Consider the following 110,953-nt stretch of genomic DNA (forward strand, 5'->3'; position numbering starts at 1 on the left):
GCTGCCCGATCGTCGACACCTGGTGGCAGACGGAGACCGGTGGCGTGATGATCAGCCCGCTTCCCGGTGCGACCCCCACCAAGCCGGGGTCGGCAACGTTGCCCCTGCCAGGCATTCAGGCCGACATCGTCGATGCCGAAGGCAACAGTTGTGCTGAGGATGAAGGCGGCTACCTGGCGGTGCGTGCCCCCTGGCCGGGAATGATGCGCACTGTGCACGGCAACCCGCAACGGTTCCGCGAGAGTTACTGGGAGCACATCCGCCCAGCGGATGGCTCCTATCTCTATTTTGCAGGCGATGGCGCTCGCCGTGACGCGGATGGCTACTTCTGGGTCATGGGTCGTGTCGATGACGTGATCAACGTGTCTGGCCACCGGCTGGGAACGATGGAAATCGAATCGGCCCTCGTCAGCCATCCAGCTGTGGCTGAGGCCGCTGTTGTTGGCCGCCCCGATGATCTCAAGGGTGAAGGGATCGTGGCTTTCGTGACCCTCGAATCGGGCCGGGAGGCCAGTGACGCCCTCGTTAAGGAGCTCAGGGTTCATGTCGGCTCAGAAATCGGACCGATCGCTCGCCCAGATGAAATCCGCTGCAGCGATGCCCTGCCCAAGACGCGCAGCGGAAAAATCATGCGTCGGATTCTTCGGTCTCTGGCAGCGGGAGAGGAGGTGAGTGGGGATACCAGCACCCTGGAGGATCGCTCCGTGCTCGATCGCCTGCGGGCGTGATGGATCAGAGCAATGCCTGATCTCTGATGGTGGTGGTGAGTCGTCGCATCGCCGTCACCCGCTTTGGATCATCCGCCCAATCACCCAGAACACTGCGGCGTAAGCCCGCGCTGGCTGGGGTCAGGTGGTCTCCCGGCAATTGCAGAAATTCGCTGGCATCCTCCGGACGCTGTCGAAGTGCCTCGATCAGCTCATCACTCTGGTCGAGGTCGTCACGGCCGAAACGCACGACGAGATTGCTAGGCTGCAAATAATGTCGGCTGATCAGCCGCAGGGTTTCCCTGGGACTCGGGCTGAATTCCGTTTCCACCCCGAGCCGTGGTGCCAGGTCACCCAGAAGCGGAATGGAGCGGTCCGCTGCGAAGTTGTTGAAACTGAGTGCAACAAGGCTTTTGCTACTTCGCCCTCCGTCGGGAGCTAGCAGCAGAAGTTTGCAACCGAGGCTGTGCCCCAGCCGTAGAGAGGGGGGGAGGTATCCGCTGCGTTCGACAAGGCGACGTCGAGCTTCGCGCAGCTCGGTCCAGGCCTGGCGAGCCTGGGACTGATGATCGAATCCTGGGACATACGCCCAGGCGTGTACTGCAAGATTGAGCTGGGCAAGGTCCTCCAGCAGGCGCCTGTAACTCACCTGAGGTGTTGCTGCGAGATAGCTCCCGCCGATGAACTCCACCAGTGCCTGAGGTCGGCTGGGCCGGAGTTGCCAGAGATTTCCCTGCTGACGCCAGCTACTCATGCCGCTGGTGCTGCGGCGAGGTTGTTCAGCACGCGCAGGGACTCCCGTACGTGGGCGGGCCCGTCCAGGAGATTCTCGATGATGTGCCGGATGATGCCTTCACCGTCCACCACGTAAGTGACTCGGCCAGGCAGCAACCCCATCGCTCTTGGCACTCCCAGTGATCGACGAAGAGCGTTGTTCGTGTCGCACAGCAGTGGGTAAGGAAGGCTGTGGCGGGTGACGAAGCGTCGATGGCTGACCGCATCGTCAGCACTCACGCCCCAGATCACTGCCCCGAGTTCGTTCAGAGCGCAGTGATTGTCCCGGAAACTGCAGGCTTCGATCGTGCAGCCGGGCGTGTCGTCCTTGGGATAGAAGAACAACACCAAAGGACGTCCGGCAAGATCGTCGCTTGAACGACGTTCACCGTCCTGATCGAGAAGGCTGAAGGAGGGAAGACGATCACCGACCCGGAGTGCCATCACAACGTTGTGGAGATGGTCGAGCCTAGGGATCATGCGCCTTGCCTGACGCGGGAGAATCGGTGCAGGGAGGACCGTTCGAGATGGGTGAGCAACTGGATCTGCTGAGTGGTCAGCCGCTGAAGTCTTCTTCGGGGCCAACCCAGGAATCGGGGTCTGTGCCGGCCCAAAGCACCCTGCTGGTCCCAAACAGCCTGCTGATCATCGACACCGAAACCAGCGGACTTGATCCCTCCGAAAACCAATGTCTGGAAGTGGGATCGATTCTGTTCTCCGTGCCGGATCGCGCCGTTCTTGCCCAGCAGTCGTTTCTGCTGCCGGTGTCGAGCAATGCGGCTGAGCCGATCAATCGCATCCCCGCCTCCGTGACTCAGTTGCCTCAACCATGGCGTGAGGCCCTTGGCTACCTGACGTCGTTGATTGCCGCCGCTGATGTTCTTGTTGCTCACAACGCAGAGTTTGATCGCCAGTGGTTCGGCATTGATCCGCTCCCAGTCGTGCAACAACCCTGGCTTTGCACGATGGAGGACATTCGTTGGCCCGCGGAGCGGCAATTGCGCAGTCGTCCGTCTGTCCGTGATCTTGCTTTGGCCTATGACATCCCTGTCTGGGCAGCTCATCGTGCCCTGACCGACTGCACTTACCTGGCCGAAGTGTTTCGCCGTTGCGATGATCTGGAGACCCTGTTGCTCAGGGGGCTTGAACCGCGTCAGTTGATGCGGGCCCAGGTGTCCTACGACAATCGACACCTCGCCAAAGATGCGGGATTTCGTTGGAATGATCCCGTCAAAGGTGCTTGGACACGTCGTCTGAGCGAACGCGAGGCATCAGAGCTTGCTTTTTCTGTTGTTGGCGTGGAGCCTCCTTCGGAGCAGCTGGCTGCCTGAGCAGGCAGGGCGTTGCTTTTGCTTCATCTCTCCGAAGCCACTGCGTTGTTTTTCAGAGTTGCGCCGCTGTGTCATCAGTCTGATGTCATGGCGGCTTTCATTCACCACCAGCAACGACCCCTTCGTTCGCGTCTGCGGCATTGGCAGCAGGTACGCACCTGGGCTCGTCTGATTCGTGAGGCTGAAGCTCTCTGGCATGTGGACGTCCGTGCACTGCGGCGTTTGGGGGCGGTTGAGCTCTCGCAGCTGATTGAAGAAGTGCCAGCCACGCATCGTCGCCGCGTTAACCGATGGCTTGATTCCTACTCCGTGGCAACTCGATTGCATCGAATTCCGCATTCTCACAGAGATGACAATGCTTGCTGAAACTTGATTGATGAAGGATTCATCTTCATTCTACCAAGTGATTAACCGCTCTTAAACTCTTCCTAACGACGAAGATTGTTGCTTTTAGCTACTCCTGGTAGGTCGATCTTTTCCCAGGCCTGCCATGAGCTTCGTTAAGAAGGCTCTTCTCGTTTCTTCCGTGCTCGTCCTCGGGGCTGGCATGTCCGCCTCCGCCGCTGGAAAGCTGAACGGAGCTGGTGCATCCTTCCCCGCCAAGATTTATCAGCGCTGGTTCGCTGAGCTGGCTAAGTCCGGTGGACCTCAGGTTAATTATCAGGCTGTTGGTTCAGGTTCCGGACGCAAAGCTTTTATTGATCAAACCGTCAACTTCGGTGCATCGGATGATCCGATGAAGAAGAAAGATATGGCCAAGGTCAAGCGAGGAGTGGTTCAGATTCCGATGGTGGGTGGAACCATTGCCTTCGGATACAACAAGCCTGGCTGCAACCTGAAGCTGACCCAGGAGAAGGCTGTCTTGGTCGCCATGGGCAAGATCAAGAACTGGAAGGATCTCGGCTGTGCACCTGGCGCCATCACCTGGGTGCACCGTTCCGATGGTTCCGGCACGACCAAGGCCTTCACGAACTCCATGGAGGCGTTCTCCTCCAAATGGACCTTGGGAACTGGAAAGTCTGTGAAGTGGCCCTCAGGAGTCGGAGCGAAAGGTAACTCTGGTGTCGCCGGTGTGATCCAGAACCGCGTAGGTGCAATCGGTTACTTGAACCAGTCCTACATCAAGGGCAAGGTTGTCGCTGCTGCTCTTCAGAACAAGTCTGGTGAATTCCTCAAGCCCTCCGTGGCTGCTGGCGCCAAGGCCCTGAACGGCATCAAGCTGGACAAGGATCTGGCAGGCAAGAACCCCAACCCGACTGCGAAGGGTGCTTACCCAATTGCGACGCTCACGTGGGTGCTTGCTTACAAGACCGGTAACGGTGCCAATGCTTCGGTGGTTCAAAATGCCTTCAACTACATGCTGAGCTCGAAGGCTCAGAACCAGGCACCCAGCCTTGGTTTTGTCCCCCTTAAGGGCGACATCCTGGCCAAGTCCAAGGCTGCTGTGAAGAAGATCGGCAAATGAGTAGTTGCTGATGCCTGTTGGCCAGCTTGAAAGAAAGGGGAGCTTGCGCTCCCTTTTTTTTGTCAAGAAAGAAACATGGTGTTTGACAATCTCTTGAGCAATGCTTAGTAAAGCTTTAACCAGTTGAACATCATTTATTTGCCTTGTAGTCAACTTCTCCTTCATACACTTCTCGTATCTGAGAGGATGACTTCATGGTTGCGCTTCCTTCCCGAGAACATTCTGACCGACGAGATGGTTTCAGAGATCTCCTGGAGAGCAACTATCAACGACGCAACCTCGTTCATCTCACTGCAGGCAGTGTTGTTCCTCTTCTGAGGAACAACATTTGGCTTGTTGTTCGCGGCATGGTGAAACTTGGTGCCGTCTCAGTTCATGGCGACGAACTCCTGCTGGGACTTGTTGGTCCTGGTGAGCCATTTGGTGAATCCCTCAGCACGGTGGAGGCCTACGACGCAGTTGCTCTGACGAACTGCGATCTGCTCTGCCTGACAACGATTGATATTCAGCAATCCCCAGAGTTGGCACTCGCCATGATGGATGCCATCGCTGCTCGCTATCGACAGGCCGAATCGCTGTTGGCGTTGCTCGGACTTCGCCGCGTTGAAGATCGCTTACGGGGGTTTCTGGAGTTGTTGGCACAGGATTACGGCCAGCCCTGTGAAGATGGCCTGAAACTCAATGTGCGTCTCACGCACCAGGAGCTTGCCAGTGCCCTCAGCACCACGCGCGTCACGGTCACTCGCGTGCTTGGTCTTCTGCGTGAAGAGGGTTGGCTCAAGATCGATGCTGAGCGCTGTCTGGTGATCTCCCACCTACCTCAGCGATGATACTTCGCTGAGTGATCACAAAAAAGCCGGCGTGTTTCGCCGGCTCTGCTCCATGTCGGGTGATTTGAGGAGCGAAATCGACGGTTGAATCGGAGCGGCGGGATTTGAACCCACGACCCCCACTACCCCAAAGTGGTGCGCTACCAAGCTGCGCTACGCCCCGTCAGAATCAAGCTATCACAGTGAATTGCGGCGTCTGGCACGCGTCAACAGGCGAACCGTGAGACGGTCCCTGTTGTCAGAGGCATAGCCGAAAAGGCGACACTGTCTGGCCAGCCGGCGAAGCTCCAGAAGGTTCATCGAGGCAAGCCGTAACTCGGGGAGTGTTTTCCACGCCCGTGAACTCATGGGCAGGTGATCCGTTGTGGCGGCGCTGCCAAGGGTGAGGGTTCCTTCAGCCAGCCACTCGGGTATCAGCACAACGAGCACAGCGATCAGTCCGTAAAGCTCGACAAGCCCCCGCGGAAGTGGATGCAGCTGATGACGTGGTTCTCGCTTCTCCGGTGCTTTCACGCGGGCGAGCCCATCGCTCATTAACCATCACGATGCCATCATCTTGAGACGTCACCTGCAGCGGGTGGTCAGATCCGCAATGTTCCCGAGGATTCAGGGGCAGATGGTACAGCAGGCGCTTGGTCCCGCCAGAGCAGATGCGCAGGTCCCGATCGGTCTGGAGCTCTTGTCGTAAAAATCAATCCGAACACCAGGAACAAGGTGAGCACCATCGCCAGGATCACCGTGCGATCCGACAGCCCCTGCATCAGCTCAATGAGATGGGTGTGTTGTCGCTGCGGAGCACACAGTGACTGATCGACCAGTCGTACTGGTTCCAGACCGACGTTGGAAGTTTGTAGTCCGCACCCTCGAAGTCGGCAAGAGCTGTTTGGGTTGGCATCGCTGAGCAGTAGGGACGGCTCCCAGGTTTCGCCAGGTACTGCTGGTGATATGGCTCTGCGAAATAAAAGGTTTGATCAGCCTTGATCTCCGTCGTGATCGGACCGTATCCACCGGAGTTGAGCTGGTCCTGGTAGGACTCGCGGCTGGCGAGAGCCAGTGCCATCTGCCGCTCTGTTGTCGTGTAGATCGCCGATCGGTACTGACTGCCGCTGTCATTTCCTTGTCGATCACCCTGCGTGGGGTCGTGGCATTCCCAGAACAGTTTCAGCAGATCGGAAAAATCGATGGCAGGAGTGCTCCACACAACCCGTACCCCTTCAGTGTGGCCGGTGCGGCCTGAACACACCTGCTGGTATGTGGGGTCGGTCATCTCCCCTCCTGCGTATCCCACGGCAGTGGTCACGACGCCGGGCAGTCTCCAGAACCCCTTTTCGGCCCCCCAGAAACACCCACAGGCAAAAATCGCTTCTTCCTGGTCGCTCAGCAAAGGAGATCTCAGGGGAGTCCCCAGCACGGCATGGCGACCGTCGCTCATGTCGACCGTGCCGCTGGAGGGTGAAAGCCAGGACGGAAACATGCTCAATCGGCTGATTTCAGGAGCCTAGACAGCTCTGTTGAGATGCCGAGACGCTGTGATCATTCGGTTTGCGGACGGGGGGCCTGTGTTGGTTCCACCTGGATGTGATTGATCAGAGTGGTCACAAACGCAAACAGCAGGAAGGGCAGGCTCAGAACCAGGATCAGTCCGACTCCCACAAGGGCAAAAAGCGGTCGCGACGATCCCATCAGTGCCAGTCCTGCAGCCAGGCTCACGAAGATCACGGCCATCCACGCCAGCACCTGGCCGTAGATATCGCCGAAGGTGAGTGTGCAGCGGACGGTGAAAGGGTTGCTGCTGGTCATGAGCTGAGAGGACGGGGGGTTCAGCTAAGACGGACACGCTTGCGTTGTCCGGCAAGGTTCGCAACTCTTTCAGGATGCCACCGCATCAAGTTGTTCAGCAGCCTGCTGGCGTTCCCAGAGACGCTGATAGGTGCCATGGGTTCTGATCAGATCGTTGTGATGACCTTGCTGAACGATTCTGCCTGCTTCCATCACCAGAATTCGATCGCAGGCCGCTGCGGCGGATAGCTGATGGCTGATCATCACGATGGTGCGCCCCTGCTGTCCGCGAATCGACTCCAGCACTGCAGCAGCCGTGTTGTTGTCGACACTGGCAAGGGCGTCATCCAGGATCAGAACAGGAGACGACACCAGTAGTGCCCGCCCGAGGGCTGTTCGTTGTCGCTGCCCACCGCTGAGGGTGATTCCTCGTTCTCCAACAATGGTCTGGAAGCCATCGGGGAATCCGCGCACATCGTCGGCGAGACGTGCCTGTTCTGCTGAGCTCTCAACCCGTTCATCGCTGGCCTCGGGATCTCCGTAGCGCAGGTTGTCCGCCAGGCTGCTGGTGAACAGAAATCCTTCCTGCGGCACCATCGCCATGGAATGGCGGAGGGTCTGCAGCGGCAGGCTGGTGACGTCCATCCCATCGAGGAACAACTGTCCTGGCTCAACAGGCACCATGCGGCCGAAGGCTCTCGCCAGAGTTGTCTTCCCGCAGCCAACCGGGCCAACCACGGCAACAAGTTCTCCGGCCTGGATGCAGAAATCCACGCCGAGCAGGACGTCCTGCTCGGCACCCTCGTAACGGACTCTGAGTCCTCTGGCTTCAAGCCTCCCTTGCAGTCGGTCACTCAAGGTGGTTACGGGCTGGTGGGACGAAGCGGGCTGCTGATCCCGGATCAGGGGGACGCGCTGAAGCAGTTCCTCCACCCGCTCGAGGCTCACCTGGCCGATCTGGAAGGTGTTGAGCGTGAACCCGAGCAATGCTGTGGGGAACACCAGCTGTCCCACATAAAGGATCAGGGCAACCAGCCCTCCTGTGCTGAGCGCGCCGGACTCAAGCTTCCCGCTGCCAAGGGACAACAACAGCAGCAGTGAAATGGAGGAAATCCCCTCCAGCAGAGGGAATAGGGTGCTGCGCGTTCGTGCGAGGCGGATCTGACTGTCTCGATAGTTGTGATTTCGCTCGCTGAATGCCGCCAGTTCGGATGTCTCCTGGCTGTAGATCTTGATCGCGCCGATCCCGGAGAGGTCCTCCTGGATCAATTCACTCAGAGTCGCCAGATTTTCCTGCTGACGACGCTGCTGATGCATCATCCGACCGCCGAAGAGCCGAACACAGCCCAGCATCACTGGGTAAAGACCAACGGCCGCCACGGTGAGACCGGGGTCGATGGCCAGCATCGCCGGCAGGGTGACGCTGTACACCAGGGCGGTGTTGGTCAGGCTGAGAATTGAAAATCCCAGCAGACGGCGGATGTTTTCAACATCGCTTGTCGCCCGTGCGATCACCTCACCGCTGCCGGTGGTTTGAACCCAAGCAGGCTCCTGCTTGAGCATGTGGTCGAACAGTCGCTGCCGCAACTCCACCTCAACCTGACGCCCGACACCGAAAACCAGTTGTCGGGAAATCAGCCGCACCACCCCCATCACGCTGGCCAGAAGTGCGATCCAGGCGGCTTGGGTCAACACCCTCTGATAGGCAAATCCCCCCTGGAGCTCATCGACGGCCTTCTGGACCTCCATGGGGATCGTCACCCCCAGCAGGTTGACTATTACAAGGGCGATCGCCCCAAGCAGCACGGTGCGCCGGTGGGGGCGCAGATAGCGGCCGATCAGATCCAGGCGCAGGGCGGCCACGGCGTCAACCAGGAGGAGCGCCAACCTAATCAGGCAACTGCATCAAGCTGTCAGCAGCACAGCTCCGTCCAATGCCTGAAGCAGAGTCCACGGATGCCTCGACTCAGAGTCATCCCCTGGAAGCAAGCGATCGAGACCATCTTGATCGCTTGCTGGCGAGAGACTCGCCGCAGGATGGTGACCTGGCCGACTTGGCGCGTCTGTTGATCCGCTACGACGGATTCCCCGGTGCTGATGATCTTCAGAGGGATATGCAACGGCTTCTGTCGATCTGGAAACTCAGCCGTGAAGAGCTCAACACGCGGGTGAGAGGTCTGTGGGCAGATGGGTATCGCCCAGGCCAAGCCAGTGATGAGGCGGTTGGCTCGGGATTTGATACGAGTGAGACGGAGGGCAGCTGAACGGACACTGGTCACGACTTGACGTTTTGGGTGATAGTGGAGATGTCCCCATCACCCGGCCCGGAGTGCATTGCACCCGGGTTTTTTTCTGTCACCGGTCCGTCGCCATGTCCTCTGATCGCCCGTCCTGGCCAGCACTACTCGACAGCGTCATCGAGGGTGATCATCTCAGTGAACAGCAGGCCACTGCCCTGATGCATGCCTGGCTGGCCGAGGAGCTCACGCCAGTTCAGACCGGGGGCTTTCTCACCGCCCTGCGAGCCAAAGGAATGGTCGCGCAGGAACTTGCAGCGATGGCAGCTGTGCTGCGTGAGGCATGTCCGCTTCCCTGCGAGCGCCCCGATCTCCTGATGGTCGACACCTGCGGAACCGGTGGTGATGGTGCCGACACCTTCAACATCTCCACAGCTGTGGCATTCACGGCGGCGGCCTGTGGCGTGACGGTGGCCAAGCACGGCAATCGCAGTGCCAGCGGCAAGGTGGGCTCTGCCGATGTTCTGGAGGGCCTTGGTCTTCAGCTCAATGCACCTCTCACAGCCGTGGTCAAGGCCCTCTCAACAACAGGCGTCACCTTTCTTTTTGCTCCGGCGTGGCATCCAGCTCTCGTGAATCTGGCGCCCTTAAGACGCAGCCTTGGTGTTCGCACGGTGTTCAACCTGTTGGGACCGTTGGTCAACCCCCTCCGTCCCCAGGCTCAGGTTTTAGGGGTGGCTCGTGAGCAGCTTCTGGAGCCGATGGCTGGAGCTTTGCGTGACCTGGGAGTCCAGCGATCGATCGTGGTGCACGGCGCTGGTGGGCTGGATGAGGCCTCCCTTGCCGGCCCGAACCAAGTGCAGATGATTGAAGCTGGGGTCATCACCCCAAGAACGATCGCGCCCGAAGATGTGGGTCTGACGCAGGCGCCGCTTGAGGCTCTCCAGGGCGGAGACCTGTCCACCAATCAGGACATCCTGAGCTCAGTGCTTCAAGGGCGAGGCAGCCGCGCTCAGATTGATGTTGTGGCGTTCAACACGGCCCTGGTTCTCTGGGCTGCGGGTCGGGAAATGGATCTCACAAAGGCTGTGCAGCAGGCTTTGGATGTGATCGGGAATGGGCTTCCCTGGCAACGCCTCGAGGCGTTGCGTGTCGCCCTGGCCGATGAAAATGGAGAATGAAGACACATCGCTTCTGATCGGACAGCGCTGATGACTGACTCATCGTCCGCTGCAGCTCATCTCGTTCTGGCAGATGGCACTGTGCTCCGAGGCCGCTCCTTTGGCCACCGCGGCTCTGTGGTCGGGGAGGTGGTGTTCAACACGGGAATGACGGGATATCAGGAGGTGATCACGGACCCGAGTTATGCCGGTCAGCTGGTCACTTTCACGTATCCGGAGTTGGGAAACACCGGGGTGAATCCCCAGGATCAGGAGGCGGAGCACCCCCATGCCCGTGGCGTGATTGCCCGTCAACTGGCACCGAGGCCAAGCAACTGGCGCTGTCAGCAGCCCCTCGACCAGTGGATGGCGGACCACAACGTTGTGGGAATCTGCGGCGTCGATACCCGCGCCCTCGTTCGCCATCTTCGTGAGGGCGGTGCAATGAACGGGGTGATCAGCAGTGATGGACGCGCCCCAGCCGAGCTATTGGCTGAACTCCGTCGGGCTCCGTCCATGGAGGGCCTCAACCTTGCTGATCAAGTCAGCACCAGAACGCCTTATTCCTGGTCAACACCCTCCCGCGTCGGTTTCGATCAGCGCCTCAAGTCGAAACCTGAGCGTCCCTACCGCGTTACAGCAATCGATTTCGGGATCAAACGGGCGATTTTGGATCGTCTTGTGGCCCATGGCTGCGATGTAACCGTCCTCCCTGCAAATTCCGATCTGAGCAATGTCCTTCGTGAATCACCGGATGGCGTCTTCCTCTCCAACGGTCCGGGCGATCCTTCCGCTGTAGACGGAGGCATCTCATTGGCCAAACAACTCTTGGGCCAAACCGACCTTCCCCTGTTCGGCATTTGTCTTGGCCATCAAATTCTGGGTTTAGCCCTTGGAGGGCGCACGTTCAAGCTGGCTTACGGCCATCGCGGCCTCAACCATCCATGTGGAACCACAGGACAGGTCGAGATCACCAGCCAAAATCACGGCTTCGCTTTGGATGCGACCTCTCTGCCAGAGGACATCCTGGATGTCACGCACTGGAATCTCAACGACCGCACCGTTGCAGCCTTCGCGCATCGTCATCAGCCAGTTTTCGGGGTGCAATATCACCCTGAGGCCAGTCCAGGCCCGCATGATGCCGACCATCACTTCGCCAGATTTGCGGCATTGATGGGGGAACGCCGCTCTGGGCGTGGTTGACGGTCGCCAAGATCCCTACACTCCGTGCGTGAATGCCCGGAGGGGTTGATCCCATCAGCGAATTGCAGCGACTGACCGTCTCGCTCCGCGGCGGCTTCGAGCAGAAGAACGGCTGCCTGGTGTTTCATTTCACCGGTCAGCTGGACGCTTACTCCGAGAAGCAGTTCATGGACTACGTAGGCGATGTACTCAAGGCCAGCAAATTGGCTTCGGTGTTTGATCTGAGCAAGATTGATTTCCTCGACTCCTCCGGTCTTGGTGCCCTTGTTCAGATCGCCAAACTCTGCAAAGACGCCAAACGTACCTTTGCGGTGGTTGGTAATTCGAGGGTGACTCAGACCGTGAAACTTGTTCGCCTCGAAGAATTTCTGCATCTGGCGAATGACCTGCCGACGGCGCTCAGTCAGATTGCTGCTTGAGCGACTGGATCCGAGGCCAACCGCTTTCGGCAGGGTCCTCTGATCTGGGCCCTCTCCAGCTTGCCTGGCTTGGAGATGCGGTCTGGGAACTGCATCAGCGCCTGCGCCATTGCCGACAACCTGGACGCTCAGAAGATCTGCATCGTGCCGTTGTGGCAGAAGTGAGAGCCGATGCTCAGGCCGGCGCGCTTGAACGGCTCGATCCCTGGCTCAACGACGAGGAAAGGGATTTGGTTCGTCGTGGCCGCAACCGCGCCGGCCGAGGACCCCGTCGAAGCGATGCAGCGACGTATGGACAGGCCACTGGATTTGAGACAATGGTTGGCTGGCTGTTTTTACACAATCCAGAGCGCCTTGCGCAGCTATTGGATCGTCTCGAAAGCACCGAACAACCGTCGAAACAACGCTTCGAAACCCCATGAGTCCTCGTTTTGAACGTCGTTCCGGCGGTCCCTCACGTGATCCGCGATCCAGCCGCGATGGGCGTCCCCAGAGGGACGACAGACGCCGCATGGGTGGAAGTTCAAGATCCGAATCCGACAATCGTGGACGTCGTGAATGGCGGCGGGACTGGAATCCCCCGGGTGATCAGCCTCGCGGCGAGAGGTCTGAGCGTCGACGGGACAGCGAAGAGGGCTCGGGGCGATTCGATCGGTCCCGACCCGGTCCATCCCGGAATGGCCCATCACGAACTGGCTCATCGCGAACTGGCCCATCGCGAACTGGTCCCTCCCGCGGCAGCTCATCTCGCTCTGAACCATCGCGTTCCCCGATGCGTGCCGAATCATCTCGCCCAGGAGCTTCTCGGCCGGGATCGCGCACAGAGTGGGGTTCAGGCCCACGTACAGGTCTTCGCAGTGGAGGGCGTGATTCACGCCAGGAAGGGCGGTCGCGCTCGATTCAGGACCGCCAACCGCTGCCTGGGACGCGTCAGCAGCGTGAGCTCGAGCCGGAAGCATCTGCAGCGACACCACCACCCGACGATTTGATCTGGGGCCGCCACGCCAGCCTGGCGGCCCTGGAATCCGGCCGCCCGATTCATCGCATCTGGTGCACTCCTGAGATGCGCAGCGCAGCCAAGTTCCTGCAGCTTCTCCGTGATGCCAAAAGCTCGGGCGTTCTTGTTGAGGAGGTCACCTGGGCCCGTCTTGGTCAGGTCACAGGTGGTTCGGTGCACCAGGGAATTGCCCTGCAGACGGCCGCTGCAGACACCCTTGATCTCGACTCCCTGATCAACGGTTGCAAGGAACTCGGTGAGGCTCCGCTGTTGCTGGCCCTCGATGGCGTCACTGACCCTCACAATCTCGGTGCTGTGGTGCGTTCCGCCGAAGCGATGGGAGCCCATGGAGTGGTTCTCCCTCAGCGCCGCAGTGCAGGACTGACCGGTTCCGTCGCCAAGGTTGCAGCGGGTGCACTTGAGCACATGCCGGTGGCCAGGGTTGTCAATCTCAATCGATCGCTCGAGAAACTCAAAGACTCGGGATATCGCGTGATTGGTCTTGCATCAGAAGGGGATACGACATTGCTTGACGTGGACTTGGAGGGGCCGCTGGTCTTGGTGACCGGTTCCGAGAGCCAGGGCCTTTCTTTGCTCACCCGTCGCCACTGTGATCATCTGGTTCGGATCCCACTGCGCGGCGTCACCCCCAGCCTGAATGCCTCTGTGGCAACAGCACTGTGCGTTTACGAAGTGGCCCGTCGTGGCTGGATGAAGGACATTCATGGTCAGGCACCGTCTCCCCCGATGACCAGGCCGAAAACAGCACCTGTTAATGAGCCTGTTCAGCAAGAACAGCCTTCTCAGTCAGAACAGCCTTCTCAGTCAGAACAGCCGCTCAAATCAGAAGAGACCGATTCATCAGAACAAATCGATCCATCAACACATCCATCCCAATCAGAACAACCTCTTGCATCGGAACAGCCTCTTGCATCGGAACAGCCTCTTGCATCGGAACAGCCTCCTGAGTCAGAACAGCCTCTTGCGTCAGAGCAACCTGATCAAAACCAACAGCCTGTCCAAAACCAAAATCTGCCTCTCGACGATGCTTCAGACGCTGAGTTGCCAGAGGTTGCTTTGGATCTCAGTCAACCGCCCGACAGCACCTCGATCCGGTTTGATCAGAGCATCCAACTATCGTCTTGATCTAACAGCGCATTCGCCCTCAGCCGTGCAAAATGCCGGGAAGAATCCTCGGTTGCATGAGTCCTCTGATCCGGCCGTTGCGCAGTCTCGCCAACGGACTCGGCATGGCCTGGTGGGCCAGGGTGGAAACCGAAGGTCCAGACGTCACCTACTGGTTCGGCCCCTTCGTCACGCGTCGGGGACTGGAGCGAGAACTTGGAAAATTTCTTGAGGACATCGGCTCAGAACAGCCGTCGTCGATGAACCACACCGTGTTGCGCACACGGCGCGGAGAACCCCTCACCATCGCCGCCGACGGCTGAACCGACGACTGATAGCGTCGCCGCAGCGTCCGTTTTTCGGAGATGACCATCAGCGCGTGGCGTCAGCAACTGCTGGATGGCGAGGTGTCGTCCAGGGAGCTGGTGGACCAGCAACTGGAGCGCATCCAATCCGTTGATGCCCAGATCCATGCCTTTGTGGAGCTGACGGCCGATCGGGCGCGGGCCGATGCCGATCGTATTGATGCCGCCCGTGCAGCAGGCGAAGAGCTCGGCGCTCTGGCCGGAGTTCCCCTGGCCATCAAAGACAACCTCTGCACCCGCGGTGTTCGCACCACCTGTTCGAGTCGGATGCTGGAGACGTTTGTGCCTCCCTATGAGTCAACGGTGACCGAGCGGCTGTGGTCTTCCGGCGCCGTGTTGATGGGCAAGACCAACTTGGACGAGTTCGCCATGGGCGGCTCCACCGAGACCTCTGCCTTTGGCCCCACGGCTAATCCTTGGAACACAGATCATGTTCCTGGCGGGAGTTCCGGGGGAAGTGCGGCCGCTGTAGCCGCTGGAGAGTGCATCGCGGCCCTCGGTTCCGACACCGGAGGCTCGATTCGACAGCCCGCCTCCTTCTGCGGTGTGGTGGGTCTCAAGCCCACCTACGGACGTGTGAGTCGCTGGGGGCTTGTCGCGTTTGCCAGCTCTCTTGATCAGGTAGGTCCGTTCGCATCCTCTGTTGCAGACGCTGCGGAGCTTCTACAGGTGATGGCCGGTCCTGATCCGCGTGATTCCACCTGTCTCAACGTTCCTGTTCCCAATTACATCTCCGGGCTGAATCAATCGGTTCAGGGATTGAGGGTTGGTCTGATTCGCGAGTGCTTTGAGGCCAAGGGCCTGGATCCTGAGGTCAAGCAGTCCGTGATGGCGGCGGCCTCTCAGTTGGAGTCTCTCGGCGCTGAGCTCGTGGATGTGAGTTGTCCTCGCTTTACCGATGGCATCGCGACTTACTACGTGATCGCGCCTTCAGAGGCGTCGGCCAACCTCGCCCGCTACGACGGCGTCAAATACGGCTATCGAGCTGCCGATGCGGAGTCCCTGGCAGCCATGACGGCCCGCAGTCGCGCCGAGGGATTTGGCGCTGAGGTGCAGCGTCGGATTTTGATCGGCACCTACGCCCTTTCCGCTGGGTACGTCGACGCTTACTACAAAAAAGCTCAGCAGGTGCGGACCTTGATCCGTCGCGACTTTGATGCGGCCTTCCAAAGCGTGGATGTTCTGCTGACGCCGACGGCTCCATCCACGGCCTTCCTCGCGGGTGCCCACGCAGACAACCCCTTGTCCATGTATCTGGCTGACTTGCTCACGATTCCGGTGAATCTTGCAGGCTTGCCAGCCATCAGTGTTCCCTGTGGATTCAGCAGTGCTGGTTTGCCAATCGGGGTACAACTGATCGGCAACGTGCTCGAGGAGGCTCGGATTCTTCAGGTGGCCCATCAGTACGAACAGGCTGCGGGGGTCGAAGCACAACGCCCATCCGCGGCCTTGATTCCCTAACCGGCACCAGATGTGGTGCCAGCTAGTCAGGGCTCACGCTTGATCTTGCGTAGGGTCCTAGGCTGTGGCTATGGCTTTTGTACCACTCCATAACCACAGCGATTACAGCCTTCTGGACGGGGCATCGCAGCTGCCTGGCATGGTGGAGCGGGCTCAGCAGCTGGGAATGCCTGCCGTTGCGCTAACCGATCACGGCGTCATGTACGGCGCCATCGAGTTGCTGAAGTTGTGCAAAGGCACCGATCTCAAGCCGATCATCGGCAATGAGATGTACGTGATCAATGGCTCAATCGACGATCCGCAGCAAAAAAAGGAAAAGCGTTATCACCTGGTTGTTCTTGCCAAGAACGCCACGGGTTACCGAAATCTGGTGAAGCTAACCAGCATCAGTCATCTGCGAGGCATGCGTGGCCGTGGAATTTTTTCGCGTGCCTGCATTGATAAGCATCTCCTCAAGCAATACAGCGAGGGCTTAATCGTGGCGACGGCCTGTCTGGGAGGGGAGATCCCACAAGCGATTCTTCGCGGTAGGCCTGAAGTTGCCCGTGATGTGGCGCGTTGGTATCAGAACATCTTTGGAGAGGATTTCTATCTTGAGATCCAGGATCATGGCTCTCCGGAAGATCGGATTGTCAACGTCGAGATCGTCAAAATCGCCCGTGAACTTGGAATCGAATTGGTGGCGACAAATGATGCCCACTACCTCAGCAAGCAGGACGTTGAGGCCCATGACGCCTTGCTTTGCGTGCTGACTGGCAAGCTGATCAGCGACGAGAAACGACTTCGCTACACCGGCACCGAATACATCAAGAGTGAAGAGGAGATGAAACGTCTCTTCGCCGATCACTTGGAGCCAACGGTTGTCGAGGAAGCTATCGCCAACACCGTCAAGGTGGCTGAGAAAGTGGAGGCGTACGACATCCTCGGCCACTATCAGATGCCGAGATTCCCGATCCCAGAGGGTCACACTGCTGTGACGTACCTGCGAGAGGTCACCGAGCAGGGCTTGCGCGATCGCCTGGAGTTGAACGCTGATTCAGCGATCGATCCCCTGTATGCCGATCGCATGGCCCATGAATTGCAGATCATGGAGCAGATGGGCTTTCCCACCTATTTCCTGGTGGTGTGGGATTACATCCGCTTCGCACGAGAGCAGAACATCCCAGTTGGTCCTGGACGGGGATCCGCTGCAGGGTCACTCGTGGCCTACGCCCTTGGAATCACCAACATCGATCCAGTGAGCAATGGCCTTTTGTTTGAGAGATTCCTGAACCCTGAGCGCAAGTCGATGCCAGATATCGACACCGATTTCTGCATCGAGCGCCGAGGCGAGGTGATCGACTACGTCACGGAGCGCTACGGGGAAGACAAGGTTGCACAGATCATCACCTTCAACCGGATGACCTCCAAAGCTGTGCTCAAGGACGTTGCCCGCGTGCTGGACATTCCATATGGCGATGCAGACAGGCTGGCGAAACTGATTCCAGTGGTTCGTGGGAAGCCAGCAAAACTCAAGGCGATGATCGGCTCGGAGTCTCCAAATCCTGAGTTTCGCGAAAAGTACGAATCCGATCCGACGGTGAAACGCTGGGTCGATATGGCGATGCGAATCGAAGGTACCAACAAGACGTTTGGTGTTCACGCCGCCGGTGTGGTGATCGCAGCTGATCCTCTCGACGAGTTGGTGCCGCTGCAACGCAACAACGATGGTCAGGTGATCACCCAGTACTTCATGGAGGACGTGGAGTCGATGGGTCTTCTGAAGATGGATTTTCTGGGGCTCAAGAACCTCACGATGATCGACAAAACTCTTGAGCTGGTAGAGGTGAGCAGTGGAGAACGGGTAGATCCAGACCGCTTGCCCCCCCAGGATCCCGATACCTTTGCCTTGCTCGCACGGGGGGATCTCGAGGGTATTTTTCAGCTTGAGTCCAGTGGCATGCGTCAGATCGTCCGTGATCTCAAGCCGTCATCCCTGGAGGACATTTCCTCGATCCTTGCTCTTTACCGTCCCGGTCCATTGGATGCAGGGCTGATTCCCAAGTTCATCAACCGCAAACACGGACGCGAGGCGATCGACTTCGCCCACACCACTCTTGAACCGATCCTCAGTGAGACCTACGGAATCATGGTCTACCAGGAGCAGATCATGCGAATTGCCCAGGATCTTGCTGGTTACTCCCTGGGTCAGGCCGATCTGCTGCGCCGAGCAATGGGCAAGAAAAAGGTGTCCGAAATGCAGAAGCATCGTGGAATTTTCGTCAAAGGGGCATCAGAACGAGGGGTTGCCGAGTCGATTTCTGATGAATTGTTCGATCAGATGGTTCTCTTTGCTGAGTACTGCTTCAACAAAAGCCACTCCACTGCTTATGGAGCGGTGACTTATCAAACGGCATATCTGAAGGCCCACTATCCCGTGGCTTACATGGCAGCTTTGCTCACGGTGAATGCTGGGGCTGCGGACAAAGTTCAGCGCTACATCTCCAACTGCAACGCCATGGGGATTGAAGTGCTGCCGCCCGATGTGAACGCGTCGAGAATTGATTTCACTCCCACCGGAGAACGTATTTTGTTCGGCCTCTCGGCCGTTCGAAATCTCGGAGATGGAGCGATCCGCCAATTGATCTCAGAGAGAGAGTGTGGTGGGGCCTTCCGTTCCTTGGCTGATCTCTGCGATCGATTGTCATCTTCCGCACTTAACAGACGTGGCCTTGAGGCCTTGATTCACTGCGGTGCTTTGGACGCGCTTGATCACAGTGGCAACCGCGCCCAGTTGATGGCTGATCTGGATCTTCTGCTTGATTGGGCATCATCAAGGGCGAAGGATCGGGATAGTGGTCAGGGCAACCTGTTTGATCTGATGGCAGGTTCAACGCAGGATGATGACGGTCCGGCTGATCTGAGCCTGGCTCCCAAGGCCTCTCCTGTTGCCGACTATCCCCCTGCCGAGAAGCTGCGTCTCGAGAAGGATCTTGTCGGCTTCTACCTATCGGATCATCCCCTTAAACAACTCACAGCCCCGGCAAAGCTGCTTGCTCCGATTGGTCTCGGTTCCCTTGAAGAACAACCGGATAAAACCAAAGTGAGTGCGATTGCGATGATCAGCGAACTGCGCCAGGTCACCACGCGCAAAGGCGATCGTATGGCCATCTTGCAATTGGAGGATCTCACCGGCAGTTGCGAAGCCGTCGTCTTTCCCAAGAGCTATGCCCGTCTCTCCGACCATCTGATTGCTGAAACCAGACTCCTTGTCTGGGCTGGTGTCGACCGACGTGATGAACGGGTGCAACTGATCATTGATGACTGCCGTGCTATCGACGATGTTCAGTTGCTGCTTGTGGAGTTATCCGGCGAACAAGCAAGCGACATCACCGTCCAACACAAACTGCGTGAGTGCCTGCAGCAGCACAGGCCAGACCGTGAGGAACTTGGCATCAAGGTTCCAGTGATCGCTGCAGTTCGTCTTGGAGAGTCCGTTCGGTATGTGCGACTTGGATCGCAATTTTGTGTAAGGGACCCTTTGTCCGCAAGCCGTGCTCTGCAATCTGAACAGTTCTCAGCACGGTGCAGTGGTCAGTTGGTCACCGGTTAGTCAGGACGGATCTTGTTTTTTGGCCCTGATGGAGCTGCGTAGCCGCTGAACATTCGTTCGAATGTTTTCCAAGCCCAACAGAGTGCCATTCTTGGACTCCCAACTGGCTGACAGAACCCCGTAGCTCAGACCTCCAAGTCCCAAAAGGAAACAGAAGCCCGATGCTGCAAGGGTTGTTCCTGGAGCAATGTCTGCGATGCCACGGGTGATCAGGACATAACTACCCACAAAAACACCCATCCCAGCAATGGTTGGCAGACCGGTGAACACGGCAACTCTCCGTGCCATTCGGTTGGCCACGGATTTTGGAATGGCTTGAGACGCCTGGACTTGGGTTTTCCCAGTTGATGACGTCGATTTTGTCTTGCCCCTGTCCGGCTCAAAGGGCAGCGCTTTGCGTTGATCGCCCATAGGACATGGAACTCTGGATCATTGGATCTTGATGCAGAGATTCATCAACCGCGAATGCCAAGCTTGCCGATGATGTCTGTATAGCGCTGCTCGCTCTTGCCACGCATGTAGCTCAGCAGACGCTTTCGACGTCCGATCATCTTGAGCAACCCCTGTCTCGATGAGAAGTCGTGGTTGTTCTTCTGCAGGTGGCTGCTGAGACGACTGATTCGTTCCGTCAGCATCGCAACCTGCACCTCCGGCGACCCAGTGTCTGTCCCATGGGTCTGATGCGAGTTGATCAGTTGCTGCTTCTCGCCCGTGTCAAGCGACATTCTGCGCGTTCGACTCCAATTCGTCACTATACAGTGAAGGGGCACAGACCCACCACTTCAGGCGTCGTGAGAGCAAAGGGACATTCCAGCCACTTGGGTTCGTATGAAGGGTTAATGATGAGAAAATCCGCGTTTGAGCTACCATCAACTTGACATCTCATAATCCGGGCAATTAGAGTTTGTCTATATAAACTTGTGAGATGCAAGTCGGCCTAATTCTTTCAATACCTCTCGTTGCCCTTTTGATTATTGGTTGTTTCGGAATTCTCAATTCCAAAACGATTATTAGTTCTTTGTTTTCCTTAGATGTTATCGATACCGCGACAATCAGTATTTTTGTATTGATTGCGGCCTATTCTGGATCCCAAACACCAATCATCTCTGATAGCCCTCGTTACGCGAATTATTCCGATCCATATCCTCAGGCTATCATTTTAACCGCAATCGTGATTGGATTTGCGACCCAAGCTTTATTGTGCTCTATTGCGCTGCGGTTGAGTCGTACTACCCCTCTCCTGCGCTACAAAGATTTGGAAAAATGATTGAGTCTCCACTTTTTTACGCATTACTAACATTTCTACCAGCAACGATTGGTTTTTTGGGATGTGTCTTTCATAGAATTTTTTTCCCAATCTCACTGGCTTATCTAGCTGCACTCTCAGCATTCTCGCTAGCAGGTATTTTTAACTCCTGGGAAACAAGCTATACATTGATGTGGATCGGTGGAATTCAATTTAGTTTTGATCAATATACGTATCCTCTTCTCTTTGGCACGAGTTTTTCTATCTTCACATCACTGTTGTTGTTCCGTAAATTTTTAAGTCATTACTTCTATCAAATAGCATTGGTTTTGCTGACAGCTCTGATCGTGTCGTTTTCCGCAGTCGATCTAGTCAGCATATACATTGCACTTGAATTAACTGGATTTTGTGCATTTCTTTTGATCGCTGATCGAAACGATAACAAATCTCTTTTCCTCTCTTTCCAGTATCTAATTGGTGGCGGATTGGCCATGCTGATTTACTTAATAGGAGTGATCAGTGCCTTTCAATTTTCCACAACTTTTTTAATTAAAGATCTTTCATATGCCACACCAATTGCATTGTGTTTGATTGTCGCTGGATTGTTAACCAAAGCTGGCATCTTTATTTGTGGTTTGTGGGTTCCAAATATTTACTCACATGCATCCCCTCAGTCCTCAGCCATCCTTGCTGGTTGTGTGACATGTGCTGGAATCGCTCCAATCGCAAGAATGAGCGGAGATTTGGTACCCATAGCCAATTCACTGGTTGTCATTGGTGTATTAAGTGCTGTTGTTGCAGCTCTTTATGCTGTCTTTGAGCGGGATGATGGACGTGCTCTTGGTTGGAGTTCCGTATCCCAGCTTGGTTTAGCGATTCTTTCTCCTACATATGCTTGTATTTATGCCATGCAACATGGTGTTTGCAAGGCATTACTTTTTTCAACTTTAAATCCGGAAGATCCTGCTACGCACGAGCATCACGAAAAGAGTCAACATCACACCTCAAACTCAAACCATCAACCAGGACTCACAAAATTCCAGAATTACGCATCCTTAATTGTATTTGTAATTGCAAGCCTATCCGTTATGGCATTCCCTCTAACATCAGGTTTTATCACAAAAACATTGCTAAAGGGAGATATTCCTACAAATGCAAAAATAATCGTTTCTACGTCAACATTGCTGACGACAACAGTCTATGTTCGTTTGATATGGTCCAGAATTCAGGTATTTTTGAGAAAAAATCGCGATATCGCAATTAATAAGGATGTTCAGAAAATCAAATTCAAGTGGTATTTTAATCAGTTTTATTTAGTGGTCTGCGCCATTGCAATAGTTTCATTCAGTATAAACAACTGGTCTGTGCTTACTTACGATAATATTATGAATTCTTTGAGTGCAACAGGATTGGGTATTATTCTTTACGCATCCGTGGTTGGATTGCAGGCAGTTAAAATTGTAAAACCAGTCACTCGGACTCTGGATTTGGTTGGAGCCCCCTTTGTTGTGGCAGCATTACTATTAGCTAATCTTCTTTACTTTAAAATCTAAATTATTACGATGGCAAATTTTATCCGATTAGTGTTAACGCTCGCCTTTCGACTGAGTTGTTGGCTGCTAATTACGTCTAATTTTGGGGTCTTTAATTTGATAATAGGTGTATTCATTGCATGTATTATTCCTTTAGGTACCTACAAGTCTCTTCAATTAAAAGCTCTCATCCCTTCAATTATTACTATCATTAAAATAATACCCAATCTAATTACTGAAACATGGCAAATTATTCGTATTAAGCGCCCAATCGATATTTTCACAGTACAACCGATGTGTCAATTTACACTTCGCGGCTCTAGATTTGCTCAATTCATTCAGGTAATTGCAATCACGTCAACACCTATGTCGATTGTTGCTGGAAATCAAGATGAAGAACATTGGATTGTTCATCTTGTGGGTGACAAGAGGAAGCAGCCATGATCGAGCCAATATTATTATTGCCAATACATTTTAGTTTTATCTTGTTAATGCTCATAGCATCATCATTATCAATTGCTGCTGTTGCGCGCTCATCCTCGTTAAGCGAGCGTATTGCCGTTGCGGGTAGCTTTAGCAATAAAATAGCACTGGTTATCCTTACGTATGGAATTTTTCGAAATGATTGGATGATTGGCAGTGTGGGCGCTGTTATTCTGATAGCAGGCGACGCGGGAATGCTTATTTTGGCCTTAACTGAATTAAAGGAGTAAAATGAGCATTCAACTTCTCAGCTCTAATGTCTTAATCATTGTCGGTCTAATTCTTTGGTTCTGGGGCACAGCCCCACTTTTGAACAAGTCACATAATCTCTTATATAAATTGCATATGTTGACAGTTGCGGATACCGTTGGATCCGTATTAATTATTACTGGACTTCTTGTTTATGCTCCTAATCAATGGCCTATTTTGGCTGTCGTGACCATTTCTTTTGTTTTGTGGAATACCATTTTTTCCTATCTCTTTGCTGTACTGACGAATCGATAAATGCCTACCAGAACTCTTTTCCTACTACCAGTTGAACTTGTGCTCCCAATTCTGGGTATTTTGTTAATACGTACACAATCTCCTATTCGTGGCCTAATTTATAGATCATTTTTGGGCTCTCTTGCAGCTCTTTTGTACGCAATATTTGGGGCCCCAGATGTTGCCTTGACAGAAGTTCTTGTCGGCACATTATTATCGTCGATTCTATATATCATCACAATACGTGCTTGCTACAGCGCAGTCATTGTTGTCTCCGAGGATTATGAGATGCCTCAAGTCCTTATGGAGCATTTAAAATCTATGTTTAGCGAATTACGCATGAATATTGTACTTCAGCCCTCAAAACTTACTCACAGTAGAGATGATTATAATCATCTATTTTCATCCAAAACACTTGCTGGATCTCCACATGCAATCTTGGATGGCAATCAACTCTGTATTGAATCACCAATTTTATTGGAAGAATTACTTGAAACCGATTATTATAGAGATAATCAGTTTTTAGATAAAATTTACTGTGTTGATTGTCAATCAGATAGTACTACTGATGAGATATCATGAAGCAAAATAATTTCTCCACAGATCTGATAAAGTCATCATTTTATCTTATTGCGATTTCATTTGTTTTTATCAGTGGTTTATTGGTTGTCCCAGAATCTACACAAAGGGATACCAATTCTATCGTCGACTATCTCGTTCAAATTGCCGATATTCCAAACTCCGTTACTGCTGTGATCCTTGGGTCTCGCCTGTTCGATACGATTGGTGAGGTGATTGTTTTTACTGTTGCTGGATTGGGAGTCAAAATACTTCTCCATTCCGAAGATTCCGAAACACGATTAGTTGGTGTTCAAGACCCTGTCATTATCAATTTGCTTGATTTTGTAGCTCTTCTGATTGGTTTCCTTGCCATTGAGCTTGCGATTCGAGGACATCTAAGTCCGGGAGGAGGTTTTGCCGCTGGTGTCGCCGGTGCCACGTCAATTACCTTATTAATGGTTAGTGGACGGCTTCAAAGGATTGAAGACTTATACAGTCGATATAATGCTGCGATTGTAGAAAAATTTGCCGTTGTTATTTTTATAGTGATAGCAATGATGAGTTTTACGTCTGTCATTTTCCCGACAAGTCCCTTCTCATTCATACCTCAGAATGTTTATATTCCGATTTTAAATGTTGTGGCTGGTCTAAAAGTGACAATCGGAGCATGGTCTGTGATTCGATTGTTTATTACTAAGCGTGGAATCATCTAGACGTGAAAGATAAAAGAAGTATCAAGCAAGATCTTTGGTACTTCGGAGATTATATGGGTGGATTCTCTGGTACGAATTACAATTATATTGTTTACCTCTCGATCGCATTACTATTGTTTGCGATTGCACTTTCAACGGAAACTGGCCTTGAGCCTGTTTTTTATCGACTTTATATCCCATATACTTATGAACTGATTGAAATTTTCTTTATCGCTGATTACGTTGGCAAAATAGCTAATACGTGGTCGCTTTATAGCTATAAACCAGTCCACTTGTTAACATCTACTCTGAAATTGCGAGCGATAGTTGACCTTTCGACCTTATTATTTTTAATTACTGACTTTCTACCAAATTCCTCGCTGCCTGTCATTTCATTGTACTTGTTGAAGGTATTGATCTTATTTTATTTTTCCGACCTAAGGGATATCATCCTTAGGGTTAAATATATAGTATTTAGTCATCCTGCAAAGACTTTTTTCCCTCTAACTCTTTTGGCCATTGTTACATATTCATTGGCAGTAATTATGTATTTAGTTGAGGGACAGATGGACCCTGATCATTTTGGATCAATATTGAAGTCGTTGTGGTTTTCGTTTGTCAGTGCAACAACAATAGGATACGGTGATGTCACACCGACCTCATTTTTAGGTCGCTTTTTATCATCTACATTTGCTTTATTTGGTATCATCTGTATTGCTATATTGACTGCTAACATAATTGACCTAAATGCTAGGTACGATGAGGAGACTTCGGATTAATACCAGCAAGCCATTTTAGTGTTGATCGGCTAACAATATAATTTTACATACGATTTTCCTGTAAATTCTATATAGCTCAGTTTGTACTTTATGAAATCGTTAAATCACATTATCGACGCATCTACTCCTTATTCAATTTTCAAGGCGTATATTTCTTCTTACTCAAAATATGTGGGCGTTTTAAAGTTTGGCTGGGGAAGCTTGTTGATTGATCCAGAATTTGAAGAAAAGAAGAGATTGCTGGATCAGTACAAGATTAAATCTACTCCGGGCGGCACACTATTTGAGTACTTTTATCAACAAAACGACTTAAATGCTTTCAGAGATTTGCTTAAACGCTGGAATTTTTGTTCAGTAGAACTAAGTCGTGGAACAATAACTATCTCAGATGTTGAATATTCAAATTTAATTAATCAATTCTCGGCTGATTTTACAGTCTACAGTGAAGTTGGTTTCAAATCTCCAGAACTCTCAGATCAAATGAGTCCATCTGATTGGATACGCAGTTGTCAATTGTCATTGGATGCAGGTGCAGAGTTCGTTATACTTGAGGCTCGCGAATCTGGTACAGCAGGAATTGTTGATAAAGATGGTATCATCAAAACTCCTCTCTTGACTCATCTTGTCAATACCATTGGTTTGGAATCAGTTTTGTTCGAAGCTCCAGTAAAAGCCTTGCAGGCGCATCTGATTAATCTTTTTGGTACAGACGTTAATCTCGGCAATATTAGTCTCCAGAGTATTTTGCCTTTACAGGCTTTGCGTCAACGACTTCGTTCCGATACGTTGGAAACATCCTTAAAGTCGGCATGATATCAGATAAATTTCAACCCTCACTGTCCTCAGGGATGTTGATCCATGTAGCGATTCCGTCCTATGAACTCGATAAGAGTTTGAACTTTTACCGGGATGTGATCGGGGCTACACCATTTCGTATTCTCGATGACCGAGTCACTTTTGGGTTTCACAACCTTCAACTTGTTTGTCATCTGACCAATCGCAATGACAATCAACCTAACAGCGGCTTTTACCCGCGTCACTTTGGGATTACGTTCATTGAGCACACTGAATATCAGCAGTTTTACGAGAGTGTGCTTGCCCAGTACGGCTCTTTCGTTTATTCTGGCTTATCTTCTCGATTTTCCGGTCGTTCCGATGAACATATGACATTTATCTTACAAGATCCATCCAGCAATTTTGTTGAATTCAAGCATTATTTGTCACCCGATTCGTCATTTTAATTTAAATGATTTACTTTGATTTCTACAAACGAATTTTTGCTTTTTTGATCTGCACGCTTGTTCTTTTAATCCCGTTTGTTTATTCTGATTCGGTGAATGCAGCTGAAATTAAATATATTGACCGAATAATTGAGCGTGGTTATCTAAAAGTTGGACTTCCTCCATATACAACTCCACCATTTTATTTCAATGAAAGCAGCGGAGAATTGGCTGGTTATGACGTAGAAATAATTAGAAATTTTGCAAATTTTTTGGATGTCGATGTTAAGTTCGACCGTGATTCAACAAGTTTTAACGATTTAGTACGACGATCTGGAGCCAATGATTTTGACATGGCCATTGGAAAGCTTGGTACTACCTATGCACGAATGTCTGATGCTCATCCTCATGAGTATATGAATTTCAGGCATTCAATTCTTGCCAAACGAAAATCAATCGCTAATCTCCAAGGAAATATTCCAGACAGTGATTTTGCGAGAGTTCTGTTAAACTCTAATATCAAACTTGGATTTATTGGGCGTTCTGCATACGATACTTACGCTAGCGCCCTATTCCCTAATGCCGAGAAAATAGGCTATGAAAATTGGGATAAATGTAAAGAGGCATTGTTTGCAGGCGAAGTGGATGGAATTTACAGAGATGCAACAGAAGTTAAAAAAATTGTTTATCAGGAGCCTGCGATCTCCCTTGATTATGTACCTGTTCTATTCGAAGATATAGTTGATCAAAAGTCAATATATTTATCAACAGAGGCTAATAACGATATGGCTTCTATTCTGGATTACTATTTATCGAAACAGGTTTCAATCAAGGACGATTCTGAAATCATTGCTGAATTTCCGGATTTCTATAAACCTAACACAGATCTTCCCTCCAAAATTTCCAAGAAAGGAGCCTCTTGATCAATGACTACATTTCCTTTTGACTTCAAGAAGTTTAAGTTGAGTTTCCTGAGCTTACGTTTATATCTGCGAAAACTTCGTACTGTTAAAGCGTTTGTCTTTTTTATCCTTCCAGCAGCTCTTATTCTAGGATTATTTCTCCCTGATGCTGCGGATACTCTCAATTCTTTTGGACTTACCTTGATCCAGTTGATATCATTTCCCGCTATTCCTTTGGTTCTTACTGCTGTTGTTATTTCAACCTATTCAATATTTTCACTTTCAAGCTCTCCTGAACAAGAATTTAAATTCACACGACGTCTTTTCCTTTCTCTGCTCGTCCTCATTGGTTTCGTATCTATATTTGCACTTATGTTATCTCTGTATCAAAAGCCAGGTGTGCTTTCTCCGGACGGGAGGCTTTCTATAGGAACATATATGTTGGATGTGACTGATATCAGGCTTACGTTGTCAACAGCTGTTTCAGAAGCTGTTGATCCTTTCGAATGGGCTAAAACAATACTTCCTAATAATATTGTTGGTGATGCATCTCGAGGGCAAACATTAAAAGTGATTAGTGGATCCGTCCTGTTGGGGTGGGGTCTCTCTCTTCTTCCGAAGGATAAGTCAGCACCACTTCTTACAATAATCAGAGGTATTTACGATGTTTCAGTGAAGGTCCTTGATGAACTTCTACTGATTGCGCCTCTTGTTGTTATCTGTTTAATTGCAGGAGCCTTTTCGAGTATCAATTCTGAAATTGTTGTTTCATTACTGAATCTCACAATATGCATGCTTCTCGCGTCACTTGCTTCGCTCGGAGTTAGCCGGCTCATTGTCAAGCGTTTTACAACCTCTGCTGAACGAGCTTCTTCGGACGTCAACCCAGCAGATTCTGTGTTCCTGCTCGGACTATCAACGGGGAGCAGTCTTGCCTGTTATCCAACAATTATGCGAGCCATGGAGAAAATGGGTCGTAACTGCTCCCATTCAGAGGCTGCTGCTTCATTGAGTTTGTTGATTTCCAGAATGGGAAATATAATTTATAACATAATTGCGATTGTGTTCGCTCTTAATCTGTTCGAAGTGAAATTCTCTCCGGCAATTCTTTTCCAAGTTCTTGTTCTTGGTATTGTTACTGGAATATCTGCTGCTGGGTTGAATGGTGTTGCTGTTGTTCCAACCATAGGGTTAGCCCTAACAAGTTTTCAGCTACCAATCCCTCCAATCCTTGTTCTGCTTCTTGCTGTTGACCCCATCCTGACCCTGCCACGTGCAGCGACTACAGGTGTACTGGCGATGGCTGTCACTGTGATTGCGTCTGATCGAGATCCTGAGCATTCATGTGCTCATCAGTCTTACGAATCACTCGTCTAACTGCCGTCTTTTTAAGATTGAACTGAAGCTTGATCGTTTCCTGGATCAGGCTTGGTTGAGCCACTGTAAACAGGCCCGAATCCAACCTTCGCTGTCATGATCTTCCGGGGCATCCTGTCCCTCTCGAAGCGCTTTAACTGCTCGCCTGATCTCAAGATCCTCATACCCAAGAGAGAGAAGCGTCTCTTGCAGGTCTTTGACCTCCGTTGTGAATTGTTGGTCACCACCATCCACAAGCGATGGTTTCACGTCGATATCGCCGATGCCATCAACGCTGGTTCGTAATTCCACTGCAAGCCGTTCAGCAGTCCGTTTGCCGATCCCCTGGGCACGACAGAGGCGTCGCAGATCGCCTCCGCGAATCGCCTCAATAAGCTCCGGGCTCGTGCATTCCTGCAGTAGAGCCATTCCTGCCTGCGGTCCCACTCCGTTCACCCCAATTAATTGTCGGAACAGATCTCGTTCAACCCGATTGATGAATCCATAGAGGTTGGTGGCGTCTTCTCGTTGCACCTGATGGATCCAAAGTTCCACACTGGAGCTCACTGCAAGGTTCTGTTGTTGACGAGTGATGACCTGCACCTCGTAGCCAATGTCCCCACAGGCGAGCAGAATTCCACTTCGATTCCCTTGCGTCCAGCACTCCATGGGACGTCCACGTAACCATCCGATCATGGAGTTTCCCGATATCCCCACCATGCTGCCTGACATGCGCTCGCGCCTGTGGCGTTTTTTTGTTGGCAGCATCTGCGCTGTTTTCCTCCTCTTCAACCTGAGCGCCTGTGGGGCAGCCAACGAGCCGCCCCGTCAGCAGTTGCTGCAAGCCCTCAGCCTGCAAATCCAACTCACGCAGGCCGCCATTTCCCGATCTCTGGAATTACCGGATTCGAGTGGCACGCCGACAGTCAGCCGTGTTCGCGTCGAAAACCAGGAGGCGATTCAGATTGGAGAACAACTTGGGATGAAGGTGTCAGGCCGTTTCGATTGGCAACTTCCCGGTGACCGTATGCAGGTTGATAGTCCCTTTGAGATTTACATGGAGCGGGGCGAACGAGGCGAGAGCTGGCGTTTGGCTCGTCCGGGTGGTAGCGGTGATGGTTTTCGGCAGGACTGGTTGACGTATCCCTTGCCGGTGAGTTGAGGACGTGAGTAGAGCCGCTGTAGTTATTTTTTATGTCCGTTAGTAACGCACATTGATCGTTGTCTTTGTTATCTGTATTGATGTTTTCCTGCTCGTGTTGATGTCATCCAATTTTTCAGCAATTTGGTGGCCATCTAATCATTGAGATTCCGGTTGATAATGCTCATTCTTGCTAGGAGTAGGTACTATGTATCTTTAGGATAATGCAATGTGATGGTGAATTTCGGGTTATTTAAGTTTTATTTTCTACGTTGTAGATTCAACGTTTTTAACTCTGCAGACGCGCCTGAAGGCTGACCAGAGTGGAAGCCAAGACAAGGAATCCACCGATCACGATCCAAAAGCTCAGCCCTTCTGCAAACCAGAGATATCCCCAAAGAGCAGCAAACACCACTTGGATGTAATTGATTGATGTGGCTTGTGCTGCAGGCATCAGGCTGAGACCGCGGGTTACCCAGATCTGACCGAGCTGTGTGAACACACCGATCCCCAACAGCCAGAGCCATTCACCACCCATGGGCAAGACACCATTGCGAATCACCATCGGGAGTGTGAGCGGTATCGAGAGGACCGGGAAATACAAAATGATCACCAGCGGGTGTTCCCGACTGGAGAGATGGCGTACGCAGACGTAGGCGAGTGCCGTGAAGAAGGCGCCGCCCAGCGCAATCAGCACAGCCGTTGTTGGCAGCTTTTCAAGTCCTGCGTTCAACCAGTCTGGTTGAGCCACAAGGGTGATCCCGATCCAGCCAAGCAAAATCGCAACAGCGATGCTCCGGCGCAGCTGTTCTCTGAGAACGATGGCAGCCGCCACTGCCGTGAAGGTGGGGTAGGTGTACTGAAGGACGGTTGCCGATGCCAGCGGAAGTGTTGTGATCGCCTCGAAAAAACACAGCAGAGCGAGACTTCCGCAGATGCCTCTGGCCAACAACCAGCCCGTGTGTTGACCCCAGGGTGAAACCCTGGCTCGCTGCAGGCCAAGGCCGGTGAGCCCCACGCTGATCAAGGCTCGACTCAGCACTATCTCCGGCACCGGCAAGCGACCATCAAGTTGCTTGACGCAAACGGTCATCAGACTGAAGGCCAGTGAACTGAGAATCAGGCATCGCACTCCCTGTCCTGTTTCGCTGCTGGGTGCATCAGTCACTGGACGGACCGGCGTGACTTCGCAGAATGGCCGCATGCTGAATGCCCGTCTCCATCCCCGCACGATCGAGGCCGTCAAGGAACGGGCGGACATCGTCGATGTCGTTGGAGATCACGTTGTCCTCAAGAAGAAAGGCCGGGAGTTCGTTGGCATCTGTCCCTTTCATGACGACAGCAAGCCGTCCATGACGGTGTCGCCGGCGAAGCAGTTCTACTACTGCTTCTCCTGTGGTGCGGGCGGCAATTCCATCAAGTTCCTGATGGAGTTCCAGAGGCAGAGCTTCAGTGATGTGGTGCTGGAGCTGGCCAGGAAGTACCAGTTGCCGGTCGAAACCGTTGATGGGCCCCAGCAGGAGCGACTTCGTCAGCAGCTTTCACGCCGCGAGAAACTTCAGCGCGCAACCGCTTTGGCTGCTGGATGGTTTCGCAGCCAGCTACTCGGTGAGGCTGGTCAGCAGGCAAGGTCATATCTCAGTGAACAAAGGGGGCTGAGCCTCGCGACACAGGACACCTTTCAGCTCGGCTATGCCCCCGATCAGTGGGATGGACTGTTGAAGCATCTTCAGCAGGTGGAGGGACTCTCTCCCGAGCTGCTGGAAGCCGCCGGGCTGGTGGTTCCACGAAAGGGCGGCCGTGGTTTTTACGACCGCTTTCGCCATCGCGTGATGGTGCCCATTCACGATCGCCAGGGACGGGTGATCGGATTTGGAGGCCGCAGCCTTGATGGTGCTGAGCCGAAATATCTCAATTCGCCGGAAACAGAGCTTTTTGAAAAGGGAAAACATCTGTTTGGCCTGGACAAGGCGGCGGGAGCGATTCGTAAAGACGACCGCGCAGTGGTGGTTGAGGGTTACTTCGATGTGATTGCCCTGCATGCAGCAGGCATCACCAATGCTGTTGCTGCGCTTGGAACCGCTCTCAGCAATCAACAGATCACCCAGCTCTCCCGCGTCAGTGACAGCAAGCGGATCGTGCTCAATTTCGATGCCGACGGCGCTGGAGTGCGGGCGGCCAACCGTGCGATCGGGGAGGTGGAACAGCTTGCGATGCAGGGGCAGCTCGAATTGCGGGTTCTGCATCTGCCCTCCGGCAAGGACCCCGACGAATTTCTCAAGGCCCATGGTTCGGGGGACTACAGGGCGCTGCTTGATCAAGCACCGTTGTGGCTTGACTGGCAGATCGAGCAGGTTCTGGCGGAACGTGATCTCAGCCGCTCAGATCAGTTTCAGCAGGCTGTCAGCGAGCTGGTGGCCCTGCTGGGCAAATTGCCCCAGAGCGCAGTCAGAACTCATTACCTCCAGCGTGTTGCTGAACGTCTCAGTGGTGGTCAGGCGCGCTTGGCTCTGCAGCTGGAAGAGGATCTGCGACAGCAGGTGAAGGGGCAACGCTGGCACGGGCGTTCCAGTCGTCATGAACAGCCTGCCGAAGCCAGTCAGAGGGAGCGCTGTGAAGCCGATGTTCTACGGCTGTATCTGCACTGCCCTCGCCATCGCAGCACGATCCGTCAACAGCTCCGGCAACGGGACCTGGAGGACTTCGCCCTGCAGCCCCATCGTCTGCTCTGGGCCTCGATCACGGAACTGGAGGAATCCAATCTGGGCATCGGGAGGCTTGAAGCAATCAGCCGCGGGGACGATGCCGGTGAGGAGCTGGCCGATCTCGACCTTCCGACCTTGCTCACCGATCAGCTGCTGCTGGAGAACAGTGGCCTGATTTCGAGGCTGACGCCCCTGTTGGAGCCAGGCGAGCTCGAGAAACTCTCCCTCTCGGATCCGCTTGAGCAGCTGCGGGGCACCACAGCTCTGCTTGAACGTCAGAAAAGTCTGAAGCGTTGCCGTCACCTGCTTGAAGCCTGGGGCGGGCAACGTCTGCAGACTCTGGAAGCCTGTATTGCCACCCTGATCGATCAGCCGCCAGGGGATGCTCCGGTTGATATGGAACAGCGCATTCAGAGCCTGTTTGATGAGCTCAACCGTGATGCCCTTCGTTATCAGGAGCTTTATTACACCGAAAGGAAGCACATCAACCATCTCGATCAGCAGCGCTGTCGCGGATTCGGTGATCAAAACGTTCTCTCGGCCTAACCATGACCTTCAATCACCTTGCAGCTGAAGCCTGATGGGTCTCTTCGAGCGTTATCTCTCCCTGTGGATCGGTCTTGCGATTGTGGCCGGTGTGGTTCTTGGCGGGTTGTTGCCGGATCTGGCGGTCTGGATCGCCTCAGTGGAGGTGGGCCGCATCAATCTTCCGATCGGCGTCCTGATTTGGGGAATGATCCTTCCCATGATGCTGGCGGTCGATTTCTCTGCGATTAAGGGGATTCGACGTCAACCGCGGGGTCTGCTGATCACGGTGGTTGTGAATTGGTTGATCAAGCCGCTCACCATGACCGCCATAGCCTGGCTGTTCATTCGCGGTTTGTTCTCGCCCCGGATTCCTGATGCGATGGGGCAGGACTATGTGGCGGGCATGATTCTGCTGGGAGTGGCTCCCTGCACGGCAATGGTGTTTGTATGAAGCCGCCTCAGTGACGGTGACCCCGGCTACACCCTGGTTCAGGTGGCTGTGAATGATCTGATCATGGTGTTTGCCTTCGCGCCGATCGCCGCCTTTCTTCTCGGGGTGAACGATCTCCTTGTGCCCTGGGACACGATGCTGGCCGCTGTTGGGTTGTTCGTCCTGGTGCCACTGGTTGTGGGATGGCTGATCCGCATTGCTTTGAAGACTTCGAGGCGGATTCGTCACCTGGAGACTCAGCTCAAGCCAGTGTCAATGATCTGCTTGATTGCGACGGTGCTGCTGCTGTTCATGGTTCAGGCCAAGGCGATCCTGGCCAATCCCCTGGCCATTGTTCTGATTGCGATCCCCCTGATCCTGCAGACCTATCTGATTTTTTGGATCACGGCCCAGTGGATGCGTCTCTGGAAGCAACCGCGCTCGATCTCCGCACCTGGAGCCATGATCGGTGCTTCCAATTTTTTCGAGCTTGCCGTCGCCGTGGCCATCAGTCTTTACGGCTTGAATTCCGGAGCCGCACTGGCCACGGTGGTGGGTGTACTGGTTGAGGTTCCGGTGATGTTGTCGCTTGTTGCGATCGCCAATCGCAATCGCCGATTGTTCCCTGTTTGAGATGGCCGAATTTTTCGAGGCCATCTGGCACGGTGAAGGCGTTGGCGACGGTGGAGATCTTGAAGAGGCATTGCAGGCCTTTGTTGCCGTCAAACCGGAGGCTGGTGACTGGCTGGAAGCCTGTGCCGCTGAAGGGGCGGATCCGGTGATTGAGCGCTTTGCCTCCTTTGAGGCTTATCTGGACAATGCCGATCCCATCGAAACGATTGCCGTGACGCCCCAGATGATCGTCGACGCGATCGCCCTGCTGCCAAGTTGATGAGCGCAAGCGACTTCGATTTCTCACCGTTCACCCCTGTGAATCATCTCTGGCCTGCTCTTGTGGAGCGGTTGGGCAGTGAACGGTCCCAACAGGCGATCCGACAGGCGTTGGATTTGCAGAGGATGCGTGGGCATGACGGCACCCTGCCTGTGTTGTTCACCGAAACCTGTGGCCTGGCACTGGCCAGCACGGATCTGGTCAGAGAACAAACAGGACTGAACAGCCATGGAGAGCGCATGGTCCTGATCCTGAGTTCGCGCAATCAGGAGTTGCAGTTGCTGCAACAGAGTTGACCACCCAGCAACATACGCTTTTGGGAACCAATCGTTGATGAGGCCATGACAGCGCAAGGCTGCAATGGCCTTAAAGGCTGAGCTCCAGCATTTTTTGGATGGGCTCAAGCGCCCGGAGTCTCAAGCTCTCCTCCATCTCAATGGCGGGCTGCATCGTTTCAAGGCAGTGGTGCAGTTTTTGGAGTGTGTTGAGACGCATGTAGGGACAGGCATTGCAGCTGCATCCATCCACACCCGGAACATCAATCAGCGTTTTGTGGGGAACCCGTTGCTTCATCTGGTGAAGGATCCCTGGCTCCGTGAGAACGATGAACGTGTTTGAGCTGCTGGTTTCCGTGTAACCCAGCAGCTTGCTTGTTGATCCAATGAAATCAGCAAGATCGAGAAGGTGTTGCTGACACTCCGGATGGGCAATCACCTCGGCTTCGGGGTGCTCCAACTGCAGCTGAAGAACGGCGTCCTCATTGAAGGTTTCATGGACAATGCAGCGTCCCGGCCAGAGGGTGAGTTCACGCCCGCTTTGGCGTTGAACCCAGCGCCCCAGGTTCTGGTCCGGTGCGAACAGCACCGGTCGATCCTCCGGAATTTGTTTCACCAGATCAACCGCATTGCTGCTGGTGCAGATCAGGTCGCTCTGTGCTTTCACCGCCGCCGTGCAGTTGATGTAGCTCACGACGAAATGATCGGGATAATTGGAGCGGAAAGCGGCGAATTCATCCGCCGGGCAATCATCCGCCAGGGAGCAACCGGCATCCAGATCCGGCAGCAGGACGGTTTTCTCGGGACTGAGGATCTTGGCGGTTTCGGCCATGAAATGGACGCCACAGAACACGATCACATCGGCTGATGTGCTGGCGGCCTTCCGTGACAGCTCAAGGGAGTCGCCGATGAAATCAGCGATGTCCTGGATGTCCGGCTCCTGGTAATAATGCGCCAGGATCACGGCATTGCGTTCCCGTTTCAGCTGCTCGATCGACGCTGCAAGAGCGTGGTCAGCGGTCATCTGGAGCTGGATCGGGGCAGGATGGATTCAGCCTAGGCATCTGCTCTGTCGGTTCTTCGCCTCGCGATTGCCGGTGATCTTCACGGTTCATGGAGTGACGCCGATGAGCAGCTTTTGCATGGCCTGCAACCCGATGCTGTTCTGTTTGTAGGCGACCTCAGTGATGGCGACCTTCGGCTGACTCGCCGGATTGCATCTCTGCCTTTTCCACTCGCCGTCATTCTCGGAAATCATGATCGGGGTGGTGATCGCAGTGGGAACCTTCTAAGACAGCAGCTGGCCCTGCTTGGAAACTGCAACTGCGGCTGGACGCGACTGTCCTGGTCAACCCCTCCTCTTTCAATCGTGGGGGGACGGCCCTGCAGCGCTGGAGGTGGTTTTCATCTTTCCAAAGCGGTGCAGGCGGTGTTCGGCCCGGTCACCTTGGAGGAATCAGCCGCACGCATCGTCTCCGCAGCGCGGGAGGTTCCGGCTGATCAACCTCTGATTGTGCTTGCTCACAGCGGTCCGTCCGGACTCGGATCGGACGCTGACAGTCCCTGCGGTCGGGATTGGAAACGTCCTGCCATCGACTGGGGAGATCGTGATCTGGCGCTGGCCCTCGACTCGATGTCAGCAGAGCGACGCCCGGACCTCGTTGTGTTCGGACACATGCACCACCAACTCAAGCGCGGCCACGGTCTGCGACGCAGCCTGCTTCAAGATCGTTACGGCACAGCTTTCGTGAATGCTGCCTGCGTCCCCCGCAGTGGTCTGGATGCCAACAACCGTCCCGTTCTGCACCTGTCCTGGGCCGAGTTTCAAGATCAGCGTCTGACGCATCTCAGTCATCGCTGGTACACCCCGGAGTCCGAGTTGGTGCATCAGGAATCGCTTCAGCTTCAGGATGCGTTGGCGTGCTGATTTATCTCTGCAGCAGCAGTCATGGGTTTGGACACGCCGCCCGCGATGCGGCTGTGCTGCAGTGGATTCACAAACTTCGCCCCGACTGGCATCTGGCATTCAGTTCTGTGGTGCAGGAATCGGTGCTCAGGTGTCTGCTCGCCGTTGATGGTGTGGAGCTGCGGCGTTGTCGTTGGGATGTGGGCATGGTTCAACAGGATGCCCTGGGCAGTGACCCCCTGGCGACGATTCACGCGCTCGAGGAGCTGGAGAGGCAACTCCCTGTTCAGCTGGATCAGGAGGTGAGCTGGATTGTTGATCAGGGAGAACCCGTCCTCGTGCTTGCGGACATTCCACCGGCTGCTGCCGAGCTTGCGAAGCGGCTTGAAGTTCCCCTGATCTGGCTCAGCAATTTTGGCTGGGATGAGATTTATGCCCCGTTCGGGGGACCGTTGAAGCACAAGGCTGAGCAGGCGAAAGAGGCCTATCAACAAGGGGATTTCCTGTTGCGATGTCCATTCGATTTGTCCATGGGCTGGGGCTTGCCAGAGGCGTCGCTCGGCCTGGTCTGCGCCTCTCCTCGGCCGATCCGCCAACGGTTGAAGGATCGGATCGACGCGATCGAGCAGCCGCTCGTGATGGTGGGATTCGGTGGACTCGGCCTGTCAATCGACGACGAGATGTTTCTCCGCTGGCCGCAGTTTCACTTCCTTGTGGCGTCGTCCGGTCTGAATCCCGAGTGTTCCAACGTCACCGTGCTTCCCGAGGGGGTCAGGCCTCTTGATGTTTACCCCTACTGCCAGAGACATCTCGGTAAGCCCGGCTTCAGCACCTTCTGTGAGGCGATGTCCCAGCAGGTTGGGCTGCATGTTGTGGAGAGACGCGATTTCGCTGAGGTTCCCGCGCTCCTGTCCGGCCTTCGCCGTCATGCCAACCACCGTTTGCTCTCCAGGCAGGCTTTTGCTGCAGGTGACTGGAAGCTTGATCAGCCACTGCACGCTGCGACCGATTCACCGCTGCCGGCGAACGGTGCCCTACAGGCAGCGGAGCACATCGTGGCCTGCGCGGAACAGCGCTGGGGTGCTGATCCAGCGTCAGACTTGATTTGTTAATCGTTCCGGGAGGCAAGTTGCTTTCCAAAGTGAGTGAGACTCATACAAACACGATGCTTCGTTAAAGATGTGGCCGATTGATTGACTGGCATAAATACCTGTTGCATCGGCTGTTCTGTTCGACAGAGTCACCTCAAAGAAATTTTGTTTGCGCTGCAAACAAATCTCGTCATCCGCTTCTGACGGTGTCCTGATCCTCTTTCTGAGGAATTGTCCCCCGAATGCTTTTTATGACTACCCCTGCAACGACTGGTCGTTTTGTGACCTTTGCGACAGTCTTCGCTGGTGTACTCCCCTTTTCCTTCGCTGTTGCCCCGGCGTCGGCCAGTCTTCTCCCCCCTGCGTCCCGTGCTCAGTTGCTGAGTGCCCCTGACGCAGTACCCACGCTGGCGATCCCGTACATCATTACGCCCGAGCGCCGGGCCATGCTCAACACCATTCGTTTTGCTGAAGGGACCTGGCGTGGCGGCCTGGATGTTGGTTACAGGGTGATGTTCGGTGGTGGCCTGATGCCGAATATGGATCGTCACCCAGATCGCGTGATCTACAGCTCCCGCTACGCCAGCGCTGCTGCGGGCGCCTATCAGTTCATGCCCTTCACCTGGAATCTGGTTCGGAGAAGTATTGGCGTCAGCGGTTTTGGCCCCGCTGCACAGGATCAAGGCGCACTGTTTTTGATCGAGCGGCGTAAGGCCCTGCCGCTCACCGATGCCGGCAGCCTTACTCCCAATCTCACCGCACGTCTTGCGCCCGAATGGGCTTCCTTCCCCACCCTTGCTGGCCGCAGTTTCTATGGCCAGCCCGTGAAGAAATACTCACGGCTTAAATCGTTTTACAACGTCAATCTCGAGGAACTGCGTCGCTTGCGTGATCAGAAGCGCCTCGACCTCACCAAGTCCGAGGTCTGCACCGGTTCTCGCATCGCCTGTGCCACTCAGCTCTAATCCTGATCAGTGTTCAGTTGTCGCCCAACCGTGGCTTGGGCGATCAGGTAGGCGATAACGGCACCACCGATGAAACCGAGGCTGTTGCGCAGCAAAGGAAGAACATCTGATGTTCTTGTGACCACCGGGGCAATGCCGAAGACCCCGAACAACATCACCCAAAGGGGAGAGAGCAGCAACAGCCAGGACCAGGCCACCACATCTCCCTCTTTGCGCGGATAGGCCGCGAAACCGGCAATCACACCTCCGAGCACGGATGTTGTCAGCGTCCAGAGCCATTGCTCGAGGGGGAGTCCGGGGACAAACTGGCAGCCGCCGCGATCCAGGCAGATCTCAACTGCGTTGAGTGCATCGAGGATGGCTCCATCCTCACCGTGATCTTTGACGTAGTACTGGTTGCCGAATCGTGTTTGCAGCTCCACCCAGTAGGTGCGAGGCATCAAGGCGAAGAGAGCATCACCGACGTTGAAATTCAGCAGATTCCCTCCCCGAGGATCCGCCACCACCAAAAGGCTTCGTTCATCGAGTCCCCAGAACTCCCGGATTGCCAGGCCTGGTGTCCGCTCGTACTGCGTGAGAACCCGGAGTTTCCAGCCGGTGTTCTGTTCAAATTGGTCGAGGGATTTCTCCAGTCCGGCGCGTTGGTTGTCGCTGAAGGCACGCGCGAGATCGATCACAGGCGTGGGATGGTCCGGCAGCAGATCAGGGTTGTCGTAGGCCAGGCAAGGGCTCGCCGTACTGAAAACGCCCAGCACCACCAAAAGACCGGCCCACATGGCGCTCCACAGTCCTTCGACGCGATGTGTTGCCATGGACCTGCAGCAGCGAACGGCATTCTCACCAATGGAACCCTCGCCTGCGTCCTGTCCGGGCTGGCTTGCTTCGCATCTTCAACAGGCCGGAGGCGTCGTGTCGTTTCGGCGCTTCATGGATCTTGCCCTCAATGATCCTGAAAACGGTTACTACGGCAGCGGTCATGGCCGTATCGGCATCAGAGGTGACTACGTCACCTCCCCGTCGCTTGGGCCTGACTTCGCCGCTCTTCTGGCAGATCAACTGGCTCTCTGGTTAAGGGAATTCCCCTCTGATGGCCTGCTGTCCCTGGTGGAGGTGGGTCCTGGGGAAGGTGAGATGGCCGCCGATCTGATCGCCTCTCTGGCGACGTTGATTCCTGATCGACTGCAGCAGATGGAGCTGGTGTTGGTTGAGCTCAATGACGCCATGCGCGAGCGTCAGCGCCAACGCCTTGCAGAGGTCCGAGACCTGCCAATTCGCTGGAGTTCACTTCAGGAGCTTCGGGAGTCCCCTGTTTGTGGCGTGGTTCTGGCGCATGAGTTGCTGGACGCTCTTCCCGTGGATCGTCTCACCTGGCGCAACGGCAGCCTCCAGCAACAGGGGGTTGCCTTGAACGACAGCGGAACGCTTGAGCTGGTTCTGCTGCCCCTGTCTTCCTCGCTGTCTGATGAGATCGAGGCGATCAGCGGTCATGCCGGCGTGGATCTTCCACCGGATGGTTCGCCTGAAGGCTGGACCAGCGAGTGGCATTCCGCCCAGTTCTCATGGCTGCAAACCATGCGATCTGGATTGCAGGAGGGTCTTCTGCTGGTGATCGATTACGCCATGGAGGCCAGGCGCTACTACAGCAATCGACGGACTGATGGGACGTTGTTTTGTATCAGCAAGCAGCAAGCCCATGGCGATCCCCTGTCCATGGTGGGTCGACAGGATCTGACGGCCCACCTGTGCCTCGAGACAATGCACGCAGCCGCTGATGCCGCTGATTGGCGATTGCTGGCAGATGGCCGTCAGGGTGAGATCCTGCTCGGCCTCGGGCTGGCTCAACGCCTGCATGGACTGCAGATGCTTCCTCCAGATCGCTTAAGTGAAGGTTTGCGGCGCCGGGAGGCCATGCTCCGTCTGGTTGATCCGGCAGGACTGGGTGAGTTCCGATGGTTGCTCTACAGCGCAGGACTGGATCCAGGCCGTTTCAGCTTTTCAGTGCCTCAAGGCAGCGCAGAATCTCCTCTCGGCTGATGTCGTCCCTGATCTCAACCTTTCCGACCCCCCGCGGCATCACGAAACGAAGCTTGCCGTCGCGGACTTTCTTGTCCCCTTGCAGGGTTGTCAGCACCGCTTGATCGTTGAGGGAAGGCCAACGGCTCGGTAGGCCGATGCGTTCGATCAGCTGTCGTTGTCGATCGGCGAGCTCTCGGCTCCAGCTGCCTCGCTGCACGGCCAGTTCACCGACGGCCACCATGCCGATGGCCACCGCCTCGCCATGCAGCCAGGTGCCGTAACCGCAAAGTGTTTCGACCACATGGCCGAAGGTGTGGCCGTAATTGAGGATGGCGCGCAAGCCACCCTCCCGTTCGTCTGCGGCCACGACCCTGGCCTTTTCCGCACAGGATCGCTCCAGCAGCGTCTCCAACAATTCACTGCCAAGGCCTGCCGGATGGTTCGGCTCAGGGCATGCCTCGAGCAGCTCAAACAGATTTGGATCTCCGAGAACCCCATATTTGATCACCTCCGCCATCCCCGCTCGGAATTCCCGAATCGGCAGGCTGGCCAGGGTTGCTGGATCGATCAGCACCAGTTGGGGCTGATGAAACGCCCCGATCAGATTCTTGCCGCCCGGATGATTCACACCGGTCTTTCCCCCGATCGATGCATCGACCATCGCCAGGAGCGTTGTCGGGACCTGGATAACGCCGATACCCCGTAGCCAGGTTGCTGCGGCGAAACCGGTCATGTCTCCAACCACCCCTCCTCCCAAAGCGAGCATCAACGAGCTGCGTTCCAGCCTGTGCTGAAAAGCGGCGTCATGGATCTGCGCCACCGTCGCTGGTGTTTTGTGCTGCTCGCCAGCTTCGATCAGCAGCAGTTCCGTTTTGAAGCCGTGGTGTTTCAAGGATTCAAGGCAGGTCGCGCCGTACAACTCCGCCACGTCCGGATTGCTGACCACCAAAATCTGACGCCCTTCCCGAACTCCAGCCTGGAGAAGCGCTTTCCCAGTCTCCTGGAGACATCCGTCTCCAATCACCACTTCATAGGGATCACGATCGAGCGCTACAGCAATGCGGCGGTGCGGCAATGGCGGAGCAGCGGTCATCAGCATGAAGCGGCCTCGGGTCCCCATCCTGCCGGGCAAACAATCCCCAGGGGCCGTAAGGTCTGGCGAAATCCTGTTCGCTCCCATGGCGGCATCGGGACATTGGCGCGGCTCCCTCACGGCTTGGGGATTCCTGTTGCCGGCTTTGGTTCTGATCAGTCTGTCCGTGCTGATTCCAGCCGTGATGGCACTGGTGATGAGCTTCAGTTCCACCGGCTTGGATGTCAGTGAGCCCCTCAGATTCATTGGACTGGCCAATTTCCGCCGACTGATCTCGGATCCGATGGCCCGTCAGGTACTTCTCACCACCTTCCTTTATCTGTTCGGCGTGGTGCCTCCCATCGTGCTCGGCTCACTTGCTCTGGCCGTACTGGTGAACCGCAGTCTCCCGGGAATGCATTGTCTCAGAGGTGCCTTCTACACCCCTGTATTGGTGTCGATCGTCGTTGCAGCCATCGCCTTCCGCTGGCTTTACTCCGAAAACGGCCTGATCAATGGCTGGCTGGCGGCTGCCCTAGGTGATTCGTTCACGCCAATCGGCTTTCTGACGTCCCCCCAGCTGGCGCTTCCCGCCGTCATGTTCGTCACGCTTTGGAAGGGCCTTGGGTACTACATGGTGATTTTCCTGGCTGGACTTCAGGGAATTCCAGGAGAGCTCTATGAAGCTGCGGAGCTCGATGGCAGCGAGGGCTGGCGTCAGCACCTGGACATCACCCTTCCACTCCTACGTCCCTACATCACGTTGGTGGCGGTGGTGTCTTCAATCGCTGCCACCAAGGTCTTCGAGGAGGTCTTTCTGATGACGCAGGGAGGACCAGCGGATGCCACCCGGACCATTGTTTATTACGTGTACAACCAGGCTTTCGCTGAACTGGAGATCAGCTATGCCTGCACCCTCGGCCTTGCCCTGTTCCTGTTGGTGATGCTGTTCACGGCTCTCCGGCTGGCTTTCAGCAGTGATCGCTCGTTGATCTAAGCAGCCGACGAGCCCTTGTGATGGCAAGCTTCCAGGGTCTGTCAGCGCCTTTTCGGTCATGACCAGCTCGCCCGCCACGATCGGAGTTGTGGGAGGAGGCCAACTGGCCCGGATGCTTGTTCAAGCCGCATCAGAGAGGCAGATCGCCGTGTCTGTTCAGACGGGCGCTGCTGATGACCCAGCCGTTGATGGTGCGTCGCGTCTGATCAGTGCGGATCCGCGTGATGTGGCGGGTACGCGGCAGCTTGTCGAGGGCTGTGACGGCATCACATTCGAAAACGAATGGGTGAACATCGATGCTCTGATCCCTTTGGAACTGCAGGGAGTTCGTTTCCGTCCTGCATTGGCGGCTCTATCGCCGCTGGTGGACAAGCTTCTTCAGCGGCAGTTGCTGGCAGACCTCTGTATCGCCTGCCCACCCTGGATTCCACTCAGTCGCATCTCTCCGTCTCAGCCTGCGCTGCCGACGGGATGGACCTTCCCTGTGATGGCCAAGGCTGCACGCGGCGGTTACGACGGCAAAGGGACGCTGATTCTCAAGTCCGTGGATGATTTGGCCCAGTTAATGCGCCGTGTCAACGCAAGTGAGTGGCTGCTTGAAGCCTGGGTGCACTACGAGCGGGAATTGGCCCTGGTGGTGAGCCGGGATGGCCAGGGACGCGTCAGAAGTTTTCCCCTCGTTGAAACTCACCAATCCAGTCAGGTCTGCGACTGGGTTCTGGCTCCAGCCGCGGTTGATCAATCAATTGAAGCGCTCGCTTACAACGTGGCGGCCTCACTCCTCACCAAGTTGAACTACGTCGGTGTGATGGCCCTCGAGTTCTTCCATGGCCCCTCGGGACTGCAGGTGAACGAAATCGCTCCTCGCACTCACAATTCGGGCCATTTTTCTATTGATGCCTGCAGCAGCAGTCAGTTCGATCAGCAGCTCTGCATCGTGGCCGGCTTGCCGGTGCCATCGGTCCAGCTCACCAGTCGTGGTGCACTGATGGTAAATCTGCTCGGGTTGGATCCTGATCAAGCCGCTCCCCTCGAGCAGCGACTCAGCAGCCTGCAAAATCTCCCGGAAAGCCATCTGCACTGGTACCAGAAACCAAGCGAAACCCCAGGACGAAAGCTGGGTCATGTCACGGTTCTGCTCAGGGAGCAGACGGCAGCAAAGCGTCGAGATGAAGCAATGGCTGCTCTAGAGGTGATTCGTCGAATCTGGCCATTGCAAGTAGAAGAAGACGACTAAGATTTCCATGAACTGCTCTGTTGGTGACGGCCTTTCTCTAGTGCTCTGATCTGACTCTCTTTCGACTTGGGGAGACTGTCGTGACGGTGACGTAGACCGGCCATGCAGCCGGAAACGAAACCCCACTTTGTCCCCCCTTCTGGTTCTTCCAGGTCGAAGCCTGGAGGCTGCACGGCACAGCGGTTCACCCCAATGATTGCATGGGTTCTCAGCGGTTCAGTTGAGGCCCGGTTCCAACAACTGGTTGCAACACATCAGGATTGGTGATGTCTTGATGATCTGTATCGCGTGACCGATATGTGTGAAATGTAGGCAGGTGATGTGACAGCTGGGAACTGGCACACAGCTATGTCGACCATCAGTAGCTCATCCTCTGTGTCTGTTGGAACCATCCCAGTGTCCTCAAGGGAAGAACTGTTGGAACCAGCTACGAAGCCAGGTAATCAGGGTCAATAACTGGCGCAACGTCAGCTACAGCAGGTGTTCTCCTGTGTTGCTGGTGTTGTCCCGCTCCGCTCACTACGTTCACTCCGCTCTGTCTCTTCAGTGTTGTCACTGCTTCACAGACTGTGCGTCTGTATTGCTCTGTGACCGACCAAGGTCGCCCTGTATGACCGCTGTATTGGCCTGTATCAAGCGGCAGCAGTGCTGACTATCTGACCAGCTGACAGCAGGTAAGGCGTGACAAAGGCGACAGCAGCAGTGGCTGGTAAGCAATGACATACCCCACCCCTACCCCTATCAATCATCAACACAATGTCTGACCGCTGGCGCTGGCGCAGCAGATAAAACAACAGGCGCAGCAAAATAATCAGACAGCAGGCAAAGAAGGCATCAATAAGGCCACTTCCTGCAGCTCTCTGGCTGGCAAAGACACCCCCCCCTGGGGGTCTGTTGTGTCCCTGCTACTACGATAATAGACTTAACAAATTTATTTCATTTTTTATGAGGTCACTACTCAGAACTATTCCATTAATTGGTGCACTGCTCATCTCAGCAGTTCCAGTTCAGGCTTTTCCTTTTTTAACATTTGAGGAAGTAGAGAAAGCTTGTCATGCTTCAGAAGAAAACACTAATTTGTGCGTAAGTGTTGCTGAAATGAGTGCTATGAGGAGGATGGTGATTTTGCTTTGTAACTTTGAAGCGAAAGGCAGGATTACAAAAGAGGATTTAGATTTGACTTTGGATGAATGGACCTTTAATCAGAGTATGAGTATGATCCCACTGTTGAATAAAGCAGTAGAGATGACATTAAAAGAATTCCCAGAATGTTCACTTAATCCTTAGTTGTAGGGTCCAGCAAAAAGGCTCTACAACGAGCGATCAATGCATGCCTGATAGATTGCCTAATGTGAACATTAAGCCTGCCACAGAGCATTGATCATCCAGCTTCCGGTGCCCAACCCATTGTTTTCTGCCAGGTGGGTGCCCAGAGCTTGCACTTCTTGGTGAGGTGATCGCCTTGAGCTAGTTGGTTCTGGCGGATGGTGCAGCCTAGAAGCGAGTGGCATCAAGGTATTGCATTGACTTGTAACTATATGGTGACAGGCGGATACATCGTGAACGACTCGTCGATAATTGTTTTACCCAGTAAGGTAACATTAGCTGACAAATCACCTTCTATGGTGGTAACAATATTGCCATTACTTGCATTCAGTTTAATATAATTATCTAGATCAAAAGTCATAGTAGCTAAATCATTGCCACCTATAAAAGGAATTCGTGAAGGGATTTTAATTGTTCCATCTGCTTCAGCAAAAGGATTTACAGTTACGCCAATGGCACTGAAATCACGTGCATTTGTCTCAAATCCTGTAATATCAACTGTAGGCTTGATATCAGGACTAGTAGTGTAAAATTTACCACCAATTACATCCAAGGATGCGGAAGGACTGAATTCAGCATTGGCATTAAACAATTGACCACTGACAGGATCACCACTAGAAGAGAATGCAGTAACATTACCTTTAATGCCTGTGTTTACGGACAATTGGCCAAAATCAGTAGTAATAGAATCGCTAGGGCCGGGAAAAATAATTGTTCGCATCGCATTAATTTTTCCCGCTGAAATATTTCCACTGAAATCAGTAGTGAGGGTTGATTTAATATCAGGTATATAATTGTGATTGGCAGCAGCAGAGGTTAGTCCACCACCAAAGTCGATTGAACCTTCAAGGCGTGGAGTTATCGTTAAATCAGCAGAGATAGGAAATTTTCTACCCGTAAGAGTAATATCTTCCCAAGTGTAACTAAAAGGCAAAGCAGTCGATGAAGTTCCATGATTAAATTGATTAACGGATTTCTTTACCTTTTGCCAGGCTGCACTTGATGTAGCAGTAAATCCTCCATTATTAGAAAAAATATTAGTTATAAATGGGATAGGTGGTGTTGGTGTTGGTGTTGGTGTTGGTGGAGGGAATTGAATAGGAGCGGGTAAAGGGGCAGGGGCAGGAGCAGGAGCAGGAGCAGGGGAGGGGGAAGGGTTATTGGAAGGACAACCAACCACTGGAAGGCAGAATGAGAATGAGAGCGGTCCTCGTTCAAACTGATTATCACCAGATTCAAAGCTTCGATAACTACGAGAATCTGATTCTAGCTTTTGACCTGAATCATAGTTTTTTGCTTGATAAAGCCAACGTTTTTTACTATTAGGATCAAGCTTGAGGTGATTTGAAACTGAACTGAAACCGTGCGCAGTTTTCAACAAGTCTTCATTTTGTTTTAGAAATCCATAATCATGAAGCTTGGCTGATGCAACAATCTTCCCATTTTTATTGAATCTTAAACTCTTATACTGGAATAGCAAATGGGTCTGACCATCAATACCAATTGCACTTCCATATACAGGCTCCTCAGATGTATATCGATCCCAATTATTAATCAATTGACTTGAAGAGACAGAGCCCTTAGTGCCATCTGCGTGGGTCCAGTTGTGTTTTGTTCTTTTGTCGGCACTACTAATAACCTTAAAATGACCAGGCTTTATTTGATTAAAAGTAAGCTTAGGCCTGCGTAGGTTAAGTCCAAAAATATAGCTGGGGTCGTCATTGCTGGCAAAATGTTTCTGAAGAGCCACAATTGCATAACAAATACCACTATAGCTTAAACAATGCGAAAGTCCATAGAACCAAGGCAGCATATATCTTCAGAGTAGGACACAAAAGGAAACAGAGATTGATGCATTCAGTACTGCCTCACTTCTATCCATCCCATTGTCAGTAAGCAGCTCAAGGCGTGTGCTGATATAAGCCAATCCAGCAGTTGCATGGTTTCTTTGAGTTGCTCCTCTGTAGGGCGGACGTGGCCACTAACCACAGCACTCATCCCTGGAATACTGTGCCTCGTGATCTCCCAAAGGAAGAACGGGATCACACGGGTGTCCAGCTCGGTATTGATCCAGCGGTTCACCTACTTCTGTAAGTCTGATGAGTGACTCGTGAGTTCAGTCATGCAGTTGAGCGTCTCAGACATTGATGCTTGAAACCTTCTAATGGCTGCACACTCACCTAATGCTGCCCAATCAACGGATTGAGCAAGCACCGTGAATCGTTCAACCATCTCAGCATTATTGATCTGATCAAGCTCACCATCTGTTGGTAGGGGGCTTGGTTCAGTGTGTTGCTCAGAACAAGTCTTCAAAGACTGGTTTTGATGTATTTGCTGAAGTTCCTTTGATTGTTCCTGTGGTGTCTCTGGAAAGGTGGCGGCATCACTGCTTGGCATCTCCTGCTTCGGATATGAACGACGGATCTGCTCCAGCCTTCTGACAGAGATGCTTTGTTGACCAGCACTAAAGTCGAAATCTGGATATGACACTTCTTCCTGAACTACTCGATAGCCTTGAGAACTCATTCTGCTGAGCTCGTATTTGTGAGACGGGGATAGTTTCTCAAACCATTGAAGCTCGTCCTTGCCGGAGAATCGACTAGTTAACCAATCCGCAGTAGAGACTAGTTTATGAGAATTATTTTTAGAAAAACCAAGTCGTTCAATCGTCTGTTGTGCTTGCTTTCTTAGTACCTTTGACTTATACCCGTAGCGGTTGTCTTCATTAAATCGATGATTGTTGTCTAGGTAAGCAGCTTCTTTGAAGACAGCAACGGCAAAATCTAGGCCTTGCTTTGAATAGCCTTTCTGTAACTGCTTAATATGAGTGTGGAATTCAATCAATTCCTTGATCGTCTGATCTGTTAGCTGATTCCGAATCCTTTCGAGACTGTCGTTAAAACGATGGTCTGGTTCACCTGCTTTATCAACAGGAAGCATTAGTGTGTAATTCAATTGATTCATTATTTTTATCCACACGTGTGGACTTTCTATTGGATCACCCACTTGCCGGTGGCTTGTCCTAGTAAATGGGTAGGTATAGGAATCATCTGGATGTCAGAAGGCATGTTTCCGCGCCAGCTCCGCTGGTGCTAGGCCTCTTTTACATCCTGATGTCACATCATCTTGGAGTGGTCTGCTGTGCCGCTATTCCATCACGTCACGCAAAGGGTCAAATTCTTGGATCTACCTGAGCTGCTGGTCTTTCTCAGTTCCTTGGCTTCTGACTTGCTAACCGCGAGTTACTCCGTTAAGGCATTCACAGCGGCCAATTTCTTTAGGCACGATTCCAAACGTGCTTTGGAGAATTGCTTTCTTCTCTACTATTAGTGTCCATTTAAGCGTAGTCCATTGCAGGACAGTGGATTACAGGGAAAACAAGTAAGGTTATTGCTAGATACACAAATGATTGCAAAAGAAATAAGGAATGCAATAAGAAGAGTCAACGCCAAGCCCAACCCCTGCGCTCACTGTGGTGAACAATGCCCCGACCATCGGGGAACCTACTGCTCAGTCAAGTGCCGGGTGGCGGCCCATCGCAAGCGGAAGCGGGAGGCTGCGTCTGTGTAACGGCCTGCTGATTTGCCCGAAGGCGGGCCAACTGGTCAGCTGTTACAACCTCAAATAACAGACGCACAGGCGGATGACAGCAATGGTCAACTCTTGTCTTCGGCCCCTTGCCTCACCCCCGTGCAGCTGAGTTGGATCGTTTGCTGTCGCTGGAGTCCGACGTTGACGATCTGAATGGTGACGATCCCAAGCCAGACGTCTCCTGACTAACCAGCCTCAGGAGCCCAGCACATCCCTCTGCCAGGTCGGCGCCCAAAGTTTGCACCGCTTCTTGAGGTGCTGTCTCTGTTGCAGCTGCTTGCAGTGAGGCTGGTGTCTATTAATCAAAGAGCAGGTGCAACGAATTATTTATGCTTCCAAGGCTATAACTCTGCCTGTCAAATTTTCAATCAATAACAGCAGATCTAGATTGGAATCGGTGTTGTATGTAGACGAGATGCTATTCTCTAATCCAGCGAGCCTGTCATAGATGCCAGAAAGTTCAGTATAGATACTTTGCGTATCCTTGTAGTTGCGATTAAGGTAGTAATTGATGCCAGCATCCTTATTGGATGATGGAGTTATTGGATCAAGCTTCACGGCATCTTCAAGAGTTGAGATGCTGTTTTTCAAACCAGTTATCACATCAGAGTCAACAACACCAGAATCACCATTGTCTACTTTACTTAACGACTTAATTTCATCCTCCAGAGAAGAAATACGATTTGTCAGTTTTATGATTTTCTGATCTGAATTATTGCTGTTTCCGTTTGAACCCTTGCCGTCGAGGCTATTCTGGATAGATTCGAGATACACGTCAAATTCATCAAGACGCCTTTTATTTTTATTTATTAGCTTAGTATAAGTCGAATCTAATTCCGGTCCGTTCTTATTGCCTTTGGTTGATTTCCCAATCGTCTTATCCAAAGCATCAACAAGAGCCTTGTGCTCATCAACCTGCTTCTCTAATGCTAGAAAAGAAGTTTTGATATCTTTTGTTTTTTGGTCAAGACTTTGAATGCCACACGCAATGGTCGTGAAAGGGTTACCTTTACGCGAATCTTTTCTTAAATCATGCTCGGATAATCTTGGTACCGATTCAAGATTTCTACAGTTTGGTATTCCAAAAAAATGATATGGATATTTATTAGGCTTGCGAACAAACATAAAATTTGTTTCAACCCAATTCGACGTACCTTTATTAGAATTTTTGATTGAATTTTTAGACATGAGAGAAAGGTGAGCAACCCATCTCTTTATAGCCACTAATTAAAGAATATGCAACAAATAAAAAGACACTCCAACATTGCAGTTGGACGTGGTGCTTACAAAGGGAAGAGAGAACCCATTCGTGACAGTCTGAACTCTATGTATCAATCACAAACATATGTAGTCTGCTAGCTAACGTGCTCTATACGGTGCCTGTGTGGTTCTGTATGAAGCGATAGGTAGGTGTTAGGTAGTATGATATCAATTGATTTTTAGAGACGGCTTATTCGTCCAGCCGAAATTATTTACTCTGATCAAGATGATAGTTCTAACATGAACTTAATATTTAAGCATATGATTTGACATGACAATGAAAAATCAATTAAACATATAATTGGATTCAATTATTGTTTCTAGGTCTTGACCTAGACTTTCGGGCCTTTCTAAAGACATTTTGTCTATTCCAAAGTCATCTGCTAGCCGACCAAGCGGATCACCATCACATACCTCTACAAAGCTTTTCCGTAGGCGCTCATGAGCATCTTCCATGTCGGCTGGAAGTACTGCTATGCAATCGTGAATTGTACTTAACGGTCTCTGCCAGTTATGGAATGCTGCTTTTAAGACTGCAGCATCGTATGAATGTACAAATTGAGGACTCAGACTAGTCTTTAACTTTGAGATGTTTGGAAGCTTTAGGTTTCCCAGCCCAATGCTGACTTTGCCAAGAAAGTGGGTTTCGACTCTTATTGCATCAGCTGGTTGGTACTCGACGTGCTGAATGCTGTCAGCAGTGGGTGTGGACCAAGTATGGGACGTTGCACCTTGCTCTAGAGCCATCTCTGCAAGTTTCTCAATCCAAGCAAGCGTCTCAAAAGCTGCTGGAAATACCTTTTTACTGGCCTTTCGCAGTAAATCTGTCAAAACCTTTGTGTCTTTATAAGCAACCGGATTCGGATAAAGCCCTTCCTTGGTCAAAGCCATAATGATGTCCTGACGGTTAGTCCTGTAGGAACCTCCGTAAATAGCCACCATCAAGACAGGCTTTCCAAGACTCCGGTGGATTAGGTGCTCTGACAGCCATGCAGTCTCTCGATCAGCCTCAGCCAGCTCTCGTGCCACACGAAGCACTTCTAGGTATGCGTCCTTTGGTGGAGCATCTGGTTCCTTTTGAGGTGTCAGGTTGCTGAACTCCATCCCCTTTGGATCACGCCTCATGGCGCTCAGTAACTGCAAGCCAGAGGCTGTGGCGTCAGCCGTAACGGGTACATGCCAAAGCGTTTGCTGCTTCCTCAGTACGACCTTCACCCACTCAATAGCTAATTGAAGGAACTGCCATGGATCGTCAGCCTGTTCCCATTGAGTTGCTGTACCGATCGGGTTATCTGCAATGGCCTCCAGCAGCTGTGAGTGTGATCTCGTCCACCGAGATCGTTCATTGAAGGTTCCCCTACTACCCAAGAACGCTGCTCCAACAGCTTGAGCTGCTAACTCTTCCGATCGCTCATTTAGTAGGCAGCCTTCTGCAAATCGCGATAGGGACTTCTCCAAGTCCGACTTCTGTCTCCCTAACCAAGCCTGCTGGTCGTAGAGGCGTCCTCTGAAATCACATTCCCAGCTCAGATAAAAGTGTGGTTCCTTGGAAAACTGCCTAGCCATGGACAGTACAGACATCGTTGAACGGGCTCTTTCAACCTGCTCATGGTGAGCTTCGTGAATGGAGTGTTGAAGCTTTCTCCAGGCAACTCGTTCTGCATCTTCTTTCGGCAGGTTTTTGATGTGTTCAGGCATTACCTGAGCCCTTCGAGGATCGTTTGTAACTGCCCTGAAACTTCCAACTGATATGTCTTTAACCCAGCACGCTTCAACGACCTTCAAGACCTCCTGGTCGATGCACCAGGCAGTGCGTTGAAGTGTATTGAGTAGGTCAATTGCTACTTGCCCAAACTGGCTATCGGAATGCATCCCCTTTCTTCCACCACAAAGCGGATGGACCTGCCTAAGCAGAGGGGAGTGATAGCCGCCGGAGATGTTTTTCCTTGATGGCTGATCTTGAAGTTTCCAATCCAGTGGTGGCTCTACTAGAGGCCAAGACAAATACGACCAGGAATCAATGTTGGACCTTGCATGCTCAAGCCACTGAGCAACAGCTGGTGATGGCAGCAGAACGTTCTCTGTCTTGTTCCTTGCCATCCGTTTTGGAGTTCGAGTGAACCATCCCGCTTGAACGGCTGCCTCAATCAGGAAAAGCCCAATCCCAGTACGTACTTCTGATGCCCACGTCGGAAATAGATCATCCTGTGCCCAGCCCTTATCAAGCAGTTGTTTTTCAACTGACAACTTGATGCCTAAATGCTTGTGACGAGGCGATGAGTTTTTCTTTTTTTGCTTGGCATCGACAAGCCGTTCAGTATCTTTGCCGCCAAGTTCAATGTAGTAATTTATTCTTGCTTCACTCTCAAGTATACGGCCAATTGTCGTGGCGACTTCAACTAGTTGGTTGTTCCCGGTATCGATACAATCGATCATCTTTTTCATCGCGCAATAAGCCACATACTCAACGCCAAGCTCTTCTGTTAGATCGTGAGTGTGAATGGCGAAGTGACCCCATTTACTCGCCTTCCCCTGCATTACTATTTGCAATCGATCATTTAATGCTTCTGAGTACGGCAAAAACAAGTTTAGGAACAGCTGACGACCTTCAGTTGTTCCTGATATATATGATTTTTCTTTAGCCTGCTGAAGATCTCGTCTTCGCTTTTTAACAGCTTCTCTATGGGACTGTTCTTCTAGTTTGAGCTGTCGTGAATTCATGTTATCAATTCCCAAGGCTCCAACTTTTTTTATTTTTTAGATCTTTCTCATTCTCATTGATTTGATTCGTTCCAAGGCCTATCAAAAAGGCGACAGTGAGTACAAGGGTTGGTGTCAAGATTGGATTCTGCATATGAATTGAGTCTGATTTAGCAAACAGGCATAGCCATCCCCCATTCGTGTCGTGTCTAGGGCTCTCCACTAGCCAAATCGGGTGATGGCAGGGTGGTTGTCAGTGAAGAAACGCCATTGATTGAATGGAAAAATCCTGATGTTTTACCTTTATTGAATTTGTTGTATTTGGGTGTGGTCAAATAAGGCATGAATATTTAGTTGTTATGTTGAAGTATGTTGCAATGATAGAATAGCTGATACCACTATCGTGCATCTGTATTGCTTGTGTTTGTTGAGTGTCAGTAAGTTTCATTCAATGTGTGGTTGCGTATGTTGGTTAATTAGCTATCCAAGTATCTCAACAACAGACCTAAGTTCATCAGTTGTAGGTCTTACGTAACCGCTGACAACCTCTGACATACCAGGGATTGAGTGCCTTGTGATTTCATACAAGACAAACGGAGACACCCTTTCATTCATCAGACGTGTCACTACATAGCTTCTGAGGTTGTGTGAGCTGAACCCATAGCGGTCAGTAAATCTCTCTGCCCATCGCACAGCCCAACTCTCAAGAGCAGTTTTGTAGTCATCCCATATCCAGTCGGTGCTGTTGTTGGTGAATGCTTCGGGCAGCATCAACTCAAGCTTGCTCATCAACAGTTTGTTAATTGGAACAACTCTTTCGTCCTTTGCTTTGCCCTTTAATCTCCTCACCCTTCCATCAGCTTCCCAGTTGACATAACTAATGGTGCGTCTGTTGGTGTCAATGTCACACCACCTCAACCCACCGTGTCCTGACTTTCGGCAACCCTGCGTTATCTGTATCCAGAACTGAATGTCGTTCAGCTCATCAGCCTTGTCACGAGCTGCCTGCATCTGCTCCAGAGGTATGGCTTCCTTCTTCTCGGAGGTTGCCAGCTTCCTAGTCAGACCTTCCCAAATGTTCACAGTTACCTCACCGTTGTCCCTTGCCCAGTTCCAAAAGGCCTTCAGACAGTTGATGGAAGTTCTTACTGACTGGTGAGCGCTCTTCTGCAGCAACACAGCTTTGTATTGCACTGCCTGTTGCTTTGTCATCCCTCCCAGGTATTCACTGCCAAGCCATTCAGACAACAGCTTCAGACGGCTCTTCCAGTTTGCGTATGTGCTTGCAGCTGGTAACTCCTCAACCCTTCTCCTCTCCATCCACTGCAGATAGGACGAGATGCCCTTCTCAGCAGCCTTCAGGCGTGCCTCAAGGGCTGGGACCTCTGCAACCTCAAGACCCTGCTCACGGACAGCCTCAGCGCCATAAACAAGCGTGTTGTATTCAGCCTCACTGTGGCCTGCTGCCCTCATATTCCTTTCCAGCTCATCAAAGAAGGCTGGTTCGTCTGGCCTCACTTGTTTGAAGGTCTTTCCAATCGGGTCAACAGACGCAGCCTCCCTTAACCGTTGCTCTATCTGCAGCAACAGTTCAGGTCGGTTCCTCAGTGCCTCTGCTCTTGTGTTCCCTGCCTTCTTGACAATCTTGCTGGACTTGATGGCACCTCTCAGTGCACGTGGCACTGCAACAATCAGGTAATACCCCGCTCTGCCTTTTATTTGCGTCAGTTTTGTCACTGGTTCCAACGGGTGGTTCCAACAACCTACCTTCAAAACCACTGACATACCAGCTGGTCTGCCTTCTCAGCCTCTTATGGTTTTATCAGGTCGATCACCGGGGCTCGCACGGCACAGCGGTTCACCCCATTGACCAGTGGACATCGCTCGATGACTCCGATCGCTTTATCGGTTCTTCTTGCCTGCTCCAAAGCCTCGGCAGAGGAAACCGTCAGGTTCCTTACGGATGATGCACAGGTGGCCTGTCGAGCCATTCTTCCGGCCTGCTTCAAACGACAGGACTGGGCTGCTCTCTGTCTGAGGGAACCCGACATTCGCAGCGGTCACACCGAAGCCTGTGACCAGGCGATTGAGGCGGTTGACCCCTGATCAGGGTCGTAGCTGGTTCACTGTGATCTGCAGGGTCTCTCTGTCGAGATTGGTGACCACGAAAACCTCCTGAGCGCTGCTGCCCTTCCGCGCCAAAAGTTTGAAGCCGCCACGGATCGGGACAGAAACTCTTAGTTGCAAGGTCTGGCAACGACCCCTCACTTTTGAGATCACGGCCGGGGTGATTGTCTGGATGGTGGGCACGCGAGCGAGAGCCTTCAGCCAGGGGATCAGGCCTTCGACGTACGTGCTGTGTGTGATGACAACCCGGCCCAAATCGGTATGAAATCCCGAGATCTGGTCGAAGCTAGCGGCCATGGCTATGCCGAAGAGAGCACCATGCCTGGTGATGCTCCGTTCGATCGATGCATTGCGACAGGCCGTCTCCGGTCCACTCGAGGATCGTTGCGGCCCAACCGCCCGCACCTTGACGGTGGAACTGCATGGTGCGGAGGTGCGTGGCCTGGCGATCAGCCCAGGACGCGTGTTCCGTTACGTCTTTGACAGCCGTCGAAAACGCTTTCGAACAGTCGATGTGCTCAAGCTGACCAAAGCGACACGTAAGCCTGCGGCTTGAGTCAGCAGCGTTCCAGCGGAGCCATTGTCAGACCTTCCCCTGAAAGCTGCTGGTGATAAAGCTCTGCCTGCTCAAGGGGCCCGCACCACACTTCAGCCGCCCCCTGGCTGTCGACTCGATTGGCGAGATCCCAGGCCTTGTCCTCGCTCATGCCAGGAATGATCCTGCGCAGGCAATCCACGACGTGCTGAAAGGTATTGACGTCATCGTCGAGGACGATGACCCGCGCCTGGGGATAACGCTGTGTGGTCTTTTCCCGCTCCAGCAGCGACGTTGATCCCGGGCTGGAGGTTGTCATGACAATTGTCGTGATTTTGTTTTCGGGTCCATGACCCTAGGTAGGATCTCCCTATCCAAGTGGTCAAGTACATGTTGTTCACCCTTGCCTGGGCGGCACTGGCAGCAACCTTCAGCTTCTCGATCGCAATGGTGGTTTGGGGTCGCAACGGCGACGGAACCCTTAATTTCTGAACAGCTGAGCTTCTTGCTGAACTCCGAAGCGCCTTTGCTGAGCCAGACTTTGGCTGTGCTGGCGGCAGTTTTGCTTGTTTTTGTCAGCATCTGTGTTGTCTACCTGTCCACGGTTGAGTGGCGGGATCGTCGTCGTCGGGGCATGTGAAAGCACTTGTGCATGACGTCCTCAAGAGGGTGAGGACGCAGCCCTTCACCAGTCTCGCGATCGCCTTTCTGGTGCTCATACCGCTGACGTCTCTCTGGCTGAGTGACCAGAGGACCGGAACCGAATCAGATTCAAGCCCCAATGCTGATCCATTGCTTCATGTGAGCGAGGGGATGCAGATGGTGCAGAGCTTCCGGGTTGATGCGGCGAAGCCGGTTCCAGCCCTGTGGACCAAGCTTTTTGACCCAAAAACCGCTTCAGAGCTCTGGCAACAACTGGATGAACAGATCTGGTGGCAGGCCTGGCCCCAGGAGGGAGATGCTCTGCTCATCCTGCCCGAAACGTCGGTGGTTCTACCGAGCGCCACAGCCCCTTTACGCCGAGAAATAGAAGGATTCACCCTCGTCTTTGCAGACCTTCTGAATGCCGTCACCTTTGACCAGCAGGCGCGTTCATCAAACATTGTTCCTTCCCCTCTGGAGGCGCGATGTTTCAAGTACCTCAGGAAAGGTTCGGCTGTTCTTTGGTCCCCAGCCGCTCTTGCATCAATGGCTGGACCGATGCTGCCTTTGCTTCAAAGTGCTTCCTATGGATGCTTCTCCTTGGAGCTCAAGGGGACGTTGTTGTCATGGAGCGGCGTTGTTGGCTCACGACCCTTAAGGCAAGCATCGAAGCGTCTTGCTCCTCCGGATCAGCCCGCTGAGATCCCATCGTTGAACACGACAGCGTCAAAGCCTGTCAAGCCATCGTCTGCCAAACAGTCCTCCAGCAAAAAAACCACCTCCAAAACACCCACCTCCAAAAAACCGTCCTCCAAAGCACCCTCCACGAAGAAAACGGCTTCCGCAGCACCTCTGCTGGAAATGTCGAGCTCGTCGTCCCGATCGCTGCTTGGCGCCATGTTGAATCGTCCCCTGATTCGGGACGGTCTCGAGGAGGACTATGGCCTTCCACCAACCCTTCAGCTTGAACTGCTTGATGCTCCTCTTTTTCTGAAAGTGATTCAGGTGGATCAGGGACCCTTCCTCGCTGGAGTCCAGTTGGATCTGCAGCTGCCAGCAGACACCAAGGCTGTGGTTTCCGCTCTCAACAGCGCCGCTGAGAAATTGAAAGAGGGAGGGCTGCAACGTCGTGAAAAAAAGTTGATCAGTCCCAATGGGCGATCTGCTGGTCGTGCCGTTCTTTGGTTTGAAAAGCACGATGAGAAGGAGCGATTGCTCGGTGGTTGGACCTTGATCAACGCTGATGACACAAAAAAACATCCAGCGCAGCTGCGACTGACTCTCGCCACGTCCCCTCATGCCAAGGCATCGGCATCGGCTTCGGGTACCGCACTCCCTCAGGACCCAGTGCAGCTGATCCTCTCCATGCAGCCCAATGACCTGGAGCAGCTCGGCCTGTTCGGTTCCAGCTGGCCGAGGCCGGTGCGACTGGCAAAACAGCTGAATCTGATTCTGCAACCCTTGGCCGGATCAGCAACAAGCCACGAAGACTGGAGTTGGATGAGGGGTCAGCTGGCTGTTCCCTGAGCCGATTCTGCCAACCGCTGCTCGCGTTTTTTGCGCTCGCTGGCCAGGGTCTCTTCCATCAATTCGACGGCTTGTTCCATTCGCTCTCGACTCGCCAGAAAGAGGCTGATGTCCTTGTCCACCCTGGACCGGTTCAGACCCAGTGTTTCTGAAAGTTCAGATGCTTGGGTTTTGAGTTGGTCAACTTTGGCCTTCGCGTCAGCTTCGCCATTGGCGGCATCCAGAAGGCTGAACAGACCAATGGCCATCAGCCTGGAGTAATGGGCGTCCTCAGGACGCTGAAACTGTTTCACCCAGCCATCGAATACACCGTCTGATTGGTTGCCGGCCTTCTCCAGAGTTGTTGCGGCTTCCTTTCTGAGCTGGTCGGCTTCGAAGCCATTGCTGTCGCAGAGGGCCTTGAACAGCAATGGGGGGTGATCCTCAGGCCGGTACCCCTGGGTGAAGGCACGGAAGACGGTGTCAAGCCCAACTGCAAACAAAGAATTGCTCTTGAACTGTTTCTGATGGCTCAGCAGGTGCAGCTCAACAAGAAGCTCATCGGCAAGCCTCCGATACAGAGGGGCGATGACGTAAGGAAACAGCTGATGAAAATCGCGTTTGCTGTCAGCGATGGTCTTACGGTCGCCCAACTCGTGATCCGGAATCGATGGTGATGACCATAGCGCCGAAGATGTCGCCGTTAGGATCAAACCATTCATGCAGAGGCCAGATGATCCCGATCGTGATTGAGGAGTCCGGACGGGGCGAGAGGGCGTTTGATATCTATTCGAGGCTGCTTCGCGAACGCATCATTTTTCTCGGTGAAGCTGTCACGAGTGACTCAGCAAACAGAATCGTGGCTCAGATGTTGTTTCTTGAGGCAGAGGATCCCGAAAAAGATATCTATCTGTATATCAATTCTCCTGGGGGCTCCGTCTACGACGGCCTAGGGATTTTTGACACTATGCAACATATTCGTCCTGACGTTCAGACCGTCTGTGTTGGCTTGGCAGCAAGTATGGGCGCCTTTTTGCTGTGTGCCGGCGCGAAGGGTAAGCGAAGCAGCCTTCAACATTCACGCATCATGATTCCCCAGCCACTGGGTGGCGCCCGAGGCCAGGCCAGTGATATCCGGATTCAAGCCGACGAGATTCTCTTTCTCAAGGATCGACTGAATCAGGAATTAGCAGATCGAACAGGCCAACCCCTGGACAGGATTCAGCAGGACACCGATCGAGACTTTTTCATGTCTCCGACAGAAGCTGCAACCTATGGATTGATCGACCAGGTGATCGATAAGCGTCCTGTGCACTCCGTCGATTGAAATCAGGCCTTCCAACGAAAATATGCCCCGTCTGCGAACGCCCCTTCCAATGGCGTAAAGCATGGAAACAATGCTGGGATGATGTGACTTATTGTTCTGATCGATGTCGACGTCGTAAAAATAAAATCAAGTAAGACTAATCGAGCAAGTCCTTGCGACTGTCTTTGAGGAGATTCCACATCGTTTTAATCTGTTCAAAATCTTCTTCTTGACCAACTTTCCCGTTGGATTGAAGTCCGACAATCAGGCCAACGCGATCAGCAAATTCTACAAGATTCTGGTGAAAGGCAACACGCTGAGGGCTCCAGTCCGTTCCATGAAAACGGGAATGGTTCTCCATTGGAGATCGAATACCCTCGTCCAGCATTGCATTAAAAAAACCACGCTCAATTTAGGAACGAGCGTGGTTGATATCTGTGTTCTGGTTTAGTTCAGGCTGGGAATGGAACGCTCTTTCTCTGGGATATCCGTGAATTCAGCAACGATCGCTCTGAATTCATCGCCATCCATCGTTTCCTTTTCGATCAGGAGTTCCACAAGTCGATCCATCACCTCACGGTGATCAGCAACGATCGCAACTGTTTCCTTGTAGCAGTGCTTCACCATGGTCCGAACCTGCTCATCGATCTGACGAGCGATCGAATCGGAAACATCACTGCGCGTCATCAGATCACGACCCAGGAAAACCTCCTGATTGCCACCCTCGAGTGAAACAGGGCCAAGATCGCTCATGCCGAAACGCGTCACCATCTGACGTGCCATCGAGGCAACTTGTTGGATATCACCCCCTGCACCGGTGGTGACTTCCTGGTGACCAAACACCACATCTTCAGCAGCCCTGCCGCCAAGAGCTCCCATGATTCTCGATTTCAGCTGAGATCTGGTCACAAGGGTTTGTTCCTCGTCAGGAGAGAACCAGGTCAGTCCCTGAGCCTGTCCGCGGGGAATCAACGTGACTTTCTGAACAGGGTCGTGATCTTTCACCAGCGTTCCAATAAGGGCATGGCCAACTTCGTGATACGCGATCAGACGCTTGCTACGGCCATCGGTTAAAGGACGACCTTCCATGCCGGCAATAATGCGATCAACGGCATCATCAATTTCACTCAGGCCGATCGCCTCCTTGCGACGACGAGCCGTGAGGATGGCTGCTTCGTTCATCAGGTTGGCAAGATCAGCGCCGGTAAAACCTGGTGTTCTCCGAGCAATGCTTTCCAGGGAGAGCTCGGTCTCCAGTGTTTTATTCCTGCAGTGAACTTCGAGAATGGACAGACGCCCTTTGATGTCGGGAGCGTCAACAGTGACCTGACGATCAAAGCGACCAGGTCGCATCAAAGCTGAATCAAGAACGTCGGGACGGTTGGTCGCAGCAATGATGATGATGCCGCTGTTGCCTTCAAAACCATCCATTTCGGTGAGCAACTGATTCAGCGTCTGCTCACGTTCGTCATTACCGCCACCGATACCAGCGCCACGCTGACGGCCAACAGCATCGATTTCGTCGATGAAGATCAAGCAGGGGCTGTTTTCTTTGGCTTTCTTGAACAGATCACGAACCCTGCTGGCTCCAACACCAACGAACATCTCAACGAACTCAGAACCTGAAAGAGAGAAGAAGGGAACGCCCGCTTCTCCTGCAATCGCCTTGGCAAGAAGAGTTTTACCGGTTCCGGGAGGACCAACCAACAGCATTCCACGGGGAATCTGAGCTCCAACGGACGTGAATCGCTCAGGCTGCTTCAAAAACGTGACGACTTCCTCGAGCTCCTGCTTCGCCTCGTTAACGCCAGCCACATCGTCAAATTTGACGCCGGTTTCAGCCTCCATCATGAATTTCGCTTTGCTCTTTCCGAATTGCATGGCCTGACCAGGACCTCCAGGCATGCCACTGTTTCGGCGAGCAAGGAAAATCAACGACCCGATCAGAAGAAGCGGGAACAAGAGATTGCCAAGAAGACCAAGTGCAGGTGGTGTTGAGCGAGGCGGATGAATATCGAAGCTGATCCCTTCGTTTTTGAGTGTGTTGATCAATTCAGGGGCAAGACCTGGAAGATCAACTCGCAAACGTTGAACCCGGTTGTCCAGATCCGGATCGACAGCTTCAACGACCGCATTCCTGCCACCGTCATAGATATCAACGGCCGTCACTCGACCGGCTTCGACGTAATCGAGAAAACGGCCGTAACTCATGCGGGCAACAGCGGCATTTCTCGGTGCCACCGTCGGACCGTTTGATCCCAGCCCGTTGAAGCCTCCACTGTTGAGAACTTGCCAGCCGATCAACAGAACAACCCCAATTGGCAGCAGCCAGAGAGCAAGGAGACGCCAGCGCTGGTTCATGGAGCTGAGGAAATGATTAAAGAGTGTAAAGGAGCTACAGCAACTGCTGTGCTGTTCTTCAAAGGCTTCTAAGGGCCACGATCGGATCCAGTTTCGCCGCTCTGCGCGCCGGTACGACACCGAAGAACAAGCCAATGGATCCAGATAATCCAACCGTCATCAGCACGGTGCTGGTGCCGATACTCGCTGGCAGCGGCGTCAACGTGGCGACCAGGGCAATGGTTCCAAGACCTGCCGCTGTGCCAATGGCTCCACCCAAGCTCGCCAAAACCAGCGATTCAACGAGAAATTGCTGGAGAACATCGCCACTGCGGGCTCCGAGGGCTTTTCTCAGGCCGATTTCCTGGGTGCGTTCACTGACGGACACCAACATGATGTTCATGATTCCGATGCCGCCAACAAGCAAGGAAATTCCGCCGATCGCCGCAAGCATCAGCGTCAGGCCTCCTGTGATGGTGCCGACGATGCTCAAGGCATCTTTCTGAGACCGCACGGCAAAATCATCATCTCGAAGAATGTCGTGACGCTGCCTCAGCAAGTTGGTGATCTGGAATTTCGCAGCACTTGTACTGCTTTCATCATTGGCTTCGACACTGATGAAGCTCAGGCTGATGCCGTACGTGGGATCACGACCGGTTAGGCGCGTGACCATCGTGCTGATCGGGATGTAAGTGTTGCCGTCTTGGTTGCTGCCAAACACGGCTCCCTTTGGAGCCATCACCCCCACAACCTGAAAGGACTGGTTGCCGATCCGTAGTGGTTGCCCAACCACAGATCCAGTAGGAACGAGTTTTGCCGCAAGATCGGGACCGATCACGGCCACGTTCCTTGCCGCTTTGACATCCTCGGCATTGATGAATCTGCCCTTCGACACTTCGAAACTGCGAACCGGCAGGAATTCGGGCGTGATCCCTGAAATCGAGCTGGTTGAACTGCGCGCACCGAGCTGAACCACCTGGCTGCTCGAGATCTGTGGTGCGACACGCTTCACGCTGGGAACCTGCTCAGCGATCGCTTCAGCGTCCTCCAGCACAAGCGTTCTTGGGAAGGCGACCCCTCGTCGTCGTGTGTCGTTGTTTCCAGGAACGACGAACAGAACGTTGGCACCAAGGTTGCTCAACTGCTCTTCAGCCAATCCCTGGGCTCCGCGACCGACACCTACCAGCGTGATCACTGATGCGTTGCCGATCACAATCCCCACCATGGTGAGAAGACTGCGCAGCCGGTTTGTTCTGAGGGTGGTCAGAGCCATCCCCACCGTCTCCATCGGAGGCATTCGCCTGCTCATGTCATTCAGCCATGCTCTCGTCAGAGCATTGTGTCCAGCTTGCTGGCTGCATTGAGGCCCGTTCCCCGATGCACCAAACCATCGCGAACCTGCAAGGTGACCACTTCACCATGACGGAGATCGCGTGTGGCGTTGATGACGCCTGAGATGGTGGGAATTCCCAATCGCTCAGCGATGCCAGCTGCGTGAGAGGTGTCCGCTGGAGCTTCGGTCACGACTCCGGCAGCATGGCGGATGGCGTCCAGGTCTTCAGACGTGGTGTCCCGCATCACCAGGATCTCCCCAGGTTCGATCTTGCTCGAGTCCCCGGGACTGAGAGCGAGCCTCACCTTGCCACTGACGGTTCCGTTGCCGATTCCGCTGCCTCTAGCCAGAACCGCGCTGACGATTCCAACCTTGACCAGATCTGTTGAACCCGAAATGCCGGTGAGGGTCCCGGCGGTCTGGATCACAAGATCGCCCTCCTTGAGCAGACCCATGTCCTGAGCGGCACCCATCGCGACTGTGAACGTTCCGGAGGTGCTCTTCTGTTGTGGAACCAACAATGGCGTCACACCCCAGGCCAGCTGCAATTTGCGAGCCACATGCACTTCGCTCGTGATGGCCAGGATTGGAGCCGCAGGCCTGAACTTGCTCACGTTGTGGGCGGTGGCTCCACTTTTGGTGAGGGGCAGGATCGCTGATGCGTTGAGCTGGCTGGCGATCGTGCTCACAGCACTGCTGATGGCGTTGGGAATTGTGCTTTGGATGTGACTATCCATCGTGCGGCGTGGGTAGTCCTTTTCAATCCTGCAGGCAATGGTCGCCATGGTTTGAACCGCTTCAACCGGGAAATCCCCCACCGCGGTTTCGTTGGAAAGCATGACGGCATCGGTCCCGTCGAGGATGGCGTTGGCGACGTCGCTCACTTCGGCCCGCGTGGGTCGTGGACTTGAGGCCATCGAATCCAGCATTTGGGTTGCCGTGATGATCGGAATCCCAAGGCTGTTGGCTCGACGGATCAGCTCTTTCTGCAACAACGGAACTTCCTCAGCAGGCATTTCCACGCCCAGATCTCCCCGAGCCACCATCACGCCATCGCAGAGGGGCATGATCGCGTCGATCTGATCGATGGCCTCGAATTTCTCGATCTTGGCAACCACGGGCGTGCTGTGACCGTGATGGCGGATCAGCTCACGGATTTCCTGCATATCGGATGGATTGCGCACAAAGCTGAGGGCAACCCAATCGACCCCTTGTTTGAGTCCAAACTCCAGATCGACTCGGTCCTTCTCGGTGAGAGCTCGAACAGAGAGTTGAACGTCAGGAAAATTGACCCCTTTATTGTTGGACAGAACTCCTCCAACAGTCACGCTGCAATGAAGGGTCTGGTCTGACTGGTCAACCTTCTCCACCTTCATTTCGACGCGTCCGTCATCCAGAAGGATCCGACTGCCAGAGGTGACCTCCTCGGCAAGCTTGTCGTAGGTGACAGTGGCGATGGTCTTGTCGCAGCTCACCGGCCGTGAAGTGAGCGCGAAACGATCACCTTTGCCCAGGGTGATCGGTCCTTCTGCAAAGCGACCTAAACGGATCTTGGGACCCTGCAGGTCCTGAAGGATTCCGATGTGCTGGCCAAGCTCAGAGGAAACTTGGCGGATCGTGGCAATTCGAGTTGCATGCTCGCTGTGATCGCCATGGGAAAAGTTGAGACGGAAGGTCGTCGCACCGGCCAGCACAAGCTCCCGGATCCGTTCTGCGCTCTCCGTGGCAGGCCCAATGGTGGCCACGATCTTGGTTCTTCGGTTCTGATCGAACTGCGCCATGTCCGGACCGTAAAACCGTGCGGAAACTACCATCCAGGCATCTCGGAGGCCCTCTTAACAAGGGGGTGGTGCCATGGACCTCAACGCTTATCAACAAGCTGCACGACGTACGGCTGCATATCCGAATGTGGGCTCCAATCCCATTTACCCCACCCTTGGCCTCAGTGGAGAGGCGGGAGAAGTGGCCGATAAGGTCAAAAAGGTCCTACGTGATCGTGATGGTGACTTCGATCGTGAGGTTCGCGAAGCGATCAAACTCGAACTCGGAGATGTTCTCTGGTACGTCGCTCAGCTGGGTAGTGAGTTGGGATTCGATCTGGACGAGATTGCATCGGCCAATCTCGAGAAGCTCGAAAGCCGTGCATCAAGAGGTCGTATCTCCGGCAGCGGTGATCAGCGCTGAATCCGATGCCCCGTTATCGCTGCCCTTCCTGCTGCTGCGGCCCAGCAATCGTTCTTCATCCACCCAAAAAGGCTGTACCGATCTGTTCACGCTGCCGAACCCCACTAGAAAAGCAGCCCCTCGTCAAACCATTGCCACTCCTTGTGCTGGTGTCTGTGGGCACGGTGTTGGTGCTGTCCTCGTTCCCGATGCTCTTCAGCCCATCACCATCTCCGCCGGCGATTCCTGATCAACTGCAGGAGAAAGCGGTCTGAAGGTCTCACAGGACCACTCCATGCATGCGTTGATAAGCGGTTAAGCAATCAGTTCAGAGTTGATGTCGAACCCTTGAATATTCTTGATCATGCAATTGGCTTACTTGAACCATTGAATGTGTGATTGCTCTTTGGAGGGCTGATCCAAGAAATCGCAGGTGAAGCAATATCAATCTTACGAAGAATGTCGAATTCGACTCTGATTATTTTGCGGGAAATTAATGCCATTTCAAGATCCTTGCTGACACAAGTGTGGTTTCAGCAAAGCAGGTTTAGATGGATGTTGCCATTCTTAAACCCCTGAAAAGTGTTGATTTGATTGACGTTATGCCGTGTGGACTGACGTTGCACTAATCAAGATCCAGCCTCAAGATGAATAACTGGAGCACTCTCGTGTTCGCCGCTTCTATTTCATGCCCATTTCTGTTTTTGGCTTTCCAGGAGCCATAGCTATTGATGCTGCCATTGCGGAAAGTGTAGGTACCATTGTTCAGCATTGAAAGGTCTAAGACTTGACCTTCGTAGTATGGTGTTTTTAATTCAATCGAGTCGTCAAGCCATTTAACGGTGCAATCGTGTTGCCCGTAGTTAATGAAACATCGCCATCGTTCCGCTTTCGCTGGCGAATGCAATTGAAACAGGAGAATTGCCGTCAGCAGGCGTAGAATGTGGATCACTCGATAATTGTCGATTATTCAAAGAAAGGGATTTTGTTGTTTGCTTTTAGCAAGTATTTGCAAGACGATGATGTGGATGTTGCCCTTGAAGAGTTTCAAGGGCTTTTGAGAAGTCGTTCCTCGAGCATCAAATTGAACTGCATGAGTTGTTGATCACTAAGTTGCTGGCGGCTTTGCGCTCCCAGTTCCGTTTGAAGAAAGTCCCTGGCCTGCGCAGCAGACCACCCCATCGTTCGGATCATCTCGTCTCCCTGGCTGAGTAAGTCGCCGCGCCGAAGGGGGACAGATGCTGTTTCTGGACTTGCGCCTGGTTGCATCTCTCGCAGTTGCCTCAGGAAAGCAACCAGATCGCTGTAGCGGGTGAGCCGATGGCGACTGGCATGACCAAAGGCCCGCTCCAGATAAACCCGCTCACGATCCCGATCCCAGCCGATCCGCTGAACCTCAAGATCAATGGCCGCCAATTCCTCACTCCAGTCCTCTGGGTCGGTGGGTGCTTCCGACGGTGGGTCCGAGCTTGGATCTGCGGTAGAGGGAGGTTGTTCGGGGTCCATCCCTGAGGTCGGCTCTGGCGTGGACGGCTTTCCGGTTTTCTCCGTTGAAGCCGGTTTCACAGAAGTTCTTTTCACCGGACTTGTTTTCAGCGGCTGGCGGTTTATCTGCTCGTGTTTCAGCGGTTCAGTTCTGATCGCTTCAGCTGCAATCGATTCAGTTGTCTGCGGCGCTGCCATGGGGGGATCAGGAGAGATCCGACGCATCAATCGATCGAGTCCACGCTGCTCGGCCTCCTCGGATGTCTGGGCTTCTCCGAGAGCGCTTCCCAGCAGCTGGTTGTCCTGCCAGGCCTCGATCCGCACGATGCAGCGCAGCGTGTCCACATGACAAAGCTCGGCGCGGATCTGCATGGCCTTGTCGAAGCTCTGCACTTTCTAGGCTGCCGTCATGGATTTCACGACTCTGCCGTCAATCAGTGACTGGTTTGACGGAGTTGACCAATGGCGGGAGGTTCTAGCCTTGCTGCCCGTGCTTGTCGTTCTGGAGCTCGTGCTCTCCGCAGACAATGCTGTGGCTCTTGCCGCCATTGCGCGACGTTGTCGCGGACAGGATCGCGAGCGCTTAGCTCTCAACATTGGCATCGCTCTGGCACTGGTTCTGCGGATCGGGTTGATCCTTGTGGCGCAGTGGGTGCTCCAGAACCCTGTGGTGCAACTGCTCGCGGCGACATACCTGCTCTGGTTGTTTCTCGACCATCTGCGATCAATGTCAGCCAATCAGGAAGCCGCTGATGAGGCTTCCACGCTGGAATCTGCTCCCGCATCGTTGGCTCGTGTGGTCCTTGTTTTGGCGTTCACCGATCTGGCCTTTTCGATCGATAGTGTTGCAGCGGCCGTTGCCATCAGTGATCAGTTTCTTTTGGTGATCACCGGTGCCGTGATCGGGATTGTGGCGCTTCGGTTTACGTCTGCGCTTTTTATTCGCTGGATCGAGATGTATCCCAGGCTGGAAACCGCTGGTTTTCTGGCGGTGGGCTTCGTATCCCTGAGATTGTTCATCCATGTTCTGCGGCCAGCACTTCATCAGCCGGATTGGTTCACGCTCGTGGTGGTAACGGCACTGTTCAGCTGGGGACTCTCTCGGCGTCAGCTGATCTCTGCGCCAGGTTCCGACCATGTTGGTTGAGCTTCGCCAGGCGGACAGCGAGGTGTTGCTTGATCGCGTTGAGATGGATGACCCACCGCAGCCGGGTCGCTGGTTCTCGCTTGATCAGACGTCCTATCTCGTTCTGCAGCGGCGGCATCGCTATCGACTCCATAACGGTCGCTACGAGATCGGCTCCATTGCGTTGATGGTGAAGCCACAGCAGCGCCCTGACGATGCTGTGGCCTGGCGACATGGGTTTGTGATCGGGGATGCGGAGTGCCGATTCAATGCCCGCAGTCCACTGTTGCGATGTGCCGTGTGGCCTGATGGTCCCTGCGATCGCTGCACCCATCGAGAGCCGCGATGACGACCAAAGGCCCTTGGTTAACCGGCACGGTGATTTCGGGCCATGGCGTGGCCTCCGGCCGATCTGTCGATTCCCCTTACCCAGCCGGCACGATTGCACTGCAAACGCCTCACTTTGCAGCCAGGGGAATTGATCTGAGTGATTGCTGGCCCGGAACAATCAATCTCAATTTTGCTCCTTGCAGCGTCAGGCTTCGGCAGCCTGATCACTGCATTTCAGACCTTTTCTGGACAGAGCATCATCCGCCGGAAACGTTTTCCTTCTGGCGAATTGAGCTGCGTGTGACGGGTGAATTGCCCGTACGAGGTTGGATCTATCGACCGCATCCGGAAACCAAGCAACGCCACTGGCAACCGGAATCCATGCTCGAGCTACTGGCGCCTTCGGTGCCAGGTGTGGTCTCCGGAGGGTCTGTCTCCATCCACGATCCAGAGGATCGCATTCGCTTGATCGACTCGGGGCGACTTCGCGCAAGACTTCTGGAAAGTCTCAAGTTCCGCGTTCTCGCTTCTCAAGAGCTTTTTTTTCAGGAGACAGCGAGTGATCAACGGCGTGAATGGTTGCGTCGTTTTCAACCTGATGCTCTGGATCTTGAAGATCATGATCTCGATCACATCTGGGAACAGGCGAGGCGGCTTTACACGGAGTGTTGAAGAGAAAGTTTCAAATTAACCACGTTATTATTGTTTGAGGCAAATCGGTTCAGGTGAGGTTTATTCCTTCCTTTCTCACATTGTTCATCACCTCTTCGATTGCAGTGTGCCCGCTGCGATCGGAGACCAATTTGATTGATCAAGATCAACACACTCAACTCGATCATCAAGTTCAAGGACTTCAAGGCGATCAAGACGTTACAGAGTCTCTAGGCGTTAGAGAGGTTCAAGAAGATGATCAAGCACAACAAGATCAAAATCCGGTACTGAATACGATTCGAGTCCCCTTCGAATGGAATGCTGTTCCTGATACCCAGTGGGCCCCTAACTCGCTTGATCCCAGTGCCCGCTATGACAGGACTTTGTTTGACTTCAAAGTCAAACCTGTGATTCCTTTTAAGCTCAATGATCACTGGAGCATTCTGACCTATACGGTTTTTCGATTTGTCTCTGTTCCCTGGGCTGAACCTGTGCCTGCATTGTCAGAAGAGAGTATTCCTTATCTAGATTGGAAAGAACGTCGTGAAACCGGACTTTCCACAATTAATCCGACGGCGATTTTTGTTCCCAATATCAGTCCTAACTGGACAGTCGGTCTTGGACCATCGCTTGTGGCACCGGTGAGTTCTTTCCCAGGGAGTACAGAAAAATGGCTTGCTGGCCCTGCTCTCTTTGCTCTCTATCGCAAGAACGCTTCATTGGTTGGAGCGCGCCTGCACAACCTGTGGTCTTTTGCTGGAAATCCGGACATGGACGATGTCAATTTAATGATATTGAGACCGATTGTTCAGCTTCCGATCAGCGACGACTGGTTCCTGATTTCATCCCCGATCATCACAACGGATTGGACGCATCCGACCGGGAAGGGTTGGACTTTACCGATCGGTTGAGGGATCGGACGACGTATTTCGATGGGGCAACAGCAACTTCAAAATTCATTGCAGGGTTACTACAATGGTATGAAGCCAGAGGTGGACGGTGATGAATTACTGGGCGATTGGACTGTGCGGACAGAAGTTATATTTTTGGTGCCAAAGTGAAGATCATCGCAAACGATTGTTCAACCCAGCGTCATCCCGTCTGAAGCCTGAAGTTGTTGAAGCATGGTTGAACCTTCACTGGTTCCTTTCCCTTCCAACTGGGCCGACCGGATCAAGAGGGGACAGCCTGTGGTACTCACGACAAGACCGATATTTTGTTCACAGCTCAGCACCGTCCCCGCTGGATGCCCAGCGGTAGGCCAGCGTCCGATGAGCGCCTGGGCCTCTGTTGAGAGCTGATCGCGTAGGCGATGAATCAGCGGTTCGGTGTTGCGCAGCTTGAGACGTTTTCCCTGCCAATGGGTGTAGGTATTTGGATAAAGCGCCATGACCTGGCGATGCAGATCAAGGGCTGAACGCCTCCAATCGACAAGGAAATCCTCCTTCTTCAGCATCCTCGCGTAACTCGCCGTTCCGCTTTTCTCATCCTGTTTGGTGACGCCAAGTCGGCTGAGACGATCCGATTCGGGACCCGGACCAACAGCAGCGATGCGACCCATCGCCTTCACCATCAGCTCACCGGTGAGTTGGCTGAGTTTTTGAGATAGTTGCTCGGCGTTGTCGCTCAACCCGATGGCTAAAGGCTGCTCAATCAGCACGGGGCCAGTATCAAGACCTTCTTCCATGGCCATGATGCCCACTCCTGTTTTGCTGTCTCCTTCCAGCAGACTCCACTGAATCGGTCCAGCGCCTCTCCATCTCGGCAAAAGAGAGCCATGGCCGTTCCAGCATCCAAGAGGTGGCTGTTGAAGGACAGACTTCGGGAGAATCTGGCCAAAGGCAACCACAACAGAGACATCAGCATTCAATTGTTTAAGGGTTTGCTGGACCTCAATGTCCTTGCGGATGCGCTCAGGTGTGAAAACGGGACAGCCAAGATCCAGTGCCCTTGCTTTCACTGGTGATGGGATGAGCTGTTTCCCCCGTCCGCGGCGACGATCGGGTTGCGTCACCACGCCGACGATGGTGTGTCCTGATTCGATCAACGCCTCCAAGGTTGGGACGGCGTAGTCCGGTGTGCCCCAGAACAAAATCTTCATCTGACAAAATCCATGTCAAGGGATGTGGTCATGACTGCTTGAGAAGCCCTATTCCCGCATGTTTCCAGGGCATCCGAATCGATCCATAACGGCGACCGATGTCCATCGCTTTCAGATAGAGGCTGCCGCTGCGCTCCCGAAACCAGGGCCAACTCAGCACATCAAGTCCGCCGAACGGCAGGAAAGGGTTACGACGAAGAGAGGCGTAGACCTCCACCCGGGTCGTTTGAATCTTGGTTGCTGTTCGGCAGTGATAACCGTGGGTGTCGGCGATCACAAGTGTGTTGCCCGGTACCGCAAACCGGTGAGGCAGAGGCAACCCCATGGCCTTCAGATCAGCGTTGTGTGCACGGAAGGATCCCCTCGCGTGATATTTGATCGGTGAGTCCGCGGCAGTGAGGCTCTGACTTTTTTCCCAGGCAAGACGATCGCAAGACAAGCGATGGGAACCTGGCACGTAGGCAAGTGGCCCGGCATCGTCCTGAACATCCTCCAGAAACAGCCAGGCCTTGGCGGTGGAGTGAAAGGTGTCGGAATGGACGGTGGACTGGGGGTCCGGTTGCTCGCCCGAGGCCCCCGAAAAAATGGCCTGAAGTGAGAACACTGGTTCAGCCAGCGTTCCAGCGACATAACGGATCAGATCTTTGACGTCTTGTCGATGAATCAGGTCGAACAATGCACGGTGAGAGTGTTGAAGTTGAACCCCATCCAGGAAGACGCGTCTGGTGGTGGTTCTCCCCTGCGTCATGTCGTAACGGCTCCAGGGTTGATTCAGCACCTCTTTTTGGAGAGTCCTGAACTCAGAGGCGGGCAGAAAGTTTTCGATGCAGATGAATCCGTTCTGCTCGAACTCACTGCGAAGTGCAGCGGGGATTCGTCTGCTGATCAGCCGACGCCGCCCCGCCGCGAGTTTGGCGGCAAGTTTCAGACGCATGACATGCAACCCGTGCTTGTTCAGCCAGCGGCTGCCCAGAACTGGATTGTCTCGAAAGGACTTTGCACCAGTGAACACAGCCAGGGCCGCCAGCGGCAGGCCCAGCAGATCACGTCCAGACATGACTTCAGGCTTCGCCGGTGATTGATAGCCCGTCAACCCAAACGTGGGGACACACACCTCGGGTTGTGACCTCGGCATGGGACTCGAGATGAACGATGTTGTTCAGCACGTGTCTGATGTCGCCAGCCACTGTGGCAGCTTCAACGGAGATGAATTCACCGCCCTTCACGAGCCAGCCGTCGAAGGGGAGTGAAAAGGACCCCTGGCTGGCTTTGACGCCGGCATGAAGTGCACTGAGATCTTCGATCAGAATGAAGGGTTGGGACTCACTGCGGTGATCCAGTGTGAGACCACTGTCCTGGCCTTCAGTCGAGCTCACCACGAACCAGTCAGGCCCCACAGAAACCTTGGCACCAAGACCGGCATGCCCGGTTGGTTGCACACCGAAGGCTCGGGCAGTGGCTTCCGAGTGCAGAAAGCTCTTCAATACCCCACCTTCGATCAGGCTGAGTCGCTGCGTTGGAGTTCCTTCGCCATCAAAGGGTGCTGCTCCGATGTTGTCGGGGTGAAGACCATCGTCGTGCAAGGACAGAAAAGGAACAGCGATGTTGCTGCCCAGGTCGTCGCGTTGACTAAGACTCACACCATCGAGAACAGCGCGAGCATTCAGCATGCTGCTGAATGCACCCATCAAGGACAGAAACGCCTCGGGTGTGAAACAGATGCGGTAGGTCCCGGTTTCAATCGGTTGGTAGGCGAGATGACTGATCGTGCGATCTGCGGCTTCCTTGATGCATCCCTCGATGTCGAGGTCATCACTGCCCAATGCCAGTCGAACCGCTCCGGAACTGCGTGGCTTACGGCCTGCTTCTTCAGCCCGCGCATAGAGATACAAACTCGCTTGCGTCCTCTCCATCTGACGCAGAGCCCCTTCACTGTTGAGATACAGACTCTGTGACAAGGATTCGGCCAGACCGTTGTAGGGAACTGTCTGGATGGCTGCATGCCTGCTTAAAAGTTCCGCCTCTGCGTGTCGAAGTTTGTCCAGGAGCGGCAGGATGCCTCGTCGTTGCTTGAGAGGACGATCCAGTTCCGGCAATGCAGCTGTCGCCAGGGGAGAAAAGGCAGGAACGTCGTCGGGATTGCCGAGGCGGCTGGCTTGCTGAGCGCCAAGCAGAGCCTGTTCCAGCCCGTCGGGGCTGAGATCGGTCGTACTTGTGATGCCGATCAGTCCGTCCTGATTCCAAACGCGCACTGTGATGGAGCTGCGCTGAGCAGCCTTGAGCTGCTTGGCTTCGCCGCGGTCGACCTGTACAGAACAATCTTCGCTGCAGGCAGCACCGAGATCCCACTGACGGATTCCGGCTTGGGTGGCCAAACGGTGGAGTTGATCCTGGAGTGCACCTGCGTTCAGTTGATTGCTGGGCGACTGGTTGTTGGATGTCATCGTCAGCGTCCTCCCACCGTGATCGAGTCAACCTTGATGTGAGGCTGTCCGACGGTGACAAAAACGCTGCCGCTCACTGAGCCACAGAACCCTGCAGCCAGCTCGAGATCGTTGGCACACATCGAGATGCGTGGCATCACCTCCTTGGCATCCCCGATCAAGGTGGCTCCCTTGACCGGTTTGGTGAGGCTGCCGTTTTCGATCAGATAGCCCTCCTCCACCGCAAAATTGAACTGTCCAGTTGGGCCGACGCTTCCACCGCCCATGGACTTGCAGTACAAGCCACGATCCACCGATGCGATGAGCTCCTCTGGTGAATGGGGACCAGCGTCGATGAAGGTATTGCGCATCCGACTGGCCGCTGCGAAGGCATGGCTTTGGCGACGGCCACTGCCTGTGCGTTGATGACCAGTTCGCAATTCGCCGGCGCGATCGCTGATGAAACGTTGCAGGATCCCGTCCTTGATCAGCACAGTCCGTTGCGGAGCCATCCCTTCATCGTCCATGGACATGGATCCGAAGGCCCCACCACTGAGACCTTCATCGATTGCTGTGACGGCGGAGTGAGCGATCTGCGTTCCAACGCTTTCGGCAAAGGGCGTCGTGCCACGTTCAATCTGCGTCGTTTCCAACAGATGTCCGCAGGCTTCATGGAAGATGACTCCACCGAAACGATTGGCGAGAACAGCCGGCATCTGGCCGGCATCCACGTACTCCGCACGCAACATCGTTCCAGCGCTTTCACAGACTTCAGCTGCGCTCGATTCGCAATCCCAGTTGTTGAGATCGTCAGGTCGATCGGTGCTGCCGTAGCGACGACCGACACTCGAACGGTGATCACCGTCCGCTGCAAGAACGGAAAGACCGGTGGACTGGTGCAGGCGAATATCGCGGGCGAAGGTTCCGTCTGAGGCGGCCACCAGAACCTCCTGCCAGTCGCGTGAATAGCTGCCCCGACGCACCTGAAGATGTTGTCCGAGCCGCTGAAGGTGAACCGTGCCCTGCAGGAGCCTGCCGCTGGCGGAATTCAGGTCCGGACAACGGGCCAACCAGTCCTGCTTGGTGATGGCGTGATCCGTCAGATCATTCAATCCCTGAAAAGAAGAAACAGGGTTTGCTGACCCGGCCACAAGGCCAAGCATGGCAAGCGCCTGATCGAGGGATCTGGTCAATCCATCACGACTGAGATCATTTGTGCTGACGAATCCGTCGCGTCCGTTCAGGAAAACGCGTAACCCTGCTCCCCGAGAAAAGGCGGGGTTGACACTTGTGATCGTGTCTTGCTCAGCAAGAAGGCCGAGATGGTCGGTCTTCTCGAGAAAAACCTCTACCAGATCGGCACCAGCAGTGGTTCCGCGATGAAGAAGATCCTGCAGGAGATCCTTCCAACCGGACGAAAACGAAGCAGTCAAGAAAACTTAGGGGGGTAATGAATTCAGCGCACAGCTGGCTGGAAGCGCTCGCTCGGGATCGGAGACATCAGGAAGAGTTTCGCCATCAAGGACACGTTTCCGAGCCAGTGGGGCAGCTTCTTGATCACCCGTAGAGGGGCGGGTGCATCACTTGCATCAGCGGCATCGAGTGCGGCGTTATTGCTGACAAGACCTTCGAGGCGCTCCCAGAACTTCTCGTTACGAACATCGAGCACAACGGGGAACACCCGGGCCGACGTTTCATTGGTTTTATCGATCACCATGCGGTCGTAGTCACGGGCATCGAGGCCCAGGGACTCGTAAAACTCTTTTCTTGCAACATCGCGCACGTACATCGTGGCGAACACTGCCAGAAGGAAGAATCGGCACCAAAGTTTGGCGATTGGTCCACGAACAGTGTCCGGCTGTGCCTTCATCAAGGCATCGAAAAAATCTCCGTGGCGGTTTTCGTCCTGACACCAATTTTCGAAGAAATTGAAAATTGGGAAAATCTTGCTGTCGGGATTGTTTTCCAGATGACGATAAATAGCGATGTACCGCCAGTAGCCAATCTTTTCTGAAAGGTATGTGGCGTAGAAGATGAATTTTGGTTTGAAGAATGTGTACTTCTTATTTGCTGTGAGGAAGCCCAGGTCGAGCTGAACCCCAAAATCACTCATTGATTTGTTGAGAAATCCAGCATGGCGGGCTTCATCCCTCGCCATGTGGGCAAAGCATTCAGCCAGCAATGGATTCTTCTGTTTGATGCGACGGCTTAGTTCCTTGTAGAGCAGAAAACCGGAGAATTCGGACGTACAGCTCTGCTCCAGAAACTCGATGAACACCTGGCGGGTTTCAGGGTCGAGTTTGTCAGCGGCACCCTCAAATTCCTCGTTCCGGACGAAGTGGTGACGGTTGTAGTCCTTACGGAATTCTTCGCAGATCGCCTCGAGTTCAGCCTTGTTCGGTCGGAGATCCATCGAGGCCATCGCCTCGAAATCCGTGGTGTAGAAACGGGGCGTCAGGATTGTGTCCCTGGCCGGATCTTTGGTGGCAACTGCGTTGCCTTCGGCCTGCTCGGCAACGGCGGTGGGAGGGACCATCAGCTCCTGTCTCGCGGTGTCATCCAATGTAGAGGGCACACGCCAGATCCTGATGGTTCAGTTACCTCCGAGCCATTTCTGCCCATTGAGGCGTTGCATCAGGCGGGATACCAGAAGCGCCAACGACATTCGTTTTTCATCAATCAGAAAGGACTCCAGCAAGGTGGGGTCGCTGCCGGGATCCGCGAGCGTGATCGTTTTGGTACTGGAGATGTCGTTCTTACCGAAACAAAGCCAGAAACGTCGACCGCCGGGCAGTTCCCCCACAACCATTGGACAGGTACCTCCAACAACCGGTCGATCTCCATCAACCAGCTCCAGCCTTTCAGGAACAAGGTCGTAGCGTTTCAGCTGGGATGAGATTGCAGGCAGGAATTCCTCTGCCATGAACAGCTCAAAGGGTTTGTCCTCAGGCTTTGGGGGTTTCGCTTTCGGCTTGGGCTTGGCCTCAACCTCCGGCGTCGCCTGCTTTGGGGCCTCGGCAGGGGTTTCGCTCACCGTTCACTGTTGACTGACTGAACTGTAAGCAGACCGGATGCCCACTCACCAGTCTTGATCGGGATCCCTCGACCAGTCATCTGTATCCCGATTTCTTTCCTGCATCTGTTGCCTTGCAGCTGGGCTTTGAACCTCAGGAGCAGGTTTTACGGGTTCTGTGTCGGACGTTCTCGGCCGTTGAATCACGCGATAAGGAACTGCCACGGTGGGAGCCGGATCACGGATGTCACGTTCGGGCATCACAGGCGCTGCAACGGCTTCCATGGGTTCAAACCCCTCTGGCTCGGCAGCAGCAGCACGCCCCATCGGCTGGTGGAGCGTGCGACGCAGTGGGGCACGACCGGGAACCAGCAACAGAGCGGCCATTCCACTGAGAGAGGCTCCCGTTGCGGCGGCAATGGCAGTCCAGGCGCCAAGGGGTAGCGGCGGTGATCGCCAGATCAGGACCTGCAGCTGCGTTGTTCCGGTCCGATTCATGGCCGACACCACGAGAACGGCAACAACAGGCAACAGGCAGGGAAGCAGGAGAACCCGCCGGATCAGCATCATTGACGTGGTCCCTGCCAGCGGTCCAGCGGAGCTAGATCCTCGTCGATTCCATCGAACAGACGGATCACCAGAAAATCGACCATTTCAGCAAGGGTGGTTGGCCTTGTATACCAAGCCGGAATCGGCGCAGCGATCCGTGCTCCTGCCTCAGCCAGTGCCGTGAGATTGCGAAGGTGGATGAGATTGAACGGCATCTCCCTCGGGACGATCAGCAGTGGGCGTGACTCCTTGAGATGCACATCCGCGCAACGTTCAATCAGATCGGAGGCCACCCCGGCACTGATTCGCCCAACCGTGCCCATGCTGCAGGGAAGAATCACCATCGCTTTTGAGCGGAAACTGCCGCTGGCAATCGCTGCGCTCTGATCGTTCCATCGATGGCAGATCAACTCGCCAGTTGAAACATCAAGATGATCCCTCCAGAAGACTTGTTGCTTCTCAGGATCGACAGGAATCGACAGGCCCTGCTCGGCTCTGAAAACGTCGTGGGCTCCGCGACTCAGAACCAGATGGATGCGGCGTCCCCGCTGGAGCAGCAACTGCAAGGCGCGCTCAGCAAGAGGCTGAGCAGAGGCACCGGTCACCCCAAGCACGTAGGGCAGCATCGTTACGTCTCGCTGAGGGTGATCGGGACCAGAGGGTCTTGTTCGGAAGGGGTTTCGACAACAGGCTCAGAAGCCACCTCAAGGTCGATCTGGTTCCTGAGAACATCCACTTTGATCACCTTCACGCGAACGGAATCCCCCAGCTGATAGGTGCGTCTGCTCTTGCGGCCCACCAACCTGCTTTGTCTGGACCGGTATTCGTACCAGTCGTCGTTCAGTGAGCTGACATGAACCAGTCCTTCAACGGCCGTGGGCCCAACCTCGACGAAAAATCCATAGCTCTGAACACCACTGATCTGTCCATCGAGATCCTTGTTCAACATCGGTTCGGCCGTTCTGGCCTGAACCATGGCGACAAGATCCCTTTCCAGCTCGATGATCTGGCGTCGCCTGCCGTTCAATTTCTGGATCAGGCGATCAGAACAAAGTTGCTGAAGCTTTTCCTCGATCGATCCGGTGAACAACGGCCACGACAACTGCTCGGCACAGTCGCGGTTGCCCAGTGTGAGGCGTTGTTTGTGTCTGACGGTTGGCCTGTCCTTCCCATCGCTGAGAAGGGTCACGATGACCTGTTGGTTGGCCAGATCGACATAGTTGATGGCTGGGCAGCACCAGGGCACTGCAGGGGCTGGGGTTGACGGAGCGGCAGCTGGTTCCTTGTCGGACACACTCGAGGTCGTATCGATCCCGTCCTGAGCCTCCTCCCCAGCATTGAGTGGTCCGAAGAATCCGTCCTGTAAGGCGTGACTGAGTTGCTGCTCCAGCACCCGTCGTTGTGGGGCGCTTTCAAATAACGCCATCAATTCCGATGCCGATGGACTTCCCTCATCGTTCAGTTCCAGGGGAAGTTCCAGGGCTACTGCCGTTTTGGCGACATCGGTCAGCACGCCATCGTCGGCTTGACCACTGTGCAGCTGAATACCTGGCAAGTGCAAGGCTGTGGCGTGAAGACCCCAGGCACGATTGGCGGCTCTCAGCAGGGGCTGAAGCAAGGACTGGGGGTCTGTTGAATCAAGTGCATCAAACCAGCGATGACGCAGCCCGGTGGGATCGGCCCAGATCAAATCCCCCAGAGCATCGATCTCCGGAGCATGCAGGTCGAGCTGAATCGCACCTTGGCGCTGTTCGTTCTCAAGGAGACAGCGGGCGCAGAAGAGCAACGTCTCCAGTTGCCCGAGTTGATCTTTGATCTCCTTTAAGGCCGCAGGGATGGTGCGTGCCCTTGGTTTGCGTGCTGCTAAAGCCTTCAGTTGCTCCGGTCCGATGGCGGCGATCGGTCGGATCGAACTGAGCATGAACGACCAGTCGCTGAGATCGCCACTCGCCGTCAGATCCAGCCGGACCGTGATGGCCTCGGCACTCTCTCCCACGTTGAACTGGCTGGCTTTGCCAAGTGGTGTGTTGAGGAGAGGCTGCCAGACCTCTCCGAGACAGATGGCCTCGGCACGCTCTCTCAACCAGAGATCAAGACTGTTCCCGCTACCGAGCCGTTCCGCCACTGATGGGACGTGAATCCACAACCTTGTCCCTCCTGAATGGGGCTCAACGTGAACTGCCGGCAACGATGGTGCCTCGGCACTTGTCCAGCTGCGGAGCAGCAGAGCAGGTTGGTCACTGAGGTCGGTCCTGCCCTTTGACGGTGGCGACTTGGGCGCCACCCTTGGTGGCGTGGGGCGAACCTGCAGTCCCGCTTTCGTCAGTAAGAGGTCTCGATCTGATGATGCTCCGCCACTGAGGGGGAGTGAGCGGGCCACATGCCCCTCTGCAGGGCACTGGGCCACCGGATAGCGATCCAGATGGATCTCGACAACAGAGGTTGGAGGATCCTGTTGAAGGTGCTGAACATCATCCCCAGGCAATCGAATGCTGGTCAGCAGACGATCGTCAAGGGGAACAGCAACCAGCTGGTCCTCCTGTTGTTCCACCTGACCGAGCAAGGTTGTTGTTGCCCGCTCGAGAATGCACTGGACACCGCCCTCAGGAGAGCGTCGACGCCCCCCCTCTCGAAGAATTCGAACCAGAACCCTGTCTCCGTTCCAGGCGTGATTCAGCTGATGATCACGGATGTAGACGTCATCTCCACCGTCGTCACGGATTGCGAAGCAAAAACCTTTACTGCTGCAACGCAGTCGAGCCTCGATCAAGTCTGGGGTCTGCCCACGCAGCACAGCCTCTCTGTCGTTGCTGTCGATCACCCCCAAACGGCCGAGTGCCGAGAGCTCGGTCTCCAGGGAGAGCTTGTCGGCTGCGTTGGTGAGTTTGAGGGTCTTCGCCAGAACAGCTGTTGTGGTCGGCTTATCAACAGACAGCTGATCAAGCAGGTCGGCGACCGTGAATTTCATCGAGAGAGGGGGCGGAACCGATCTTCAAGATCGGGAGAAGAGTGGCTGATGGAGGAATTCGCAACAGGAGATGCGGATCGTGCAGAGAACTCCACGCCTGTTTTGATCCTAAGAGTCGGGTTGTTGGCTTTCGGGCCAGAGCAGACGAATACCGATCACCAAAAATCCGATTCCCGCAGCCAGTTGCAGCATGTCCGTCGGAATCACTGTTGCAATTGATCCGCCTGCCAGGGCACCAATCAGACTTGCCAGCACCAATGCTGACGACGATCCGAGAAAAACTGCCAGCGGACGATCGGATGTGCCGCTGAGCGCCACTGTGGCCAGCTGAGTCTTGTCACCCAGTTCCGCCAGAAAAACAGTGACGAACGTGGACAAAAGTAAGGTGAAATCCATCAGTTCATGCCGCTGTTGAGGAAAGGAAAAGAGAGCGACCAGCCTGGGCACCTAGCCAGAGCCCCAGTCCGATCATCAGAACGCCCGCCATTAACTGAAGACGTTCTGGGGGCAGAACCTGCGCCAGCCAGCGACCGACAAGGACGCCGACCAGGCTGGATGCGATCAGCGCCGTTGCAGCCCCGAGAAACACCAGCCAAGGGGCGCCTGACTGCGCCGACAGAAGCAGGGTTGCCAACTGGGTTTTATCACCCAGTTCAGCAACGAACACCGTGGTGAATGTGCTGACGAGAACTGTCAGGAAGGCCGGTCGTTCGTTCGAGCCAGATTGCATCAGGATTCAGCTCGCTGGGCACGGTTGAACCTACGCATCACCATGCTCCGCCCTCCGTAACGAGAACGGATCTGCTGACGGCAGCATTGAATTGCAAAGGCATCCAATGAATCTGAATCAACCTCGAAAAGTTCACCGAGCTCACTGACCCTGCAGAAGTCGGGTCGATCGTTGTAAATCCGACAGCGTCGTCCACCGCTGTCGTAATGGATGCACCAACCATCGTCACCCACCATCGCCAGATACTGATGGCGTTGCGCCTCTGAGAGCGCGGCCAACGCCTCCGGACGTTCCTCCGGACTGAGATGACAGCAGGCACCGCATTGTTGGATGCACTGCCACCGGTCTCCGCGACTGTTCATTGCCATCGTTGTGACAAGACTACGCAGACTGTGCTGGAATCCGCTGAGTGACAGCGCCATTTTTTTATGGGCATCGATTTCCACCTGATTGCCAATTTCGGCGCTCTCGCGCTGATCACCCTGGCTGGCCCTGCCGTGATCTTCATTCTCTTCTATCGCCGAGGTGCGCTTTGAACGTCTGAGCCTTTAGACGTTTGATTCAAGGTCGTAGCCCCAGGCCTAGCGAGGCTTCCTCCAGGAGTTGATGCACCATCGGGTGGCTTGCAAGCGGGTTGGAACTGATCAACGTTGATCCAGGCCTGATTTCCGCACAAATTTCCTGCCCTTCATCGTTTCGGACGATCAGCCCGGCATCGGAAACGAGACGGGCGTTGTAGCGATGATCTCCGCGCATCAGATCAATGCGTTCGGTGTGTTGCCTTAGGGCCTTGAGCACCAGCTGCAGCCGGGTTTCCCCTTTCCAACGGTTGATCCCGATGTTGAACGCCACATCGCAGCGTTCCGGACATGGCTCTTGACTGCGCCAGCGCCAGGCGATGGCTCGCCTCTGAACATCGTCCTGGCTGAGAGTGAGAGAGAGATGGCCTCCGTTGAGAACACGCGATTCAACGACAACGCAATCTCTTGCCCAGAACAACGGTGTTTCGTTGCCGACACCAAACGGTTCCAGCTTCTGCAAGTCGTTCCATAGCTCCCAGTTGATCTGCTCGAGCCGGAGAAGTGCTTCTGGCTGCACCGGCAGCCCCTCTCCTGCTCCGGACAGCCAGAGCTGCGCCAGATCGTTCAGCTGTTCATGCAGGGCACTGACATGACAAGCGGCCACTGTGAAACCACCGGCGGCGGGATGCCCTCCGTATCGGTCCAAAAGCGAGTGGCATGACTGGAGAGCAGTATCAACAGCAAAGCCCTTCGGTGCTCGAACCGATGCCCGCAGCATGCCGTTCCCTTCACCAGCGAGCAGGGCTGCCGGCCGGTTGTATCGCTCGACCAGACGTGCCGCGACAATCCCGATCACACCGTGATGCCAGTGGGACTGGGCAAGCAGCACAAAGGGCGGCAGTCCGCCGTTATCCGCCTCGATCAGCGCTACGGCCTCGGCTTCGATCGCGTCGCAAAGGTCGCGGCGTTGCCGGTTGAAGTCATCGCAGCGCCGTGCCAGCCCCATGGCGACATCAGCATCCACAGATGTCAGAAGATCAACGACCAGACCTGGCTCTCCGAGTCGGCCGACCGCATTGATGCGTGGAGCGATCTGGAATCCGATGTCGTCGCTGCGCAAGGGGCGATCGTCCAGACCAGCCAGCCGTTGAAGCGCTTTAAGGCCAGCACAGTCCGTACGGTGCAGATGTCGTAAACCCTCATGCAGCCAGCGCCGATTCGCTCCCTGCAAGGGAGCCATGTCGGCCACGGTGCCGATGCAGAACAGATCCCTGGCTGAGCGAATTGCTTCCGGCCGCTGCAGATCCTCTGCAACAGCCACAGCCAGGACATAAGCAAGTCCCACTCCAGCCAGCCCCCGATAGGGGGAAGCCTCAGGGGTTGTGGCCGGATGGATCAGGGCCGCCATCGGTGGTCGGTTCTCCGGGATGGTGTGGTGATCAGTGACGATCACCTCCATCGCAAGATCACGGGCCAGTTCAAGGGCTTGCCGCGCTGAAACACCGTTGTCGACCGTGATCAGAATCTTGATGCCGGCGTCATGCAGCACCTGAACCATGCGTGGATTCAGCCCATAGCCGTCATCGCTACGCGAGGGAATTGCCACTGTCGGTCTGGCCCCCAACGGCGTTAGCGCCTGAAGCAGCAGGGCACTGCTCGTCATGCCATCAGCGTCGTAGTCACCGCATATCGCGAGCGCTTCCTGATTTCTGCAGGCTCGACTGACCCTCTCAACAGCAATTTTGAGATCAGGGAAATGAGTCTTCGGATCCGGAAGCACTGGCGGATCAAGCAGGTCGATGGCTTCCTGCTCGGTTCTGATGCCTCGCCGCTTCAGCAGACAGCGGAGAGGAAGAGGGAGGTCGCATCCAGACAGGGGATCCGGCTCGATCACCGCAGGAAGGGACCAGACCCAGGAATGCTTGGCTTCGGACAACGGTTGGGGCAGAGGACGGCGCCGTCGGACAGCATTGTGCTCTGCAGTTAAGGATCTGGCCTCCATGACCCAGCTTCGCGCTGTCTTCTGGGATGTCGATGGCACCCTTGCGGACACGGAGATGGACGGTCACCGTCCGGCGTTCAACGCTGCTTTCAACAAGCTCGGCCTGCCGATCCACTGGGATCCGGAGCTTTACGCCAGGTTGCTGTCCATTCCCGGTGGTCTGCGACGGGTTCGGGCCTATCTCTCAGAGCGAAATCTGCCGGTGAATGAACAGCAGCTTCTGGACCTGCGAGAGATTAAACGCAGCATCTACCTGCAACGCATTCAGGATGGCTTCGTCGGCTGGAGACCGGGCGTTTGCCGTCTTTTGAAGGCCATTGACGCTGCCGATATTCCCCAGTGGATCGTCACGTCGAGTGGTAATGCCTCCGTCATGGCCCTGCTGGAAACTGGAGGCAAGGAACTGCCGCGGTTTGCGGGAATTGTCACGTCGGATGATGTGGATCAGGGGAAGCCCTCACCGGCGGGGTACTGCCTTGCCTTGCAACGAAGCGGTTGCCCTTCTGCAGACGGTCTTGCCGTGGAGGATTCCGCCGTTGGTCTGCAGGCAGCTCGAGCCGCAGGGTTGTCCTGTCTGTTGACCCCTTCGCCCTGGGATACGGACCTGGTTTCACTCATCCCCGAATCTGTTGCAGCGATGGATCATCTTGGAGATCCGACCAAACCAGCCAGCCAACTCCATGGCCCCCCTTGCCCAGATGGGCTTGTGACGCTGGAGTACCTGCAGGTTCTGATCTCCGGAACACCCCGATGAGCACAGTGCAAGACACACGTCTGTCTCGCGTTCAGGGTCGTTTTGGTGAGCGGTTTCTGCTCGGCTTCAAAGGGCCCTGGTTTCGCATCAGTCTTGTCATGCTTGCACTTCTGGGCGGATTTTTTCTGGGAAGCAATGCCACGGAGTACATCGGTGAGAGCCTTGCATTGCGGTCGCTCTCGGCCCTCACCTTTTTGGTGCTCGTGGAGCTGTTAATCCGGCTTCGATTCATGTTTGCAGGATCTCCAATGACCTTGTCCTGGCAGGTGATCGATAACCTCAGGATTGGTTTCGTCTATGCCTTGGTTCTGGAGGCCTTCAAGGTTGGATCCTGATCGTCCTCTGAAGATCCCAGAGAGGGATCTCGATCGGCTGCTGGCCTCCATCGGCGTGATGGAACGGCTGGTCTGGAAGCAAGCGTGGCTTGATCGCGGCATTGCTCAAGTTGGCCAGGAGCTCTGGGCTCCCGGGACCTCAGCTGATTGGCTCTGGTGCTTGGCCCTCCCTTTGCTCACGCTGGCTGAGCAGAGACGAGGGACCGGTCGCAGCCTGATCGGGCTGAGTGCTTTGCCTGGCTGCGGGAAGACCACGCTGGGGGCCTGGCTGGAAGTTGCCGCCGAGGCCATTGGCCTGTCGTTCCAGGTGGTGTCCATTGACGACTTTTATCTGTCCAGTCCCGCTTTGGATCAATCCATGGCGGGCAACCCCTGGGGTGTACCCAGGGCGATACCGGGAAGCCACGAACTTCAGCTCATGGCGACCGCTCTGGATGCATGGAAGTCGGGCCAATCGGTGCAGTTTCCATGTTTTGACAAGGCTCTTCGCGATGGTCGCGGAGATCGCAGCGGTTGGCGGAACTGTGATGCCTCGGTGCTGCTTCTTGAGGGCTGGTTCGTTGGTTGTGAACCGCTGGCTGAAGCCCATGCGCTTGATAGTGGTGCCGACCATCTCGAACCCTCTCTTCAGGATGGTGAACTCCGCTACAGATCAGCTGTCCAGAGCGCTTTGGAGGCTTATCAACCGATCTGGTCAATGCTGGACCATCTCTGGCAAATCAAGGCACCGAATCTGAACGCGCCGTCGTTGTGGAAACGCCAACAGAACGAATCTCAACAGCGTCTGCGGGGGTCGGGTCTTCCGGATGACGAACTTCGGAGCTTCATCCGGATGGTCAGCTCCGCCATCCCATCCCTCAGCTTTGAGCTTCCTCGAGCTGATGTGGTTTTCACCGCTGATGCGCAGCGGAATCTCAGTGGCCTGAGTCTCCGGACCTGAATCAGGACTCGCTGTCCTCTGTTTCGCTGATGGGATAGACAAATCCCTGTGCCCGGCCACTCAGAACCGACTTGCCGATCGACATGGCCCGCTGGGCTGCCACAGCAGCTTTGGCTTTCCAGGTGGCATGGCGCTGGTTGCGCTTGGCCTTGGAGGTTTTCTTCTTCGGTACAGCCATTGCGGCTCAGACATCACCAAACGCTGATTGTCCCGTTTGAAGAGGCTTTGCGTCAAATCGCTAATGTCTGCGCAGTGCTGATCTGCCGTGAGTTCTGATTCGAACGGCTCAAAGGAGTCCGCGGGAACCACGGTGTCGTCGCCATCGACGCTGTTCGGATTGCAGCGTGGTGAATCGCCCAGTTACTCAACCCTGCTGAAGGAGATCGAACAAGGCAAGGTCAAATCCCTTGAGTTGGTTCCTTCGCGACGTGAAGTGAAGGCGGTTTATCCCGATGGACGCGAGCTGACCGTTCCGGTCTTCGCCAATGACCAGCAGATCCTGCGAACGGCTGAAGAATCCGGAATCCCCCTGGAGGTTCGCGATACCCGCCAGGAACAGGCCATGGCGGGATTGGTCGGCAATCTCGCGTTGATCCTTCTGATCATCGTCGGGCTCTCCTTTCTGTTGCGCCGTTCCGCCCAGGTCGCCAATCGAGCACTTGGTTTCGGCCGCAGCCAGCCGCGGATCAAACCTCAGGACGATCTTCAGGTCCGGTTCGAGGATGTCGCTGGCATCAACCAGGCCAAGCAGGAGCTCCAGGAGGTCGTGACCTTTCTGAAGCAACCGGAAACCTTCATTCGTCTTGGCGCAAAAATCCCACGTGGTGTTCTTTTGGTCGGACCACCTGGAACCGGAAAAACGCTGTTGGCCCGAGCCATTGCCGGGGAGGCCGAGGTCCCATTTTTCTCGATGGCGGCGTCGGAATTTGTTGAGCTGTTTGTGGGTGTCGGAGCCAGCAGGGTTCGTGATCTGTTCAAAAAAGCCAAGGAGAAGGCGCCCTGCATCGTGTTCATCGATGAGATCGATGCCGTCGGTCGTCAACGCGGTGCCGGCATTGGCGGTGGCAATGACGAGCGTGAGCAGACCCTGAATCAGTTGCTCACGGAGATGGATGGCTTTGCTGAAAACGCCGGCGTGATTCTCCTGGCAGCCACCAACCGAGTTGATGTTCTGGATGCGGCGCTGACAAGACCAGGCCGCTTCGATCGACGGATTGAGGTGGGTCTTCCAGATCGACTTGGCCGTCAGGAGATCCTCTCTGTTCATGCCCGAACCCGTCCTTTGGATCAGGACGTCTGTCTTGAGAACTGGGCTCGGCGCACACCAGGGTTTTCAGGTGCCGACCTCGCCAACCTTCTTAACGAAGCCGCCATCCTCACGGCTCGCCGTCGGTCGACGGCCATTGCTGAACCCGACCTTGAAGCCGCCCTTGAACGCATCACGATGGGGCTGACGGCCGCTCCCCTACAGGACAGTGCAAAGAAGCGGCTGATCGCTTATCACGAAATCGGCCATGCACTTGTGGCAGCCTTGATTCCGGAAGCGGACAGGGTCGACAAGGTCACGCTTCTTCCCCGCAGTGGTGGGGTTGGTGGTTTTACCCGTCTCTGGCCTGATGAAGAGGTCCTTGATTCAGGCCTGATCACGCGTTCGAGTCTGATGGCCAGGTTGGTCGTGGCCCTGGGAGGCCGGGCAGCGGAAATGGTGGTGTTCGGCCGCGAGGAGGTCACCCAGGGAGCCAGCGGAGATCTCCAGATGGTGGCCCAACTGGCCAGGGAGATGGTCACGCGTTTTGGCTTCTCATCCCTGGGACCCGTAGCGCTTGAAGGGGCTGGCACGGAGGTCTTCCTTGGTCGGGACTGGTTCAGTCAGCGTCCTGGATACGCCGAGACAACCGGCCGTGAGATCGATCAACAGGTTCAGGAGCTTGCACGTCGTTCGCTTCAGCGTGCGATTGAGTTACTGGAACCGCGGCGAATTGAAATGGATCGCCTGGTTGACGCTCTGATTGAGGAAGAGACCCTGCAGGGAGATCGTTTCATGGTTCTGGCCGGACTCACATGATCCTGCTGCTCCTGCTTCCTGCGCTGCTCATCGTCTTGGCGGCGCGGATGTCGATGGAGTGGCTCTGGTTTGCGCAATTCCGCCTCGAAAGCGTTCTGCAGCAACGCTGGGGGTATGCCCTGATCTCTGCGGCAGCGGCGACTCTTGTGGTGGTTTGCCTGGCGTGGTGGCGCCGATCCCTCGATCACTGTGAAAACTCCAAACAAAGCTCCACGCCCTGGTTGAGCGGCTCCGGTTACAGCGCCGCCTTGTTGATGTGCCTGTTGGCTCTTCTTGCCAGCAGCTCCCTGGCGGTTGGGCTAGCGGTCCTGGCCTTGGTTCAACCCTTCGCCCTGCCGCACTGGCCAGAGGCGATGCGTCAGCTGAGTGGTCCCTCCACTGTTCTGATCCCAGTCGTACTGTCGCTGGTGCTCGCGGCTGCTCTGCGTCGGCGCTGGCTGGGATGGATCACCTTCTGGGTCTCCCTGTGCCTCATTTTCATCGTCGCCAGAGCCTGGGGACTCTGGATCCTGGCGTTGAAGATCCCTGATTCAGGTTTCCGTGATGCTCTTCTGAACACGGATTCCAGTTTTGCCCTGGGTCGCTTCAGTGCATGGCATTTCGGCCTGGAACTGGTTTTGTTGCTGTTGGTGTTTCATCTTTCAGCAGCTCTCTGGCTGCGCCTCACCCGCGCCCCCTCGCTCTCTGACTGGACGATCGCTCGTTTCGATCCAACGTTGCAGAGAGGTTTTGAGCGTTGGATAGCGGCTCTGCTCGCCGTGGTTTCAGCCCTCGTTTGGTTGTCCAGATATCAGTTGCTTTGGACGCGCACGGGAGTCGTCGCAGGTGCCGGCTGGCTTCAGGATCACTGGTTGCTTCCGCTTCGCACCGGAATCGCTGCTCTGTTGCTTGTGGCATCCCTGGCGTTGTTTGTTCGAAGCATTCATCTCCGCTCTCACAAGATCCAGAAACTGTCCCTCGTTCTGGTGGCAGTTCTTCTGCTCACCGAACTTCTGGTTACACCTCTGGTCGGGTGGCTCTGGCTTCGACCTCGGGAGTTAGTCCTTCAGACCCCGTACATCGAGGAAGCGATCCGATCCACTCGACACGCGTTTCAACTTGATCAGATTGTTCGAAGCATCAAAACTCCCTCTCCCAAGCTCACTGCGGACGATATTGCCGAGGGGCGCAGCACCCTCGATAACGTTCGCTTGTGGGATACCCAGCCCCTGCTGCAAACCAACAGTCAACTCCAGGAATTGCGTGTCTACTACCGCTTTTCAGGTGCTGCTGTTGATCGCTACCCGCTGCTTACTGATCAGGACACAGCCCAGCAGGTGATTTTGGCTCCCAGAGAACTGGACCAGTCGGAACTTCCGCCACGATCCAGATCCTGGCTTAACCGCCATTTCGTGTTCACGCATGGTTACGGCTTCACGCTCAGCCCCGTGAACACCTTCAGCAACGATGGCCTGCCGGACTATTTCATCAGCGATCTCGGTTCCTCCACGCGAATCAAGGGCAACGAGGATCTCGGCATCAGTCGGGAGGTTGTTCGTCAGGAAGTGCCTGTTGATCAGGGAGGTCTGTACTTCGGCACGGTTCCTGCCACTTATGCCGTCGCTCCAACAGATGTTGATGAAATTGATTATCCAGAAGGTGATGTCAACGTCTACACAAGCTATATGGGATCTGGCGGTATTCCCATTGGGATGTTGCCTCAGCGACTTGCCGCCTCCATTTATCTCGCCGAGCCGCGGTTGATGTTCTCGCCATCGGTTAATGCAAAAACCCGCGTGATGCTGCGCCGGGATGTTCGTGAACGCGTTGAGGCGTTGGCTCCTTTCCTTCAACTTCGTGGTGATCCATACCTCGTTTCTGTTCCATTGGATGAGTCGAATAAAGCTTTTTCCTCAAAACAGCATCAGTTTTGGATTGTGGAGGGTTATACAGATTCGATCACGTACCCCTACAGCTCCGCAGTGAATTCCGTAGACACCGATCGCTATCTACGGAATTCTGTAAAAGCAGTGGTCGATGCCTACAACGGCACAGTTCATCTGTATGTCAGTGAACCAGATGATCCCCTGATTCAAGGTTGGGCTCGTGTTTTTCCTGATTTGCTGGAACCCTTGGAAGCTATGCCTCAACAGTTAAGAGATCATCTTCGAGTGCCGGAGGATTTGTTCAGCGTGCAGGTTCAACAATTGCAGCGTTATCACGTAACAGACCCTCGAAAGTTTTATAGCAGTGATGATGTTTGGCAGGTTCCTCTTGAAACCTATGGTCGAGATCAAGTACCCGTCAGGCCTTATCACATCACAGCTCAGGTGGGGACAAACAGTGCTTCCGAGTTTTTGTTGCTGCAACCTTTAACACCATTGGCTCGTCCGAATCTCAATGCCTGGCTCGCAGCTCGAAATGACAATGAACATTACGGTGAATTGTTGTTGATCAATTTTCCTCGCACATCTCCCATTCTCGGCCCTGAACAAGTGCAGGCTTTGATCAATCAGGAACCGGAGATCAGTAAACAATTTGGCTTATGGGATCGCGGTGGATCAGAGGTCCTGCAAGGGAATCTCCTGGTTGTTCCTATCGGTGATGCGTTGATTTACGTCGAACCTGTGTATCTGAAAGCCAGTCAGGGAGGTTTGCCGTCGTTGGCTCGTATCGTCGTCAGCAACGGCAAGGAAATCGCCATGGCAAAAACACTCGATGCAGCCATTGCTGAACTGCAACAAAAAACTCCGCCAGCAGTGAAGCCAGCGGAGTGAATAGATTGTATTGACTTTAAAGAATCAGCCGATAGCGGAGAAATACTCCTTGCTTCCCTTGGGATCTTCTTTCATTGTTTTATCACCAGGTGTCCAGTTCGCGGGACAGACTTCATCAGGGTTGGCTTCGACATACTGATAAGCCTGAAGCACACGCAGCGTTTCATCAACATTGCGACCAACGGGTGCCTTGTTGATGGTCATGTGCATCACCATTCCCTGAGGATTGATGATAAACAAGCCGCGATCGGCTTCTCCGTCTTCGTTGAGAACGTTGTAAGCGGCGCAGATCTCTTTCTTGAGATCAGCAACGAGGGGGTATGTGATGTCACCGATTCCGCCTTGGTTGCGAGGGGTCTGAATCCAGGCAAGGTGGCTGAACTTGCTGTCAACGGACACAGCAAGGACTTCTGTATTTTTCGAGCTGAAATCTGCGTATCGGTCGCTGAATGCGGTGATCTCAGTAGGACAGACAAAGGTGAAGTCCAGCGGGTAGAAGAAGAGGACAACATATTTGCCCCTGTACTGGGACAGGCTGATCTCCTTGAATTCCTGATCCACCACTGCAGTGGCAGTGAAATCCGGGGCCATCTGGCCCACACGAAGGCAACCGTTTTCGGGCATGTTCTGAATGGCGGTGGTAATTAACCGGAACCGGTGAGCGACTTATGCGTAGTCGTACCGACTTCCAGTTCCGTCTGACAATTTATCACGATCGGCCTCCCTTCAGCTCATACACTCGATGCAGATGTGATCGCAAATGCACTGGGCCCCAACTCTGTTACGCAAGTTCAGCTCCACCGGTCATTTCAGACTTCTCAATCAGCTGCGGAGTGACCTGAGAAAGCGTCCTCTGGATCGTGATGCCGCCAGCGGCATGTTGAAAATGCCAGGCTCCGGACGCTTTTCCCGGCAACCAGCCGTGCGCAGCACTCCTGTCGTCAGCGATTCCAATCTGCCGAAATCCCCCCAATACGAGGAATCTGCAGCATCACAGCAACAATCACACAGAACATTTCGTGACCGCTTGAATGCTATTGACATGCGCTGAACGTATCAGGAACGCGTCGATACGACATAACAACCAAACGTGCACCTGAATGGCTCGGGGGAGACTTGAACTCCCGACCTTGGGGTTATGAATCCCACGCTCTAACCAGCTGAGCTACCGAGCCGTGGGGCTGATCTTAAACGATGATCAGTCCGTCAGGCACGAGCAGGGAGCTTGCCCAATGGGTTCACTGCTCCACCACTACTGCGACGGATTTCAAAATGAAGATGAGGGCCAGTACTTCGGCCAGTGCTGCCCATATTGGAGATGCGCGCACCCTGGGACACTCTCTGTCCTTCCTTCACCAACAACTGGCTGTTGTGGGCATAACGGGTTGATTCGCCGTCTTCATGTGTGATTTCAACCAGATAGCCATATCCACTGCTCCATCCGGCGTAGGACACGATCCCGGCACGGGACGCATGAATCGATGTCCCCGTGTTGTTGGCGATATCAATTCCTTTGTGCATTCGGCCCCAACGCCAGCCAAAGCCTGAAGTGAAAACACCCTTGGTAGGCCAGATGTAAGTGGGCCCCATGCTCTTGAAGGACTCCTTGACTGGGAGAGATGGCAGGGTCGGCCAGCTGGCACCGCCACTCACCGTGGGGCGAATGGCGAGCAACTTCTGACCACCAGCAGCCTTGGCAACGCGAACTTCGCGGCCAACACTTAATCGAGTGAGATCAAGGCCAGGGTTGTAGAGCTTCAGCTGATCTGAAGTGAGCCCATGCCGATTCAGAAACGATGCAAGGGAATCCCCACTTTTGATAGAAGCCTTGTCAGAGACCGGTGGAGGTGGTGTAAGTGGAGCCGACGTTGTCAGGGTGTCCGAATCGAGACCTGAGACCTGAATCGCACCCTCGGACGCACCTGCCGGCAAACGGATCCACTCACCTTTTCGGAACGTGTGACTGGTGAGGGTCTGGTTGGCCTTCGCCAGATCCCTCACATGGATACCAAGTTGGTCAGCGAGGGTCGCCAATTTGGTTGGTTGCGCAGCTCTCAGCCAAAACCACTCTGAAGAGAATGTCTGCTCTGAGGAGAATGTCAGCTCTGAAGACGATGTCTGCTTTGTGATGGCTTCGGCGGGAAGAGGTGGAAGTTGCGAAATTTCAAATGAACGACTGTCTGCCTGACCAGGGAGCGCGGACCACAACGCTGCTGCAAGCAGTGGTGAGGTCGCAAGTACCAGGGCCGGAAGAGATTTCATGAAAAACCAATATTCCGATTGCGTTCTGTCAAGGACAGCAATCGATCAGAAGGTAACGAGCTGTACATGCCTCCGCAAGCCTTCGTGGTGCAGTCAGCCGATCACCACAATGACAACCGCACACCTGCTGTGTAGAGAACAAGCGCGCAGGCCACTGAAAGATTGAGGCTGCGAACACCTCCCTGCCCCTCGGAATCAGCAGCGCCAGGCATCGGGATTGTCACGATCGCATCGCATTGCGCTCGAATGGAGTTCGGAAGCCCCATGTCCTCTCTCCCGAAGAGCAACACATCCCCGAACTGGAAGGGGAACGCCTGAAGTGGACGTCCACCGAAGCGGCTGCAACCGATTAGGCGGCGTTGTTCGGGAAGCTTGAGAAGAAGTTGGTCAAGATCCCGATGAACCGTCACATCAACATGGGGCCAGTAATCAAGGCCGGCCCGCTTGAGTTGACGATCATCAAGACTGAATCCGAGCGGCTCGATCAACTCGAGTGGTGTTCTGAACGCCGCGCAGGTTCTCGCCACATTGCCCGTATTCGGTGGAATCCTCGGTTCGAACAACGCCACGCGAAGGGCTGCAGCTGCCAACGATTGGTTCATGGCACTGGCTGTCCAAAAGCCTGAAGATCCAGTGCTCGGCCCTGAATCACCAGCCAACTCTGGTCGGCATGTTGCTGAATCCGCTCGGACAGCTGACCAAGACGGTCTCGAAACAGCCCCCCGACCTTGGTGGATGGCACGACCCCCCAGCCGGTTTCCTCGGCTACCAAGACACGGGTCTGCGGCATTGCAAGCAATTGCTTGATCAGAGCTTGAACCTGCTCTTGCCACTGCTGATCGGTCTGATCGAGATGCCAGGCGACAAATCCACCCAAGGCATCGATCAGAACGGACTGGGCGTGATCGATTGTTGCCAGTGCTGAAGCGAGATCAGCTCCGCATTCGATCAAATGCCAGTGTTGGGGTCGTCGCCGGCGATGCAGCTCCAGCCTTTGCTGCCAGGCGCTGTCGTCAGGCCGTTGCGCAGAAGTGGCGATGTAGGTCACACCAGCAGCTTTAGAAAGCAGAGATTCCGCCCAACGGCTCTTTCCCCCTCGGCTGGGGCCACTGACAAGAATCAGGGGAGACGCGTGTTGGGCCGACTCAACCTCCTCCATTCATCCCCTTCAACGTGGCCACAGACGATGGAGAAACGCGATTGAGATAGCGGAAAATCCAATATTTAAATATTGTCGCCAGAATCACTGGAAATGTGGCGATAAATAAAAGGATGAAATTTTCTTGCGCTGGTACACCAAAGTGATGGGCAATGCCATCAAGCAACACAGTCCAACCTTCAGGACTGTGATAGCCAACAAAAATATCTGTAAAGAGAATGATGGCAAACGCCTTGGCTGAGTCGCTTAACCCATAAATAGCTTCATCGAGAAACCCTCGTAGAACACGCAATTCATCTCGACTAAACACACAAACAAGTACAAATGCGATCAGTGCCGATAGATCGGCAAGAACATTCTTGATCGCATGCAGGCTCTCTTCCTCCGTCTGGCGGTTGAGATCATCAGCTTTTCGGCTGAGTTCAACACGTAGCTCTTCAGTTGTCGGTGGATCATCGCCTCGCAGCAAGGCTTCAAATTCCAACTCCTGTTTGTATTCACTGAGTTGTTTAACGGCTTCATCCTGCAGGACATCCTTCGGGTAACTCAACACTGTGAGATTTGGTGCGAAGCGGTCAACTGCCGGTGAAATCAGATAAGTCCTTGAGACCTGTTGAATCAAAAGGGGAACAAGGATCAGCAGCAGTAGAACCCTTAGGGAGATGAGTGTTGAATCCCGTCGCCTGCGAAACCCGGCAACAAGTGTCTCCTCAGATGTTGGATCCAGCTGGCGACGAACAGAATCGAAGACACCGAGAAGTGAGCGTGGCAGCGGATCGGGGGAGCGACTGATGCTGGCGCGGCTGGAACCTCGTCCAGTGGCGTATCGATTCACCACCGCTTCAATCAGCTGGAGTTGACGCAACTCCTGGGTATCCAGCTGCCCACGATTGCTACTGAGGTTCTCTAACGACGAACGACAGATCGTGAGAGCCGTGCGAAAACGACGCAGAATGGTGGCCTGAACCGAACGGGGAACCGATAGTTCCAGTTCTGGTCGGATCGGACGATCGCTGTAGTACTCGAGTTCAAGACTCTGGATTAACAACGCCGATTCATAACCACGCTCCAGATCATTGGTGAGATCAAATGCCTGACTGCGTGCAAAAAATCCGATCCAGTTCCGACGGCTCATTGTGATGAATGGGTCAGCGTGAGAAGACCCACCAGGTGGCCATGGGGATGATGGTTCCTAGAACGAGGAGAACAACAATCCAGGTTGTGGCATTGCTGCTCTCTGTTTCCTCCTGGGTTGGAATATTGGTCGGCAGGGTGGTGCGGACGATCTCTTCGGGTGGGCCCGGATCCTCAGCGCCATTGAGGACCACCGTCAGTCTTGTCAGACCATCAACGGAGGCCTGACGGTACCGGTCTCCCTCTCTTAGGGGGATTGCCATGGTGGTTCTGCCTGTGCTGGTGAGCAACGTCTGCGGTAACTGAGGCTGCAAGGCTTCATCTGCGATCACTGCAGCTCGCTTGTTCTGGGTCTCAATCAGGAGCAACAGCAGGGGAGATGAGGACTGCCCTTCGCTCGTCCAACGCGTGATCAGATCTCTCCCCAGGTCATCAAGATTGACGCCGTAATCCAGTCGCTTCAGTGTGATCAGACGGGCATCAACGCGATCACTGCCAAAATCCTTCAGGAGTCGTTCCAGTTCGGAACGGCTGGCACGACTCAGCACATCGGCATCATCAAGGACCTGATTGGCTGGTCGAGCGACTGAGAAATCAGTCTGTGAAACAGCGAAGGCCGGCACGGTTGGAATTCCAAGCACCAGAACAACGACCGCAAAGCAGGTCAGAAATGCTGTGAGGAATGTCCGCTTCATCCGGCTGAAGACTGTCAGTTGTCCCAGTCTGCCGCTAGTCGCCAAGACTGTCGCGATTGAGGGCCTCGATGGCTCGCACGATCATGCTGGCTTCACCATCGGGGAGATTGATCGATTCCGCCAGGTGTTGCAAAAAATCCCGCTCATCACCGGTGACTTTCCGGTCGGCATGAACGAGATGGGCGGCAACCGCCAAGGCTGACTCCTTCTGAACAATGTTCAGCTTTGGCAAGGCCTGATCAATCAGACCTTCAACTCCGCTTCCCCTCATGATGGTCAGCAACTGGTCAAACAGCTCTCCCATTTCCGCTTCGCTGCTGTCGCGGTATAGGGATCGATACTCGAGCTGGCGACGCAGGGCATGCGCCTCTTCACGACCCAGGGTTCCATCACAGGCCACGGCAGCCAGTGCCACAGCCGCAAAAGCTTCTCGGTTGGTCATGGTTTCAGCGTCCCTATGGATATTTGAGCAAGCCTGGGGGTGCTTGTCAGATCAAGGGTTGGTCAGTTTGTTGTTGCGATGTCACCTGAGCAACGGCACGACCTTGCTGGTTTGCAGACCGCTGAGCACCAGTCGTGTCGCCTCATCGGCATTCACCCAGCGAATGCGACCGTCATCGCAATCGGCCACCTGAAACAGAGACGGGGCTGCAGGGTCTCTGGCGTTGCCTTCGCAGAACACAATCCACCCCATCCACCAGTCCGGCTGAGATGCACCTGGATCCTCTGGATCGGGCTGCACCAGAACCAAATCTCCGGGTTTGAAGCCAAGAAAAGGAGCAGTTTTAGACATCCGCCTCGCATGCCAGTACGCCTGTTCTAGTTCGAACGTTGAAAGGTGGCATCAGTAGGTCTGCTCAATCGAAGATCCCCTTAGCCGCCAGCAGAGAGATGCTCAGAGATCGGCTTGAAGCCAGGGGCGAGTCGCGTATAGACATAGAGACCAAACACAAAGCCATAGGCCAGGATGGCAATCGAGGATTGAATTCTCAGCCAGAACTTATCCCACTTGTACGCAAGCTGAAGCAACTGTTGAACGCAAAAACCAAGTGCGTAAAGGGTGATTGACAGCTCAGCGGCAACTTTGAGCTTGACCAGCGTGATGGCGTGAATAACGAAGTTGGCGATGGCGGCATAGGCAATCACCGAGCCGACTTGAAAAAGGACTGATGTGAGTCTCTTTTGCTTCAGATCCTTGGCTGTATCCATGGCTGGGAGGGGGGCTTGGCGATGTCCTGAACGCGATCAAGAGAGGATCGAATGCATAGGGGCGCAACAGACATAAAAAAGTGCGACTGATGATTTCATCAGTCGCACAAGACTGTTACCGAGCAGGCAATCACTCCTCAGCGTCTTCAGATGCTCCCTCAGGGATCAAGCGAATGGCTTTTTTACCGAGCTTGATCTGGAAGTTGTCTCCGGGCTTGAGGTCCAGCATGGCGGTATATGCCTTACCGATGAGCAAGTTTCCATTGCCTTGGACGGTTGCCACGTAGCTGAGCTTGCGACCACCTTTGCCAACACCAGCAGTGCCACCTGTGGCAAGACTGACGCCCTTGGCTTCAAGCAATGCCTCGTAAAAAGCGGTGAAGTTTAAGCGCTCACCACCGTCTTTCTTGCTGGAGACATAGCCACAGGCTTTGACAAGGTCGGATTTGGAGACATCACCAAGCTCCTTCACTTTATCCAAAAGGTCAGAACCGGTCAGCATGACTTTTGCTTGAAAACAACTATCTAATGATGCATTCAAAAAATCACACCGTCAATACGTTGGGCACAACAACTGTGATTGATCGACTGTTGAGATCAGTCGATCGAGATTGGGGTATGAGATGGTTGGCTAGGCCATAACGGGTTTTCTTTTATCATGTGAACCTCAATGGCCATGACAACATTAATCTTGAGCCTGAGGATCTGACCCAACCCGCTTCGAATGCCCGGACCAGCCCGTTCAGTTCTTGCAGTTGGCGTGATCTTTCTTTTGCTTGGGTTGCTGAATGCTGGCCTGGCAACGACCATCACACCCGAACTTCAACGGGCCGAAGTCCTGAATGGATTAGCGGCCGTCGGACTGATGCTTGTGGCAGCTCTGTGGACACGGGCAGATCCAAAAACAGCAGAGCGAGTTGCCCTACCAGGTGAGCAGGGTCTTGTATTTGCTAATGGCCTGACGGAGCCACAACGTCAGGAGCTGGCGTGGGGCAGTCGGATGCTGCTGACGGCAACTCCTGCCTCAACACTCCTTGTGCATTGGAACGGTTCTGTGATTCTGAGGCGAGGTCTTCTGGGATCAGGGGAGTTTCAACCGGGAACCATCAGTCGCCGAGCAATGGAGCGACAGTCCGTCATCTCACTTGTGAACACAACACTGTTTCCTGGTCGTACAGAATTTGATCCAGTCCTCGAGCAGTTGCCCGCCGTCATCGTTTGCCCGTTGGGCGGCAACGGTGTTGTCGTTCTCGGTGGATGGTCAGTGCGTTGTTTCAGTCAATCCGACGAACGTTGGCTGCAAGGGTGGGCTGAACGACTCAAAAGGTCACTGCAGGAGTCGATGAGTCCGACGAACGTTTCTGATCATCCGAGGTTGAATTCGAATCCTGATCCAACCTGATCGTCGACTTCACCCGTTCACCATCCCGGCCAAAACGTACGAATCCATCATCACCGAGTTGACCCTCAAGTCGCTCAGCTGTTGTGATCTGGTTGAGGCTGTCACGTTTCAACTCCACCCCTCCATCAGCAATGACCACATCGGTCCGCCAGTTCCAACTGCAGCGTCTGGCACGCAGGCGTTGTTCAGGCTGTTGAAGACGGCAGTTCGCAGGAATGATCACGGTGTTGCTGCGCTCATCAACAACAAAACCGTTGCCGCTCGCTGACCCTTTATCCAGGACAGCCTGGAAAGGTTCTCCGCTTTTGAGCTGATTTGACTGGTAATTCCAGCGTGTCACTCCAGCTTTCACCTCACCCTTGCTTTTCGGAATCGACAGGGTGACTGGAGCAAACAGATCGATGTATTGATCCTGCGTGTTGCCAACCAGGCGTGCCGCCGTCAGGGTCCTCCCCTTGCTCTGCTCCGCACGAACAGGTCCTGCAGCCACCAATGTTCCATCCCTGAGGTTCCAGGTTCCCTCAGCCGTTGTCACGACGGTCTGCGGCGGGTTCTCGTCACTTCGTTTCCGTTCCCACCGCTGCAATGTTGTTGGTCCCTTGAAACGCAGTGTTTCGCGATCCTGTTGGAAGACGATTTCACGCACCGTCAATCGTGACTCAGCATCTTCAGCCTTGGGACGCTGGTCGATCAACATCCTCGAGCGTGAAGGCATCCACTGCAGTCGATCTCCACTGATCAACAACTTGCGCTTGTCCAGCTGCTGGAGTCGGACCTGCCCTTCCAATACAACCAGATCTCCATCGTTGAGCACCGTCGCGAGATCAGCGCTGATGCGGTAGGCCGGTTTGTTGTTTTTGTAGAGAATTCCGCTTGGACCCAGGGCGCGGACCGTCCGACTGGTCAGGTCGTAACGCGCTTCAGGGCTGGTCAAATCCCAGTCCTTTGTTCCATCTGGGCGTCGCTGATTCAGATTCAGCGATCGGAACACAAACGGTCTGGACTCCTCAGGCACCACCGCCGGCGGTTGACGGCAACCGATCAGGCAGGTCAGCACCATGGCGGGTGGTGCCCATGACAAAAGGACGCGCATTGGAGGCAGGATCGAGCTCAGAGCGATTCCTCCAATTCGAGGCGCTGCATGACTGGATTTGGTTTGGGAAGCATGCTTCCTGGAGTCAGGCCACCCCAGCGCAGCTGATCCTCCCAGGGACCATTCACCGGATCGATGCCCAGCTGATCCAGAATCCTGGTGCTGAGATCCGGCAGGAGTGGACTGAGGAGAACACCAACAAGACGCGCAGCTTCGAGCACCACATAGAGATCACCGGCAACCACAGCTTCCTGTCCGGGTTGTTTCATCCGGCTCCAGGGTGCGGTGTCGTTGAGATGGCCATTGGCAGCGATCGCGAGCTGGAGGATGGCTTCAGCGCCGGCCTTGAAGGCCAGGTCTGGCAGCTTGGCCAGCACGATGCCCACGGTCTGAGTGGCCTGCTGAGCAAGGGGGTGCTCGAGACCTGTCCCTGATCCGGCGGGTGGAACGGCATCATCAAACCACTTTCGAGCCATTGAGGAAGTTCTGTTCAGCAGATTGCCGATGGTGTTGGCCAGATCGTTGTTAACCAGATCGACGAATCGTTGCTGCTGAAAGTCACCGTCATCTCCGAACTGGATGTCGCGCAGCAGATACCAGCGAACGGCGTCCGTCCCACATCGCTCAAGCAAAACCTCGGGATCCAGCACGTTGCCGAGGGATTTCCCCATTTTCTGCCCCTCCCGGGTCAGAAATCCATGGCCAAAGACCCGATCAGGCAGGGGAAGGCCGGCTGACATGAGCATCGCCGGCCAGTAGACGGCATGAAAGCGAAGGATGTCCTTGCCAATCACGTGGATGGAGGCAGGCCAGCCCGCATCCTTCAGCCGGTCGAGATCAATGCTTTGACCATCATCCAAAAGGGCGCTCAGGTAACCAAGCAACGCATCGAACCACACGTAGAAGGTGTGGCCTGGTTGGTCGGGGACGGGCAGGCCCCAGGCAACATTCGTCCGAGAGATTGAAAAATCTCTGAGGCCTTGCTGCACAAAGTTCCTGACCTCCTGACGACGGCTGGCAGGGGCGATGAAGTCGTCTCGGGCGACAAGTTCTTCGATTTGCTCCTGGTAGCGGGAAAGACGGAAGAACAGGTTCTCCTCATCCCGCCATTCCAGAGGGCGCTGATGGATAGGGCAGTGGGGTTCGGTCGCATCGGCGGGATCATCCTTGTATTCCTCACAGCCGACGCAGTACCAGCCTGTTTGCCTGCCGGTGATCACATCTCCCGAAGCTTTGACACGCCCATAGAACTGCTCAACCAACTGCAGATGCCTTGGCGTGGTTGTGCGGATGAATCGATCCTGGGAAATGTCCCAGCGCTGCCAGAGCTCCCGATAACGCGCACTGATCTCATCACAGTGCAGCTGGGGACTCACCCCCCGAGCTTCTGCTGTTCGTTGAATTTTCTGACCATGCTCGTCCACCCCTGTGATGAACAACACGCCCTTGTCCTGGTGTCTCTGGAAACGAGCCAGCGCGTCGCAAGCAATCGTTGTGTACGTGCTGCCGAGGTGGGGGCGATCGTTGACGTAATAGAGCGGAGTTGTGAGGGTGTAGTTCATCTTGAGGGCAGGAACTCCGCGGCTTCGCTGCGACGCCGGATCCTAACGACCACCTTTCATCCCGATCGATGAACCCTGTCAGCCGTCTTGATGAGCGCACATCAATCGCTTGGCTTGGTGCCTTGCAGTGTCGCAATCGTCAGCACAGAAACACCGTCATTGACGGAGGCGTCATGCCCTTCACGGCAGTGGAGACATGTTGGTGACCTCGGACAACTTGATGAACTGGGATGTTGTGGTCTGGGGCGGCGGAACCGGTGGGGTGGCTGCCGCCGTGCAGGCGGCACGCGCCGGAGCAAGCACCTTGCTTTTGACCCCAGCTGGCTGGCTTGGGGGAATGCTCAGCGCTGCTGGAGTCAGTGCGCCTGATGGAAGCGAATTGTCCTGTTGGCAGACCGGATTCTGGGGGGCGCTTCTGAGGGATCTGGAACGCAGCGTTGCGGACGGTCTTGATCACAACTGGGTGAGTTGTTTTGGCTTTCGCCCATCCCAGGCGGAAGCGATTCTGCAGCGATGGGTGGCTGAAGAGACCCGGCTCAGTTGGTGGTCTGATGTTGAGCTGTTGGACGTCCAGCGCGAAGTCGATCGCATTGTTTCGCTCACTGTTGAGCGTCGGGACGAAGCGATACGACTGGCGCCCACCGTCGTCATTGACGGGAGCGATCTCGGCGATCTGATGGCGGCTGCAGAAGCCCCATTCCGCTTTGGCTGGGAAGCGGACACGCTCTGGTCGGAACCGAGTGCTCCCAGTTCGGAGCGTCTCGATCAGGAGCCTTTTTTCCAGCAGCAACCGATCCAGTCGCCGACCTGGGTGGTGATGGGACAACTCAGGGAGGCGGCTGGGCCGGACCTGCCCGTTGTTTCACCAGAACCTCCCTTCCAACATTGTTTGGAGTCCTGCGGGCTCAGACGCACGCTCACCTACGGACGCCTCCCCGGCGGGTTGGTGATGCTCAACTGGCCCCTGAATGGCAATGACTGGCATCAAGGACTCGATCGCTGCATCAGCAACGATCGAGCTGAACGACAGGATCTGGCCGAGGCGATGAAGGCCCACAGCCTTCGGTTTCTGCACACCCTTCGAACCAGCAGTGACGGCTGGCTGCAGGCGGGGCGAGCCTTCCCAGGCCAGGATCCGTGTCTGGCCCTGATGCCCTACTGGCGGGAAGGGCGTCGACTGGTCGGATGCGATGTCGTCACGGAAAACGACCTGCTGCCGATCGGCCCCGACCAATCCCACGGTCCCCTTCCAATGGATGACAGCGGTCATTGCACCAGCATCGCTGTGGGGAACTACGCCAATGACCATCACTATCCAGGCGGTGACTGGCCGCTAGCACCGAAAAGCATCCCCTGGGGAGGGCGCTGGACCGGAACGCCGTTCTGCATTCCCTATGGCGCGCTGTTCGGGTCATCCGTGTCCAATCTGCTGATGGCCGATAAAGCCATCAGCGTCAGCCACATGGCCAATGGCGCCACCCGATTGCAACCCTTGATCATCAATATCGGACAGGCCGCTGGTATGGCGGCAGCCCTGTCGCTGAAACACCAGTGTCTTCCTCCCGAGCTACCGGTCCAGGAGCTGCAGACCGCCTTGCTGAACGATCCCATCGCACCGGCTGCCGTGATGCCGATCTGGACCATTCCCTTCTGGCATGACTCCTGGAGAAGCGCACAACACGAGGCCCTGCAAGATCCCTCGATCCTTCAGAACGCCTCGGCACAGACCGTTCCTGCGTCCAGCGCGGCACCAGTTGAACAATCAGCGATCCAGCTTGAAGGAGCCTTTCTGGCGAACTCGGAATCTGACTGGCAGCTGCAAACCTCACAGGGACCTCAGTCGCTGATGACGCTTGAGCCAGGTGTTCGCAACCTGTTCTCCCAATGCAAGAACGGCACGCGAATCTCTCTGGTCGCTGTTGAGAACCGTTGGGGCCCGTGGCTGAGGGTTCTGCGGGCGGAGATCATCTGATCAGCATCGTGCTCTCGCTGTCCTCAGGGACCACGACTTCACACTGCAGGGCTTGACCCGGCTGAGGGTCCTCAAGTTCGAGCCGCCCAACAATGCCCATGGCCAAATCGTTGACATGGAGCAGTGCCAGACGTTCCTGTTGCCTGAGCCAGCGCAGGAACTGCATTGACCAGACCTGACCGGCATGACCGGCGAACCAGATTCTCTGCCAGTGACGTTGGTCTTCCCGACTGATCTGAATGGCCTGGCGCATCGGATTGTCCAGTTCATTGATGACGTCAGCGAGTTGATCGTTGGTCAGGGGTTCCTGTTGGTCAAGATTGGCGATCAGCTGGCGGTGGACCAAGAGATCCGAGTAGCGACGGATGGGCGATGTGGCCTGGACGTAAGCCTCAAGTCCGAGGCTGAAGTGGGGCAGGGGGGTCGTGCCTTGCACGCCGCGACTGAGGCAGCGCTGCACGGCAGCGTCGCGGGCTGGCCCATCGGGGATCTGCTCCAACTCCGCCTTGGTCGGCAACTCCGCCCTGGCCTGGCTGCGAAAGGGAAGCGGCAGCTGATCGTCCCGGCCGATGCCGGCGACGACGGCTCCCATCAGCAACATGGCTTCACTCACCATCTGCCGTGAGGCGGAGAAGTCGATCAGCTGCAGTTCCAACTGGCCGTCATTGCGGCGGAAACGGCCTTCCGGCCGATCGAAACTGACGGCTCCCTGCTCGAGACGCCACCGAGCACGTTGCTGCAGCAGGCTGGCCATCCGCGCCAAATCTTCATCTCCCGGAGGAGCCAGTTCGATCAGTTCGTCGGCGTCTTCGTAATTCAGCCGATAGCGGGGTTGAACCCAGCTTCGTGTGATTCGGTGTTGTGCGATCGACCCCTCGGGCTCGAGCAAAACTCCAACGCTCAACGCTGGACAGCGCTGGCCTGAGCGCAGGCTCAACACATCGGCCGCCAACTGCATCGGCAGCATGGGCTGGCAACCATCGGCCAAATAGAGACTGGTTGCGCGACGGCGAGCCTCCCGATCGAGCGGGCTGTCCGGGGCGATCAGCCGAGCGGGATCCGCGATGTGGATCCAAATCCAGTCGCCGTCCGGCTTGGGCTCAAGGGACAGACCATCATCAATTTCACGGGTGGTGATGTCGTCGACGGTGTAGGTCGTCAGAGCCGTCAGGTCTGCGCGGTGTTCATCGCCGGGGCAGGGTTGATCGGCCCTTGCAATCAGTTGTTCAGCAGCGTCCAGCTGGTCCTGCGTGAAACCACCCGACCAGACACTGCCGCGCAGTGCTCGTGGTTGATCAGGATCCAGCAGCTGTCGTGTGATCAGCCAGGTCCGCACCTCGGAGCGCTCCGGTGAGATGCCCAACAGGCGGAGGGTGTTGTCCAGCCCAGGAACAGAAACAAGCGACAACGACTCGTCGCAGGCAACGTCAAGCAGCTGCTCAATCCGTTCTGTCCAGGTTCTGGAAAGGGTTGAACGCTCATCCGATGTCAGCGGCGCTTGGCGAAGCAGCAGGGCGATCTGTTGTTCTTCCCTCCAGGCCAGCTGCTGCTCACGACGCCTGGCCTGTCGTTGACGACGGATCTCTTCTCGACTGCGGGTCTGGACATCACGGTCGCGTCGAAGTCGGAACCAGAGCTGCGATCCATGCAGCCAGCGCCAGACAGAACCAAGCTCGTTCAGCCCGACTTCGGCAAACAGAAGATCGGCAAGATCGGCCACCGACAGACGGGGAAGGCGTTCAGAGTCCTGACAATCAGGCTCTTCCGACATCAACAGCCACCAGGCCGCCGCACAGTCCCGCGCTGTTGGAACGGCGGACGCTGTGGCGTCACGTTGCGGCAATGGAGCCTGCTTCGCCGCATCGGAAAGCCCCTTAATGGGAGTCATCTCCCGGTTCGGAAGTTCAAGGTCCTGGCGGGAAGCCAGGGCGATCAAAGCCCGGCTGCCCTTAACGACTTTGACGCGACCAATCAGCGGTTGCCCCTTCAGGAGCACACCAACGATGGTCTCGGGCGTGATCTCAGGTTTTTTTTTGCCGGCGATCAGCCTTCGGGGTTCACGAAGGGAAGCAGGGCAACGATGCGAGCTCGTTTCACAGCGTTGGTGAGATCGCGTTGCTGCTTGGCCGTCAAACCGGTGAGGCGACGGGGAAGGATCTTGCCGCGTTCAGTGATGAACTTCTTGAGAAGATCCACATCCTTGTAATCGATGGGATCGCCAGGCTTGATCGGAGAGAGACGCTTCTTGAAGAAGGAGCTGGACATGAATTAGGAACAGTTGAAAGGCAGTGTGAGCAGCAGGCTCACTTGATCTCCTTGTGGAGCGTCATCTTGTTGAGCTGAGGGCAGAACTTCATCAGCTCAAGCCTTTCAGTTGTGTTCCGGCGGTTCTTCTCAGTCGTGTAACGGGACACGCCAGGGGAGCGCTTTTCGGAAGCGGGAACGGACCGGCATTCGGTGCACTCGAGGGTGACAACGATCCGGACGCCCTTGTTTTTGGCCATAAAGGACGTAGCGCCGCAGGTGCGAAGCGAATTGACAAACAAGAAGTTTACCCGCTCGTGCTGCCAACTTCTGATGAGAGGTGCTTCCTAAGATCACGCGCTTCGTTGACCTCGACCCATGCGGGTGTCCCTCTCCTGGCTGAACCAATTGGTGCAGGTTGATGAAGGGGTTGAAGACCTGGCGGAACGTCTGTCCCTGGCTGGGTTCGAGGTGGATGAGATCGACGATCTCCGCGTCAAGGCTCAGGGCGTGGTGGTGGGGTATGTGCAGGCCTGCGGGAAGCATCCCAATGCGGACAAGCTCAGTATCTGCCAGGTCGATGTCGGCTCCGATCAACCGCTGCAGATTGTTTGCGGAGCACCGAATGTGCGTGCCGGTCTGCATGTCCCTGTCGCCATGGTGGGGGCCGTTCTCCCCGCCGTGGGACTCACGATCAAGGCAGGAGAACTAAGGGGCGTCACCAGCGAAGGCATGATCTGTTCGCTGACTGAACTGGGGCTCGTCAGCGATGTTGATGGGATTGCCGAGCTGGATCGCCTCACGGACACAGTTCCGACGCCTGGAACTCCCGTGGCGGCTCTGCTGGGTCTTGATGACACGATCCTGGATCTGGCGATCACGGCGAACCGGCCCGATGGATTGTCCATGGTGGGCATTGCGCGCGAGGTTGCAGCGCTCACGGGAGCACCGCTCTCCTTGCCATCCCTGCAGCTTCAACCACCCCATCAGCCCCTCGACTGTGATCAGGACAGCGCTGCAGCGTTCCTCAGAGGTGGGCTGTACAGCCTCACCTTGATCAAAGGCGTGGATGGTTCGCGGTCGTCATCCAGCTGGTTGAAACAACGCCTTGATCGGGCCGGAATCAACAGCATCAACGCCATTGTTGATGTCACCAACCACGTGATGGTTGAGCAGGGGCAACCGCTACATGCTTTCGATGCCGATGCTCTTGAGGCGCTGACCGGCAAGCCGGTTACAGCAGCCAGCTTTGGATTGCGTCAGGCACGCTCGGGTGAAGCCTTCACCGGCCTTGATGAGCGGCAGCTGACCCTCGACCCAAAGGCACAGGTGGTCACCTGTCACGACCTGCCGATTGCCCTTGCCGGCGTGATGGGGAGCAAAGACAGTGGCGTCAGCGCGTCGACAAACCGAATCTGGCTTGAGTCGGCGATGTTCTCTGCGTCCGCGGTGCGAACCACCGCCCGGGCTGTCGGACTGCGAACCGATGCGAGCAGTCGATTTGAGAAGGGTCTGCCGGTCGATCTCACCCTTGCCTGTTCGGTTAAAGCGGTTGAGATGCTTTCGCAAGCCTTCGATCTGGAGGTGTGTGGACGCTGGGTCAGCGGTGATGTGCCAGAGGTCGGGGAAGCCGTGTTGCTGCGTCGTGTGGCGTTGCAGAGATTGCTTGGGCCCCTGCATACCAGCGAGGGACCTGCCGATCTCGATGATGCGTCCATCGAGCGCTGCCTGACAGCACTCGGTTGTTCCCTGACAGCCACTGCTGCTGGCTGGCAAGTGGTGGCACCACCGTCACGGCGGCAGGACCTGCATCGTGAGGTCGATCTGATCGAAGAGGTCGCCCGACTCACCGGATTTGATCGTTTCGGAGCTCATCTGCCCGACCCACTTGTTCCGGGTGCTTTGACCCCAAGACAACAGGCCGATCGACGCCTCCGTCACCTGTTCTCAGCCGCAGGCCTCCAGGAGATCACCACCCTTTCCCTGGTCGGTGCCTCGGAGCAGGAACCAGAGCGTGTCGCCCTGAGCAATCCTCTGTTGGCAGAAACCAGTTATCTCCGTACCAATCTCTGGGAGGAGTTGCTGCAGGTTTGTGTTCGCAATCTGAAAGCATCGAAGCCAGGCTGCTGGATGTTTGAAATCGGCAACGTCTTTCAGGGATCAACAGACGCCGTTCAACAACGAGGTCTGCTTGCCGGAATCATCTGCGGAGAACGCCGGCTGGAACGTTGGACCAGCAGTGGCAAACCTGTGATGCCGACGTATCACGATGCGCGGGGACGGCTCACGGAAGTGATGCAGGCGTTGCAGCTTGAGCTCGTGGATCAGCGCCTGACCTCTGATGAACGACTGCACCCTGGTCGGTCGTCCACTCTCGTACTGGAGGGCCGGCCCCTCGGCTGTTTCGGTCAGCTGCATCCAGTGCTTGCAGAGCATCACGACCTGCCGGATGCGACGTATTTGTTTGAACTGGATTTGGATCGGCTTCTTGATGCCGCAACCCGCAGCAACCGTTGGGTCCCTGGATTCAAGGCTTTCCCCACGGTTCCATTCAGCGAACGAGATCTTGCCGTGGTGGTTGATCGTGACTGTCCGTCCGCTGATTTGATTCAGGCCATCCGCAAAGCGGGCAAACCCCTTTTGGAGACCGTTGAACTGATCGATCGCTTTGAAGCGGATCAACTTGGAGATCACAAGGCCAGTCAGGCATTTCGGTTGCGATATCGGGGCAAAACCACCCTCAGGGAAGAGGACGTCCAACCCGTGCATGAGAAGGTGCGTCAGGCCCTCGAGAAACGCTTCAGCGCGGAACTTCGCAGCTGACGCGTCTCAGCAGCACCAGCGATTCAAGGTGGCTGGTCTGCGGAAAAAAATCCACCGGATGCAACCCGTCGCTGGTGTACGGCCCCTGCTGAGAAGCAAGTTGTTTCAAGTCCCTGGCCTGGGTAGCGGGGTCACAACTCAGATACGCCAGATAGGGGGGAGGACAGGCCAGCAGGGTGTTGAGAACGGCTTGATCGAGTCCACGTCGTGGCGGATCCACCACGACGGCATCACAACGGCGGAGTTCAGAAGCCAACAAACCATCGACATCGCCATGGAGGAAAAGACAACGCTTGGAAAGACCATTGCGTTCCGCGTTCTGAATCGCCTGGTTGATGGACGTGGGGTGACGCTCAATGCCGACCACCTCAAATCCCTGAGCAGCCAGAGGCAGGCTGATGGTTCCGATTCCGCAGTAGGCGTCGAGGATGCGTCCATGACCAACGACCGATTTCATCCAGTTGCAGATCACCGTGATGATCGCTTCAGCCTGTGGGGTGTTCACCTGAAAGAAGGTGCTCGTGTCGAGTTCGAGGTCTAGACCGCACACCGTCTCGCGAATGCTGTCCTGTCCAGCAATGACACGCGTTTCTTTCCCAAGGATCAGATTGCTGCGGATCGGTTGGAGATTGAGGGTCACCCCACGAAGGTTGGGCCAGCGATCCATCCATCGCTCGGCCCACGTCTGCAAATCCTTCAATCGGTCATGGCTGGAAACGAGGGTGATCAGCAGGTCGCCTGAATGGTGGCCGACGCGCAGCCCTAGGTGACGCAGCCCTTGGTCATCACGGAGGTCGTGATCAGCAGACCAGCCGGCACGATCAAGATCAAGTTTGAGAGGCTCAATCAATGCATCCAGCCGTGGATCCAGAACTGGACAGTGGTTGAGATTGATGATCCGATGACTTCCTCGCTTGTAATACCCGAGACGGATGGATCCCTTTGATTCGCGTTTCAGCGGAATCAGGGCTCGATTGCGGTAGCCGAGTGATCGCTGATGATTGAAATGGGACTCAGTGATCGATCGGCTGACGCCTCCAAGCCGGCTCAGGGTCTCGATGAGCTGACGTTCCTTCCAGTGCTGCTGGCCTTTGGCGGCGACGTGTTGAAGCGTGCAACCACCACAATCGGAGGCAAGGATGCAGGTTGGGCGTTTGCGATCCTCGGAGGCATGGATCAGGTCCAGCCGCCGGCTTCTCCAACGGGACCGTTGCCGCTGAAGTAACTGAATCTTGGCGACTTCGCCGGGGAGTAGATCGGGGACGACGATGACCCACCCCTGCCAGCGCGCCAGACCACATCCGTCGCGATCAAGGTCTGTTGCCTGCACCTCAAGGGTCAGGCCTGGGCGTGGTGCGTCGTCTCTCGGCATTGCAAAGGCGTAACACGCGAGCTGGTCGCCGACGGCTCAAGGGCTTGTGACCACTAAAATCTCGTCAGCCTGTTCAGTTCTATGAGTGTCGTCCGGGATCTCATCCTCCAGGCCGATGAAGATCTGCGGTACCCCACCAGTGGCGAACTGCGAACAATCGTCGACTTCCTCGACCAAGGGGCACTCAGGGTGAGTGTTGTGCGTGTGCTCACGGACAACGAGAAAAAGATCGTGGATGAGTCGGCCAGACAACTCTTTTCCCGCAGACCGGAGTATGTCGCTCCCGGCGGCAATGCTTACGGTCAGCGCCAACGTGCGCAGTGCCTGCGTGACTACAGCTGGTATCTGCGCCTGGTGACTTACGGAGTTCTTGCCGGAAGCACCGAGATGATCCAGGACATTGGTCTGATCGGGGCCCGCGAGATGTACAACAGCCTTGGCGTTCCCATGCCCGGCATGGTGGAAGCGATGAAAACGATGAAAGACGCTTCGATCGCCTTGTTGTCTGATCAGCAAGTCAAGGTTGCTGCTCCCTATTTCGACTTTCTGATCCAGGGAATGCAGACCTCGACCTGAGCCTCCTGATGAGGTCACTGTTGCCTCAAACGAATCTCGAGCTTGGACTCGAGTTGTGTCTCGACTGACCGCAGCAAGACTGATTGTTTCTTCTTAAATCCCTTAATCAGTCTTCCGGCCTTGATTCGGGGGAGGTCCTTGCTCTTGGCCTCATTGTTCTTTGTCCTTGCGATTTGTTCGAGCGCCGATAGCCGGAAAGGTGCTCGGCGCTCGGCGGGAGTGGAACACCGACAGAAATGCGTATTGAGCAAGACTCATCAAAGTCTTGCTTTGAGTCTTTTTCTTGGACCCATACTAGAAACATAAGGCGCTCTCGTCGTGAGATTAAAACGGCACTGAAGTGCTCGACCTGGCCAAATGTGTGTTTCGATCATGCGCCAATTGAACGTTTTCAGCGCACAAATACTCCGCAAAGTTTGCGTACCTGTGTTTGACACAGGTACGCATCTCTAAAAATCCAGTTCTGGTAACTATTTCCCGTGGGCAATCAGGATCCTGGACTGGACATGGACGGCGCAAACTGAGATCTGCAGGGTTTAGGGAGCCGGTGACCTCCCGCATGCCGACGCCTTTCAATTACGCAACGAAGCCTTGAAGACTTTTGTATTTATGACGTCACCGCAAATAAAATGGTCGAAAAACTATTTGTTGTTATTTAGCAAGGGTCTCGCCTGGGACAAGACACGAGTCCATAAACGGGTCTTATCTAAGAACAACAAGAGGCGGATGTGGGTCGGCTTTGCGGCACCTTGAAAAACGGCGATGCCCAAAAAGGCGGCTCAACCAACCAATGCTCGCTCGTGCTTCATCCCCCGCAAAACAGCCATGTGACTATTTGCATGTATCTCAGCTAAGACTTGATATGAGTCTTGTGAATCGTCCAACATGAGATAAACGATTCAGCGTCGGTAAACTCCGCTGAGAAGCTGATAAGCCTCCGAAACGCGTCGCATCGACTCAGGGGACCCTCCCGTATCCGGGTGTGCATTCCTGGCACTGGTGCGATACGCCTCCTTGATCGATGACAGCGTCACTTCAGCGCCGGGTTGGGTTGACAGCCCCAAAAGCTTGAGTGCTCCGTGAACGGTCATCGTTGATTCCAGCGTCTCGAACGATGTCACCTTGCGACTACGCCTGAATCGATTCACAAAGCGACGAATCATGGTGGGCATCCGCTCCGCCAGATTGGCCGTTGCAAAGGGATCTTCCAGGGTTCCGGCCACGACCATCACCCGTCCAAGCGTCGGTGATTCCGTTGTCCATTGCTGGCAAAGATCGTGTACAGCGGCATTGGCTCCTGTCCAGGTGAATGGCCTGCCTTCACTGACATCAACGCTGTTCCAAAGATCTCTGGAAAGCCATGTGATGGCCGCCTCGACAACCGTTCCACCTGGAGGCTGACCGTACAAAGAGATCCAGTGATCATCAGCAGCCTTCAAGGCCTCCTGCAGGTCGTCATGGCTGACGGCAGCAACAACTGGATCTGACTCGGCGTTGCTAGAGCTGACCGCCGGAGCGCGCAGGGTTTGTTTGAGCTGGCGGCCACGTGTCCGCACAAATCCAGGCAAGTCGATGCCACCTGATTCAGGCGGCGGGGACTCCTGGGTTGCTGCTGCCTGGGGAGCCAAAGCACTTTCAGCCGGTTCGGCATCGTTTTGATCTAGTCGCCGGATCAGCACAAGACTGCTGGCTTCCTCGATCGGCTTTGAGGTTTCCGGTTGTTCCGGCTCGTTGTTCTCCTCTTCATCCTGATCAAGGAGATACTCCAGCAGCTGTTCGACAACAGCTCCTCGAGACCTCACCCCATAAACCGATTTGAGATTGTCGAGAGCGCTGATCAGCGCATCCGACAAAGCAAATGATGTTGTCCGCTTTCTGGATCCCTCGCCTGACAAAGGTTCGACCTCCTTGCGAGACG

The 110,953-nt window shown here is 54.6% G+C and carries 119 protein-coding genes, 2 tRNA genes, 1 other RNA gene and 2 pseudogenes (1 of these 124 cut by a window edge); 64 read left to right on the forward strand and 60 right to left on the reverse strand.

Annotated features, from left to right (window positions below):
• Positions 1-728 carry the 3' portion of an acetate--CoA ligase gene (gene acs / locus SYN9616_RS0103685; RefSeq protein WP_028951915.1) on the forward strand. It extends 1,246 nt beyond the left edge of the window, so only the last 728 of its 1,974 coding nucleotides appear in the window; its start codon lies off the left edge, out of view; its stop codon occupies positions 726-728.
• Between the two features lie 4 nt (positions 729-732).
• On the opposite strand, the gene SYN9616_RS0103690 is transcribed toward acs, so the two are convergent.
• Positions 733-1,461, reverse strand: coding sequence for a DUF1350 family protein (locus tag SYN9616_RS0103690; RefSeq protein ID WP_028951916.1), 729 nt, complete (start codon positions 1,459-1,461; stop codon positions 733-735).
• Positions 1,458-1,925, reverse strand: coding sequence for a peroxiredoxin (locus SYN9616_RS0103695; protein WP_028951917.1), 468 nt, complete (start codon positions 1,923-1,925; stop codon positions 1,458-1,460). Before SYN9616_RS0103695 ends, SYN9616_RS0103690 begins: the two co-directional genes overlap by 4 nt.
• An 83-nt stretch (positions 1,926-2,008) precedes the next feature.
• Here SYN9616_RS0103695 and SYN9616_RS0103700 point away from each other — a divergent pair, with 83 nt between their 5' ends.
• From SYN9616_RS0103700 to SYN9616_RS0103715, 4 genes are all read left to right on the forward strand, one after another.
• Positions 2,009-2,812 carry a 3'-5' exonuclease gene (locus SYN9616_RS0103700; protein ID WP_037991251.1) on the forward strand — a complete coding sequence of 268 codons (804 nt, stop codon included), beginning with the start codon at positions 2,009-2,011 and terminating at the stop codon, positions 2,810-2,812.
• Positions 2,813-2,899: 87 nt separating this feature from the next.
• A complete protein-coding gene (locus tag SYN9616_RS15120) occupies positions 2,900-3,178 on the forward strand; it encodes a hypothetical protein (RefSeq protein ID WP_037991254.1) in 279 nt (92 codons plus the stop codon).
• A 124-nt stretch (positions 3,179-3,302) separates the two neighbouring features.
• Positions 3,303-4,277 (forward strand): phosphate ABC transporter substrate-binding protein PstS, encoded by a 975-nt coding sequence (gene pstS, locus SYN9616_RS0103710; protein WP_028951919.1) that lies wholly within the window; start codon positions 3,303-3,305, stop codon positions 4,275-4,277.
• 194 nt (positions 4,278-4,471) lie between these two features.
• Entirely contained in the window at positions 4,472-5,107 is a 636-nt protein-coding gene (locus tag SYN9616_RS0103715; protein ID WP_028951920.1) for a Crp/Fnr family transcriptional regulator, read from the forward strand.
• Positions 5,108-5,196: 89 nt separating this feature from the next.
• Here the strand turns inward: SYN9616_RS0103715 and SYN9616_RS0103720 are convergent.
• The 6 genes from SYN9616_RS0103720 to SYN9616_RS0103745 form a co-directional block, all read right to left on the reverse strand.
• Positions 5,197-5,270 (reverse strand) — tRNA-Pro (locus SYN9616_RS0103720).
• A 14-nt stretch (positions 5,271-5,284) separates the two neighbouring features.
• Positions 5,285-5,641 carry a hypothetical protein gene (locus SYN9616_RS0103725; protein ID WP_037990646.1) on the reverse strand — a complete coding sequence of 119 codons (357 nt, stop codon included), beginning with the start codon at positions 5,639-5,641 and terminating at the stop codon, positions 5,285-5,287.
• Positions 5,642-5,688: 47 nt separating this feature from the next.
• On the reverse strand, positions 5,689-5,868 hold the full coding sequence (locus tag SYN9616_RS0103730) for a hypothetical protein (protein WP_028951922.1): 180 nt from the start codon (positions 5,866-5,868) through the stop codon (positions 5,689-5,691).
• Positions 5,868-6,581: a peptide-methionine (S)-S-oxide reductase MsrA gene (gene msrA, locus SYN9616_RS0103735; protein ID WP_028951923.1), complete on the reverse strand. Its 714-nt coding sequence runs from the start codon at positions 6,579-6,581 to the stop codon at positions 5,868-5,870. Before msrA ends, SYN9616_RS0103730 begins: the two co-directional genes overlap by 1 nt.
• 59 nt (positions 6,582-6,640) lie before the next feature.
• Positions 6,641-6,907, reverse strand: a complete 267-nt coding sequence (locus tag SYN9616_RS0103740; RefSeq protein ID WP_028951924.1) for a hypothetical protein — start codon at positions 6,905-6,907, stop codon at positions 6,641-6,643.
• Between the two features lie 69 nt (positions 6,908-6,976).
• Positions 6,977-8,749 carry an ABC transporter ATP-binding protein gene (locus SYN9616_RS0103745; protein WP_028951925.1) on the reverse strand — a complete coding sequence of 591 codons (1,773 nt, stop codon included), beginning with the start codon at positions 8,747-8,749 and terminating at the stop codon, positions 6,977-6,979.
• Between the two features lie 71 nt (positions 8,750-8,820).
• Between SYN9616_RS0103745 and SYN9616_RS0103750 the strand changes: the two genes are divergently transcribed.
• The 10 genes from SYN9616_RS0103750 to SYN9616_RS0103790 all read left to right on the forward strand — a co-directional run bounded on the left by SYN9616_RS0103750 (position 8,821) and on the right by SYN9616_RS0103790 (position 19,445).
• Positions 8,821-9,150, forward strand: coding sequence for a DUF3288 family protein (locus SYN9616_RS0103750; RefSeq protein WP_028951926.1), 330 nt, complete (start codon positions 8,821-8,823; stop codon positions 9,148-9,150).
• A gap of 107 nt (positions 9,151-9,257) precedes the next feature.
• Positions 9,258-10,304 carry an anthranilate phosphoribosyltransferase gene (gene trpD, locus SYN9616_RS0103755; RefSeq protein ID WP_028951927.1) on the forward strand — a complete coding sequence of 349 codons (1,047 nt, stop codon included), beginning with the start codon at positions 9,258-9,260 and terminating at the stop codon, positions 10,302-10,304.
• Positions 10,305-10,334: 30 nt separating this feature from the next.
• Complete coding sequence (gene carA / locus SYN9616_RS0103760) at positions 10,335-11,486, forward strand: glutamine-hydrolyzing carbamoyl-phosphate synthase small subunit (protein WP_028951928.1); 1,152 nt, start codon at positions 10,335-10,337, stop codon at positions 11,484-11,486.
• A gap of 32 nt (positions 11,487-11,518) precedes the next feature.
• Entirely contained in the window at positions 11,519-11,905 is a 387-nt protein-coding gene (locus tag SYN9616_RS0103765; protein WP_028951929.1) for an STAS domain-containing protein, read from the forward strand.
• Positions 11,902-12,327 (forward strand): ribonuclease III domain-containing protein, encoded by a 426-nt coding sequence (locus SYN9616_RS0103770; protein ID WP_028951930.1) that lies wholly within the window; start codon positions 11,902-11,904, stop codon positions 12,325-12,327. Before SYN9616_RS0103765 ends, SYN9616_RS0103770 begins: the two co-directional genes overlap by 4 nt.
• Before the next feature lie 9 nt (positions 12,328-12,336).
• Positions 12,337-12,894, forward strand: coding sequence for a hypothetical protein (locus SYN9616_RS18185; protein ID WP_156918654.1), 558 nt, complete (start codon positions 12,337-12,339; stop codon positions 12,892-12,894).
• A complete protein-coding gene (gene rlmB / locus SYN9616_RS16795; protein WP_369791919.1) occupies positions 12,891-14,048 on the forward strand; it encodes a 23S rRNA (guanosine(2251)-2'-O)-methyltransferase RlmB in 1,158 nt (385 codons plus the stop codon). Before SYN9616_RS18185 ends, rlmB begins: the two co-directional genes overlap by 4 nt.
• 56 nt (positions 14,049-14,104) lie before the next feature.
• Positions 14,105-14,350 (forward strand): DUF1816 domain-containing protein, encoded by a 246-nt coding sequence (locus SYN9616_RS0103780; RefSeq protein WP_028951931.1) that lies wholly within the window; start codon positions 14,105-14,107, stop codon positions 14,348-14,350.
• Positions 14,351-14,392: 42 nt separating this feature from the next.
• Entirely contained in the window at positions 14,393-15,853 is a 1,461-nt protein-coding gene (gene gatA / locus SYN9616_RS0103785) for an Asp-tRNA(Asn)/Glu-tRNA(Gln) amidotransferase subunit GatA (protein ID WP_028951932.1), read from the forward strand.
• 70 nt (positions 15,854-15,923) lie between these two features.
• Positions 15,924-19,445, forward strand: a complete 3,522-nt coding sequence (locus SYN9616_RS0103790) for a DNA polymerase III subunit alpha (RefSeq protein ID WP_028951933.1) — start codon at positions 15,924-15,926, stop codon at positions 19,443-19,445.
• On the opposite strand, the gene SYN9616_RS0103795 is transcribed toward SYN9616_RS0103790, so the two are convergent.
• Positions 19,446-19,856 carry a PAM68 family protein gene (locus SYN9616_RS0103795; RefSeq protein WP_028951934.1) on the reverse strand — a complete coding sequence of 137 codons (411 nt, stop codon included), beginning with the start codon at positions 19,854-19,856 and terminating at the stop codon, positions 19,446-19,448.
• 44 nt (positions 19,857-19,900) lie between these two features.
• Positions 19,901-20,170, reverse strand: a complete 270-nt coding sequence (rpsO, locus tag SYN9616_RS0103800; protein WP_028951935.1) for a 30S ribosomal protein S15 — start codon at positions 20,168-20,170, stop codon at positions 19,901-19,903.
• Between the two features lie 200 nt (positions 20,171-20,370).
• Between rpsO and SYN9616_RS16300 the strand changes: the two genes are divergently transcribed.
• The 12 genes and pseudogenes from SYN9616_RS16300 (at position 20,371) to SYN9616_RS0103840 (ending at position 28,720) form a co-directional block, all read left to right on the forward strand.
• Positions 20,371-20,712 (forward strand): cation:proton antiporter subunit C, encoded by a 342-nt coding sequence (locus tag SYN9616_RS16300; protein WP_071991407.1) that lies wholly within the window; start codon positions 20,371-20,373, stop codon positions 20,710-20,712.
• Positions 20,709-22,244 carry a proton-conducting transporter membrane subunit gene (locus tag SYN9616_RS16305; RefSeq protein ID WP_084218296.1) on the forward strand — a complete coding sequence of 512 codons (1,536 nt, stop codon included), beginning with the start codon at positions 20,709-20,711 and terminating at the stop codon, positions 22,242-22,244. The genes SYN9616_RS16300 and SYN9616_RS16305 overlap by 4 nt, the downstream gene beginning before the upstream one ends.
• A gap of 419 nt (positions 22,245-22,663) precedes the next feature.
• Positions 22,664-22,936 (forward strand): hypothetical protein, encoded by a 273-nt coding sequence (locus tag SYN9616_RS0103810; RefSeq protein ID WP_051410934.1) that lies wholly within the window; start codon positions 22,664-22,666, stop codon positions 22,934-22,936.
• Between the two features lies 1 nt (position 22,937).
• Positions 22,938-23,210 carry a monovalent cation/H(+) antiporter subunit G gene (locus SYN9616_RS16310; protein WP_071991409.1) on the forward strand — a complete coding sequence of 91 codons (273 nt, stop codon included), beginning with the start codon at positions 22,938-22,940 and terminating at the stop codon, positions 23,208-23,210.
• Positions 23,211-23,426 (forward strand): annotated as a pseudogene (locus SYN9616_RS18190) (hydrogenase subunit MbhD domain-containing protein); the annotation flags it as partial. It abuts the gene before it with no gap.
• A gap of 51 nt (positions 23,427-23,477) precedes the next feature.
• Positions 23,478-23,771 carry a hypothetical protein gene (locus SYN9616_RS17845; RefSeq protein WP_232199984.1) on the forward strand — a complete coding sequence of 98 codons (294 nt, stop codon included), beginning with the start codon at positions 23,478-23,480 and terminating at the stop codon, positions 23,769-23,771.
• Positions 23,768-24,463: an MnhB domain-containing protein gene (locus SYN9616_RS0103820; protein ID WP_051410935.1), complete on the forward strand. Its 696-nt coding sequence runs from the start codon at positions 23,768-23,770 to the stop codon at positions 24,461-24,463. The genes SYN9616_RS17845 and SYN9616_RS0103820 overlap by 4 nt, the downstream gene beginning before the upstream one ends.
• Positions 24,464-24,465: 2 nt before the next feature.
• Entirely contained in the window at positions 24,466-25,221 is a 756-nt protein-coding gene (locus SYN9616_RS0103825) for a potassium channel family protein (RefSeq protein ID WP_028951939.1), read from the forward strand.
• A gap of 90 nt (positions 25,222-25,311) precedes the next feature.
• Positions 25,312-26,034: a phosphosulfolactate synthase gene (locus SYN9616_RS15135; RefSeq protein WP_037990652.1), complete on the forward strand. Its 723-nt coding sequence runs from the start codon at positions 25,312-25,314 to the stop codon at positions 26,032-26,034.
• A gap of 35 nt (positions 26,035-26,069) precedes the next feature.
• On the forward strand, positions 26,070-26,462 hold the full coding sequence (locus SYN9616_RS18195) for a VOC family protein (protein ID WP_071991411.1): 393 nt from the start codon (positions 26,070-26,072) through the stop codon (positions 26,460-26,462).
• Between the two features lie 92 nt (positions 26,463-26,554).
• Positions 26,555-27,364 carry an ABC transporter substrate-binding protein gene (locus SYN9616_RS0103835; RefSeq protein WP_198015131.1) on the forward strand — a complete coding sequence of 270 codons (810 nt, stop codon included), beginning with the start codon at positions 26,555-26,557 and terminating at the stop codon, positions 27,362-27,364.
• Positions 27,365-27,367: 3 nt separating this feature from the next.
• The gene (locus SYN9616_RS0103840) at positions 27,368-28,720 is read left to right on the forward strand and encodes a dicarboxylate/amino acid:cation symporter (RefSeq protein WP_028951942.1); all 1,353 of its coding nucleotides are present in this window, start codon (positions 27,368-27,370) and stop codon (positions 28,718-28,720) included.
• Between the two features lie 45 nt (positions 28,721-28,765).
• On the opposite strand, the gene ruvA is transcribed toward SYN9616_RS0103840, so the two are convergent.
• Positions 28,766-29,395 carry a Holliday junction branch migration protein RuvA gene (gene ruvA / locus SYN9616_RS0103845; RefSeq protein WP_028951943.1) on the reverse strand — a complete coding sequence of 210 codons (630 nt, stop codon included), beginning with the start codon at positions 29,393-29,395 and terminating at the stop codon, positions 28,766-28,768.
• Between ruvA and SYN9616_RS0103850 the strand changes: the two genes are divergently transcribed.
• A complete protein-coding gene (locus SYN9616_RS0103850; protein WP_037991258.1) occupies positions 29,367-29,861 on the forward strand; it encodes a hypothetical protein in 495 nt (164 codons plus the stop codon). The genes ruvA and SYN9616_RS0103850 overlap by 29 nt on opposite strands.
• Before the next feature lie 268 nt (positions 29,862-30,129).
• On the opposite strand, the gene SYN9616_RS0103855 is transcribed toward SYN9616_RS0103850, so the two are convergent.
• A complete protein-coding gene (locus SYN9616_RS0103855; protein ID WP_037990653.1) occupies positions 30,130-31,044 on the reverse strand; it encodes a DMT family transporter in 915 nt (304 codons plus the stop codon).
• On the opposite strand from SYN9616_RS0103855, the gene dnaG reads away from it, so the two are divergent.
• The 4 genes and pseudogenes from dnaG (at position 31,043) to SYN9616_RS0103875 (ending at position 34,691) form a co-directional block, all read left to right on the forward strand.
• Positions 31,043-33,091 carry a DNA primase gene (dnaG, locus tag SYN9616_RS0103860; protein ID WP_028951946.1) on the forward strand — a complete coding sequence of 683 codons (2,049 nt, stop codon included), beginning with the start codon at positions 31,043-31,045 and terminating at the stop codon, positions 33,089-33,091. The two genes, SYN9616_RS0103855 and dnaG, sit on opposite strands and share 2 nt — an antisense overlap.
• A 34-nt stretch (positions 33,092-33,125) precedes the next feature.
• Positions 33,126-34,136, forward strand: a pseudogene (gene arsB / locus SYN9616_RS15140) (ACR3 family arsenite efflux transporter).
• 1 nt (position 34,137) lies between these two features.
• Entirely contained in the window at positions 34,138-34,395 is a 258-nt protein-coding gene (locus tag SYN9616_RS0103870; RefSeq protein ID WP_028951947.1) for a hypothetical protein, read from the forward strand.
• A complete protein-coding gene (locus SYN9616_RS0103875) occupies positions 34,395-34,691 on the forward strand; it encodes a hypothetical protein (protein ID WP_028951948.1) in 297 nt (98 codons plus the stop codon). The genes SYN9616_RS0103870 and SYN9616_RS0103875 overlap by 1 nt, the downstream gene beginning before the upstream one ends.
• 70 nt (positions 34,692-34,761) lie before the next feature.
• On the opposite strand, the gene nadA is transcribed toward SYN9616_RS0103875, so the two are convergent.
• Positions 34,762-35,694, reverse strand: a complete 933-nt coding sequence (gene nadA / locus SYN9616_RS0103880; RefSeq protein WP_028951949.1) for a quinolinate synthase NadA — start codon at positions 35,692-35,694, stop codon at positions 34,762-34,764.
• A 114-nt stretch (positions 35,695-35,808) separates the two neighbouring features.
• Here nadA and SYN9616_RS0103885 point away from each other — a divergent pair, with 114 nt between their 5' ends.
• The 3 genes from SYN9616_RS0103885 (at position 35,809) to SYN9616_RS0103895 (ending at position 38,632) form a co-directional block, all read left to right on the forward strand.
• Positions 35,809-36,597, forward strand: a complete 789-nt coding sequence (locus SYN9616_RS0103885) for a TIGR04168 family protein (RefSeq protein WP_051410937.1) — start codon at positions 35,809-35,811, stop codon at positions 36,595-36,597.
• Positions 36,591-37,688, forward strand: coding sequence for a hypothetical protein (locus SYN9616_RS15145; RefSeq protein WP_051410938.1), 1,098 nt, complete (start codon positions 36,591-36,593; stop codon positions 37,686-37,688). Before SYN9616_RS0103885 ends, SYN9616_RS15145 begins: the two co-directional genes overlap by 7 nt.
• 221 nt (positions 37,689-37,909) lie before the next feature.
• Complete coding sequence (locus SYN9616_RS0103895) at positions 37,910-38,632, forward strand: glycoside hydrolase family 104 protein (RefSeq protein WP_028951951.1); 723 nt, start codon at positions 37,910-37,912, stop codon at positions 38,630-38,632.
• Here SYN9616_RS0103895 and SYN9616_RS0103900 read toward each other — a convergent pair.
• On the reverse strand, positions 38,629-39,444 hold the full coding sequence (locus SYN9616_RS0103900) for a TPM domain-containing protein (RefSeq protein WP_028951952.1): 816 nt from the start codon (positions 39,442-39,444) through the stop codon (positions 38,629-38,631). The genes SYN9616_RS0103895 and SYN9616_RS0103900 overlap by 4 nt on opposite strands.
• On the opposite strand from SYN9616_RS0103900, the gene SYN9616_RS15150 reads away from it, so the two are divergent.
• Complete coding sequence (locus SYN9616_RS15150) at positions 39,443-40,666, forward strand: class I SAM-dependent methyltransferase (protein ID WP_084218299.1); 1,224 nt, start codon at positions 39,443-39,445, stop codon at positions 40,664-40,666. The two genes, SYN9616_RS0103900 and SYN9616_RS15150, sit on opposite strands and share 2 nt — an antisense overlap.
• On the opposite strand, the gene aroB is transcribed toward SYN9616_RS15150, so the two are convergent.
• Positions 40,620-41,741: a 3-dehydroquinate synthase gene (gene aroB, locus SYN9616_RS0103910; RefSeq protein WP_028951953.1), complete on the reverse strand. Its 1,122-nt coding sequence runs from the start codon at positions 41,739-41,741 to the stop codon at positions 40,620-40,622. The two genes, SYN9616_RS15150 and aroB, sit on opposite strands and share 47 nt — an antisense overlap.
• Positions 41,742-41,826: 85 nt before the next feature.
• Between aroB and SYN9616_RS0103915 the strand changes: the two genes are divergently transcribed.
• From SYN9616_RS0103915 to SYN9616_RS17055, 4 genes are all read left to right on the forward strand, one after another.
• On the forward strand, positions 41,827-42,717 hold the full coding sequence (locus SYN9616_RS0103915) for a carbohydrate ABC transporter permease (protein ID WP_028951954.1): 891 nt from the start codon (positions 41,827-41,829) through the stop codon (positions 42,715-42,717).
• A 58-nt stretch (positions 42,718-42,775) separates the two neighbouring features.
• On the forward strand, positions 42,776-43,954 hold the full coding sequence (locus SYN9616_RS0103920) for a 5-(carboxyamino)imidazole ribonucleotide synthase (protein WP_028951955.1): 1,179 nt from the start codon (positions 42,776-42,778) through the stop codon (positions 43,952-43,954).
• Between the two features lie 6 nt (positions 43,955-43,960).
• Positions 43,961-44,144, forward strand: a non-coding RNA gene (ssrS, locus tag SYN9616_RS16325) — 6S RNA.
• A 755-nt stretch (positions 44,145-44,899) separates the two neighbouring features.
• Positions 44,900-45,241, forward strand: coding sequence for a hypothetical protein (locus SYN9616_RS17055; protein ID WP_156918655.1), 342 nt, complete (start codon positions 44,900-44,902; stop codon positions 45,239-45,241).
• A 247-nt stretch (positions 45,242-45,488) separates the two neighbouring features.
• Here SYN9616_RS17055 and SYN9616_RS17590 read toward each other — a convergent pair whose 3' ends face one another.
• From SYN9616_RS17590 to SYN9616_RS0103965, 5 genes are all read right to left on the reverse strand, one after another.
• Entirely contained in the window at positions 45,489-47,093 is a 1,605-nt protein-coding gene (locus SYN9616_RS17590; protein ID WP_198015132.1) for a hypothetical protein, read from the reverse strand.
• 269 nt (positions 47,094-47,362) lie between these two features.
• Positions 47,363-48,244: a hypothetical protein gene (locus SYN9616_RS0103945; RefSeq protein ID WP_028951958.1), complete on the reverse strand. Its 882-nt coding sequence runs from the start codon at positions 48,242-48,244 to the stop codon at positions 47,363-47,365.
• 954 nt (positions 48,245-49,198) lie between these two features.
• On the reverse strand, positions 49,199-50,059 hold the full coding sequence (locus SYN9616_RS0103955; protein WP_156918657.1) for a hypothetical protein: 861 nt from the start codon (positions 50,057-50,059) through the stop codon (positions 49,199-49,201).
• Positions 50,060-50,416: 357 nt separating this feature from the next.
• Complete coding sequence (locus SYN9616_RS0103960) at positions 50,417-52,852, reverse strand: DNA-directed RNA polymerase (RefSeq protein WP_037990659.1); 2,436 nt, start codon at positions 52,850-52,852, stop codon at positions 50,417-50,419.
• 459 nt (positions 52,853-53,311) lie between these two features.
• Entirely contained in the window at positions 53,312-54,568 is a 1,257-nt protein-coding gene (locus SYN9616_RS0103965; protein WP_037990661.1) for a site-specific integrase, read from the reverse strand.
• A 150-nt stretch (positions 54,569-54,718) separates the two neighbouring features.
• Here SYN9616_RS0103965 and SYN9616_RS0103970 point away from each other — a divergent pair, with 150 nt between their 5' ends.
• Positions 54,719-54,937 (forward strand): hypothetical protein, encoded by a 219-nt coding sequence (locus SYN9616_RS0103970; protein WP_028951962.1) that lies wholly within the window; start codon positions 54,719-54,721, stop codon positions 54,935-54,937.
• Here SYN9616_RS0103970 and SYN9616_RS0103975 read toward each other — a convergent pair whose 3' ends face one another.
• On the reverse strand, positions 54,938-55,213 hold the full coding sequence (locus SYN9616_RS0103975) for a DUF2103 domain-containing protein (protein ID WP_028951963.1): 276 nt from the start codon (positions 55,211-55,213) through the stop codon (positions 54,938-54,940). It abuts the gene before it with no gap.
• 73 nt (positions 55,214-55,286) lie between these two features.
• On the opposite strand from SYN9616_RS0103975, the gene SYN9616_RS0103980 reads away from it, so the two are divergent.
• Positions 55,287-55,514, forward strand: coding sequence for a hypothetical protein (locus SYN9616_RS0103980; protein WP_028951964.1), 228 nt, complete (start codon positions 55,287-55,289; stop codon positions 55,512-55,514).
• Position 55,515: 1 nt separating this feature from the next.
• Here SYN9616_RS0103980 and clpS read toward each other — a convergent pair whose 3' ends face one another.
• Positions 55,516-55,812, reverse strand: a complete 297-nt coding sequence (gene clpS / locus SYN9616_RS0103985) for an ATP-dependent Clp protease adapter ClpS (protein ID WP_028951965.1) — start codon at positions 55,810-55,812, stop codon at positions 55,516-55,518.
• Positions 55,813-55,883: 71 nt separating this feature from the next.
• On the opposite strand from clpS, the gene petN reads away from it, so the two are divergent.
• A complete protein-coding gene (petN, locus tag SYN9616_RS0103990) occupies positions 55,884-55,985 on the forward strand; it encodes a cytochrome b6-f complex subunit PetN (RefSeq protein ID WP_028951966.1) in 102 nt (33 codons plus the stop codon).
• A gap of 177 nt (positions 55,986-56,162) precedes the next feature.
• Positions 56,163-57,662 (forward strand): hypothetical protein, encoded by a 1,500-nt coding sequence (locus tag SYN9616_RS0104000; protein ID WP_232199990.1) that lies wholly within the window; start codon positions 56,163-56,165, stop codon positions 57,660-57,662.
• Here the strand turns inward: SYN9616_RS0104000 and psb29 are convergent.
• A complete protein-coding gene (psb29, locus tag SYN9616_RS0104005) occupies positions 57,644-58,294 on the reverse strand; it encodes a photosystem II biogenesis protein Psp29 (protein ID WP_028951968.1) in 651 nt (216 codons plus the stop codon). The genes SYN9616_RS0104000 and psb29 overlap by 19 nt on opposite strands.
• Positions 58,295-58,374: 80 nt before the next feature.
• On the opposite strand from psb29, the gene clpP reads away from it, so the two are divergent.
• Positions 58,375-58,968: an ATP-dependent Clp endopeptidase proteolytic subunit ClpP gene (clpP, locus tag SYN9616_RS0104010; protein ID WP_028951969.1), complete on the forward strand. Its 594-nt coding sequence runs from the start codon at positions 58,375-58,377 to the stop codon at positions 58,966-58,968.
• Entirely contained in the window at positions 58,965-59,102 is a 138-nt protein-coding gene (locus tag SYN9616_RS16340; RefSeq protein ID WP_071991413.1) for a DUF2256 domain-containing protein, read from the forward strand. The genes clpP and SYN9616_RS16340 overlap by 4 nt, the downstream gene beginning before the upstream one ends.
• Positions 59,103-59,104: 2 nt before the next feature.
• Here the strand turns inward: SYN9616_RS16340 and SYN9616_RS0104015 are convergent, their stop codons facing one another.
• From SYN9616_RS0104015 to pyk, 4 genes are read right to left on the reverse strand one after another with little or no spacing between them, the layout of a single operon-like run.
• The gene (locus SYN9616_RS0104015) at positions 59,105-59,335 is read right to left on the reverse strand and encodes a hypothetical protein (protein WP_051410939.1); all 231 of its coding nucleotides are present in this window, start codon (positions 59,333-59,335) and stop codon (positions 59,105-59,107) included.
• Between the two features lie 59 nt (positions 59,336-59,394).
• Positions 59,395-61,308 (reverse strand): ATP-dependent zinc metalloprotease FtsH, encoded by a 1,914-nt coding sequence (gene ftsH / locus SYN9616_RS0104020; RefSeq protein ID WP_028951971.1) that lies wholly within the window; start codon positions 61,306-61,308, stop codon positions 59,395-59,397.
• 58 nt (positions 61,309-61,366) lie between these two features.
• The gene (locus SYN9616_RS0104025) at positions 61,367-62,596 is read right to left on the reverse strand and encodes an ABC transporter permease (RefSeq protein WP_028951972.1); all 1,230 of its coding nucleotides are present in this window, start codon (positions 62,594-62,596) and stop codon (positions 61,367-61,369) included.
• A 20-nt stretch (positions 62,597-62,616) separates the two neighbouring features.
• Positions 62,617-64,401, reverse strand: coding sequence for a pyruvate kinase (gene pyk / locus SYN9616_RS0104030; RefSeq protein WP_028951973.1), 1,785 nt, complete (start codon positions 64,399-64,401; stop codon positions 62,617-62,619).
• A 73-nt stretch (positions 64,402-64,474) separates the two neighbouring features.
• On the opposite strand from pyk, the gene SYN9616_RS0104035 reads away from it, so the two are divergent.
• Both SYN9616_RS0104035 and SYN9616_RS15160 read left to right on the forward strand, forming a co-directional pair.
• Complete coding sequence (locus tag SYN9616_RS0104035) at positions 64,475-64,804, forward strand: nucleoside triphosphate pyrophosphohydrolase family protein (RefSeq protein ID WP_028951974.1); 330 nt, start codon at positions 64,475-64,477, stop codon at positions 64,802-64,804.
• Positions 64,791-65,033, forward strand: coding sequence for a hypothetical protein (locus SYN9616_RS15160; RefSeq protein ID WP_156918659.1), 243 nt, complete (start codon positions 64,791-64,793; stop codon positions 65,031-65,033). Before SYN9616_RS0104035 ends, SYN9616_RS15160 begins: the two co-directional genes overlap by 14 nt.
• Positions 65,034-65,830: 797 nt before the next feature.
• Here the strand turns inward: SYN9616_RS15160 and SYN9616_RS0104050 are convergent.
• Complete coding sequence (locus SYN9616_RS0104050) at positions 65,831-66,661, reverse strand: hypothetical protein (protein ID WP_369791920.1); 831 nt, start codon at positions 66,659-66,661, stop codon at positions 65,831-65,833.
• 16 nt (positions 66,662-66,677) lie between these two features.
• On the opposite strand from SYN9616_RS0104050, the gene SYN9616_RS0104055 reads away from it, so the two are divergent.
• Genes SYN9616_RS0104055 through SYN9616_RS15165 form a run of 4 tightly spaced genes read left to right on the forward strand, consistent with a single transcriptional unit; the run spans position 66,678 to position 69,286 of the window.
• Positions 66,678-67,415, forward strand: coding sequence for a DUF475 domain-containing protein (locus tag SYN9616_RS0104055; RefSeq protein WP_028951977.1), 738 nt, complete (start codon positions 66,678-66,680; stop codon positions 67,413-67,415).
• On the forward strand, positions 67,405-67,743 hold the full coding sequence (locus tag SYN9616_RS0104060; protein WP_028951978.1) for a DUF6464 family protein: 339 nt from the start codon (positions 67,405-67,407) through the stop codon (positions 67,741-67,743). The genes SYN9616_RS0104055 and SYN9616_RS0104060 overlap by 11 nt, the downstream gene beginning before the upstream one ends.
• Positions 67,740-68,396 (forward strand): hypothetical protein, encoded by a 657-nt coding sequence (locus SYN9616_RS0104065; RefSeq protein ID WP_028951979.1) that lies wholly within the window; start codon positions 67,740-67,742, stop codon positions 68,394-68,396. The genes SYN9616_RS0104060 and SYN9616_RS0104065 overlap by 4 nt, the downstream gene beginning before the upstream one ends.
• A 53-nt stretch (positions 68,397-68,449) precedes the next feature.
• Positions 68,450-69,286 (forward strand): neuromedin U, encoded by an 837-nt coding sequence (locus SYN9616_RS15165; protein ID WP_232199994.1) that lies wholly within the window; start codon positions 68,450-68,452, stop codon positions 69,284-69,286.
• Positions 69,287-69,456: 170 nt separating this feature from the next.
• Here SYN9616_RS15165 and fmt read toward each other — a convergent pair whose 3' ends face one another.
• The 12 genes from fmt to SYN9616_RS0104130 all read right to left on the reverse strand — a co-directional run bounded on the left by fmt (position 69,457) and on the right by SYN9616_RS0104130 (position 80,521).
• Positions 69,457-70,476 (reverse strand): methionyl-tRNA formyltransferase, encoded by a 1,020-nt coding sequence (gene fmt / locus SYN9616_RS0104075; protein WP_028951980.1) that lies wholly within the window; start codon positions 70,474-70,476, stop codon positions 69,457-69,459.
• A gap of 28 nt (positions 70,477-70,504) precedes the next feature.
• Positions 70,505-71,533, reverse strand: a complete 1,029-nt coding sequence (locus SYN9616_RS0104080) for a phytanoyl-CoA dioxygenase family protein (protein ID WP_028951981.1) — start codon at positions 71,531-71,533, stop codon at positions 70,505-70,507.
• A 4-nt stretch (positions 71,534-71,537) separates the two neighbouring features.
• A complete protein-coding gene (locus SYN9616_RS0104085; protein ID WP_028951982.1) occupies positions 71,538-72,920 on the reverse strand; it encodes a TldD/PmbA family protein in 1,383 nt (460 codons plus the stop codon).
• Positions 72,921-72,922: 2 nt separating this feature from the next.
• Positions 72,923-74,332 carry a TldD/PmbA family protein gene (locus tag SYN9616_RS0104090; protein ID WP_028951983.1) on the reverse strand — a complete coding sequence of 470 codons (1,410 nt, stop codon included), beginning with the start codon at positions 74,330-74,332 and terminating at the stop codon, positions 72,923-72,925.
• A 23-nt stretch (positions 74,333-74,355) separates the two neighbouring features.
• Positions 74,356-75,435 carry a magnesium-protoporphyrin IX monomethyl ester (oxidative) cyclase gene (gene acsF / locus SYN9616_RS0104095; protein WP_028951984.1) on the reverse strand — a complete coding sequence of 360 codons (1,080 nt, stop codon included), beginning with the start codon at positions 75,433-75,435 and terminating at the stop codon, positions 74,356-74,358.
• Positions 75,436-75,492: 57 nt separating this feature from the next.
• A complete protein-coding gene (locus SYN9616_RS0104100; protein ID WP_028951985.1) occupies positions 75,493-75,933 on the reverse strand; it encodes a DUF2996 domain-containing protein in 441 nt (146 codons plus the stop codon).
• A gap of 45 nt (positions 75,934-75,978) precedes the next feature.
• Complete coding sequence (locus tag SYN9616_RS0104105) at positions 75,979-76,479, reverse strand: hypothetical protein (protein WP_156918661.1); 501 nt, start codon at positions 76,477-76,479, stop codon at positions 75,979-75,981.
• A complete protein-coding gene (locus tag SYN9616_RS0104110; RefSeq protein WP_028951987.1) occupies positions 76,479-77,087 on the reverse strand; it encodes a flavin prenyltransferase UbiX in 609 nt (202 codons plus the stop codon). The genes SYN9616_RS0104105 and SYN9616_RS0104110 overlap by 1 nt, the downstream gene beginning before the upstream one ends.
• Before the next feature lie 2 nt (positions 77,088-77,089).
• Positions 77,090-79,429, reverse strand: a complete 2,340-nt coding sequence (locus SYN9616_RS0104115; protein ID WP_028951988.1) for an RNB domain-containing ribonuclease — start codon at positions 79,427-79,429, stop codon at positions 77,090-77,092.
• 108 nt (positions 79,430-79,537) lie between these two features.
• Positions 79,538-79,825 (reverse strand): TMEM165/GDT1 family protein, encoded by a 288-nt coding sequence (locus tag SYN9616_RS0104120; protein ID WP_028951989.1) that lies wholly within the window; start codon positions 79,823-79,825, stop codon positions 79,538-79,540.
• A gap of 4 nt (positions 79,826-79,829) precedes the next feature.
• A complete protein-coding gene (locus SYN9616_RS0104125; protein WP_198015133.1) occupies positions 79,830-80,159 on the reverse strand; it encodes a TMEM165/GDT1 family protein in 330 nt (109 codons plus the stop codon).
• Complete coding sequence (locus SYN9616_RS0104130; protein ID WP_028951991.1) at positions 80,159-80,521, reverse strand: YkgJ family cysteine cluster protein; 363 nt, start codon at positions 80,519-80,521, stop codon at positions 80,159-80,161. Before SYN9616_RS0104130 ends, SYN9616_RS0104125 begins: the two co-directional genes overlap by 1 nt.
• Before the next feature lie 66 nt (positions 80,522-80,587).
• Here SYN9616_RS0104130 and psb30 point away from each other — a divergent pair, with 66 nt between their 5' ends.
• Positions 80,588-80,695: a photosystem II reaction center protein Ycf12/Psb30 gene (gene psb30, locus SYN9616_RS0104135; protein ID WP_006041509.1), complete on the forward strand. Its 108-nt coding sequence runs from the start codon at positions 80,588-80,590 to the stop codon at positions 80,693-80,695.
• A gap of 25 nt (positions 80,696-80,720) precedes the next feature.
• On the opposite strand, the gene recJ is transcribed toward psb30, so the two are convergent.
• A complete protein-coding gene (gene recJ / locus SYN9616_RS0104140; RefSeq protein ID WP_084218301.1) occupies positions 80,721-82,682 on the reverse strand; it encodes a single-stranded-DNA-specific exonuclease RecJ in 1,962 nt (653 codons plus the stop codon).
• Here recJ and SYN9616_RS0104145 point away from each other — a divergent pair.
• From SYN9616_RS0104145 to SYN9616_RS0104155, 3 genes are read left to right on the forward strand one after another with little or no spacing between them, the layout of a single operon-like run.
• A complete protein-coding gene (locus tag SYN9616_RS0104145) occupies positions 82,681-83,436 on the forward strand; it encodes an HAD-IA family hydrolase (protein ID WP_028951993.1) in 756 nt (251 codons plus the stop codon). The genes recJ and SYN9616_RS0104145 overlap by 2 nt on opposite strands.
• Complete coding sequence (locus SYN9616_RS0104150) at positions 83,433-83,771, forward strand: DUF565 domain-containing protein (protein WP_028951994.1); 339 nt, start codon at positions 83,433-83,435, stop codon at positions 83,769-83,771. The genes SYN9616_RS0104145 and SYN9616_RS0104150 overlap by 4 nt, the downstream gene beginning before the upstream one ends.
• Positions 83,761-84,711 carry a hypothetical protein gene (locus SYN9616_RS0104155; RefSeq protein WP_028951995.1) on the forward strand — a complete coding sequence of 317 codons (951 nt, stop codon included), beginning with the start codon at positions 83,761-83,763 and terminating at the stop codon, positions 84,709-84,711. Before SYN9616_RS0104150 ends, SYN9616_RS0104155 begins: the two co-directional genes overlap by 11 nt.
• A gap of 1 nt (position 84,712) precedes the next feature.
• Here SYN9616_RS0104155 and rpmF read toward each other — a convergent pair whose 3' ends face one another.
• Entirely contained in the window at positions 84,713-84,889 is a 177-nt protein-coding gene (gene rpmF, locus SYN9616_RS0104160) for a 50S ribosomal protein L32 (RefSeq protein ID WP_028951996.1), read from the reverse strand.
• Between the two features lie 132 nt (positions 84,890-85,021).
• On the opposite strand from rpmF, the gene ftsH (SYN9616_RS0104165) reads away from it, so the two are divergent.
• Both ftsH (SYN9616_RS0104165) and SYN9616_RS0104170 read left to right on the forward strand, forming a co-directional pair.
• Positions 85,022-86,776, forward strand: coding sequence for an ATP-dependent zinc metalloprotease FtsH (gene ftsH, locus SYN9616_RS0104165; protein WP_232200637.1), 1,755 nt, complete (start codon positions 85,022-85,024; stop codon positions 86,774-86,776).
• Positions 86,773-89,532: a UPF0182 family protein gene (locus tag SYN9616_RS0104170; RefSeq protein WP_037990663.1), complete on the forward strand. Its 2,760-nt coding sequence runs from the start codon at positions 86,773-86,775 to the stop codon at positions 89,530-89,532. The genes ftsH (SYN9616_RS0104165) and SYN9616_RS0104170 overlap by 4 nt, the downstream gene beginning before the upstream one ends.
• A 24-nt stretch (positions 89,533-89,556) precedes the next feature.
• Here SYN9616_RS0104170 and SYN9616_RS0104175 read toward each other — a convergent pair whose 3' ends face one another.
• Positions 89,557-90,156: a peroxiredoxin gene (locus tag SYN9616_RS0104175; protein WP_028951999.1), complete on the reverse strand. Its 600-nt coding sequence runs from the start codon at positions 90,154-90,156 to the stop codon at positions 89,557-89,559.
• A 136-nt stretch (positions 90,157-90,292) separates the two neighbouring features.
• On the opposite strand from SYN9616_RS0104175, the gene SYN9616_RS0104180 reads away from it, so the two are divergent.
• Positions 90,293-90,583 carry a hypothetical protein gene (locus SYN9616_RS0104180; RefSeq protein ID WP_028952000.1) on the forward strand — a complete coding sequence of 97 codons (291 nt, stop codon included), beginning with the start codon at positions 90,293-90,295 and terminating at the stop codon, positions 90,581-90,583.
• A 50-nt stretch (positions 90,584-90,633) separates the two neighbouring features.
• On the opposite strand, the gene SYN9616_RS0104185 is transcribed toward SYN9616_RS0104180, so the two are convergent.
• From SYN9616_RS0104185 to SYN9616_RS0104230, 10 genes are all read right to left on the reverse strand, one after another.
• Positions 90,634-90,707, reverse strand: a tRNA-Met gene (locus SYN9616_RS0104185).
• A 31-nt stretch (positions 90,708-90,738) separates the two neighbouring features.
• Complete coding sequence (locus SYN9616_RS0104190) at positions 90,739-91,566, reverse strand: peptidoglycan DD-metalloendopeptidase family protein (protein ID WP_369791921.1); 828 nt, start codon at positions 91,564-91,566, stop codon at positions 90,739-90,741.
• A 329-nt stretch (positions 91,567-91,895) separates the two neighbouring features.
• Complete coding sequence (locus SYN9616_RS0104195) at positions 91,896-92,396, reverse strand: tRNA (cytidine(34)-2'-O)-methyltransferase (protein ID WP_028952002.1); 501 nt, start codon at positions 92,394-92,396, stop codon at positions 91,896-91,898.
• Entirely contained in the window at positions 92,393-92,953 is a 561-nt protein-coding gene (gene cobU, locus SYN9616_RS0104200; protein ID WP_028952003.1) for a bifunctional adenosylcobinamide kinase/adenosylcobinamide-phosphate guanylyltransferase, read from the reverse strand. The genes SYN9616_RS0104195 and cobU overlap by 4 nt, the downstream gene beginning before the upstream one ends.
• On the reverse strand, positions 92,940-94,088 hold the full coding sequence (pxcA, locus tag SYN9616_RS0104205; protein ID WP_028952004.1) for a proton extrusion protein PcxA: 1,149 nt from the start codon (positions 94,086-94,088) through the stop codon (positions 92,940-92,942). The genes cobU and pxcA overlap by 14 nt, the downstream gene beginning before the upstream one ends.
• A 13-nt stretch (positions 94,089-94,101) precedes the next feature.
• On the reverse strand, positions 94,102-94,782 hold the full coding sequence (gene psb32, locus SYN9616_RS0104210) for a photosystem II repair protein Psb32 (RefSeq protein ID WP_028952005.1): 681 nt from the start codon (positions 94,780-94,782) through the stop codon (positions 94,102-94,104).
• A 34-nt stretch (positions 94,783-94,816) separates the two neighbouring features.
• Positions 94,817-95,224 (reverse strand): tellurite resistance TerB family protein, encoded by a 408-nt coding sequence (locus SYN9616_RS0104215; RefSeq protein ID WP_028952006.1) that lies wholly within the window; start codon positions 95,222-95,224, stop codon positions 94,817-94,819.
• An 81-nt stretch (positions 95,225-95,305) separates the two neighbouring features.
• On the reverse strand, positions 95,306-95,575 hold the full coding sequence (locus SYN9616_RS15170; RefSeq protein WP_037990664.1) for a DUF3104 domain-containing protein: 270 nt from the start codon (positions 95,573-95,575) through the stop codon (positions 95,306-95,308).
• 80 nt (positions 95,576-95,655) lie between these two features.
• On the reverse strand, positions 95,656-95,991 hold the full coding sequence (locus SYN9616_RS0104225; protein WP_028952007.1) for a hypothetical protein: 336 nt from the start codon (positions 95,989-95,991) through the stop codon (positions 95,656-95,658).
• Positions 95,992-96,121: 130 nt separating this feature from the next.
• Positions 96,122-96,493 (reverse strand): AbrB family transcriptional regulator, encoded by a 372-nt coding sequence (locus SYN9616_RS0104230; protein ID WP_028952008.1) that lies wholly within the window; start codon positions 96,491-96,493, stop codon positions 96,122-96,124.
• Between the two features lie 222 nt (positions 96,494-96,715).
• On the opposite strand from SYN9616_RS0104230, the gene SYN9616_RS16345 reads away from it, so the two are divergent.
• Complete coding sequence (locus SYN9616_RS16345; protein WP_028952009.1) at positions 96,716-97,393, forward strand: cofactor assembly of complex C subunit B; 678 nt, start codon at positions 96,716-96,718, stop codon at positions 97,391-97,393.
• On the opposite strand, the gene lptC is transcribed toward SYN9616_RS16345, so the two are convergent.
• Together lptC and metG are read right to left on the reverse strand one after the other, a co-directional pair.
• Complete coding sequence (gene lptC, locus SYN9616_RS0104240; RefSeq protein WP_028952010.1) at positions 97,311-98,486, reverse strand: LPS export ABC transporter periplasmic protein LptC; 1,176 nt, start codon at positions 98,484-98,486, stop codon at positions 97,311-97,313. The two genes, SYN9616_RS16345 and lptC, sit on opposite strands and share 83 nt — an antisense overlap.
• A gap of 17 nt (positions 98,487-98,503) precedes the next feature.
• Positions 98,504-100,048 carry a methionine--tRNA ligase gene (gene metG, locus SYN9616_RS0104245; RefSeq protein ID WP_028952011.1) on the reverse strand — a complete coding sequence of 515 codons (1,545 nt, stop codon included), beginning with the start codon at positions 100,046-100,048 and terminating at the stop codon, positions 98,504-98,506.
• A 68-nt stretch (positions 100,049-100,116) separates the two neighbouring features.
• Between metG and SYN9616_RS17850 the strand changes: the two genes are divergently transcribed.
• Complete coding sequence (locus tag SYN9616_RS17850) at positions 100,117-100,254, forward strand: hypothetical protein (RefSeq protein WP_156918662.1); 138 nt, start codon at positions 100,117-100,119, stop codon at positions 100,252-100,254.
• A gap of 14 nt (positions 100,255-100,268) precedes the next feature.
• On the forward strand, positions 100,269-102,020 hold the full coding sequence (locus SYN9616_RS0104250) for an FAD-dependent oxidoreductase (RefSeq protein ID WP_369791935.1): 1,752 nt from the start codon (positions 100,269-100,271) through the stop codon (positions 102,018-102,020).
• Here SYN9616_RS0104250 and SYN9616_RS0104255 read toward each other — a convergent pair.
• The 3 genes from SYN9616_RS0104255 to rpmG are packed head-to-tail and all read right to left on the reverse strand — an operon-like array spanning position 102,013 to position 104,524.
• On the reverse strand, positions 102,013-104,016 hold the full coding sequence (locus SYN9616_RS0104255) for a ribonuclease catalytic domain-containing protein (protein ID WP_232199999.1): 2,004 nt from the start codon (positions 104,014-104,016) through the stop codon (positions 102,013-102,015). The genes SYN9616_RS0104250 and SYN9616_RS0104255 overlap by 8 nt on opposite strands.
• 47 nt (positions 104,017-104,063) lie before the next feature.
• Positions 104,064-104,285, reverse strand: coding sequence for a 30S ribosomal protein S18 (gene rpsR / locus SYN9616_RS0104260; RefSeq protein ID WP_006041316.1), 222 nt, complete (start codon positions 104,283-104,285; stop codon positions 104,064-104,066).
• A 38-nt stretch (positions 104,286-104,323) separates the two neighbouring features.
• Positions 104,324-104,524, reverse strand: a complete 201-nt coding sequence (gene rpmG, locus SYN9616_RS0104265; protein ID WP_028952014.1) for a 50S ribosomal protein L33 — start codon at positions 104,522-104,524, stop codon at positions 104,324-104,326.
• Positions 104,525-104,642: 118 nt separating this feature from the next.
• Here rpmG and pheT point away from each other — a divergent pair, with 118 nt between their 5' ends.
• Complete coding sequence (gene pheT, locus SYN9616_RS0104270; protein WP_028952015.1) at positions 104,643-107,087, forward strand: phenylalanine--tRNA ligase subunit beta; 2,445 nt, start codon at positions 104,643-104,645, stop codon at positions 107,085-107,087.
• On the opposite strand, the gene rlmD is transcribed toward pheT, so the two are convergent.
• Positions 107,065-108,459, reverse strand: a complete 1,395-nt coding sequence (gene rlmD / locus SYN9616_RS0104275) for a 23S rRNA (uracil(1939)-C(5))-methyltransferase RlmD (RefSeq protein ID WP_028952016.1) — start codon at positions 108,457-108,459, stop codon at positions 107,065-107,067. The genes pheT and rlmD overlap by 23 nt on opposite strands.
• Positions 108,460-108,540: 81 nt before the next feature.
• On the opposite strand from rlmD, the gene apcD reads away from it, so the two are divergent.
• Positions 108,541-109,035, forward strand: coding sequence for an allophycocyanin subunit alpha-B (gene apcD, locus SYN9616_RS0104280; RefSeq protein ID WP_028952017.1), 495 nt, complete (start codon positions 108,541-108,543; stop codon positions 109,033-109,035).
• A gap of 899 nt (positions 109,036-109,934) precedes the next feature.
• On the opposite strand, the gene SYN9616_RS0104290 is transcribed toward apcD, so the two are convergent.
• Positions 109,935-110,888, reverse strand: coding sequence for a molecular chaperone DnaJ (locus SYN9616_RS0104290; RefSeq protein WP_232200004.1), 954 nt, complete (start codon positions 110,886-110,888; stop codon positions 109,935-109,937).
• Positions 110,889-110,953 lie beyond the last annotated feature (65 nt).

Origin of the sequence: Synechococcus sp. CC9616 (assembly GCF_000515235.1) — a bacterium.
GTDB lineage: Bacteria > Cyanobacteriota > Cyanobacteriia > PCC-6307 > Cyanobiaceae > Parasynechococcus.

Excerpts from the sequence above, each read along its gene's own strand:
- SYN9616_RS0104215 (WP_028952006.1), bottom strand. The coding sequence starts at position 95,224 with ATGACCAACCGAGAAGCTTTTGCGGCTGTGGCACTGGCTGCCGTGGCC.
- SYN9616_RS17055 (WP_156918655.1), top strand. The coding sequence starts at position 44,900 with ATGAGGTCACTACTCAGAACTATTCCATTAATTGGTGCACTGCTCATC.
- SYN9616_RS0104175 (WP_028951999.1), bottom strand. The coding sequence starts at position 90,156 with ATGCCCGAAAACGGTTGCCTTCGTGTGGGCCAGATGGCCCCGGATTTC.
- pyk (WP_028951973.1), bottom strand. The coding sequence starts at position 64,401 with ATGGCGCAGTTCGATCAGAACCGAAGAACCAAGATCGTGGCCACCATT.
- SYN9616_RS16310 (WP_071991409.1), top strand. The coding sequence starts at position 22,938 with ATGAGCATTCAACTTCTCAGCTCTAATGTCTTAATCATTGTCGGTCTA.
- dnaG (WP_028951946.1), top strand. The coding sequence starts at position 31,043 with ATGCTGAATGCCCGTCTCCATCCCCGCACGATCGAGGCCGTCAAGGAA.
- SYN9616_RS0104195 (WP_028952002.1), bottom strand. The coding sequence starts at position 92,396 with ATGAACCAATCGTTGGCAGCTGCAGCCCTTCGCGTGGCGTTGTTCGAA.
- SYN9616_RS0104065 (WP_028951979.1), top strand. The coding sequence starts at position 67,740 with ATGACGACCAAAGGCCCTTGGTTAACCGGCACGGTGATTTCGGGCCAT.
- SYN9616_RS17850 (WP_156918662.1), top strand. The coding sequence starts at position 100,117 with ATGAACCCTGTCAGCCGTCTTGATGAGCGCACATCAATCGCTTGGCTT.
- SYN9616_RS0103870 (WP_028951947.1), top strand. The coding sequence starts at position 34,138 with ATGGCCGAATTTTTCGAGGCCATCTGGCACGGTGAAGGCGTTGGCGAC.
- clpP (WP_028951969.1), top strand. The coding sequence starts at position 58,375 with ATGATCCCGATCGTGATTGAGGAGTCCGGACGGGGCGAGAGGGCGTTT.
- SYN9616_RS0103790 (WP_028951933.1), top strand. The coding sequence starts at position 15,924 with ATGGCTTTTGTACCACTCCATAACCACAGCGATTACAGCCTTCTGGAC.
- apcD (WP_028952017.1), top strand. The coding sequence starts at position 108,541 with ATGAGTGTCGTCCGGGATCTCATCCTCCAGGCCGATGAAGATCTGCGG.
- SYN9616_RS18195 (WP_071991411.1), top strand. The coding sequence starts at position 26,070 with ATGTTGATCCATGTAGCGATTCCGTCCTATGAACTCGATAAGAGTTTG.
- SYN9616_RS0103810 (WP_051410934.1), top strand. The coding sequence starts at position 22,664 with ATGATCGAGCCAATATTATTATTGCCAATACATTTTAGTTTTATCTTG.
- carA (WP_028951928.1), top strand. The coding sequence starts at position 10,335 with ATGACTGACTCATCGTCCGCTGCAGCTCATCTCGTTCTGGCAGATGGC.
- pxcA (WP_028952004.1), bottom strand. The coding sequence starts at position 94,088 with ATGAGCCGTCGGAACTGGATCGGATTTTTTGCACGCAGTCAGGCATTT.
- SYN9616_RS15150 (WP_084218299.1), top strand. The coding sequence starts at position 39,443 with ATGGACCTGCAGCAGCGAACGGCATTCTCACCAATGGAACCCTCGCCT.
- trpD (WP_028951927.1), top strand. The coding sequence starts at position 9,258 with ATGTCCTCTGATCGCCCGTCCTGGCCAGCACTACTCGACAGCGTCATC.
- rpmG (WP_028952014.1), bottom strand. The coding sequence starts at position 104,524 with ATGGCCAAAAACAAGGGCGTCCGGATCGTTGTCACCCTCGAGTGCACC.
- SYN9616_RS0103750 (WP_028951926.1), top strand. The coding sequence starts at position 8,821 with ATGCCTGAAGCAGAGTCCACGGATGCCTCGACTCAGAGTCATCCCCTG.
- SYN9616_RS0104125 (WP_198015133.1), bottom strand. The coding sequence starts at position 80,159 with ATGCAATCTGGCTCGAACGAACGACCGGCCTTCCTGACAGTTCTCGTC.
- lptC (WP_028952010.1), bottom strand. The coding sequence starts at position 98,486 with ATGCGCGTCCTTTTGTCATGGGCACCACCCGCCATGGTGCTGACCTGC.
- SYN9616_RS0104085 (WP_028951982.1), bottom strand. The coding sequence starts at position 72,920 with ATGACATCCAACAACCAGTCGCCCAGCAATCAACTGAACGCAGGTGCA.
- SYN9616_RS16345 (WP_028952009.1), top strand. The coding sequence starts at position 96,716 with ATGCCCGGACCAGCCCGTTCAGTTCTTGCAGTTGGCGTGATCTTTCTT.
- SYN9616_RS16305 (WP_084218296.1), top strand. The coding sequence starts at position 20,709 with ATGATTGAGTCTCCACTTTTTTACGCATTACTAACATTTCTACCAGCA.
- psb32 (WP_028952005.1), bottom strand. The coding sequence starts at position 94,782 with ATGAAGCGGACATTCCTCACAGCATTTCTGACCTGCTTTGCGGTCGTT.
- SYN9616_RS0104230 (WP_028952008.1), bottom strand. The coding sequence starts at position 96,493 with ATGCTGACCGGTTCTGACCTTTTGGATAAAGTGAAGGAGCTTGGTGAT.
- metG (WP_028952011.1), bottom strand. The coding sequence starts at position 100,048 with ATGAACTACACCCTCACAACTCCGCTCTATTACGTCAACGATCGCCCC.
- SYN9616_RS0103725 (WP_037990646.1), bottom strand. The coding sequence starts at position 5,641 with ATGAGCGATGGGCTCGCCCGCGTGAAAGCACCGGAGAAGCGAGAACCA.
- SYN9616_RS0103765 (WP_028951929.1), top strand. The coding sequence starts at position 11,519 with ATGCCCGGAGGGGTTGATCCCATCAGCGAATTGCAGCGACTGACCGTC.
- SYN9616_RS0103715 (WP_028951920.1), top strand. The coding sequence starts at position 4,472 with ATGGTTGCGCTTCCTTCCCGAGAACATTCTGACCGACGAGATGGTTTC.
- SYN9616_RS17845 (WP_232199984.1), top strand. The coding sequence starts at position 23,478 with ATGCCTCAAGTCCTTATGGAGCATTTAAAATCTATGTTTAGCGAATTA.
- msrA (WP_028951923.1), bottom strand. The coding sequence starts at position 6,581 with ATGTTTCCGTCCTGGCTTTCACCCTCCAGCGGCACGGTCGACATGAGC.
- SYN9616_RS0104110 (WP_028951987.1), bottom strand. The coding sequence starts at position 77,087 with ATGCTGCCCTACGTGCTTGGGGTGACCGGTGCCTCTGCTCAGCCTCTT.
- SYN9616_RS0103690 (WP_028951916.1), bottom strand. The coding sequence starts at position 1,461 with ATGAGTAGCTGGCGTCAGCAGGGAAATCTCTGGCAACTCCGGCCCAGC.
- SYN9616_RS0104105 (WP_156918661.1), bottom strand. The coding sequence starts at position 76,479 with ATGCTGATCCGGCGGGTTCTCCTGCTTCCCTGCCTGTTGCCTGTTGTT.
- SYN9616_RS16300 (WP_071991407.1), top strand. The coding sequence starts at position 20,371 with ATGCAAGTCGGCCTAATTCTTTCAATACCTCTCGTTGCCCTTTTGATT.
- SYN9616_RS0104130 (WP_028951991.1), bottom strand. The coding sequence starts at position 80,521 with ATGAACAGTCGCGGAGACCGGTGGCAGTGCATCCAACAATGCGGTGCC.
- SYN9616_RS0103700 (WP_037991251.1), top strand. The coding sequence starts at position 2,009 with ATGGGTGAGCAACTGGATCTGCTGAGTGGTCAGCCGCTGAAGTCTTCT.
- nadA (WP_028951949.1), bottom strand. The coding sequence starts at position 35,694 with ATGACCGCTGACCACGCTCTTGCAGCGTCGATCGAGCAGCTGAAACGG.
- gatA (WP_028951932.1), top strand. The coding sequence starts at position 14,393 with ATGACCATCAGCGCGTGGCGTCAGCAACTGCTGGATGGCGAGGTGTCG.
- SYN9616_RS15135 (WP_037990652.1), top strand. The coding sequence starts at position 25,312 with ATGAAATCGTTAAATCACATTATCGACGCATCTACTCCTTATTCAATT.
- pstS (WP_028951919.1), top strand. The coding sequence starts at position 3,303 with ATGAGCTTCGTTAAGAAGGCTCTTCTCGTTTCTTCCGTGCTCGTCCTC.
- pheT (WP_028952015.1), top strand. The coding sequence starts at position 104,643 with ATGCGGGTGTCCCTCTCCTGGCTGAACCAATTGGTGCAGGTTGATGAA.
- aroB (WP_028951953.1), bottom strand. The coding sequence starts at position 41,741 with ATGACCGCTGCTCCGCCATTGCCGCACCGCCGCATTGCTGTAGCGCTC.
- SYN9616_RS0104025 (WP_028951972.1), bottom strand. The coding sequence starts at position 62,596 with ATGAGCAGGCGAATGCCTCCGATGGAGACGGTGGGGATGGCTCTGACC.
- SYN9616_RS0104145 (WP_028951993.1), top strand. The coding sequence starts at position 82,681 with ATGACCCAGCTTCGCGCTGTCTTCTGGGATGTCGATGGCACCCTTGCG.
- SYN9616_RS0104015 (WP_051410939.1), bottom strand. The coding sequence starts at position 59,335 with ATGCTGGACGAGGGTATTCGATCTCCAATGGAGAACCATTCCCGTTTT.
- SYN9616_RS0103955 (WP_156918657.1), bottom strand. The coding sequence starts at position 50,059 with ATGTCTAAAAATTCAATCAAAAATTCTAATAAAGGTACGTCGAATTGG.
- SYN9616_RS0104170 (WP_037990663.1), top strand. The coding sequence starts at position 86,773 with ATGATCCTGCTGCTCCTGCTTCCTGCGCTGCTCATCGTCTTGGCGGCG.
- SYN9616_RS0103840 (WP_028951942.1), top strand. The coding sequence starts at position 27,368 with ATGACTACATTTCCTTTTGACTTCAAGAAGTTTAAGTTGAGTTTCCTG.
- ruvA (WP_028951943.1), bottom strand. The coding sequence starts at position 29,395 with ATGATCGGATGGTTACGTGGACGTCCCATGGAGTGCTGGACGCAAGGG.
- SYN9616_RS0103820 (WP_051410935.1), top strand. The coding sequence starts at position 23,768 with ATGAAGCAAAATAATTTCTCCACAGATCTGATAAAGTCATCATTTTAT.
- psb30 (WP_006041509.1), top strand. The coding sequence starts at position 80,588 with ATGGGCATCGATTTCCACCTGATTGCCAATTTCGGCGCTCTCGCGCTG.
- SYN9616_RS0103780 (WP_028951931.1), top strand. The coding sequence starts at position 14,105 with ATGAGTCCTCTGATCCGGCCGTTGCGCAGTCTCGCCAACGGACTCGGC.
- petN (WP_028951966.1), top strand. The coding sequence starts at position 55,884 with ATGTTGTTCACCCTTGCCTGGGCGGCACTGGCAGCAACCTTCAGCTTC.
- SYN9616_RS0103960 (WP_037990659.1), bottom strand. The coding sequence starts at position 52,852 with ATGAATTCACGACAGCTCAAACTAGAAGAACAGTCCCATAGAGAAGCT.
- SYN9616_RS0104060 (WP_028951978.1), top strand. The coding sequence starts at position 67,405 with ATGTTGGTTGAGCTTCGCCAGGCGGACAGCGAGGTGTTGCTTGATCGC.
- SYN9616_RS0104120 (WP_028951989.1), bottom strand. The coding sequence starts at position 79,825 with ATGGATTTCACCTTACTTTTGTCCACGTTCGTCACTGTTTTTCTGGCG.
- SYN9616_RS15120 (WP_037991254.1), top strand. The coding sequence starts at position 2,900 with ATGGCGGCTTTCATTCACCACCAGCAACGACCCCTTCGTTCGCGTCTG.
- SYN9616_RS0103915 (WP_028951954.1), top strand. The coding sequence starts at position 41,827 with ATGGCGGCATCGGGACATTGGCGCGGCTCCCTCACGGCTTGGGGATTC.
- SYN9616_RS0103855 (WP_037990653.1), bottom strand. The coding sequence starts at position 31,044 with ATGCGGCCATTCTGCGAAGTCACGCCGGTCCGTCCAGTGACTGATGCA.
- SYN9616_RS0104080 (WP_028951981.1), bottom strand. The coding sequence starts at position 71,533 with ATGTCTGGACGTGATCTGCTGGGCCTGCCGCTGGCGGCCCTGGCTGTG.
- rpsO (WP_028951935.1), bottom strand. The coding sequence starts at position 20,170 with ATGTCGCTTGACACGGGCGAGAAGCAGCAACTGATCAACTCGCATCAG.
- SYN9616_RS0104225 (WP_028952007.1), bottom strand. The coding sequence starts at position 95,991 with ATGGATACAGCCAAGGATCTGAAGCAAAAGAGACTCACATCAGTCCTT.
- clpS (WP_028951965.1), bottom strand. The coding sequence starts at position 55,812 with ATGACAACCTCCAGCCCGGGATCAACGTCGCTGCTGGAGCGGGAAAAG.
- SYN9616_RS0103695 (WP_028951917.1), bottom strand. The coding sequence starts at position 1,925 with ATGGCACTCCGGGTCGGTGATCGTCTTCCCTCCTTCAGCCTTCTCGAT.
- SYN9616_RS0104115 (WP_028951988.1), bottom strand. The coding sequence starts at position 79,429 with ATGAAATTCACGGTCGCCGACCTGCTTGATCAGCTGTCTGTTGATAAG.
- SYN9616_RS0103980 (WP_028951964.1), top strand. The coding sequence starts at position 55,287 with ATGCTCCGTTCGATCGATGCATTGCGACAGGCCGTCTCCGGTCCACTC.
- rlmD (WP_028952016.1), bottom strand. The coding sequence starts at position 108,459 with ATGCCGAGAGACGACGCACCACGCCCAGGCCTGACCCTTGAGGTGCAG.
- SYN9616_RS0103740 (WP_028951924.1), bottom strand. The coding sequence starts at position 6,907 with ATGACCAGCAGCAACCCTTTCACCGTCCGCTGCACACTCACCTTCGGC.
- acsF (WP_028951984.1), bottom strand. The coding sequence starts at position 75,435 with ATGGTCCCTCCCACCGCCGTTGCCGAGCAGGCCGAAGGCAACGCAGTT.
- SYN9616_RS0104055 (WP_028951977.1), top strand. The coding sequence starts at position 66,678 with ATGGATTTCACGACTCTGCCGTCAATCAGTGACTGGTTTGACGGAGTT.
- rpsR (WP_006041316.1), bottom strand. The coding sequence starts at position 104,285 with ATGTCCAGCTCCTTCTTCAAGAAGCGTCTCTCTCCGATCAAGCCTGGC.
- SYN9616_RS0103945 (WP_028951958.1), bottom strand. The coding sequence starts at position 48,244 with ATGAATCAATTGAATTACACACTAATGCTTCCTGTTGATAAAGCAGGT.
- SYN9616_RS0103875 (WP_028951948.1), top strand. The coding sequence starts at position 34,395 with ATGAGCGCAAGCGACTTCGATTTCTCACCGTTCACCCCTGTGAATCAT.
- SYN9616_RS15170 (WP_037990664.1), bottom strand. The coding sequence starts at position 95,575 with ATGTCTAAAACTGCTCCTTTTCTTGGCTTCAAACCCGGAGATTTGGTT.
- SYN9616_RS0103795 (WP_028951934.1), bottom strand. The coding sequence starts at position 19,856 with ATGGGCGATCAACGCAAAGCGCTGCCCTTTGAGCCGGACAGGGGCAAG.
- cobU (WP_028952003.1), bottom strand. The coding sequence starts at position 92,953 with ATGGAGGAGGTTGAGTCGGCCCAACACGCGTCTCCCCTGATTCTTGTC.
- SYN9616_RS0104150 (WP_028951994.1), top strand. The coding sequence starts at position 83,433 with ATGAGCACAGTGCAAGACACACGTCTGTCTCGCGTTCAGGGTCGTTTT.
- rpmF (WP_028951996.1), bottom strand. The coding sequence starts at position 84,889 with ATGGCTGTACCGAAGAAGAAAACCTCCAAGGCCAAGCGCAACCAGCGC.
- SYN9616_RS0104250 (WP_369791935.1), top strand. The coding sequence starts at position 100,269 with ATGAACTGGGATGTTGTGGTCTGGGGCGGCGGAACCGGTGGGGTGGCT.
- SYN9616_RS0103900 (WP_028951952.1), bottom strand. The coding sequence starts at position 39,444 with ATGGCAACACATCGCGTCGAAGGACTGTGGAGCGCCATGTGGGCCGGT.
- SYN9616_RS0103850 (WP_037991258.1), top strand. The coding sequence starts at position 29,367 with ATGGGACGTCCACGTAACCATCCGATCATGGAGTTTCCCGATATCCCC.
- SYN9616_RS0104035 (WP_028951974.1), top strand. The coding sequence starts at position 64,475 with ATGGACCTCAACGCTTATCAACAAGCTGCACGACGTACGGCTGCATAT.
- SYN9616_RS0103730 (WP_028951922.1), bottom strand. The coding sequence starts at position 5,868 with ATGCAGGGGCTGTCGGATCGCACGGTGATCCTGGCGATGGTGCTCACC.
- ftsH (WP_028951971.1), bottom strand. The coding sequence starts at position 61,308 with ATGAACCAGCGCTGGCGTCTCCTTGCTCTCTGGCTGCTGCCAATTGGG.
- recJ (WP_084218301.1), bottom strand. The coding sequence starts at position 82,682 with ATGGAGGCCAGATCCTTAACTGCAGAGCACAATGCTGTCCGACGGCGC.
- SYN9616_RS0103970 (WP_028951962.1), top strand. The coding sequence starts at position 54,719 with ATGACTCCGATCGCTTTATCGGTTCTTCTTGCCTGCTCCAAAGCCTCG.
- SYN9616_RS0103895 (WP_028951951.1), top strand. The coding sequence starts at position 37,910 with ATGCTTTTTATGACTACCCCTGCAACGACTGGTCGTTTTGTGACCTTT.
- SYN9616_RS17590 (WP_198015132.1), bottom strand. The coding sequence starts at position 47,093 with ATGCTGCCTTGGTTCTATGGACTTTCGCATTGTTTAAGCTATAGTGGT.
- fmt (WP_028951980.1), bottom strand. The coding sequence starts at position 70,476 with ATGAAGATTTTGTTCTGGGGCACACCGGACTACGCCGTCCCAACCTTG.
- SYN9616_RS0103920 (WP_028951955.1), top strand. The coding sequence starts at position 42,776 with ATGACCAGCTCGCCCGCCACGATCGGAGTTGTGGGAGGAGGCCAACTG.
- SYN9616_RS0104180 (WP_028952000.1), top strand. The coding sequence starts at position 90,293 with ATGCACTGGGCCCCAACTCTGTTACGCAAGTTCAGCTCCACCGGTCAT.